Here is a 105,456-nt window from a genome sequence, read left to right as displayed (position 1 = left end):
GATCCGGCACAGGAAACTGACACAGGAAGCAAGGCAATGACGTTTTATCTTCTGGGGTTCCTCGCTTTCGAAGCTATCTGGTTCCTTCCGCTCAGGAAGGTTTTCCGCGCCGCGCACTTCAGCACGACGTATGCCTACCTGGCGCTGATTCCACTGGTCGGGCCCCTGCTGTGCATCTGGATCCTGGCGGCACGGCCGTGGCCGCTCAAGAACAAGCTGGTGCGAACGTTCTCGGCGTCCTGAAGCGCCGCAGCACCGGGCGCCCGCCGATCCCGGCACCATGCATGGGATCGTAGCAAGGGTATCGCCCGATTCCGCCGGAAGTCGAACGTCCATGACCATGTAGCGGGGCCAATAGCGCCCATACATGCCTTAGACAGGAGACATTTACGTGGATCGACGACAATTCCTCGCCGCCGCCGCGGCCATGGCCGCGGCTGGTGCCGCACCCGCCGTGGCGGCCAACTGGCCCAGCCGCCCGCTGCGTCTTGTGGTTGCCTATCCCGCCGGTGGCGGCACCGACGTGGTGGCCCGGCTGTTCGCGGACTTCCTGGGCAAGGCGCTCGGCCAGTCGGTGGTCGTGGAGAACAAGCCCGGTGGCGCCACGATCCCCGCCACCCAGGATGTCATCCGCGCCAAACCCGATGGCCATACCCTGCTGATGACGCTGGGATCGTCCGCCACCTCGGGCGCCCATATCAACAAGGTGCCCTACGACCCGATCACTGACCTGACCGCGCTGGCCGAGGCGGCACGCGCGCCGGTACTGCTGGTGGCGAACAAGAACGCGCCCTTCTCCACGCTGGCCGAGATGATCGCCTATTCCAAGGCCGCCAAGGCACCGGTGCACTCGGCCTCGTACGGGCCGGGCACATCCTCGCATTTCGGTCCGCTGCTGCTCAACAAGCTGTCCGGCAGCCGGCTCGAGCCGGTGCTGTACAAGGGCTCGGCACCCGCCACGCAGGACCTCGTCGGTGGCGTGGTGCCGGTGATGATCGACGGGCTGACCACGGCCGTGCCGCTGTACCAGTCCGGCAAGACCAAGCCGCTGGCCATCACCACGCCGGAGCGCTCCGACATGGCGCCGGGCGTGCCCACGTTCCGCGAACAGGGCTTCGCTGGCATGGAGCAGCTCAGCGGCTACTTCGCGCTGTTCGGCCCCAAGGCCATGCCGGCGGATGTGGTGGCGCCGGTGTCGGCGGCGATCCAGAAGGTGCTCACCGACCCGGCCTATCACAAGCGTCTGTTCGCGGTGGGCGTGCTGCCACCGCAGGCCATCACGCCACCGGTGTTCGCGGCACAGGTCAAGGCGGACTATCAGCGCTGGGGCGAGTTCATCAAGGAGATCGGCTTCAGCCTCGACGCCTGAAGCCGAACGGCGTCATGCGGGCGCGAGGGTACTGCGCGTGCGCTCGACCGCCGCCGAAAGCCAGGCCGCGGCCTGGTCAGGAATGGTGACCGGCAGCATATGCCCGCCGGGCACCAGTTCCAGCTCCAGCGCCGGCAGCTTGTCCTTCATCGCCTGGCCGTGGATGCGCCAGTCGAGCACGGCGTCGGCCGTGCCGTACAGGATGCTGATCGGCAGGGCCAGCGATGCGTAGCGCCCAGCCATGGAGGGCAGATCCTCTTCCAGGCTGTTCATGTCGGTCGACGCGGCATAGAAAGCGCCCGGCCGCAGGCCAAGCAGGCCGCCGCCGGCCGTGCCGAAATCCGCCGGCGGCCGCTCCGGGCTGAACACGAATTCGACCATCGCGCGCCCGCGCAGGATCGACCGCGGGATTGCCAGCGTCCAGGCGACCACGCGCCGCAGCGCGGCCGGGGAAACCGCAAGCGCGCGGAACGAGGCCGGCACGCCTTGCACCGGATGGGTCAGCGGCGCGATCAGCGCCAGGCCGGCCGCCGTGCCGGGATGATCGAGCGCCACGCCCAGCGCCACGGCGCCACCCAGCGAATGCCCTACCAGCAGGGGATCCTCCAGCTCCAGCGCCCGGATGAACCTGGCGATGACTTCGCTTTGCTTGCTCAGGCGCGCCGACATTCCCGCCGGCCGGGTCGAGTATCCCGAGCCGGGCCGGTCGACCAGGATCACGCGGAAGCGCGAGGTCAGTCGTTCGAGCAAGGCATACGAGAAATTCCCGGTCTGTCCGCCCAGCCCGTGCACCATCACGATGGCCGGACCCTGGCCCTGGTCGATGTAGTGCAGGCGGGCGCCATCGATTTCGATGAACTTGCCGCGCGGCGGCAGCGCCTTTTCCACCTTGCGCGCGATGAGGGCGCTAAACGCCACCAGGCCAAGGATGACGATGGCGGCAATGGCAATAACAATGGCAATGCAGGCAATCAGGATGGTCATGGTGTCGCTCCTCAGCCCTGCACCGATTCCGCCGCCCGGGCAGGCGCCGCCTGCGCGCGCGGCGCGGCAGTGCCGGCCCGCCCGAACACCATCGCATCGTCCTCCACCTTGCCGAACTTGAGCGCCATCAGGTCGAACAGGTAGTTCTGGTGGACCTTCCACGGGCGCTTGCTGCCCTGCCTGGGCAGGATGCCGTTGGCGCGCTGCACGTAGCCGGAGGTCAGCGACAGCGACGGCTCGTCGTCGCCGGACGCATCGCCGCGCCGCGGCACGCACCAGGCATGGCCGGCGGCGTCCATGTGGTTGAGCAGGCGGCAGACATACATCGACGACAGCTCCGCCTTGAGCGTCCACGACGCATTCACGTAGCCCATCGCCACCGCCAGGTTGGGCATGTCGCTATACATCATGCCCTTGTACATGAAGGCCTGCGCGGGCGTGGCCGGCACGCCGTCCACGCCGAGCTGGATGCCGCCCGCCACCTTGAGTTGCAGGCCCGTGGCCGTGACGATCACGTCGGCATCGAGCTTCTCGCCCGAGCGCAGCCGCAGCCCGGTTTCGGTGAAGGATTCGATATGGTCGGTGACGACCGAAGCCTTGCCCGCGCGGATCGACTGGAACAGGTCCGAGTCCGGCACCAGGCACAGGCGCTGGTCCCACGGCTTGTAGGCGGGCGTGAAATGCTTGCCGATGTCGTAGTCCGGGCCGAGTTGCGCGCGCGTTGCCTCGATAATCTTGCGCTGTGCGCCATGCCAGCCGGCAGCTTGCGCTGCAGCCACGCGGAGACGCGATCGCTGGACGGCCGCGCCACCACGTATGTGGGAGAGCGCTGGAGCATGGTCACGTGCGCCGCGCGCTTGGCCATCTCCGGCAGCAGCGTCACGGCGGTAGCACCGCTGCCGATCACCACCACGCGCTTGTCGTCGTAGGCCAGGTCCTCGGGCCAGTGCTGGGGATGCACCACGCGGCCCTGGAAGCGCTCCATGCCCGGCCAGCCCGGCATATAGCCGTCGGCGTAGTCGTAGTAGCCGCTGCACAGGTAGAGGAAGTTGCAGGTAAAGCGCGCCGGCGCGCCCTGCGGGCCCACGCTGGCTTCCACCGTCCACCGGGACGTCCCGGACGACCACGAAGCGTGCGTGGCGCGATGGCCGAAGCGGATATGGCGCTCGATATCGAAGGCCTTGGCGGTGCCGCGGATGTATTCGAGGATGGCGCCGCCATCGGCGATCGACTTCTCGCTGCGCCATGGCCGGAAGCTGAAGCCGAGCGTGTACATGTCCGAATCGGAACGCACGCCGGGATAGCGGAACAGATCCCAGGTACCGCCGATGGCGTCGCGACCTTCCAGGATGGCGTAGGTCTTGCCCGGGCAACTGGCCTGCAGGTGGTAGGCCGCGCAGATGCCGGAGAGGCCCGCGCCTACGACCAGCACATCGAAGTGACGGGCGGGCTCCCGCTGCGCCGCCTGCTGCTCCGGAGTGGCGGCCTGCGCCCTGGGGTGCGCCTGGTCGTGCCCCTGGTCGTGCGCGTGCTCGTGCGCCTGATCCGCGTTGCCTGCTAGCATCGTTTGTCTCCTGTTGGCCAGATCCCGCCGGAAGCTTCTCGCATGGGCATTCCCTTGGTGCGTCCGTGCAGTGCTCCGACTAGACTAGGGTGTTCACCCTAATTAATCAACCCAGATTCCTCTAACCAGGGATTTCCCTTAAGCCCGCATACGCCCGGACGCTGTTCCGCCACCACCCGAGATGCCAGAAATGCAGCATACGAAACACCGCCGGCCACGCACCGCCACGCGCAGGGGCCTCGCAACATGAGCGCGGACCACACGCCGGCGCGGCGGCCCAAGACCCGCGAACGCATTCTCGAAACCTGCCTGAGCCTGTTCAACGAACGCGGGCCGATGCTCGTGACCACGGCGGAGATCGCCGCGGCGGTCGGCATCAAGGAAGGCAACCTCCATTACCACTTCAACCGCAAGGAACAGATCCTGGAAGCGTTGTTCGGTGCTTTTGAAAGCGCGCTGCGCGCCACCGCCGTGGCGGATCTTGCCAAGGGCGATAGCCCGGACCGCTTTGCCGGCTACCTGAGCGGCTGGTTCAACCTGATGTGGGAATGGCGTTTCTTCTATCGCGACTCGGCTTCGATCCGCGCGCTGGCGCCCGCGCTGCGCGCGCGCACCGAAGCGCTGGCCGATGACGGACAACGCCATGTGCGGCGCGTGTTCGACGGCATGGAAGCGGCGGGGCTGCTGCGCGCCACGCCGGCGCAGCTCGATCACCTGGTGGTCAACAGCTGGATCGTCTCGACCTACTGGATCGACTACCTGCGCTCGCGCCACGGTATCGATGCGCTCAAGCGCGAACATATCAGCTGGGGCGCATCGCAGGTGATGAGCCTGTTCGGGCCTTACCTCACCGAGACGGGGCTGGCGCAGCTGAATATCGACGCGGCGCGCGATCCGCGCACCGGCGCGCACTAGCCGCCATGCGCGTGCCGGCGAGCCATCGTCATTGACGTCAGGCAAGCGCGGCAAAGGCGCCTAAGGTTAAAACTTGCCCCGCTTGCACGCACCGGCAGGCGGATCCATTGATTCACAATTCCTTGAGTCACTTACCGGAGATGAACATGACAGTGACGCTCAGGTATTGGTCAGAAGACGGCGATGAGGAAACYGTCGATGTACCTTCCGCACGGGTCTTGTCCCAGATGGCGCCCCATCCCCCCTCGCAGGCGCCGAAGCGCACGCCCGACACCGAAGACAAGCCACCAAAGTGGACCATTCCAGACGACCCTCCGGGCGATTTCGCCTGAGAGGCATTCGAGTGGCAGGCAAGGCAAGGCGATGCGACCGAAACATCGTCGGCTGTTACGAATTGGAAAGCAAAAAGCCCGTGCGGCAAGGACCGGACGGGCTTCGGGAAAGTGGTTGCGGGGGCAGGACTTGAACCTGCGACCTTCGGGTTATGAGCCCGACGAGCTGCCAACTGCTCCACCCCGCGGGGCGAAATATACGCGGATCGGTGGCATCTGGATACCCCTTCTTGGAAATAAACCGGAAAGTGGTCGTTACGCGGGCGCCGGGCGGCTTGCGGGGCGCCCTGTGCCGGCAATTCAGCTATTGYCGTCGATCCATTGGCGTGCCCACGCATAGGCAGCCGCTGTCRCATCCGCGGGCGTGGCGTGGTTGTGCCCTACCGCCCTCGCATCCTGGACGATCGCCCCATCCTCCCAGATCGCGCACGAGGCGATGTGCAGCCCGTCCTTGATGGTCTTGCAGAACACGTGGATGACGAATCCTTTGTACTGCGCCTTGTATTCCGTGACGTTGCTTTGGTTTTGCATCTGGCTTTGCTGGTCTGGCCGCCTGTTCTCGCCCCGCGGCGAATCCTGCGGCGCATCCTAGCATGGGCACCCCGGGCCGGTTTTTCCATCGCCGCCGTCCCGCCGGCAATCATCATCGTCCTCCGCACCAGGGAGCCCGCGACCCGCTTGCCAAAACCAGGCAGCTCGTTATACTGTATATCCATACAGTACCCTGTAAGGCAACCACCTCATGTTCAGCTGCGATCCCGGCACCCTCTATCTCTACAGCCAAAGCCCCGCCGCGGCCAGGCTGTCGATTCGCTGCCCGCTCCTGACCGTGGACGATCCCCTGCTCACGGCTGACACCTGGAACCCCGAGGCCGAAGCGGCCGCACAGGCGGCCGGGGCAACGCTATACCTCTCGGGCATCGACACCTCGGCACTGAAGGCGCTTCCCTGGACCATCGACGCGCTGGCGTTCGAGCGCGACGGCGCGCGCATCAGCTTCTGCCTCGCTGAAGGCATGGAGTTTCTCAGCCCCATCACACTTCGCTTGCGCAGCCGCGGCGAACGCCACTATGCCACTTTGCAAGAGCCGGCGTGAAGTCGATCAGCCCGGCGCCCTGGCGCGACGGTGGACGCGGCGCCGCTGCAGGAATCCTGCTAGCCGGTCAGCCCGCGGCCTGCGCCCGGGCCTGGTGAATCCGCGGCGCTAGGCGGCGATGGCGCGCGGACTGGCGGCGGCCGTGGCCTGCTCGATACGCGCGAGCAGCCGCTTCCCGGAAGCCACCACGGCAGGATCAGCGGTCATCTGGTAACGCACGATCATGCCTTCGACGCAGAGCATGGCCTCCTCCGCGACTTCGTCGGGCGTCGCCAGCTTCAGTCTCTGCGCAAGCTCCGCGATATACGCCTTCAGTGACACCTTGTGCGCGGTGGCCTGCTCCAGATGTCCAGGGGCACCGGTCGAGCCGGCCTCCGCAACCACGTTGATGAACGCGCAGCCGCGGAACGTTTCCTGACCGAACCACACGCCCAGCGCATCTGCAATCGCCCCGAGGCTGGGCGCGGAAGCAAAGCGCGACTCCACCTCCTCGATGAACCAGGACATCCAGAACTCGTGGCGCCGGTCGAGAAATGCGGAGATCAGTTCATTCTTGGAAGCGAAATGCCTGTAGAGCGACATCTTCGCCACGCCCGACTCGGCAATGATCTTGTCGATGCCCGTCGCCCGAAAGCCGTCTTGATAGAACAAGCGGGCTGCCGTGTCGAGAATCCGCTCTCGCGCCGAAGGCTGGGTCATGGCACGTCTTTCCAAAGTGAAAGTTGATAGACCAAGTATTGCAGACAGACCTGTCTCTGTAAAGCAGAGATACGACTCTGTCTCCTCCGTCTCCTCCGTTTCCATTACGCGGGCTTCTCCGGCTTTCCTTATTGGGGCCCTGTCGAAGAGCTGAGTCTTTCGCGCTTCGCGGGCGGGCGTGAGATCGATCGCAAGCGTGGTGCATCCATGGCGAGAAGCCACCCGTAGCGCCGCCATCAGCGCAGGCGGCACTGCCGCACGCCCTATTCGCGCTGGTATGCCCTAATTCACCCGAACTGATCCTGTTCGGCCCGCGGGCCAGGCGCTAGCCTTGCTTCTCCTCCTATTCAAGCGTTCGGGACCTGCCGCGCGGCAGCACCTGTCGAGACTTCCCCATGTACTTGTATGACTCCATAGACCAGCAGGTGGTCGACCAGCGCGTCGCCCAGTTCTCCGACCAGACCACGCGTTTCCTGGACGGCCGGCTCACCGAGGACGAGTTCCGCGTGCTGCGGCTGCAGAACGGCCTCTATATCCAGCGGCACGCGCCAATGCTCCGCGTGGCCATCCCCTACGGCATGCTCGTCAGCCGGCAGTTGCGCAAGCTCGCCGGGATCGCGCGGCGCTGGGACCGCGGCTACGGCCACTTCAGCACGCGGCAGAACATGCAATTCAACTGGCCGCGCCTGGAAGACGCGCCCGCCATCCTGGCCGAACTGGCCACCGTGCAGATGCATGCGATCCAGACCAGCGGCAATTGCATTCGCAATACCACCACCGACCACTTTGCCGGCATCGCCCCGGACGAGATCGTGAACCCGCTGGTCTGGTGCGAGATCATCCGGCAATGGTCGATGCTGCACCCCGAGTTCGCCTTCCTGCCGCGCAAGTTCAAGATCGCCGTAAGCGGCGCCCGCACGGACCGGGCCGCGGTCGGCGTGCACGATATCGGCCTGCAGGCCGTCAGCAAGGATGGCGAGACCGGATTCCGCGTATGGGTGGGCGGTGGCATGGGCCGCACGCCGATCGTGGCCAAGCTGATCAACGAATATGTGCACTGGTCGGATCTGCTGACCTACCTGCAGGCCACGCTGCGCGTCTACAACCTGCACGGCCGCCGCGACAACAAATACAAGGCGCGCATCAAGATCCTGGTCAAGGACCTGACACCGGCCGTCTTCGCCCGGCAGGTCGACGAGCAATGGCAGCGCATCCGCGGCGGCCCCGACACGGTGAGCGCCGAGTTCGTGCAGGAGATCGCGGGCCGCTTCACCGCGCCTGGCTATGACCCCGCGGCGGCGAACGACGAAGATGCCTCGGCGAGCTTCGCCGAACAGAATCCCAGGTTCCGCCGCTGGCTGCGCAGCAACGTCCAGGCTCACCGCGTGGCGGGCTATTGCGCGGTGACTGTTTCGCTGAAGGCCACCGGCATGCCTCCCGGCGATATCACGGCCGACCAGATGGACGCCGTCGCCGACCTGGCAGACGCCTACGGCCTTGGCGAGCTGCGTGTCTCGCACGAGCAGAACCTGATCCTGGCCGATGTGCGCCGCACCCATCTGCACGAAATCTGGGAACGGCTGGACGGCCTGAATCTCGCCACGCCGAACATCGGCCTGCTCACCAACATCATCGCCTGCCCGGGCGGCGATTTCTGCTCGCTGGCAAACGCCGTTTCCATTCCGCTGGCCGAGGCCATCCAGCAGCGCTTCGATGACATGGATTTCCTGCACGATATCGGCGAACTGGATCTCAACATCTCCGGCTGCATCAACTCCTGCGGGCACCATCACGTGGGGCACATCGGCATTCTCGGCGTCGACAAGGCCGGCGAGGAGTGGTACCAGGTGACCGTCGGCGGCCGCCAGAACGGGGCACTGTCGGCCGGGCGGCACGACGAGATGGAAGGCGCCGGCGGCGCGGCCATCGGCAAGATCATCGGACCGTCCTTCGCGCGCGGGGAAATCCCGGATGTGGTGGAACTCCTCGTGCAGACCTACTTGTCGCTGCGCGACAGCGATGCCGAACGCTTCATCGATGTCGTCGAACGCACCGGCATCGAACCGTTCAAGACCGCCGTCTACAGCGACGCCCGGATCGTCAAGCGGAAACAGCAAGCGGAGAGCGCACGTGCCTGAAACCAAATCGCAAGACCTGGCGCCCAACGTCATCCGCAACGGTGCGCTCGAAACCGACAAATGGCGCGCCTTCATCTCAGATGACGGCCCGGCATCCGCCGCGTTGCCACCCGACGAGGATGGCTGGCTGGTTTCCCTCGGCGCATGGCAGGCAGCAAAGGCAAGCCTGCGGCAACGGACCCATCCGGTTGCGGTGTACCTGGTGCCCGACGCCGACCCCGAGGCGCTGCTCGATCCCGGCGCAGCCATCATCGATCCGACCGGCATTGCCCACCTGGCCATCGATTTCCCCGTCTACACGGACGGGCGCGGCTACTCGCTCGCGCAGTTGCTGCGCACGCAGTACGGATGGGCCGGCGAGCTGCGCGCCGTGGGAGACGTGATGATCGACACGGTGCACTACATGGCCCGCTGCGGCTTCGACAGCTTTGCCGTCAAGCCCAGCCACGATCCCCAGGCAGCCCTCGAGGCGCTGGGTACGTTCACGGTCCACTACCAGAAAGGCTACCGGCGGCCCGCCGCGCCGGGGTGAGCCGCGCCAATCCTCTCCATGCCGCGCGATTCCGCGCTATTCCTTGCTATTCCGCGCTGGCCACTTCCTTCGCCTGCGCCGCATGCGTACTCTGCCAGCCGCCGCCGAGCGCCTGGAAGAGGTTCACCTGGTCCGTGGCCACCTTCGCATCGGACGCCGCCAGCGCCGCCTCCGCGCGCGCCAGGGCGCGGTCCGCATCGAGACTGGCGAGATAGGGCTGGCGCCCTCCCGCATAGAGCTGCCGGTGCTCGCGCGCCACCACCGACGCGGCGTCGCGTGCCTTGCGCAGGCCCTGGTTGCGTTCGAGCTCGTTGGTGTAGCTGGCCAGCGCGGTCTGCGTTTCCTCCAGCGCCTTGAGCACGACCCCGTCGAAGCGCGCCAGGGCCGCATCCGCGCCGGCTTCCATGCCATGGATGCGCGGCCGCACGCCATTGGTCGGGAAGTTCCAGGTGATCAGCGGACCGAACCCCCAGTGCGCGGTGGGACCCGTTCCCAGGTCCGCCAGCAGGCCGGTCGCGCCGACCGAGGCACCAATGCGGATCGAGGGATAGAGATCGGCCGTCGCCACGCCGATCCTGGCCGTCGCCGAGGCCAGCTCCCGCTCGGCCTGCCGCACGTCGGGCCGCCGGCGCAGCAGCGCCGCGCCATCCCCGACCGGAATCGCTTGCCGCGGCCGGGGCTCCTCGCGGCATGCCGCCTGCGCCCCGGAATCCGCCCCGGGCGGCTGCCCCAGCATGACCGACAGCCGATAGGCCGCCGCCGCCTGCTCTGCCCTGAAATGCGGCAGCGCCGCCCGCAATCCTTCTGCCTCGCCCTGCGCCTGCGATGCGTCGCTGGGCTGGCTGCGCCCGGCAGCGACCAGGCGCCTGACCACCTCGGCGCCGCGCTCCTGCAATGCCAGCTGGCGCTGCGCCACCTCGAGCTCATGCGTGGCGGCGCAGCCCTCGACGTAGGCGCGCACGGTCTGCGCCACCACGCTCACCCGGGCGGCATCCAGCGCTGCCTGGCTGGCCTGCGCACTCGCCAGCGCAGACTCGTCGGCACGCGCGAGCTTGCCGAAGAAGTCCACCAGGTAGGAGACGGAAAGGCCGTAGTCGCCAAGATTGAAGACCGGCACCTTTTCCTTGATCAGCACGCTTTCGCCAGACAGCTGCGCGCGTTGCACGCTGGCCGAGATGCCGCCCTGCACCAGGTTCTCCGCCTCGACCTCGTGATAGTTCGCGATGGCGCGGCGCAGGTTGGCTGACGCCACGCGCAGGTCCGTATTCGCGGCAAGCGCCTTCTGCACCAGTCCATCGAGCTTCGGATCGTCGTAGAGCCGCCACCAGTCGTCCGGCAGCGGCGCAACCGAGATGGCCGGATCGCTGGTGCCGAAGAGCGGTCCATTGGCCTGCACGGCCTTCACCGCGGCCTGGTCGGGCACGCGGTAGTCGGGGCCCACCGCGCAGGCGTAAAGCAAGGGCACGGATGCCGTCATCAGCGCAAGCCGCGCGCAGGTCTGTCTGTTCATTGCTGCTTCTCCTTCAATGACGCACCCTGCCCGCCCGCCAGCGCCCGGGGCTGCTCGCGCACGCTGACCGTCGCGGTGCGCCCGGACACAAGCCGCACGTCGGCCGGCACATCGTCCAGCACCACGCGGACCGGCACGCGCTGGGCCAGGCGGACCCAGTTGAATGTCGGGTTCACGTTCGGCAACAGGTTGGAGCCGCTGGTGCGGTCGCGGTCCTCGATCCCTGCCGCAATGCTCTGCACATGGCCGTGCAGCACCGTGTGCTCGCCCATGATGCGGACATCGACAGGGTTGCCCGCGCGGATCCCGTGCAGCTTGGTCTCCTCGAAATAGCCCTCGACATACAGCGAGCCGCTATCGACCATCGACAGCGCCGGCTTGCCCGTCGTCACATAGTCGCCCAGGCGCGGCAGCCGGTCATTGAGATAGCCATCCACCGGGCTGACCACATGTGCGCGCGCCAGGTTCAGCTCGGCGAGTTCGACAGCGGCTTCGGCCTGCGCGAGGGCGGCCACGCCTTCGTCCACCCGCTCCTGGGTCGTCTCGACCACTTCCGTGGCGACCACGTCCGAGAGCGTGCGGTTGCGCGCCGCCTCCCTGCGCGCCTGCGCCAGGGTAGCCTTGCGCGCCGCAGCGGTCGCCTTCGCTTGCTGCAGCGCCAGCGTGAACCGGTCGGGATCGATGACGAAGAGCAACTGGCCGCGATGCACCTGGGCGTTGTCCTTCACCAGCACCTGGGTCACCAGCCCGGACACATCGGGCGCGAGCTGGACGACGTCGGCGCGGACATGGCCGTCGCGCGTCCAGGGCGCCACGGTGTAGTAGTCCCACAGGTGCTTGCCGGTCGCCGCCGCGGCGCCGGCGACCAGCAGGGTCAGGGCCACGGATGCAAGCGTAGTGATGTTGAGTTTCATGATGACAACTGGCGTGCCAGGGCAACCACGCCGCCCAGCACAATCAGGTAGATAGAGAAATTGAACAATGACCGGTGCCACACCAGCCGGTAGAAGCCGCTTCGGGCCAGCGCCGCGCGCAGCACCGCCGTGAGGCCCAGGGCAAGCAGCATCAGCACCAGGATGCTTGGCACGAAGACGCCATAGACATCGATTTCACTGGCCAGCATGGCGCACCTCCCGGATCAGCAGTGGAGCGGCATCGGCGCCCTTCCCGGCCGGGGCGAACAGGCTCAGGCGCAGGGAAACGAGGGCGGCGATGGCCTCCTGCGACATCGCATCCGCCGGCGAGGCAATCGCCGCGATCGCGTCGTCGATGCGGCGCGCCAGCGCGGGCGGTGCCGGCAGCGCATGCCCGGCCGCGACGCGTGAGCGGTAGTGGCGCGCCACTGCCAGCAACAGGCGCGAGACCGCCCTGCGCGCCCCGGGCTGCAGGGCCCCGACGTCGCGCTGCAGGGCGAGCGCGCTGAACCCCGCCTGCAACTCGGCAAAGCCGTCGGACGACGCCTTGTCCCGGTTGGCGGCGAGCATCGGCACCAGCCGGCTGAACCGGTCCAGCATCCGGCCGCCCAGCGTCGGGTGTGCCGCGGCTTCCCGCCGGTCTGCGCCGAGGGCAATGTCCTTCCAGCTCGCGCGGATCAGGCGGCGCAGCATCACATGCGAGCCGAACGGCCGCGTCACGAGCACCCACACCGGCGCGAACAGCATGGCGGCGAAGCTGGCCAGGCTGCTGTTGAAGATGTCGGCGAAGTTGGCGTCATAGACGCTCTGGACGTTGGCGAAGGAGGCCGAGTTGACCGAAAGCAGCACCGCGAACAGGTTGAAGCCCGGCCGCGGCATCAGGGTGCCGATCCCGAGATAGGGAATGGCCAGCATGGCGGCCAGCGAACCGAAGTCATGCGCATAGGGCAGCACGAGAAACTGGTAGAACCAGGAAATCAGCAGGCAGACACCGCTCCATTTCACGAAGCGCCATGCGAGCTTGTGCGGCTCCTCGGTGGTGGCGAAGAAGCTGCTGGTGAGCGCCGCCAGGCCGACGGCACCGGCGCCGTCCACCCAGCCGGAGAGTATCCAGAACAAGCCGGCGCAGAACACCGCGAGCGCGGCCGAGCACGCGTAGAACAGCAGCATGCCGTGGTCATGGTAGTAGGCGCGCGCGCTCAAGGCGCCGCCGTACCGCATGGCCGGCATCGCGCTGGCCGCGCGTGCGTCGCCGATGCCGCGCCGCAGCGCCTGGCAGTCCTCCCACAGGTCGCCGAGCGTATCGAGATGGCTGGCGGCGGTGGCGACCAGGCCGGCGTGCCAGCCCGGCGCGCGGTCGTACTCCTGCCACGCGGTGTGCGCAGCCGCGGGCCTGTGCGGATCCGCATCCGCGCCGGCCGCGATCCACTGCGTCAGCGCAGCCATGCGCCGCGCCAGGGACGTGGGCATGCCCTCGGGGTGATGGCGCAGCGCCCGGGTCACCTCGGCCAGGGACGACAGCACCGGCAGCAGCATCGTCATGCGCTCGTGCAGGGCACGCGCGCGCTCCAGCGTCGCCGCGCTCTCGGTGTCGTAGGCAAGCTGGGCAATCAGGTGATCCAGGGCAAGGATGTCGGCGGCAAGGTGATGGCGGCTTTGGTGTTGCTCGGCCAGTTGCGCCCCCTGCGGCGAGAGCATGTCGGCGACCCATTGCGCGGCGTCCGCCAGCCACGCTTCCGCCCGGCCGCGCAGCGCCGGCGCCACCTTCTGCGGAAACACCAGCGAGCTGACCAGGCTGGCGCAGACGATGCCGAGCACGATCTCCTCGATGCGCGCCAGGGCGACATCGAATACCTGCGTTGGCTGCGTGACCGCAGGCAAGGCGACGATCGGCAAGGTGTAGGCCGCGAGCAGGAAGATATAGCTGCGCGGCGCGCGCTGCATCAGCGAGAGATACAGGAACGCGCCGGTCCACAGCGAGATCGCCCCCATCAACATCAGCGGCGCGTTGACCAGCGGCGGCACCAGCGCCACCGCGGCGGCGGCCCCCAGCAACGTACCCGCTACGCGATAGGCGCCTTTCGAGCGCGTTGCGCCGGTCAGCGGATTCGAGACGAGATAGACCGTCGCCATGGCCCAGTAGGGTCGCGGCAAGCCCAGCGCCAGCGCAATATAGAGCGCCAGCATCGAGGCAATAAAGACCTTGGCGGAAAACAGCCACTGTCCTGGACTGGGCCAGATAGACATGACAGGAACGGGAAGCTTGGTTCAGAAGGATCGAGCGGGTCGCGCGCGGGCGCGCATCAGCTCACGAGGCCGCCCACTCGCATCAGCAGGCGCATGGCGCAGGCAAACAGGAATACCGTACCGACGCCGCCGGCCCACAACAGGATGAGCCAGCCGATGCGCGTGCCCAGGCCGGTCATGATCGTGGCTGCCATCAGTGATAGGCCTCCCCGTGCCTGACCTTCCCGCGAAAGACGTAGTACGACCACGACGAGTAGGCCAGGATCACCGGGACGATGAACAGCGTGCCCACCAGTGCGAACCCCTGGCTCTGCGGCGCGGACGATGCCTGCCAGATCGACACGCCGGGCGGGATGATGTTCGGCCACACGCTGATGGCCAGGCCCGTATAGCCCAGGAAGACGACCAGCAACGCGTACAGGAACGGCGAGACGTTCGGCTTGCGCGCGAGCGCCTTGTGCATGCCGCGCACCGCCACCAGTACCAGGACCGGCACCGGGAGGAAGAAGTACAGGTTCGGCAGCGCAAACCAGCGATGCGCGATCTCCGGATGTGTCAGCGGCGTCCAGATACTGACCGCGGCGATCATCGCCAGCATCGCATTGACCAGCAGCCCGGCGAGCTTGAGCATTTTCCACTGCAGCATGCCTTCGGTCTTCATGATCAGCCACGTGCTGCCGAGGAAGGCATACGCGACGATCACGCCGACGCCGGTGAAGAGCGGGAACGGTGCCAGCCAGTCGAGGGCGCCGCCGACGTACTCGTTGCCGTTCATGGCGATGCCGTCGATATACGCGCCCAGGGTCACGCCCTGGAAGAACGCTGCCGCGACGGATCCGCCGATGAATGCCTTGTCCCAGAAATGGCGGCTCTGGTCGCTGGCCTTGAAGCGGAACTCGAAGGCGACGCCGCGGAAGATCAGCGCCACCAGCATCAGCATCAGCGGCAGATACAGCGCGCTGAGCAACACCGCATACGCGAGCGGAAATGCCGCCAGCAACGCAGCGCCGCCCAGCACGAGCCAGGTCTCGTTGCCGTCCCACACCGGTGCCACGGTGTTCATCATGACGTCGCGGTCACGCCGGTCGCCGACAAAGGGAAACAGGATCCCGATGCCGAGGTCGAAGCCGTCCATGATCACGTACATCATCACGCCGAAAAAGATAATCACTGCCCAGATGAGGGGAAGATCGATGCCCATTGCCATTTACCTGTTGATGTATTGCGCCTTGCCCGCGACCGCGGCCGTGCCCGCCAGCACGAAGGATTCGCCCGCCGTATCCAGGCCGTGGCCATGCGGGTTCGCTGCCGGCCCCTTCTTCACCAGCTTCAGCATGTAGCCCACGCCCACGCCGAACACCAGGAAATAGACGACGACGAACAGCGCCAGCGACATGGCGACCGGGCCCAACTCATGGCGCGAGACGGCGTCATGCGTGCGCAGGAGCCCGTACACGACCCACGGCTGGCGGCCGATCTCGGTGGTGAGCCAGCCCGCCAGCAACGCGATCAGGCCGGTCGGCCCCATCACGACGGCCAGACGCAGGAAGAGACGCGTGCGATAGAGCGCAGCCTTGCGCCGCAGCAGCAGGCCGAGCACGCCAAACGCGATCATCAGTACGCCCAGGCCCGCCATGACGCGGAAGGTCCAGAACAGGACCGCCGAATTGGGCCGGTCTTCTTTGGGGAAGTCCTTCAGGCCCCGGATCTGTCCGTCAAGGCTGTGGGTGAGGATCAGGCTGCCGAGCCGCGGGATCTCGACGGCGTAGCGGGTTTCCTCGCGCTCCATGTCCGGGATGCCGAAGACGATGAGCGGAAAGCCGCCCTTGTCGTCCTTGGACGCGGTGTTCCAGTGGCCCTCGACGGCGGCGATCTTGGCCGGCTGGTACTTCAGCGTGTTCAGGCCGTGGGCATCGCCCACCACCGCCTGCAGCGGCGCGACGATCAGCACCATCCACAGGGCCATGGACAACATCTTGCGCACCACCGGCGTGTCGTTGCCGCGCAGGAGCTGCCATGCGCCAGCCGCGGCCACGAACAGCGCCGTGGCAAGGAAGGCGGCAATCCCCATATGCGCCAGACGGTACGGGAAGGACGGATTGAAGATGACGGCCAGCCAGTCGGTCGGCACCACCTTGCCGTTGAGGATCTCGTAGCCGGCCGGCGTCTGCATCCAGCTGTTCGAGGCCAGGATCCACGTCGCCGAGATCAGGGTGCCGATTGCCACCATCACCGTCGAGAACAGATGCAGGCCTGGCCCGACCCGGTTCCAGCCGAACAGCATGACGCCGAGGAAGCCGGCCTCGAGGAAGAACGCGGTGAGCACTTCATAGGTCAGCAGCGGCCCGGTGACGCCACCGGCGAACTCAGAGAAGAAGCTCCAGTTGGTGCCGAACTGGTAGGCCATCACCAGGCCGGACACCACGCCCATGCCGAAGTTGAGCGCGAATATCTTGATCCAGAAGTGATAGAGGTCCCGGTACACCGGCTTGCTGGTGCGCAGCCAGGAAACCTCGAGGATGGCCAGGAAGCTGGCCAGGCCGATCGTGATGGCCGGGAAGATGATATGGAAGGAAACCGTGAATCCGAATTGGATGCGCGCGAGATCCAGCGCTGTAAGTCCGTGCATCGATATGCTCTCCGTGATTGATCCGCCGGGTCGCGCAGTCTGGGCGCGGGCCGGCATGCCGGCAGCGCGGGACTGCATTGCGCCACCACCACACACCCCGGCAATCCCCGACGGAATGCATTGCGAGACCAGGTTGCAACGCCTCTCGACGTCATGCTGTGCAGAGTACGGAATTCACCCCCCGGCCGAGAGATACAGTTGCCGGGATAGCGTTCAGGTGCAGTTGGACGGGCCGTCCTGCGCGCGCGCAATGCCTCTGGAATCCGTTCCACCACGCCGCAGCCACCGGGCGGATGCGCACGACAGCGCACCCCCGGGAGGAACCGCGAAATGACGAGCGGCATGCGCGCTGCGGGCGATCGTGCACAGGACCTGCTCACCACCGCAGACGCGCCAGTCGCGCGGCTTGCACCCGAGGTGGGAGTCCAGACGCAGGCGCCCTTCGCCAGCGTGTTCAAGCGCTTGTGCGGCGAAACGCCATCGCGCTGGCGGCAGCGCAACGCCCGCCGCCAGGCTGCCCGAGACCAAACTGTTCTGTTGAGTTAGCTGCTGCTTTGTACGTGATCGCGCCGGGCCCTGTCTCCTACCATCTGGGTAACAGATCAGCGAGAACGGCATCAACGCCGCGGCAGACATCTCCGATCGCAAGCGCTGTTGACACGTTGGACCAACCGATTCGAGACCATCATGAAAGCCACCACACTCAATAAGCTCCTCGTCACCGCCCTCCTGAGCGCAAGCGCCATCGCCGCCCTGCCGGCCCACGCACAGGGCCCGAAGGACAGCGCCGGCGCCGGTGACAAGTACGGCTATGTCATGCGCCAGGGCAAGGCGGATCCGTTCACCGAAGGCCGCAACGTCAACACTGCGCGCAGCAGCTTCACCGACGGCGCCCGCGCCCAGGGCACGCGCGACCCGTACACCGACGGCGCCCACGGCGCCGCGGCCCTGGAACTCGCCGGCATGGACCGTACCGGCGTCTCCGCGCCGCCGAGCCATGGCGCATCGGCCGGCACCGATGCGGCCGCCTGAGCCGGCATGGCGACGGCTCCGGTCACGGGGCCGTCTTGCACGCACCGAATCCGACACGGCATCCAACGAGGAACCCATCATGAAGTCCGCACTTGTACTACTCGGCGCCGCTAGCGCGCTATGCATGTCCCTTCTCGCCCATGCCGGTCCCGACTGGCAGGTCATCGAGAAAGCGCGGGCCGACCAGCGCGCCCGCCAGAACGCCGCGCACTCCTGCGCGACAAGCGCGCCGCAAGCCACGGCGCCGGCGGCAGGCGGAGCCAGGGCCAGCTGAGCCTAGCCCGATGGAACACGCCACTCACGCGACCACGATGCCTGAAGCGCAGGATCGCGAGGCGCAGCCGCCGTGCACCGATCGCCTGGGCCGCCCGCTGCGCGACCTGCGGCTGTCCGTCATCGACCAGTGCAATTTCCGCTGTACCTATTGCATGCCGAAGGCGGTCTATGGCCCGGACTTCCCCTTCCTCACCGCGGCGCAGCGCCTGTCGGACGCGCAATTGCTCGCCATGGCGCGCGCCTTCGTCGGCCTTGGCGTCGAGAAGATACGGCTTACCGGCGGCGAGCCCCTGCTGCGCAAAGGCATCGAATCGCTGGTGGAGCAGATCGCCACGATGCGAACGCCAGGAGGCAAGCCAGTCGAGGTAGCCATGACGACAAACGGCAGCCTGCTTGCCACCAAGGCGCGCTCGCTCAAGGACGCGGGCCTGCGGCGCGTGACGGTCAGCCTGGACAGCCTTGACGATGCGACCTTCCGCCGGATGAACGACGTGGACTTCCCGGTCGCGCGGGTGCTGCGAGGCATCGAGCAGGCAAGCGCGGTCGGACTGACGCCGCTCAAGGTCAACTGCGTGGTCGAGAAGGGCACCAACGATGGCGAGATACTGCCCCTGGTCAGCCACTTCCGCCACAGCGGCGTCACGCTGCGCTTCATCGAGTTCATGGATGTGGGCGGCGCCCAGTCATGGGACAGGTCCAGGGTCGTGACGTCCGACGAGATACGCAAGACCGTCGAAGCGGCCTATCCCCTGGTGCCCGTGGCAAGGCTGGCGTCGGAAACCGCCACCAACTACCGGCTCGCCGATGGCAGCCTGGCGGTCGGCTTCATCTCCAGCGTGTCGCACCCGTTCTGCAGCGACTGCACGCGTGCCCGGGTGTCGGTGGACGGCAGGCTGCACCACTGCCTCTTCGCGACGGAGTCCGTCGATCTCAAGCCCTTCCTTGCCGGCACGCTGCCGGCCCGGGCTCTCGAACAAGGCATCCGGGCAGCGTGGGAAAACCGCGCCGACCGCTACTCGGAGTTGCGCGCGCACCGGCTCAGCACCGGGAAGAAGCGCTACCCCACCGTGCGCATGTCGCTCGTGGGCGGTTGAGCCTGGCCCGCCCGCCGCCTCGGCCGCCGGGGTTCAGCGGGCAAACAGTTGCGCGCAGACTTGCACCCCGGCCGGGGTGAGCCTGGCCGTCCCGCGTCCATCCTCCCCGATCTCCGTGTCGGCAAGCTCGACCGACCGGAGTTGCGTCAGCACGCGCCGCAACACGCTCATCTGCAACGCTGCCTGCTTGCTGATCTTGGCCAGCGACCACGGCCGCCCCGCCGGATCGCGGGCGGCCGCGTACAGGATCTGGAGAACGGACACGAGCGCCGGGTCCAGGTCTTCGGGGGCTGCGGCAGCGCCGCCTTCATCGATGGTTGAGTCCGACATCACTTATTTCTGCCGTTCGCACAGGGTTTCGACCAGCTTGCCGAGCGTCACTACGGCCGCCTCGGTCTCCGTGGTCCACGGCGCGCTGTAGTTCAGGCGGATAAAGTTCTTGAAGACCGGGCCCGGGGAAAAGATATGACCCGGCGCAATCGTGATCTTCCGCTCCAGCGCCAGGTGATATAGCTCCATCGCATCCACGCATGCCGGCAGCTCGACCCACAGCACGTATCCGCCGGCCGGCCGGGATGTCTTGGTGCCCGGCGGGAAGAAGCGGCGCACCGCCGCTGCCATGATGCTGGCCTGCTGCGCGTAGGCCTTGCGCACGCGGYGCAGATGGAAGTCGTAGCCGTCGTTCTTGAGGAACTCCGCGATGGCCAGCTGCGGGATCGCCGGCGTGGTCAGCGTGTTCAGGAATTTCAGGCGCTCCACCTGGTCGCGATACCGGCCTGGCAGCGCCCATCCGATCCGGTAGGCATTGGTCAGCGTCTTGGAAAAGGAACAACAGTGCAGCACGATGCCTGCGGTGTCGTAGGCCTTCAGCCCGCTGGGGTGGGCGTCGCCGTGATAGAGCTCCCCGTAGACATCGTTTTCTATCACCGGCACATTCTTTTCCGTCAGCATTGCCACCAGCTGGCGCTTTCTTTCGTCCGGCATCTCGAACCCCAGGGGGTTCTGGAAGTTCGGCATCACCATGCACGCCGCAATCCCCTTTTCGTCGATCAGCCGGGCCAGCTCCGCGATATCGATGCCCTCGACCGGATCGGTCGCGACTTCGATGGCGCGCATGCCGAGACGTTCGATGGCGTGCAGCATCGCGTAGTAGGTCGGCGATTCCACGGCGATCGTGTCGCCGGATTTGGCGACTGCCTGCAGGCAAAGATTGATGGCCTCGGTCGCGCCGATCGTGATGATCAGTTCGTTCGGATCCACGGCATAGCCATTCTCCAGGTAACGGCGCGCGATCTGCCGGATGAGCGCGGGACATCCTGGCGGCAGGTCGTCGAGCAGGTTCCACCTGGCATACCGGCGCGCGATATTGTTGGCATACTGGTTGATCCGCTGCCAGGGAAACAGCGACGGATCGGGATACGGCGAGCCCAGGGGCACGGCTTCGTCGGAGCGGATCGAACGCAGGGTCGACAACACCAGGGCGCTGACGTCCACGGCCGATGGCCGTGTGCTCGGCCTGGAAGCCCGCAGCTCCACGGCCGGCTCCTCGGGCCGCGCCCTGACGAAGTAGCCGGACTGGGGGCGGCTTTCGATGATGCCGCGGCTCTCGAGCAGGACGTAGGCGCGTATCACCGTCGTGATGCTCAGCCGGTGGTGTTGGCTGGTCTGGCGTACCGACGGGATGCGGTCGCCCGGCAGCAAGCCGCCCTGCCTGACCAGCCCTTCGACATCCGCGGCGAGTTTCTCGTACAGTTTCACACCGCTAGCCTTTCACAAATCAACATGGATCGGGATCGCCGGCCGCGCCGCAGCGCTAGCAGAGCCAGCGATTCAGATCATAGAACGGAACCAGGTCGTGCGGGCGAACCTCGGTTTGCGGCGACACCCGGACAAAGCCGGAGGCGCCGCCCAGCGCCGACACCGACGCCGCGCCCTGCTGCTCGCTGAGCCGCGCGCGATCCATCCCGCACAGCCCGGCGACGCGGGCGGCCCTGAGGAATTCGTCGCGGCCAGCGGTCTTCTCGGCGGCAAACTGCGCATGCACGAAGCCGACCGGGGGGCACAGTTCGGCCCGCCCCTGCAGCTTCCTGAGCATCGGCGTCACCAGCAGCGCAAAGGTCGTATACGCCGCCGCCGGGTTACCCGGCAGGCTCACCACCGGCTTGCCCCTGAGGCGGCCGAGGGAGATCGGCTTGCCGGGTTTCATATTGACCTTCTGGAACAGGAGTTCCCCCCCGGCCGACACCAGCGCGGCGTTTACCAGGTCCTTGGCGCCCGTGGAGGCGCCGCCGGTGACCAGCAGGATATCCGCCTCCCTGGCAAGTTCGAGCAAGGCCTCGTGGACTGCCGCCTCGTCATCCGGCACATGGTTGCGCGAGCGGACCACCGCGCCAATGGACTGGACCAGGGCCTCCAGCATCGGGCCGTTTACGTCCCAGACCTGGTGCGCGCCGTGCGGCTCGTCGTTCGCCGCCACCTCGTCGCCGGTCGTCAGGATCGCCACCTCCGCCAGCCGGAAGACCGGCACGCTGCCGACACCCTGCGAAGCGAGCGCGGCGATATGGCCCGGCTGCAGCAAGGTGCCCGCGGACAACAGCGGCTGGCCGGCCCGTACATCCTCTGCCTGCCTGCGTATGTGCTGGCCCGGCGCCGGCGCCCTGGTGAACGTCACCGAGCCATCCGCCGGCGCGGCATCCTCCTGCGGGACCACGGTATCGGCGCCGGCCGGGATCAGGGACCCGGTGTACAGCCGGATGGCATGCCCCGCCTCCAACGGCTGCGGCACCATGCCCGCGTAGCAGACCTGCTGGATGGGCAAGGGCCTGCGCCGGCCATAGTCGGCGTGGCGGATCGCATAGCCGTCCATGGCGCTCTTGTCGGCCGGCGGGGCATCGCACTGGGCTTGCATATCGCGAGCCAGGATCCTGCCATTTGCCAGGCTGAGCCAGGCCATTTCAACCTCGGCGACAGACTCGACGCTCTGGGCGAACAGCGCCTGCGCCTTATCGAACCCTAGCATGACCCACCTCCGTTATCGCAAGCGGCGGCAACGCCACGCAGGGCGGGCTCGCCTGGCATCGCCGTGTACTGGACGTAGCCGTCCTTGCGGCAAAAGCTCAGCAACTGCAGCCCCGCCTGCCCGGCGATCTGGATCGCCAGGGAGGTCGGCGCCGAGATGGTCGCCAGCAACTGGATGTTCATCCGGGCTGTCTTGCGCACCAGCTCGTAGCTGGCCCGGCTGGAAAGGAAGACAAAGCCTTCATCCGTTGCCACGTCATGCATCGCCAGGTAGCCGATCAGCTTGTCTAGCCCGTTGTGGCGGCCGACATCCTCGAATACATGGAGGACCTCGCCGGCCGGGTTGCACCAGGCCGCCGCATGCACGCCGCCGGTACGCTTCATCAGGACCTGCCACGACGGCAACTGCGAGGCGGCCCGCTCGATGATTTCCCGCGTCGGCGATATCCTCGTGCGCGGCGTCTTCATGAACTCGGGCACCAGGTCCAGCAAGGCAATGCTCTCGATGCCGCATACGCCGCAGCCGGTCCGTCCGGCGAGCGTGCGGCGATGTTCCTTCATGGCGGCAAACGCGCGCTGGCTGATGCGCAGATGCACCTCCACGCTGGCCGGGCCGACGAGCGGCTCGACATCGTAGATCTCGGCGTAGTCCTGCACCAGGCCTTCGGTCAGCGTGAAGCCGACCGCGAACTCTTCCAGGTCCAGCGGCGTGGCCATCATCACCGCATGCGAGATGCCGTTGTAGACCAGGGCGACGGGAACCTCCTGCGCCACGCTGTCGGTGGCCGGCATCGCCGTGCCTGCCCGGTGCCTGACGATCGTCCGCTCTTCGTATCCCGGGTGGATCGCCTCTTCACTACTGTGCATATCAACCTCGCCATCACAAGGGACCGTGCGGCCAGTCGCCGGACACGCACGGTGCATGGAGAAATACCGGGAGCAGTCCCGCCGGCGCGGCCGGCACGGTTTCCCGGCCGATCCGCAATGCGCGTCCTGATCCGCCTGCCGGGTCCTAGTCCGGGCTTCCCGCCTCGCCGTCGTCCGTGCTCGGGAAGCGCGCCTGGCCGTAGCGCAGGATCAGGACGCCGCACGCCAGCATGGCGATGCCGCCGCACAGCGCCAGCAGGTGCAATTCCGTCGCCTCGTTGTAGCGCAGGATCACGTCGCGAGCGAGCGAGACCATGGCGATGTAAAGCGGGAATCGCACCGGCAGCTGGCCCAGCTTGAGGTAGCGGGCCACCATGGCAAGCACCTCGAGATACAGGAACATGACGAGAAGATCGGTGATCGACACGGCGCCCGTGCCGGCAATCTTCCAGCCCTCCTGGACCATGGCGAACGACGTCGCCAGCCCGATGACGACGAGTCCGACCAGCTCGACCACGCCGAGCAGCGACTCCAGGTGCGTGCGCACGGCCGCCTGCAGCGACGATCCGCCGTGGCGCTGGCGCAGTGCATGATCCTCTGAACGTGTCATAAGCTTCATGCCGCGGCAAGCCGCTGCACGGCCGGTGTGAGCAGCACGGGGATCGACTTCGATGTCGGCGTGCCGGAACCGTCGCCGCAACTCTCCAGCGGCACCAGCGGATTGGTTTCCGGATAGTAGGCACCCAGGCAGCCCTGCGGGATGTCGTACTCGACCAGCCGGAAATCCTCCGCCCGGCGCTCGACGCCGTCGTCCCAGACGCTGGTGATATCGACGTGCTGCCCCGCGGCCAGACCCAGCCGCGCCAGGTCCGCGGCGTTGATGAATACCACCCGCCGCAACCCGAAGACGCCGCGATAGCGGTCGTCCAGGCCATAGATGGTGGTGTTGTACTGGTCATGCGAGCGCGTGGTCATCATCACCATCAGCGCATCGCCGTAGCGCGCGCGCGCGCGGCTGATCGGCGTGTCCTTCTCGATGCTGTTCACCACGAACTCGGCCTTGCCCGACGCGGTCTTCCAGACGCGGTTGCGCGATGCCGGCGTCAGGTGGAAGCCGCCCGGGATCGCCACGCGCGCGTTGTAGTCCTCGAAGCCGTCCAGCACCTTTTCGATGGCGTCGCGGATGCGTGCATAGTCCCCGGCGTACCACATCCAGTCGATCTTGCCGGAGCCGAGCGTGGCCTGCGCCATGCGCGCAACGATCGCCGTCTCGGACAGCAGGTCCGGCGATGCCGGCTCGTTCATGCCGTAGGAGATATGCACCATGCAGACCGAATCCTCGACGGTCACGCCCTGGGCCACGCCGTCCTGCAGGTCGATCTCGGTCCGTCCCAGCGTGGGCAGCAACAGCGCTGCCTTGCCATGCACCAGGTGGCTGCGGTTGAGCTTGGTGGCGATATTGACGATCAGCTCGCACTTGCGCAGCGCATCCCAAGTGCGCGGCGTGTCCGGCGTGGCGATCGAGAAGTTGCCGCCCAGCCCGACGAACACCTTGACCCGGCCATCGAGCATTGCCGAGATGGTATTGACCACGTCGTAGCCGTGCTTGCGCGGCGGCTCGAAGCCGAAGGTGGCACCGAGGCGGTCGAGGAACGCGTCGTCAGGCTGCTCCTCGATGCCGACCGTGCGGTCGCCCTGCACGTTGGAGTGGCCGCGCACCGGCATCAGGCCGGCGCCCTCGCGCCCGATGTTCCCGCGCAGCATCATCAGGTTGGAGAGTAACTGGATGGTCCCGACCGAGTTCTTGTGTTGCGTGAGGCCCATGCCCCAGCAGGCAATGACCCGCTTGCCGTTGACGTAGACGTCCGCCAGCGCGTCGATGTCCTGGCGGCTCACGCCCGACTCCTCGACGAGTTCCGCCCAGCTCTGCGCCCGCAGATCGTCGGCGAACTGTTCGAAACCGTTGGTGTGTTCGTGGATGAAGCCGACATCGATCACCCGCTGCGCGCCGAGCACGACCGCGTCGTCGTCGAGCTCGATCACGCGCTTGGCGAGGCCCTTGATCAGGGCAAAGTCGCCGCCCAGCCTGGGCCGCACGAACATCGACGCGATCCTGGTGCTGGAGCCGGTCAGCATTTCCACCGGATGCTGGGGGCTGGAGAACCGCTCCAGCCCGCGCTCGCGCAGCGGGTTGATGGAGACGATGGTGGCACCCCGCCTGGCGCATTCGCGCAGCTCGCCGAGCATGCGCGGATGATTGGTCGCCGGGTTCTGGCCGAAGATCAGGATCGTGTCGGCGTGCTCGAAATCGTCCAGCACCACGGTGGCCTTGCCCACGCCCACCGTGACCGGCAGCCCGCGGCTGGTGGCCTCGTGGCACATGTTCGAACAGTCCGGGAAGTTGTTGGTGCCGTATGCCCTGACAAACAATTGGTAAAGGAACGCGGCTTCGTTGCTGGCGCGGCCCGAGGTATAGAAGGCAGCCTGGTCCGGGTCATCGAGGGCGTTCAGGTGGCGCCCGATGATGGCGAAGGCGTCGTCCCACGAAACGGCCGCGTATTTATCGGTCTGCGGGTCGTACGCCAACGGATGGGTGAGGCGGCCGTGCTGCTCGAGCTCGAAGTCGGTCTGCTGCATCAGCTCCGCCACCGTATGGCTTGCGAAGAATTCGGGCGTGACGCGCTTGCTGGTCGCCTCCGCCGCAACCGCCTTGACGCCGTTCTCGCAGAACTCGAAGGTCGAGGCGTGTTGCTTGTCCGGCCAGGCACAGCCCGGGCAATCGAAGCCGTCGGCCTGGTTCTGCTTGAACAGCGTCTTGTACTTGCCTCCGGCAACCCTCTCCTTGATCAGGTTGATGGCCACGTACTTCAGTGCCCCCCACCCGGCGGCAGGGTGAGTGTAGGGAGCGATGTGGCCCTTTTCGGGTGCAGGTGAGCTCATGGCGGTAATGTCCTCAAGAATGGCATCGGCGGCCGCGGTCGGATCCGGGGCGACGGCACGCTCTGCATGCAGTACAGCCAGAGTAAGTGCGGGAGGCGTCGCGGGGTACGCACAGACCGACACCCGTGCGAGCAGTACAGTCGGCCCGCACCGGAACTGTGCTTCGTCTTGTCCGGGGGGATTGTGTGGGCCGCGTCACCCGCGACCGATCCGAAGTCGATCCTGTCGCGGCGCGCCGGGCCACAAACTGTTCTGCGCCGGTGGGCGTGGCACTGTACCCATTGCCCCGGGGCTGCCCCTTCTACCATCAGGCCGACGCTCCCCACGCGCACGCCGCCGGACAACACCGCCACGGGCGCGACCTGATTCGAGAGACCCATGAAACTACATCTGAAGTACTTCGCAAGCATCCGCGAGGCCGCCGGACTAGGCGAGGAAACGCTCGACGCGCCGGCAAGCGTGGCCACCGTCCTGGATCTGCGTGTTCATCTTGCCAGCCGCGGTGGCGCCATCGGCGACGCGCTGCGTGACGACCGCCCGGTCCGCGTGGCCCTGAACCAGGCCGTCTGCACGATGCAGAGCCGGCTCAGGAGCGGCGACGAGGTGGCACTGTTTCCTCCGGTTACCGGCGGGTAGGGCCAGGTCACCGGCCGCCGCGCAGGCGTTTGGCTCAGCCAGGCAACGCCTCCAGGGCAAAGTCGATGAACGCCCGCGCGGCGGCGCTTCGGTACGCGCCCTTGCGCTGGAGCAAGGCGGCTTCCCGCGATGGCAGGGGCGGCTCCAGCTTTATCTTGCACAAGCCGCCACTTTCCTGCGCGATGGCGGCGGGCAGCACCGTCATCAGCCGGCCGCGCTGGACCGCCTCGATCACCGCGTTGACCGAGTTTGCCTCGAGCGCGATCCGCGGCACCACGCCGATCCGGCCCAGGTAGTTGTCGACGTAATGGCGTGTCGCGAATTCGGTGGTCAGCAAGGCAAAGGGCTCGCCCTCCAGTTCGTTCAGCGTCAAAGCCGTACGCCTGCCGGCGTAGCGGTGCCTCGTGCCCACCACCAGCGCCAGCGCCTCCACCAACAGGGTCTGGACTTCGATATCCACCAGGCGCACATCCCTGAATGCGATCCCCACGTCGAGGCGATCCTCCGCCAGCAGCTGTTCGATCTGCTCCTGCGGCATTTCCAGCACACTCAGCGCGACGCCGGGATAACGCTCGTTGAAATCCATCACCAGGGGTCCGACCAGATAGGGGGTGAAGGTCGGCGTCATCGCCAGCCGCAGGCTGCCGCGCGTCAGTTCCTGCACATCGTGCACCGCCCTTTTCCCCGCTTCGAGATCCTGCAGCGCACGGCGCGCATAGAGCAGGTACGCCTGTCCCGCGTCAGTGGTCCGGATGCCGCGCCCGGACCGGTCGAACAGCTGCACGCCCAGGGTTTCTTCGAGCTGCCGGATCTGCTGCGAAAGGGTCGGCTGGGAGACATGCAGCACCTCGGCCGCCCGGGTGAAGTTGCCGCTCTCGGCGACGGCGAGGAAGTAACGGATATGACGGAGGAGCATCGGATTCCATTATTGGACTTGCCTATGAAAAGCATGATAAGCCGGTGTCGGATCCAATGGCAAAACATGCCCATCCCGCACCCGCCGGGACCCCGCGCGCAACGAAGTCCCTGCCGGCCTGGCTGTTCCGACCCATACCGGCTACAGGCTGCACACGCGCCCCGCCACGCGCGGCGGCTCCCGGCAAGTTCCGCGGCGCTCCCGGCTTTCGCATAGAACGCCGGCTGCGTGTATGCTTTGAAGACCACACCTTGTTCGCGCCATCGGTCATGAACGCCCCCGCCCCTGCCGCCCCTTCGCAAGCCCCCCGCCCGCACGGTGCTTCGATCTCGCCCGATGTCAGCTTTCGCGAGGTCGTGGAGAGCATCGTGGACTATGCAATCTTTACCCTCGACACGGCCGGGCGGGTCACGAGCTGGAATGCCGGCGCGCGGAAGATGAAGGGCTACGCCGACAATGAAATACTCGGCGAGCATTTCTCCAGGTTCTACACCGAAGAGGCAATCGCGCGCGGCTGGCCGGAGCACGAACTGCGCGTGGCCCGGCTGGAAGGCCGGTTCGAAGACGAAGGTTGGCGGGTCCGCGCCGATGGCACCCGTTTCTGGGCCAACGTCATCATCACGGCCATCCGCGATGCCGACGGCCAGGAAAGCGGCTTCATCAAGGTCACCCGCGACCTGACCGAACACCGGCGGACCGAGGAGGCCCTGCGGCAAAGCGAGGAAATCCTGCGCTTGCTGGTCGAAGGGGTCAAGGACTATGCGATCTTCCTGCTCGACCCGCACGGCTGCGTGATCAGCTGGAATTCGGGCGCCACGCTGATCAAGGGCTACACCCGCCAGGAAATCCTGGGCCGGCATTTCTCGCTCTTCTATCTGCCCGAGGACATCGCCGACGGCAAGCCCGAGCGCGAGCTCGCCACGGCGCGCCGCGTGGGGAGTGTCGAAGACGAAGGCTGGCGCGTGCGCAAGGACGGCTCGACCTTCTGGGCCAATGTCATCATCACCCCGGTCTATGACTCAACCGCCGTCCTGCGGGGCTTTGCCAAGGTCACGCGTGACATGACCGAGCGGCGCCGCACGGAAGAACTGGAGCGTTCCAGCCGGCGCATGACAGAGTTCCTCGCCACCCTTTCGCACGAGTTGCGCAATCCGCTGGCACCCGTTCGCAACGCGCTCAACGCGATGAAGCTGCTGCCTGATGGCCGCCACGTCGTCGAACGCTGCCACGCGTTGATAGACCGCCAGATCACGCTCCTGACCCGGCTCGTGGACGACCTCCTCGACGTGGGGCGCATCAGCTCCGGAAAAATCGAACTGCGGCTGGCCCCGGTGGAGTTTCGCGAACTGGTGTCCCATGCCATCGAGGCCACGGCACCGGTGCTCGAGGCGCGCGCCCAGACCGTGCGCGTCGATCTGCCGCCTGTGCCCGTCGTCCTGACCGCCGACCGCACGCGGCTGGTGCAGGTACTGCAGAACCTGCTGGTCAACGCATCGAAATTCTCGCCCGAGCACTCCATCATCGACGTGGCAGGCACGTTGGGTGAGCGTCATCTCATGTTCAGGATTTCCGACCAGGGGGCCGGCATATCCGCCGACGCGCTCGATAGCATCTTCGACCTGTTCGTGCAGGTCAACCGATGGACAAGCAACCATAGCGGGGGGCTGGGCATCGGCCTGTCCCTTTCCCGCTCATTGGTGGAGCTGCATGGCGGCACCATTTCCGCCGCCAGCGCCGGGCTGGGCAAAGGCAGCACCTTCACCGTCCGCCTGCCCTATCATTCCCCGCCGGCCAGCGCGGAGCGGGCAAGCGCATCACGCGCGGCGGCGGCACGCGAGGCGTGCCTGCGCGTACTTGTCATCGACGACAACCAGGACTCGGCCGACAGCCTGTCCATGCTGCTGACGCTGCGCGGCCATGAGGTGGTGACCGCCTACGATGCCGAGCAAGGCATCCTCGCGTCCGCCAGATGCCACCCCGATCTTGCCCTCATCGATATCGCCATGCCCGGCATGGACGGCCTGGCGGCGGTGCGCGCGCTGCGTGAGTTGCCAGCATGCGCACGCACGCGATTCGTCGCCATGACCGGCTTTGGCCAGCCCGAAGACCGGGAGCGCACCCGTGCCGCAGGCTTCCACTTGCACCTGGTCAAACCGATCGATCTGCCCACGCTAGTCGAACTGCTGGCACAGACGGGGCAGCCGCCGGCCTGAGTGGCGAGCGCCACCGCGCAGCCGCCTGGCGTTGTCCGCGGTGACGCGAGACCGTCGACATGCCTGACGATGTGGCCAGCCGCGCCATTGCACGGGGCGCAGCCCTCGCGACGCTCGCCAGACAGGTCCGTCCTTTGGTCCTGACCCAAGGCACCGGACATGCCCCCCCTTGCCAGCGAAGCGCAGCCTGATCTGGCGTCAGCATGCCAAGCCAGCAGCCAGTGGCGACTCTCCTTATCTGATAAGGCCGACTTAGAACCGCACGGGACATCGCTGTCATGAAATTGAAATATTCAATTCCATGAATTTTATTCTGAAAATTATCTTCAATAGCGATATCAGCTCATCCGTATATGCTTATAAATTCCAAAGAGGAAGTAATGTCTCCTGCAAGGCTTCCATCCTGGATAGGCATACCGCGGTCGGCACATCCAGGCGCTTCGAATAGCGTACCAAACGAATGGCGTGCCAAAGCCATGCAGGGCACGGTCCGAGTCATTCCCATACCAGGAAAATCGCACGCAACTCAAAAAATGCGCTTCAGGTTTGCGGGCAAGAATCTATGCTTGATAGCTAGTCAATACGAGGAGAGAGGAGCGTAGCCAGCGGGGCTCAATGAATAGTTCGACTTATCCAGGAAATGAACATGAATTGGGGAAAAAATGAGTGGTAGCCGGATCTGCTGGAGCGTGTGGCATCGTGTGAGCGTCGCCTGTGCCATCGCGGTATTTTTCATGTCCGCACGAGCCGGCGAGATAACCGGTGCCGGCTCGACCTTCGTCTATCCCATGCTCTCCAAATGGGCGGCCACGTATTACGTCAAGACGGGACAGCAGGTGAACTATCAAGCCACCGGGTCTGGCAACGGCATCAAGCAGATCAAGGCCGGCAGCGTCGACTTTGGCGCCTCCGACATGCCGCTCAAGCCAGATGAGTTGCGCGCGGCAGGTCTCGTCCAGTTTCCGCTTGTCATCGGCGGCGTGGTGCCGGTGATCAATCTGGACGGGATCGCACCAGGCCAGATCCGCCTGACCGGCCCGCTGCTCGCGGATATCTTCCTGGGCAAGGTAGTCAACTGGAGCGACCCTGCCATCGCCGCGATCAATCCAGGCATGCGCTTTCCCCCGCAGAAGATCGTCGTGGTCCATCGCAGTGACAGTTCGGGCACCACATTCAACTGGGCTGACTACCTGTCCAAGGTGAACGGTGAGTGGAAAGCCAGCGTCGGCGCCGGGACCACCGTCAAGTGGCCCGTGGGGATCGGCGCCAACGGCAATGACGGTGTCGCCATCTATCTGAAGAACGTCAAGGGCGCGATTGGCTATGTCGAGCTAGCCTATGCCTTGCAGCGAAAACTCCCCTACGCATCCGTGCAGAATCGCGGAGGCAACTACGTTGCGCCCACGCGCGAAACGTTCAGCGCCGCGGTGGCATCTGCCGCATGGCAGAAGAGCGCGGACTTCTACCAGGTGGCAACCGATGCGCCAGGCCTCAATGCGTGGCCCATTGCCGGCGTCGTGTTTGTGATCATGCCCAGGACGTCAAGGAGCCCGGCGACGGCGAAGGACGCCCTCGCCYTTTTCAGGTGGGCGCTGAACGAAGGGCAGGCAGACACCGGCGCCGAACACTATGTTTCACTCCCGCCCGACCTGGTCAGGCAAGTCGAGTCCTACTGGGATGAGAACATCAGGTAGGCGGTGGGGTTCCGGTCTCGACCAGAACGCCCGCAAACCCGAGACGGTCGTAGTGCGCTAGCGCGGCTCGCCGGTCGGCGAGCGTCATGACGTCCAGGCCGTCCGCCGTCGCCGGCATACTTGGCCTATCGTTGCTTTGCCGAAGCCTCGAACCTGGCCAATACCCGAGCCTGGACAGCATCCATGATGGTGAGGACCTGGTCATCGACGGACGCACTTGCTGTCACACCAGTCGCATCCTTCGGCTTTGAGCCGACCGGATAGAAAACGAATACCGTGTCGAACCTGCCTGCCGACACTTTCTTCAAGCGCCGGTTGAGTGCCTTCAGGTACTGTTTCTTGATTGCCTTTGACATAGGGTTCCGGACGCTCCGTGCTGTTGCAAATGGCGAGGCTCAAGCGCCCGTGACGCGTTGCCCTCGTCGTCGAAGTGCTTCTTTGACTCTCTTCTCCGCCAACAGTAGAACATAGTCCGGGAACTTCGCATCGGTCGAAAGTGCGTCCCACGCGCTCCAGAATTCCCATTGAATAACTTCCCTCGGCACATTGTGGCACCGGGCGATCCGGTCAATTGCCTCCACCACGGACGAAGGGCGCGCCGGGCGGCCGTCGCCAGGACCAGGAGCGCTTACCGAGGGATCTGTCGGCGCAGCCTCGACTGAGTGATGCATGATTACCTTCCGCAGCGGAACGTCAGCTTGAGTCTAGACGCCGCAGGGCCCGTACGCATGCAGGATTTCAGCCGCCCCGGTATTGCCAGGCCCGTCAGGGCCCATGCACGAACTCCACCTGAATCACCATGTGCACGACGTCGTCCACGGCGGGGAACCATGTTGCAAAGCCGAACTCCCGGCGGCTGACGTCTCCGGCCGCGGAAAAGGCAAGCGTGCCTTCGCGATGCGGATCGCCGGCGGGGGCGTCCGGTGTCACGAGCAGGCTGATCGGACGCGTGATGCCGCGGATCGTAAGGTCGCCGAGCAGCCGCCCGCCGCCATCGCCGGTGCTGGCAAAGCTGGTGCTGACAAAGCTGATCTCCGGATAGCTGGCGACATCGAGCATGCCGCCGCCCCGGATAATCGCGGACAGGAAGCGCGGGCGCGCCTCGACGCTTGCGGCATCGATCGTCACCGTCACGCGGCCCGACTCAAGACCTGATCCTGTGCCTTCGAGTTGCGCGCTCATGCGGTGAAAGCGCATGCGGATCCTTGAGTGCGTGAAGGCGACGACATCGAGTGTGACGCTCGATCGCTGCGGCGCAAGCACGTACCGATCGGGGTGCCTGTCGGTCTCGGCCTGCTGTGCCTCGCCGACGGCAATCGCCAGCACCGCGAATGTCGCGAGCATGAGCCTGGCGACCGCATGCACGCGGGTGGCGCGGATCCGGCGTGGCGAATCGTGCACGATGCCTCCCCTGAAGAAGGAATGTGGCCCGCCTGGGTAAACGCGTGGCGGCCGGCATTTATTCCAGGCCCGCCGCCCGGTCGGGAAGCCGGGCGCTGCGCGATCGAGCAACGCACAAGGGCCTGTCAAGCCTGCGCGAAATCCCGGGCCGCAGGCGCCCGCGACGAGATCAGGAAGCTCCGTGTCGGGAAGCCCGGCAATCCCCAATGAGGCGAGCGGGGTTCCATATTCTCCGGACATCCGCGTGGCAGCGACGTTCTCCGCATATGTGCGTTTCCGCACAGTATGGTGCCCAGTGCTGCGGCCGTCTTCCGCTATGGTAGACATTGCACGGTGCGCCCGGTATGTCGCGCCGCTTGCCGGAAGCTGCCAGGTATTAAAGGCGAATCCGCCAGCCGATGAAACCCGCCGCCTGGCGTCCTGCAAAGAGCGTAGCGCAACGCAGGTCGCGATCATGGTGGCTCTTAGCTCGTCCCTTCCGTGCAGTCGCCCGCAAGACCAAGGCCTCGTTCTTCCGGACCAATTGGCGGACGATGGTCACGCGCTTCGTCCTTGGTTTCCGATGGGCCTGTCGCATAGGGTTGCTATACGCGGGATAGCCTCGGATCTCCGGCATGATGCAGGCCAACTGCCATGAAGCTGGCAGCGGAGCCCAAATGAAAAAGGGCTTCCATTTCTGGAAGCCCTTTTAATAGGTGGTGCGGCTGGCAGGATTCGAACCCACGACCCCTTGGTTCGTAGCCAAGTACTCTATCCAACTGAGCTACAGCCGCACGCGAGGTCGCCATTGTAGCGCAGCGGCGCATGAATGCAAGCGTTTTTTACATCCGTATGGCACACCTCTCCCCAGGCCGTCAAACAGCCTGCCCTGCCTGCCTGCTGCCTGCGAGAGACCTGCCTACCAGCGATAGCGCGCGCCCAAGGTGCCGCCCGGACTGCGGCCGGCCTTCAGCTTGAGCCATAACTTGACGCCACCGTTGGTGCTGCCGTGCGCGCCCACATTGAGCGACAGCAGGCCACGCAGCATGTCGGGATCGATGCGCGTGCCATTGATATTGATGACCTGCTTGCGGTCCTGCCATAGATCCGCTTCGACAAAGGGATAGATGCCGTTGGCGCCGGTGAGCCGCGTGGGCTGGGTGCGGTACAGCCGCACCATCACCTCGGCGGCGCTGGCATCGCCTGGCTGGACACCGAGGAAGCCAGAGCCACCCCTGTCGGCGCCGGACTGGTAGGCGATCTGCACGCGTGGCTGGATCGTGAGGCCGCCGGCCTGCGGCAGCACGGTATCCAGCGCCAGCGCCAGGCTCTGCACGCGGTTGCCGACATAGCCAGTAGCGCTCGTGACATCGTCCAGGTGCAGCGATACCGCGGGCCGCGCGGGTCTTGGAGCGGGCTCCGTGTAGACGATGCCGGCGGCCGCGGCCAGCGGGCCGGGCGCATCGTTGTAGGCAGTGGAAGGCGGCCCGGATGAGAGCGCCACGGCGGGCCGGCCCCAGCCGCCGAGCGAGGCCGCCAGGCTGGGCTGGGCGGCAGTGGCGCCTGCCGGCAATTCCGTGGGGACTGCGGCTGACGCGCCCGACTGCTCGTCCGACGCGGCAGGCTTCATGACAACCACCACCACGACAGCTTCGTTGCTGGCTACCTGGGTGGGTGATTCGGATTCGAACGGATCCCAGGCGAGGCCGGCGCCGCCGCCGGCCGGGCGTTCTTCGGCCTGCGCCAGCGTGGCGACAAGGAAGGCAAGTACGGAGCAACAGCGCAGGCAGCAGGCATGAGGATGGAGATGGGACACGCTCGTGCAATGCCCGGAAGCAGCGCTGCCCGCACCGCCTCCTGTGCTGCTCGGAGATGACACGCCCCTGGCCATGACTGCACCCCTGGCTCGAAAAAAGCTACGACTTTCGCTTGAGCATAGGTCAAAGCCGGCGCAAGCGTTAGGATCTGCACGCTTACCTTCGTGCGGCGCCGCACGACCTGGGTTTCGGCGGCCGGGCCTGCGCGCCCGGGGCCGGCAGTTGCACCGGTCGCGGGATGGCATCGCCACGGCTTTCGCCACCCCGATGCCGCGCCACAAAGGACGCGCCATAAAAAAAAGGCCGCTGCGTAAGCAACGGCCTTTTTTATCGAGTCTTGGTGCCCAGAAGAGGACTCGAACCTCCACAGTGTTGCCACCGCTAGGACCTGAACCTAGTGCGTCTACCAATTTCGCCATCTGGGCTTCGTTTTGCTGCCTGAATTGCTGCAGCGCTGCGAAGAATTGAATTATGCCGAGTGCGGAATATCCTGTCAACTGCCCCTCGGTACTTTCTTTCAAGAACGCGTCTTGCCCCGGGTGGCGCGCGCGGTCATGGCTGGAAGCACACCTGCCCTGGCCGGCCGGCCAGATGCAACGTGGCGGTAGCCGGGCGCGTGCTGGCCACCACCTTGCCGCCGCGCAGCACCAGCAACCGCGTGGCGCGCAGCCGGATCGCCTCCACCGGATCGCGCGCCTGCAGCAACACAAGGTCGGCACGGCAACCGGGCGCGATACCGTAGCCTTCCAGGCCCAGGATGCCGGCAGGTGTCTTCGTGACCGCATCGAAACAGGCGCGCATGGCATCCTGCCCGGTCATCTGCGCCACGTGCAGGCCCATGTGCGCCACCTCCAGCATGTCGCCGGAGCCCAGCCCGTACCACGGGTCCATCACGCAATCGTGGCCGAAGGCAACCGGCACGCCCGCGGCCATCAGTTCCGGCACCCGGGTCATGCCACGGCGCTTCGGGTAGGTATCGTGCCGGCCCTGCAGCGTGATATTGATCAGCGGGTTGGCGATGGCGGCCACGCCGGCTTCGCGCATCAGCGGGATCAGCTTGGACACGTAGTAGTTGTCCATCGAGTGCATCGAGGTCAGGTGCGAGCCGGTGACCCGGCCCTGCATCCCCAGGCGCACCGACTGCGCCGCCAGCGTTTCGACATGGCGCGACAAGGGATCGTCGCTCTCGTCGCAATGCATGTCCACGCGCAGGCCGCGCTCGCAGGCCAGTTCACACAGGATGCGCACGGATTCCGCGCCATCGGCCATGGTGCGCTCGAAATGCGGAATACCGCCGACCACATCCACGCCCATGTCGAGCGCCCGCCTGAGGTTGTCGAGCGCGCCAGGCGCGCGCAGCACGCCGTCCTGCGGAAACGCCACCAGTTGCAGGTCCAGGTAGGGCTTGACCCTCTCGCGCACGTGCAGCAGCGCCTCGGTGGCGAGCAGGCGCGGGTCGCAAACATCCACGTGCGAGCGGATCGCCAGCAGCCCCTTGGCMACGGCCCAGTCGCAATAGGCGAGCGCGCGCTCGACGATGGCCTCCTGCGTCAGCAGCGGCTTGAGTTCGCCCCATAGCGCAATGCCCTCCAGCAAGGTGCCGGACTGGTTGATGCGCGGCTTGCCGTAGGACAGCGTGGAATCCATGTGGAAATGCGCATCGACGAAGGGGGGCGTCACCAGTTGGCCGGCAGCGTCGACCTCGGTGGCCGCGTGCGCCGTGAGGGCCGGCTCCGCGGCCTTGATACGATCGCCGGCGATGCCGATATCGATGCCGGTGCGCCCATCCGGGAGCGAGCAGTTGCGCAGGATCAGGTCGAGCATGATGGGCTCTTTTTCTTGGTGTTTCCGTGTGGATCAGCGTTCGCCCTTGCGATAGGGCTTCATCAGCGCCTGCGGATAGGTGGCGCGCCGCGCCACCAGCACCAGCGCGAGAATCGACAGTACATAGGGCAGCATCAGGTAGAGCTGGTAGGGCAGCGGCGGCAGCCCGGGCAGGCTGGCACCGCTTTGCTGCAGGCGCAGCTGCAACGCATCGAATGCCGCGAACAGCAAGGCGCCCGCCAGCGCCCGGCCGGGACGCCACGAGGCGAACACCACCAGCGCCACGCAGATCCAGCCGCGGCCGTTGATCATATTGAAGAAGAACGCATTGAAGGCCGACAGCGTGAGGAAAGCACCGCCCACCGCCATCAGCGCCGAGCCGGCCATCACCGCGCCGATGCGCATGGCGCCCACGCGGATGCCCTGCCCTTCGGCCGCGGCGGGATTCTCGCCCACCATGCGCACCGCCAGCCCGAGCGGCGTGCGATAGAGCAGCCAGGCCACCAGCGGCACCAGCGCCAGCGCCAGCAAGGTCAGCGCCGTTTCCTCGCCGAGCACCGGGCCGAGCAACCCGYCCAGCAACGGCACCTCCGCCATCCAGCGCATCGGCCCGAAGGGCGTGATGGTCGGCGGCGTGGACACCGAGGCAAAGCCGAGCCGGTAGGCGTAGTAGGACAGGCTGGTGGCCAGCATCGTCACGCCGAGCCCGGCCACGTGCTGCGACAGCGCCAGGCTCACCGTGAGCCAGCCGTGCAGCAGGCCGAACACCAGCCCCACGCCCGCCGCGGCAGCCACCCCGCCCCACAGCGGCATGCCGTGGTAGACGGCCAGCCAGCCGCCGAAGGCGCCCGCCACCATGATCCCCTCGATGCCGAGGTTGAGCACGCCGGCGCGCTCGCACAGCAGCACGCCGAGCGTGCCGAAGATGAGCGGCGTGGCCACGCGCAGCACCGCGATCCAGAATGGCGCGGCAGCCAGGATATCGAGCAGTTCCATCAGGCCACCTTGCGCACGGCGTCGAAGCGGATGCGGTAACGGGTGAGCATGGTCGCCACCAGCATGGCCAGCAGGGCCACCGCCACGATCACGTCGGCAATCGCGTTGGGCACGCCCACGGCGCGGCTCATGCCGTCGGCTCCGACCAGCACGCCGGCCACGAAGACCGAGGCCGCCACCACGCCGAGCGGATGCAGCGCGGCCAGCATGGCGATCACCACGCCCGCGTAGCCGTAGCCAGGCGAGATATCGAGCGTGAGATAGCTGGTGCGGCCCGCCACCTCGATCACGCCCGCCAGCCCTGCCAGCGCGCCCGACAGCAGCGCCGTCCACATCGTCACGCGCCGCACCGGCACCCCGACGAAGGCCGCGGCGCGCGCGTTGGCGCCCACCGCGCGCATCTGCATGCCAAACACCGTGAAGCGGTTGACCGCCCACAGGATCACCGCCAGCGCGCACGCCAGCAGCAAGCCGCTGTGCACGCGCGTGCGCTCCATCAGCTTCGACAGTTCCAGCTCCGGCACCAGCGGCACGGATTGGGGCCAGCCCATCGCCATGGCGTCCTTCATCGGCCCGTCCAGCATCATCGACACAAGCAGCAGCACGATGAAGTTGCCCAGCAAGGTGGTCACCACCTCGTCCACGCCGAGCCGCGTCTTGAGCCACGCGGCGCCGAGCAGGAGCAAGGCGCCCGCCAGCATGCCCGCCCCCACCATCAGCGCGAAGTGCACGCCGGCCGGAAGCTGCTGGGCCCACGGCGCGGCCGCGCCGTCGACCTGCCCGCCCACCGCCACCGCCGCCAGCGCGCCGAGATAGAGCTGCCCTTCCGCGCCGATGTTGAACAGGCGGGCGCGAAACGCCACCGCTACCGACAGCCCCGTGAGGATCAGGGGCGTGGCGCGCGTCAGCGTTTCCGACCACGCGAAGCGCGAGCCGAAGCCACCCTCGAGCAACAGCGCATAGGCGCGCCCCACCGGTGCGCCGGCCCAGCGCACCAGCACGGCGCAGATCAGCAAGGTGGCGGCGATGGCGATCACGGGCGCGGCCAGCATGGCGACACGCGAGACGCCGGTCCGGGGTTCAAGCCGCATGCAGCGTCTCCCCATGCGCGCCCGCGCCAGCGGCATCGCCCGCGCCGGCCATCGCCAGGCCGAGCTCGCCCAGCGTCCAGGCAGCCGTCGGGCGGGCCGGCGTGAGGCGCCCGGCATGCATCACCGCGATGCGGTCCGCGAGCGCGTGGAGTTCGTCGAGGTCCTCCGAGATCAGCAGCACGGCCGCGCCTTCGCGCGCCGCGTCGAGCAGGCGGGCGCGCACATAGGCCACCGCGCCGATGTCGAGCCCCCAGGTGGGCTGGCTGGCCACCACCAGCAGCGGCGCCTTGCCCTCCCCGCGCACCGAGAGCGCACGGCCCAGGATCAGCTTCTGCATATTGCCGCCGGACATGGTGCGCGCCGGCACGTCGATGCCGGCCGTGCGCACGTCGAAACGGGCCACCAGCTCGCGCGCGAAGCGTTGCGCCGCCGCGCGGCGGATCACGCCGGCCCGTGAAAAATGCGGCTGGCCAAGCTGTTCGCTGGCTGCGTTCTCCCATACCGCCAGATCGCCGACGACGCCAACCGCATGCCGGTCCTCCGGCACGCGCGCCACCCCCGCGCCGATCCACGCAGCGGGCCGCGCCGGCATGGGCTTGCCGGCCAGGGTGACGCCACCTTCCGATGCGGCGAGGGTACCGCTGAGCAGCTCGGCCAGTGCGGCCTGCCCGTTGCCGGACACGCCCGCGATGCCGACGATCTCCCCTGCGCGCACCTGGAGGCTGAGCTGGCTGAGCAGTGCGCGCCCGTCCGCCGCGCGCGCGCCGGCCTGCCGCAACGCCAGCACCACGTCGGCTTCGTCCGCGCCGCCTTCCAGTGGCACCCGCTCCGGCATGGACACCACGCGGCCCACCATCAGCTCGGCCAGTTCGGCCTTGCTGGTTTGCGCGGCGGCGCGCTGCGCCACCAGCCGCCCGCCGCGCAGTACGGCGATGCGGTCCGAGACGCGCAGCACTTCGTCGAGCTTGTGGCTGATGAAGATCACCGACAAGCCCTCCGCGATCAATTGCGCCAGCGTGGCGAACAGCGTCTCGGCCTCGTGCGGCGTCAGTACCGCGGTGGGCTCGTCCAGGATCAGCACGCGCGCGCCGCGGTACAGCGCCTTGACGATCTCCACGCGCTGACGCTCGCCCACCGACAGCTCGCCCACGCGCGCGCCCGGCCGCACGCCCAGGCCGAAACGCTGCGCCAGCGTCAGCACCTTCTCGCGCGCGGCGCGCCGCTCCAGCCGCCAGTGCCACAGCGGCTGCGTGCCGAGCAGGATGTTGTCCAGCACCGAAAGGTTGTCGGCCAGCGTGAAATGCTGGTGCACCATGCCGATGCCCGCCGCCAGCGCGGCGCGCGGCTGGCCGGGCGGCAGGCGCTGGCCATCGACCTCGACCGTGCCCGCATCGGCCACGTAGTGCCCGAACAGGATGCTGACCAGCGTGCTCTTGCCAGCGCCGTTCTCCCCCAGCAGGGCCAGCACCTCGCCACGCTGCAGATCGAGCGAGATATCGTCGTTGGCCAGCAGCGTGCCGAAGCGCTTGGTGATGCCGCTCAGGCGCAGGATGGGGGTGGTCATGGGCGATGGATGAATATCAGGTCGGGCATTGAAAGCAGGGACGGCCCGCTCCCCTCTCCCACCCGGCCGGAGAGGGAAGCAGGCAAGGGCAGCCCATTGAAAGCGCCCTCACTGCGACGACTTCGGCTCCGTCTCGACCACCTTGACCGCGAACTTGCCGTCGAGAATCGCCTTCTCCCTGGCCTTGACCTTGCCCATCACGTCGCCCGGCACCTTGCCCTCGAAGGTGCCCAGCGGCGCCAGCTCSGCGCCCTTGAACTTCATCAGGGAGTAAGGGCCGTAGTCCTCGTTCTTGAACTGGCCGGMCTTGACCTTKGCSAGCGCCGCRCCSACSGTSGGCTCCATGTTCCACAGCGCCGAAGCCACCACGGTGGCAGGATACTGCGGCTGGGTGTTGATGACGTTGCCGATGGCCAGCTTGCCTTTTTCCTTGGCGGCGTCCGAGACGCCGAAGCGTTCGGCGTAGAGCACGTCCGCGCCCTTGTCGATCATGGCGAAGGCGGCTTCCTTGGCCTTGGGCGGGTCGAACCACGAACCGATGAAGCTGACCGTGAACTTCACCTTGGGATTGACCTCGCGCGCGCCTTCCATGAAGGCATGCATCAGCCGGTTCACTTCGGGGATGGCGTAGCCGCCGACCATGCCGATATGGTTGGTCTTGGTCATGCCGCCCGCGATCATGCCGGTGAGGTAGGAAGGCTCCTGGATATAGTTGTCGAACACCGAGAAATTGGGCGCCTGCGGCTTGCCGGAGGAACCCATCAGGAAGGCGATCTTCGGGTAGTCCTTGGCCACCTTGCGCGCCGCCGCTTCCACGGCGAACGACTCGCCCAGGATCAGCGCCGAGCCCTGCTCGGCATACTGGCGCAGCACGCGTTCATAGTCGGCGTTGGAGACGCTCTCCGAGAACACGTAGTCGATCTCGCCGCGCGCCTTGGCCTCGTTGAGCGCCTTGTGGATGCGCGACACCCACTGCTGCTCCACAGGCACGGTGTAGACCGCCGCGACTTTCACCTTGGCCTGCGCCATGGCTGGCTGCATGCCGGCGAGCGTGCCTGCGCCGGCCATGGCCGCCGCGAACTTCAACCAGGTCCTGCGCTTGCCCTCAAACCTCATGGCTTTCTCCCCTTGTTGACAACTTCATGGCCAGGCCGGCCGGTTCCAGCCCGCAACCGCGCAGCAGCAGCCGCACCAGGTGGTCGGTGGCCTGTTCGAAATCGCGCTGGCCCAGGTGGCTCACCCCGAGCACGGCGCATACCTGCGACTCAAAATCGGCATAGGTCTGGGTCGCGGCCCAGATCGTGAAGAACAGGTGCCAAGGGTCCACGCTGGCCATTTCGCCGCGCGCGATCCATTCCTTGATCACGCTCGCCTTGCGCGTCACCAGCGCGCGCAGCGCGCCGCTGAGCACGTCACGGATCTCCGGCGCGCCATGCAGCAGCTCATTGGCAAACACGCGCGAGGCATCGGGGTGGCTGGCGGACAGCCGCATCTTGGCGCGGATGTACTGCTCCAGCGCCACCTGCGGGCGCTGCCCGGCGGCGATGATGTCGGTTTCCGAAAGCCACAGCGCCAGCGTATGCGCCAGCACCGCGCGGTACAGGGCCTGCTTGGTGCGGAAGTAGTAGTGGAGGTTGGACTTCGGCACGCCGGCCTGCGTGGCAATCTCGGCCATGGTGGCGCCGGCAAAGCCGGCACGCGCAAACACGTATTCGGCGGCGCGCAGGATCAGCGCCTCGTTCTCCTGGCGAATGCGCCCGCCCGCCGCTTCCTGCTGTGGCGGGAAGCATGGCGGCGGCGCCGTGGCCGGCGCGCCCATCAGCGCGTGCCGTAGAGCCTGTCGCCGGCGTCGCCCAGGCCGGGAACGATGTAGCCGTGCTCGTTGAGCTCCTCGTCGATCGCCGCCGTGACGATGGCCACGTCGGGATGCGCCGCCTGCAACGCGCGCAAACCCGGGCGCGAGGCGATCAGGCACACGTACTTGAGCGTGCTCACGCCCGCCTCCTTGAGACGGTTGAGCGCGGCGATGGCGGAGTTGCCGGTGGCCAGCATCGGGTCGACCACGATCACCAGCCGCTCGCGGATATCCTCCGGCATCTTGAAGTAGTACTCGATCGGCTCCAGCGTCTCCGGATCGCGGTACAGGCCGATATGGCCCACGCGCGCGGCCGGCAGCAGGTCCAGCATGCCGTCAAGGAAACCGTTGCCGGCCCGCAGGATGGACACCAGGCACAGCTTCTTGCCCGACAGCACCGGCGACTCCATCGGCGCGATCGGGGTCTTGATGGCGATGGTCTCCATCGCCAGGTCGCGCGTGGCTTCGTAGGTCAGCAACTGGCTGATCTCGCGGACCAGCCGGCGGAAATTGTCCGTGGTGGTGTCTTCGCTGCGGACCAGCGTGACCTTGTGCTGCACAAGCGGATGGTCCACCACCATCACCGATGGCGTGACAGGCGGTACAGCGGAAAGATCGGTCATGTTGCGCTCCTCGGGAGGCGAATCGCAAAGGGGTACCGCCGCGCGCCCCCTGGAGGGCGCGCGGCGCGCAGGCTAGAACACCGTGCCGTCGCTGTCGATGGCGAAAGGCGGCGGGCCGCCGGGCCTGCGCTTGGCGGCAATGCGGCGCCCCGCCGCCCAGGTGCCGCCTTCGAGCACGCGCGCCAGCGGAAAATCGGCGGCTGACAGCCCGAGCGCCTCGCGCACCGAGGCGGCCACCAGGTCCAGGCCGGTGACCGTGAGCGCGCGCCATTCCACGATGACCGGCTCGTCCACCGTGTGCGTCACCGAGGCGAAGGCCGGGTCGCGCGGCACCATCAGCTCGAAATCGAACAGCAGGCCGCCGTTGCGGTATTCGGGCAGGCCGGTGAGCGCTTCCAGCCCGGTGACGGTCAGCCCGGCGTCCTCCAGCGGTTCGAGCAACGAGTACGTCAGCCACTGCGTGAGCTTGTGGAACGGCACCAGGCCGTCGGCGCAGGCCGGGTGATGCCAGCAGTCGCCCAGCGAGACGCCCTCCAGCATGACGCGCCCCGGCCATACCGGACCCAGCGCCACCAGCAGCGTGCTCAGCACGAAGCCGGCCTCGATGTGACCGTCGACGGCACTCGCCTTGAGGTAGTCGTACAGGTTGCCAAGTCGCGCCGGCGTGCCGAACACGGCCGGCGTGGCCTGCGCCACCTCGCCGAGCCGGCGCAGCAGCCCGGCCCGGCCTTCCAGGCCGACCAGCGGATTGTGCTGCGCCACCTGGAACGCGGTGGCGATGGAAGAGGCGTCGATACGCATCAGGCGTTCGGCATCGGCGCGCAACGGCTGGCCGGGTTGGGCGGAGAATCCGCCGCGCGCGAACAGGTCGAAGCTCGCCACGCCCAGGCCTTCCGAGCGGGTCAGCGAGAGATCGCTGGCCGGGTCGCGATAGCGCCAGTCCGGGCCCGCGCCCGCATCCAGCAGCACGCTCGGGATCACCAGGTCGATGCCGATGCGGGCGCGCTCCTCGCGATCGGCCTCGCCGGACAGCCCGCCGCGCTCGCACAGGATCTGCCAGCGGTCCAGTTTCTCGCCCGCGCCGCTCTCGAAATGGCGCCAGCGGCTGTGATAAGGCACGTTCAGGTCCGGATAGCGCTGGCGGATAGTGGCCGCCACGTAGTCCGCCACCGCGGCGATGCGGTCCGGGTGCCAGGTAAACAGTTCGGAGGCGCCCGCCGCCACGTGCTCGGTGACGGTGGCGCAGTGCGCGCGCACCGCCTGCCCGGTCAGCAGCGCCGCGGCCGGATGCCCGGCGGGCACCGGGCTGGCCCAGCCGCCGCCGTCGCTGGCGGGTTGGGTGAAGGCATCGGACGGGCCGCCCGGCACGCCCGCTTCAGGTGTCTGGTTCATTCGTTCAGTCCTCTACCCTTTGCCAGTGCAAGTTCTTCCGCATCCGGCGGGGTATAGCTCGTGAAGTAGCCAGCCGCTACCTTGGCGTCGATTTCCACGCGGGCGTCGGCCGGAATCAGCGCATCGGGGATCGCCACCTGCTCGACCACCTCGATACCCTGGGCGGTCAGCRCCCCGTGCTTCATATTGCTCATCGAGGCCCAGCGGTCGATGCGCTTGATGCCGAGCCAGTGGAAAACGTCGGGCATGAGTTCCTGGAAACGCATGTCCTGCACGCCGGCCACGCATTCCGTGCGCGCGAAATAGGTCTCGGCGCGGTCGCCGCCGACCTGGCGCTTGCGAGCGTTGTAGACCAGGAACTTGGTGACTTCGCCCAGCGCGCGGCCTTCCTTGCGGTTGTAGACCACCAGGCCCACTCCGCCCTGTTGCGCCATCTCGATGCACACCTCGATGCCATGCGCCAGATAGGGCCGGCAAGTGCAGATATCGGAGCCGAACACGTCGGAGCCGTTGCATTCGTCGTGCACACGGCAGGCCACCTTGGTCTCGGGCTTGCCGAGCTGGCTGACATCGCCGAAGAAGTACAACGTCATGCCGCCGATGGGCGGCAGGAACACCTTGAGGTCCGCCCGCGTCACCAGTTCGGGGAACATGCCGCTGGTCTGCTCGAACAAGGCACGGCGCAGCGCGCTTTCCTTGATATCGAAGCGCCGCGCCAGGCCCGGCAGGTACCAGACCGGGTCGATCGCGGCCTTGGTCACGCGCACGTCGCCGTTGGCGTGGAGGATCCGGCCGTCCGGCACCAGGCGCCCTGCCGCGATGGCGCCCGCCAGTTCGGGCATATTGATATGGGCGCGGGTAACGGCAATCGAGGGCCGGATATCGATGCCCGCCGCGATCCGGTCTGCAAAGGCGGTGGAGACCAGGTGGCCCCAGGGATCCATGGAAACGATCTTGTCCGGGTCGGCCCACTGTGGATGCGGGCCGATGGGTTCGGCCGGCGCGGTATCGGTCAGGTCAGCCCGGTGATCGCGCTGCAGCCGGCCCGAGGCGACCGCCAGTGCGCGATACACCGCATAGGCGCCCGAGTGGGTGCCGATCACGTTGCGCTGGTCGGGATTGGTCAGGCTGGCGATCACGGGACCGCGCTCCGCGGCGCTGGCGGCCCCCCAGTGAATGGGCTCCGCCGGCTTGTCGCGGCGTGCGTGCGAGGTCAGGACGATATGATCGGACATGGCAGCCTCGGAACAGGAATCCTGACCAAACGGTCAGGTTTACAGTTTCATAGTAGGCAACCTTCATGCCATATCCCAATGCTCGTTTTTACCCTGTGTTGCGCGGCCAACAATGCCGCACCTTGACCAGGCGCACCGCAGCCGTGCGGTGGCATGCCCGCACGCTGCCGGATCGCGGTGCACAGGCACCAAGTGAAAGCGGCGCCAGGCTGTTCAGGCCTGGCGCCGCAGTTGGCATGCGTCTGCTTGCGATGCGCCGGAAAACCGGCGGGCCGCTCAGGTCGACTGCTGCCGCCCGGCAGGCTGGCGCCGCGGCGCTTCGGCGCGGGCCGGCCACACCGCCTGGCGCAGGGCCCGCAGCGGCGTCCCGCTCTCCACATAACGGTAGAACAGCGCGCCGGCCGCGTTGCTCAGCACCCACGCGGCAACCATGCCAAGTGCATTGAGCACGGGCTGGTGCGGCGCAAGATGGGATACCACGGCGTTGACTACCAGGCACACCGGGAAGTGCACCAGGAAAACCGAGTAGGAAATGCGGCCGAAGAACGCCAGCACATTGGCGCGCGGCCAGTGCTCCAGCCAGCCGCCACGACGCGCCATGCCCAGCAGCAAGGCCACCGCAAGGGCCACTGCGATACGCAGGCGGAAGTCCACGATCAGCGCGGCCAGCACCGCCGCGCCCAGCACCATCAGCGCCACCGGCGAACGCTCCGGCTCGGACGCCCAGAACGCCAGCGTACCCATGCCATAGGCGCCGAAGAAATAGATCGCCCACACATCCCACGCGGCATCACGGTTGAACCAGAACAGCGACGCCAGCGCCAGCCCCGCCACCAGTGGCATGCCGAACACGGCGCCCTCCACGTCGAACCACCTTGCGCACCGGCGCGCCAGCCACAGCGCCGCGATCAGCAAGGCAAACAGCTGCAGGTCGATGGCGACGTACCAGACGCCGGCCGATAGCGCATCGAAATCCAGCACGTTATGCAGCAGCAGCACATGCGCCAGGAACTGGTGCAGGCCCGGCGCGCCGGGAATCGAATCGTGATGCATCCAGGTGCGCGCGATGGCTGCACCGGCAATGGCGATGAGGATGGCCGCGGTATAAGGCACCACCAGTTTCTGGTAGCGCCGCCAGATCGCAAGCAAGGGATGCGGCACCATCAGATGACCGCCGGGCGCCAGGCTGCGCGCCGCGAGGAATCCGCTGATGACAAGGAAGGCCTGTACGGCAATGCGCGCGTATTGGGAGAACCAGTCGAGCAGATCGGGCGCCAGCACGTGGGCCACGTCGGACATCGGGCCGTAGAAGGCAAGATGGTGCAGCACGATCAGTTGCGAGCTGATCGCCTTGAGTGCGTCAACGCACGCCATGCGCGAAGGACGGGGGCTCATTGTTATAAGAATGCTACAAAGTACACAAGAGCGTGATTCTACTCCTATGCGGCCAAGGCGATCCGCGGCGGCGCCAGATAGTTATCAATACGGCACTTATTCGGCTATTTACGCATGTAATATGTCGTTAAGAACACATTTTCTCTCAGGCGCGCCGGCCCGAGACCCAGAAAAGCAAGGCCGCCGCCAGTAGCGACACCCAGTAATCCGTCGGCGCGCCGGCCAGCCAGTGGATATGCCAGGGCACGAATTCTGGCGCGAAGCGCGCCACGCCATACGCCGGATTGAGCACGAACCAGAGAAAATCCTCGGTGATCCAGAACACCATGATGCAGGCGATCACACGGGCTTCCGCCCGCCAGTTCCAGCGACCGGCAAACAGCAGCGGGAAATGGAAGAACAGGGCCACGCAGGGAAATACCCAGGCGTGATAGCCGGTCATCGGGCGACCGCCCCAGAAGATATCCAGCAGCCAGTGATGCTCGATGCGCCAGGTGGGCAGGTTGGCGGCCCAGCCGGCAGCGCCTTCGATCTGGATCTCGACATTGGCAAAGAAGTACGCCAGCAGCAAGGTCCAGCCGATGATCAGCAGCAGCACCAGCGGGTGCCGCGACGGAAATGCCTGCGCATGCCGCTGCGGGCCAGACAGGTTCAGGGAGCGCATCAGCCTGCCTCCGCCGGCAGCGGCGCGCGGTCTTGCCGGCCAGGCAATTGCGCCAGCACGGTCTGCAGCACGCGCCGGGCCGCCGCAGGCTGGCCCAGCGAGCGAGCCCGCTCCCGCATCGCGTCCAGCCGGGCCGGTTCGGCCAGCAGCAGGCGCACACGGTATTCGAGCGAGACCAGGTCCACGGCCTTGAGCGCAGCGCCCTGCTCCAGCAGATAGTCCGCGTTGCGCTCCTCCTGTCCCGGGATCGGCGCATTGACGACCATCGGCACGCCCATGGCCAGGCATTCGGAGGTGGTCAGCCCGCCGGGCTTGGTGATGACGAGGTCAGAGCAGGCCATCAGCCGTTCCACCTCATTGGTGAATCCGAATGGAAACAGCCGGCCGGGATGCGCGCCCGCCAGCGTCCTGAGGCGATTCAATGCGGCCTCGTTGCGCCCGGCCAGCACGATCAACTGGAAATCGTCGCCCAGCCGCATCAGCGCGTCGGCGGCTTCGTCCAGGCCGCCGAGGCCGGCGCCGCCCCCCATCAGCATGATGGTGCGCCGCGCCGGGTCCAGGCCAAAATGCGCGGCGCAAGCGTGCCGGTCCTGCGGCTGGGTGAAGGCCGGCACCACCGGGATACCGGTGGTATGGATGCGCCCCGCCTCGATGCGGCTGGCCCGCATGCGAAAGGCGATTTCCTCGCTGGCGGCGAAGTAGCCCGTCATATGGGGAATCACCCACATGCCATGCAGGTCGAAATCGGTCACCTGCACCCACACCGGCACGGCCAGTCGCTGGCGGCGCACTTCATGCATCAGGATCTCGGCCGGCAGGAAGTGCGTGCAGACGATGGCGTCCGGCGCGAATTCGTCGATCGCCCGGCGCAGCGCGCGCGTGCTGAGGCGCTCCGCGGCCCGCCGCAGTTTCTGCATGGGCGCGGCGGGATCGGCCTCCGAGGTATGCTGGTACAGCATGCCCCACAAGGCCGGATAGCTGTTGACCAGCTTGATGTAGAGGTCCGTGTAGAGCTTGCGGAAGGTGGCGGGCACGTACGCCATCACATCGAGATGCAGGGTCCGCACCTCGGGGAATTCGGCCTGCGCCGTCAGCCTCAGGGCCTCGGCGGCACGCATGTGCCCGGCGCCGGCGGAAACGCTGAGGAACAGGATTTTCTTCTGCGGCCTGGTCGCGTCGGTCAGATCGGTCAGCTCGGTCAGATCGGTCACATGGCTCCTCGGGTCACTTCATGACAAATGACTTGATCAGGGTCAGCTCGCCGGGCTTGCGCATCGGCACGCGGAATACCTGCTGCTTTTCGCTGGGCGTGTTCTCGTCGGTGATCACCGCCACCTGGGCCACGGTGATGGCTTCGGGCCCCGCACCGCTGCCGTAGTAGTTCACGTAGACGAGATAGGTGCCGGGCGGCGGCGCGGCGATCGAATAGATCTCGGGACCATAGCCGGTGGTCACGTCGACGTCGAGCGCCCCGCCGTTGCCGGCGACGCGATTTGCGTAGAAGGTGTGCTGGCCGTCCGGCGCAACCACATGGAGGTCCAGGTCGGTGGCATCGCTATCCCAGGACAGCACCACGCGCAAGCGCGGCCGGGTCCGGCCCTGGTAGCCGTCGTAGAACTGCACGCGCTTGCTGGCGCCCTGCGCGCTGCGCATCTCCACGCTGTTGCTGCCTGCGGAAAACGCATATGGCCGCGAGAAGCGGCCGTCCTCCTCCACCCGCTGCGGCATGGCGACACCGTTGATCACCAGCGTGGCGACCGAGCCGTCGCCGCGCCGGCCACGTCCGCGCGCAGCGGGCGCGGCGCCCTCGGCACCGCCGCCAGGCTGCGCTTTCGGCGCCGAACGGATACGCCCCGCGATCATGGCGCTGGCGGCCTGGCCCGCCGGCGTGGACACCGACACGGCGGGATAGTGGACCTCCTGCGTGTAATTGGCAGTGTCACCCGCCGAATTGCGCCATCCGTTGCGTGGCGTGGTGAACTCGATGGCATCGTCGGCATGCGCGGCGCCCGCCAGCAGCAAGGCCGGCAGGATCAGTCTGGCTAAAGCGAAATTCGGCTTGCGATGCATATCCACATTCCCTGCCCCTGGCGGGCATTATCTGCTTCCTGGCTTTCGCCCTTGGAGGACGCCGGTCAGAAGCGCACCGATTTCATCAGCGTCAGTTCGCCCAGCTTGCGCAGCGGCACCACCAGGGTCTCGCGCTTCTCGTTGAGCGTGTTCTCGTTGTAGATCAGCGTGAGCCTGGCGGTGATCAGGTCGCGCGCGTTTGCGCCAGCCTGGAAGTTGTAGCCGGCGGCGTCGAAATTGCCCCAATAGTTCACGTAGAAAAGCCACACGCCCGGGCGCGGCGCGGCGCTGGAGAAGATCTCGGGGCCGGCTCCGTCCACGCTGTCCACGTCGAGGCCCCCGCCCGCGGGCAGCAGCGGGCTGGCCCAGAAGGCATGACCGCCGTCCGGCGAGATCACATGCAGGTCGACCTCGGCCTTGGGATCGTCCCAGGTCAGCACGGCGCGCAGCCTGGCCTGGACCTTGGTGGCGTCGGCCTCGTAGAACTGCAGGCGCTGGCGCGAGGCGCCGTCGGCGGAAATGATCTCGACGCTGTTGGAGCCGCGCCCGAACGCCCATGGCCGGGCAAAGCGACCCTGCTCGTCGGCATAGAGCGGCATTGCGTTGCCGTTGACCACCAGCGTGGGCGGCTTGCGGCCTTCCTTGCCGGCCCGGTGCAGGCGGCCTTCGATCAGCGTGCGGTATTTCTGCGCGCCGCGGTCCACCGGCGGCTTGGGATAGGCCGCGGTGTAGCGTTCCAGCTCGCTGGACAGGCCGCTGTGGCGCCAGCCGCCGGCCGGGCCTTCGAGCTCGGCGACCGGCCCGGCCGTGCCCGCCAACGGTGCCACGGCCCAGGCGAGCGCCAGCGCGGCAGGTGACCAGCGGTGCGGGGAGAAAAAGGTGCGGTTCATGACGGATTTTCCGTGCGCACCAGCTTGCGCGCGAGGCCTTCGACGAATTGCTCGTCCTGCCCGCGCGGATGGCGCGCGAACGCGAGGTGCAGGTATTCGTGTGCCAGCGCGATGCGGTCGTCCTCGCTGGCAAGCCGGTGGATATAGAGCCGGTTGCGGCGCGCATCGGCATAGGGCCGGCCTTCGCGGACCTCGCAGACCGCCGGCAGCGGCGGCGCTTCATAGCCCGGCTCGGCACCCAGCCGGCGCTGCCATTGCGGCGCGCGCTGGGCCAGCCATTGCCGCGCATTGGCGATCGCCAGGCAATCGCCGGCGACCGGGCTCTGGAACGAGGTCAGCGTGGCCTGCGGCCACCAGCGCGCCAGAATGGTATCGAAGGCTTGGCCCTGGCCCGCCGCGCGCCTGGCCTCGGTCCACGCCATGCGGCCCGGGCCGCCGGCATCGTGGTGATAGCGTACGGCCACGCCGGACAGCACCAGCCCGTCGGTCTGGTCGGCCGCGCGCCGCGCCGCGGCGGTGGGTGTGCGCGGCAGCACGCGCTGCGTGCGGCTGCTGTCGGCGATACGGAAGCAGCCTTGCTCGCGCGCGGCCTGCTGAACCAGGTAGCTGCGCACGGCCACGGCCAGCGCGCGGGCGGCCTCCGGCTCGGCCGTATCGCCCTCGCGCTCCACCACGCGCGCCACGTAGTCATTGAGTCCAAAGCGCCCGACCACGCGGGGCGCTGCACCCGCGGCGCGCACCAGGCTGAGCTCGCCGCGGCTGTCCACGCGCAGGCTGTTGCCGTTGGCGAACTCGGCGCGGAAGGTGCCATTGAGCGGGCCATCGGGCACAGCCTTGCGTTCCGGCCCCGCGCCGAGCAGCTCGCGCAGCGCATGGCGCTCGAACATGTCGACCAGCACGCAGGCGCCGTCGTCCGGCACCGGCACGGTGGCCAGCAGCGGCTGCAACAGCGGCGCGGCACGCCGCAGCACATTGGCGCTGGCACCCTGCCCGCCGAGCCACGCCGGGCTGCCGTCGGCCAGCCAGCCCGCGGCACCGCCAATGGAGGCGCCGGGCCGCACCGGGTCCGGCATGGTCCAGGTCTTGGCGCGCAGCAGGCTGCCGTAGCTGGCCAGCGTGCCCTCGCCGCGCCCCACCGTCAGCACGGAGACGAGCGTGGCCGAAGCGGCCTGCCGCGCGGCGGGCGGCACCGCGTGCAGCGCAGCCAGCAGCTCGGCCACCGGCACCACGCGCCCAGGCTGCATCGCCCGCATGTCCTGCAGCCAGGCCGGCGCGCCGGCATCCTTCCAGAAGCGGCGCCAGTCGGCACCCGACAAACCCAGGCGCAGCGGCTCGAAATAGCGCCCGCACGACTGCACCAGCGCATGCTCGCGGTCGATGCTCTGGCCTGCCGTGCAGCAATAGACTTCTTCCGGGTCGCCGCCGCGGCAGGTGTAGTCGTCGCCCGCCTTGTCGCGGCCGACCAGGTAGCTGTAGACGAAGAGCTTCCACACGCTGCCCAGCGGCGTCTGCAGGCCGGGGGGCAGTGGCGCCGGCATGGCACCCGATGTGGCGCCGCCGAGCCGGTACAGCTGGGCCTCGGTGCCGGCAAGCCGCGCGAAATGCAGCGGCTGCGCACCGTCCGCCGCCGCAAGCGCCAGCGCGGACGCCGCCCAGCACAGGGCGGCGAGCACGGTTGCGCAACGCCCCAGGCAGCGCGCTGCCATGCCCGGAGTCAGGCCGGTGCGCATGCCCGCCTCACTCCACCGTCAAGGGGAAGGCCGCGCTCTTGCCGTCGCCCTGCAGGGCCTTGGCATCCGGCTGGTACATGCGGAAGTAGCGCACCGGTGGCAGGCTGAACCTGCCGGGCAGCGAGAAGCGCACCAGCTGGCGCAGCACCACGGGACGCTCCAGCGCAACCACCGGCTGGTGGTAAGACAGCATGCCCGTTTCGTAGGTGACGGCACGCTGGAACGGCTGCAGGCCGGTGGTCTTGTTGTCCGGGTCCGGCAGGCCCTCGATACGCAGCCCCCAGGTGGTGCCCTCGACTTCGCCGCCAGGCGGCAGCGGCGCCTCGACCAGGCCGTAGCGGTAGACGCCCTGGCGTGGGCTCAGCACGATCTCGTCGACATAGAGCGTATTGCTGTCAAGCTTGTCCCCCGGCTTGACCGCCCTGGCCGTGAAGGTCAGGCCCGCCGTGCCGGCGGCGGCCGGATCGGGCGCCTTGTCGGCCTTGGCGGCGGAGTCGCTGGTGGGGACCAGGCGATAGAGCTTGCGCTCGATGCCAATCGGCAGGYGCGCCGCTTCCTGCGCGCGGCTGCGGTACGACACCACGGCATTGGTGTTGTAGGACTGCGCCGCGGCCTCCATGTTCGGCGGCGCGCTAAAGGTCAGCGATTCCGGCAACTGGGCGCCGGTCCAGCGCCATTCCGGCAGGCCGAGCTGGCCGCGCGCCGCCTTCCAGCTGCCCTGCGGCGTGCGTTGCCCCGCATCGGCCTCCCCGGGCAGGCCGCGGCCGAGCCCGCCGCCAAGCGCCTTGTTGAGCCAGACCAGCGTCACCGCGCGGTCGATGGTCGGGCTGGCGGCGCCGGCGCGCGACAGCAGCGCCTGCACATCCGAAGCGGCGGCACCCTTGCCGGACATCAGCAGCAGACTCTGCACCAGTGGCGAAGGATCGGCGGCAAGCGCCTGGCGCGCGGCGTCGGCCGCGCCCGCCAGCCCCTCCGGCATGGGCTGCCCGATCTGCTTGTAGAGCTGCGCGGCGAGCACGGTGGCTACGCGGCGGCCCTGCGCCGAATCCGGCGCGGCGAATACCAGGCTGTCGCCAGCGGCCACGGCGGCGCCCGCATCGCTGCCGGGCCGGCCCAGCTCGGCGGCCACGCCACTGAGCTGCGTCGCCACCGGCAAGCCCATCTCGTTGATGAACCACAGCGCCAGCGTACGGTGCAGCAGCGGCTCCTTCATGGCCTGCTTGTAGGCCTCCAGCGTGCGCTTCCAGTGATCTGGCGGCAGGCTGATGCCGACCGCGCGCGTGGCCAGCCAGTCGGCGTAGTACGCGTAGGCGGTCAGCAGCGCGCTGTTGCCCAGGGTATCGCCCCACCAGCCGAACTGGCCGTTGACGCCGGCCAGCAGCGCCAGGCGCTGGCGCTGGGTGCGCAACAGCGCATCCAGGCCCTGGGTGTCGCCGCCGGTGCTGGCGCCGCTGGCGGCGAGACTGCGTTGCGCCAGCGCCAGCGGAATCAGGCGGCTGGCGGTCTGCTCGGTGCAGCCGTAGGGATAGGCCAGCAGGTCGTCGGCCACGCGCGCGAAGTGGCTGGCGGCGCTGTCGACGAAACGCAGGCGCACGTCCTGCGCGTCGGCCGGCAGCTTGAGCACGGCACTGGCGCCCGCCAGCGGCAGCGTCAGCTCGCGCTGCGACAGCCAGCCGGTGGGCTCCACGGCCAGCGCGGCCTGCAGACGGTCCACGGTCTTGCCCTGGAGCTTGATCTCGGCGTTGACCACGCCGCTCTGCAGCGCGCCCTGGGCCACGGGCAGGCGCACGTAGTTGGCACCGCGCTTGAGCGTGACGCTCTGGTTGACATTGAGTCCGGCGCCCATCACCACCAGGTCGGCGGCGACGTCCTGCTCGCCCTGGTTGAAAGCGACCATGTCGATGCGCGGCGCGTCCTCGGCGCGATAGCGCTGCGGCCCCGTCCACTTGAGGTAGAGGCTCTTGTCCGAGCGGATGCTGGCGGTGCGCTGGCCGACCATGCCGTCGCTGGCCATGGCGCGCACGGTGATGCGCCAGCGGGTCAGGGAGTCAGGCATGGTGAAGCTCATGCGCGCGCGCCCGTCCGCGCCGGTACGCAGGTTTGCCTCCCAGGCGGCCGTGTCCTTGTCGTCGCGGCGCGGGCGCTCCAGCACCTTCACCCCGCGCTCGTTATAGCGGCCCCGCTCCGGGCCGCCGGCGCCCGGCTGGCCCGAGGTGGCCAGGTCGTAGCCGATGAAGTTCAGGCTCGAGGTGGTACGCACGCTGTTGCGCCGCGGATGGTAGAAGAAGTCCACGATGCTCGGGGCGATCTCGGGCTGCAGCACGTAGACCATCTCGTCGACCACGCTGACCGTCAGGTTGGCCGGCACCGGCTTGCCGTTGAAGGCGCTGCCCAGGTCCAGCGTGACGGTGTCGCCGGGCGCGTAGACCGCCTTGTCGCTCTTCACCGCCAGCTCGATGGCCGGCTGCAGCACGGCGATGCCGGCGTTCTGGAACACGTAGTCGCCGTCCTTCACGTACAGCACGGAGAACGTCATGTTCGGGCTGAAATCGTTGCCGACCTTGATGCGGGCGCGCCACTGCTTGTCCGTGATCTTCTCCAGCGAGAGCCAGTCGCCGCCCTTCGACAGCAGCCCGCGGCGCTCGACGCGGTCGCGCTCCAGCGTGAGCAGCGCGTCTTCCACCGCCAGCGGGAACGTCACCAGCGCTTCGGCGGTATCGCCGATGCGGTAGCGGTCGCGGTCGAACACGATCTCGATATTGCCGGGCACGGTCTGCAGGCCATCGCCCGCCACCCAGTGGCTGGCCGCGGCCAGCAGGTTGCCGGCGCCGTCCTTGACGGACAGCGTGTACGAGCCCGGCTGGTCGAACCTGACCGGAAAGGACACGGCACCAATGGCGCCCGCATCCAGCCTGCCTTCGGTGCGCGYGCGCGATTCCAGCCGCACCAGCTCCCACCTGGCGGGCGCGCGGGCCGGGGCCTGCGCGGTGGCGTCCAGCGCCTGCAGCCAGAAGGTCACGCTCTGGCCGGCGTTGGTGAAATTGGCCGGCGCGGTCAGCTTGTAGGGCGTGGCGCCGCGCGCGATCAACAGTTCGCGCGTGACCTTGACGCGGTAGGCCGCGCCGTCGTTGGCGAATACCGTGACCACGTAGCGGCTCGGGTCCTTGGCCGCCGGCAGCGCGAGTGCGGCGTTGCCGCTGCCGTCGGTGGTCAGTTCCTGCTGCTCCAGCTTGAGCGGGAACAGCCCGGCGTATTGCAGCTCGCCTTCCACCATGGTGACCTGCTGCGCGCGCAGGCTGACGGACAACCTGGCGTCCTTGACGGGCTTGCCATCCGGGTAGCGCAGCTCGATCTTGCCCTTGACGGCCTCGCCGGTGGCGTAGTCCGCCTTGTCCAGCGCGAGGTTCACGTCGAAGTGCGGCTTGATGTATTCGGCCACGCGGAAGGCGCCGCCGTAGGTATTGCCGCCATAGTCGAAGCGCAGCGTGTAGCCGCCCGCCAGCGCGTTGGCCGGCAGCGTGAAGCGCGCGTCGGCGCCGTTGTCCGCATTCAGCGCGGTGCCGAGCGCGGCCAGCGGTGCGCCATTGGGATCCAGCACGTCGAGCCTGATGTCGCCGGCGGCGGCGGGCGCCGACTCGGTGGCGCTGCGGAAATTGCGGCCGATGAACTTGACGCGCACCTCATCGCCCGGGCGGTACAGCGGCCGGTCGGTGAAGGCGTACAGCTTGGTGTTGTAGATCTCGCTGTCGTAGTAGAAATTTTCCGAGATAAAGGCGCCGCCGGCCGGGTCCACGCCCAGCAGGTAGCTGCGCTCGGGGCTGGTGTGGGCCAGTTCTGCCGCGCCATCGGCGCCGGTGCTGGCGCTCTGCAGCACGCCCAGGCCGTCGGTCCAGGCCAGGCTGGCGCCCGCTACCGGCCGCCCGCTCTTGCGGTTCGCGGCCCACGCCAGCATGCCGTTGGCAGTGCTCTTGGTGATGGCCACGGTATCGGAGACGAACAGCAGCGTGTGCGCGCGGTAGGTGCCGATGATGCCCTCGACGATATACAGCCCCGGCCTGAGCTTGCCCAGCGGCACCATCACATTGCCGGCGTCGCGCGGCAGGAATTCGCTGCTGCTGCCTTCGAGCTTCACGTCCCTGGGCGGTGCGATCTCCCTGGCGTCCCAGATCGGATAGCGGAAGCGCTCCACCAGGTCGTAGCCCTTGAGTGGCTCGTACTGCGGGTTGTTCTCGAAACGGGTGGGCTGGGCAATCTGGTCCCCCATGCTGAATTGCGGCGCATCCTCCACCGCCTTGCTGCGTGCGGCGAGCGACAACACGCGCTGCCAGGCGCGGCGCGCCTGCTTGTACCAGCTATCCCACAGGTAGGACAGCGTATTGGCCAGCCCTTCGCCACGGTAGCTGGCCTTGACGTCGATGCGATGCAGGTTCTTCTGTCCCTTGAGGAAGGCGACCGGATCGGCCACCCGGTAGACCAGGATGTCCGCGCCGCCGTATCGCTGCAGCTCGCTCTTGTACTCGCGCCCCGGCGCTTCGAGGCGCACCTGCGCGGTCTGGTCGCTGCCGAAGCTGGCGTCCGACAACAGGAAGAAGGGCTGGCCCTGGAACGCGGCGTAGCCGCTGGACGGCACCGTGTCGAGCGTGGCGCCTGGCCGCTGGTCGGCGCCGGCAGCGTGGGTCCAGGCCAGCAGTGCAAGCGCCAGCAGCATGCGGGTGGTCACGGAACGCAGAAGCGCGCGGGCGCGCATCATGACGACAGGCATCGTCTTTACCTCGACAAAAAGGCGAAACGGAATACGCCGATGAAATTGGGGTTGCCGTCGTGCGGCTGCCAGCGCGAATCGTTCCATTGCATCAGGCGGGAAAGGGAGACGGCGCGCAGGCCGTTATCGCTACGGGTCACGGTGCCGGTGTGATAGGCCAGGTACTGACCCATCCAGATCATCAGGTGCTGTTCGTCGCCCTGGTCGTAGAAGAGCAGGTCGCCGGGCTGCGCCAGGTTGACGTTGCGCGCGACAAAGCGGCTATTGCCCTGCACCAGCGCCAGGGCCGACGCATAGGCGCCGGTGCTGCCGTCGGCGCGGGTCCAGCGCTGGCCGAGCGTGCGCTGGGCCGGGCTCAGGCTGAGCTCTGGCGGCAACTGGCGGGCCGCCGCGCCGCCCTGCATGCCGTTGGCGCGCAGCCAGCGTGCGTCGTGCACGCGCAGCGCCTCGCCCACGGCAAAGCGGACCAGGCCGACGCAGTCGCGCTGGTACCAGCGCGGAGTCGGGCCCTGCCGCAATTGCTCGCCGACGATGCGCACGAACCAGGCCCGGAACGCCGTGGTCTGGGCCGGGTCGAGCTGGCCGCCCTCGGGCGCGGCGGCTTCAAGCCCCGACAATGCCAGCGCACGGCCCGGGCCGGCCAGCGGCAGGCATGCCGCGGCCAGCGCCGCCAGCATCCCGCGACGGCCTCGGCGCAGGACCGTCACTGCGTGGCCTCTTGGCTGCCTTGCGTCTGCAGGAGCGCCGCGCTGGCCGGTGCGGCCGCCAGCACGCCGTGCGGTGCGCCGGACTGCTGCCATGTCACGGACACCCAGCCCCGGCCCGAAGGCAGGTTGCCCGGCAGCACCAGCGACATCGCCGGATAAGCGCCGAGGGCTTTGAGCTTGGGGAACAGATGCGCGCGCGCTGCGTTCAGGAACAGGGCTTCCTGGTCGGCGGGCAGCGCCCTGGTGGCTTCGCGCCGCACCAGCAGCGCCAGCGTGGACGGCGTGAAGCTCAGCACCGTGCGGGCCTGCCGGTCGCGCGGCATGGTGTCGGCCACCGCCGGGAAGCGCTTGCCCTGCACCGCCAGCGCGTCGTCGACGAGCGTGGCGTCGGGCGAGAACAGCACGGTATTGCCGGCCAGCGCCAGCGTCACGGGAAAATAAGCGCCGGCGGACAGCTGGGCCGCGAACGGCGCGCCCTTGGCCTCGCGCGTGCCATACGGCGAGCTGACTGGCCGCGACCACAGCTCGGCGTCGCCTGCGCCCTTGCGCCCCTGCACCGGCAGGCGCGCGTAGGTGCCCTTGTCGCCGCCGGCCGCGGGCTCGTAGGCACCGATTACCTGCTCGAACAGACCGGCCAGCAACGGGCGCAGCGCGGACGCAGCCTCGGCCGACTTCAGGCGCGCCATGAACAGGGGCGCGACCAGAGCCGACTTGCCATACCAGCAAACTGCGGCCGGGCCTTCGAACGCCTGGCCGACCTGGGCGGCAAGCTCGTCCTTGCCGCCGCTGACCTTCTGCAGCATCTTGCCGGCTGCCTGCCAGTCGACCGGCAGGGTGGCACAGGCAGCCGGATCCGCGGGCAAGGCCTGCCAGAGCGCGGCGGCATTCCACTTGCCGGGCAGGCGCGCGCCATCGACCAGCACGGCGCCTTGCCATTCCGTGCTGCCCGCGGCGGCCTTGGGATCGGCACCGGCGAAGTCGAAGCGCAACGCCTCGATGCCGGGGAAGAAGGCCTGGTAGCCGAAGGACAGATAGTTCGCGCCGACCACCACGCGGTGGCCCCTGGGCGCGCCCTTGACGGGTTCGAGCGCGAACGCCTGCAGCGGGGCCTCGCGGGCGGCGGCATCGTCGGACAGCCATGCCGCCACCGCTTTGGCGCGCGCGCCGATCGGCTTGCCTTCGGCATCGAGCAGCATGCCCGCCTCGGACAGCACCACCAGGCGCTCGCCCTTGCCCGCGATCAGCAAGCTGCGCGCGGGGCCGATGCGCAAGGCGTAGAGCGGCGTGCCGTCGATCTCGCCGGCGCGGGTGAGCTGGGTATCCGCCGGCGCAATGGTGCCGAGCGTCTGCAGCACCTTGGCCAGCCCGTTGCGCTCCATGGCCAGCGCCCAGTAGCGCAGCGTGCCGTCGGCGCCGCGCCAGGCCATCAGCCTGCCGGGCTCGTCGAAAACCCGCCTGAGCAGGGCGTCGGACCAGTCGAGGTCATGCTCGAAGGCAATGCGGCGCAAGGCGCCGGCGGCCGAGAGACGGCCTTCATTGTCTTCGTAGTAGTTCACGAAGTCCTCGGTGAGGACGTCGCGCAGCAGTGGCACGCGCAGCATGTCTTTCGGCAGGCTGGACAGACTTTCGCTGTCGACCAGCGCGTCCGGGCGGCCGAAATCCAGCTCGATCTGCCGCGGCTGCCCTTTCCAGGCCTTGCCGAACGGGTGCCAGACAAGCTGCACGGCCACGCCCGCGGCAAGCGCCATCGCGGCCACGCCGAGCCCGATTTTCCTGCGCGACATTCTCATGTTTCCCCACCGTCGTGATCACCGCACGTCACTGATGCAGCGAACCCGGTAGCGTACCGCGCACATCGATCCGCCCGCAAGCCGGCCGCTGTGAAATTTTGTGATACCAGCACTGCGCCTTTGCCGGGGCCCGTCGCTCGCCGTCCGGATATCTGGCAGGGTATTTACTTATGACGAAGATGTACTTTGTGCGCCACGGCACCCGGCGTACGCTTGCCGCTTTTGAAAGTCTCGCATCATGCTGTCGTTTGCCTCATTCAAAAGCGTTGGCGCGGCACGCGCCTCGCGCCTGCTCGTTGGCTTCGTTCTTGCCGCCGCCGGTGCGCTGGCGGCCGTCGCCCCCCATGCCGCCCTGGCCCAGAGCCCGGTGCTCGACAAGATCCGCAGCACGGGCACCATCGTCCTGGGCTACCGCGAATCGGCACTGCCCTTCTCGTTCGCCGATGACAAGGGCGAGCCGGCAGGCTACGCCGTGGACCTGTGCCTGCGCGCCGCCGAAGCCGCCCGCGTCAAGCTGGGCCTGAAGGCCATCAAGATCCGCTGGATGCCGCTCACGCCGCAAAACCGCATCCCTGCCGTGGTCAACGGCCTGGTCGACCTGGATTGCGCGCCCAACACGAACTCGCTGGAACGCCAGAAGCAAGTGGCCTTCAGCGTCTCGCACTACATTTCCACCGTGCGCATGCTGGTGCGCGCGGATTCGGGCATCCAGTCCTTCGAGGATCTGCGCGGCAAGAACGTGGTGACGAGCGCCGGCTCCACCGGCGACCGCCATGTGCGCCGCCTGAAGGCCCAGTATGGCTTTCACGACATCTATGCCAAGGACCACGGCGAGTCCTTCCTGCTGCTCGAATCCGGGCGCGCCCAGGCTTTCGTGATGGACGACGTGCTGCTTGCCGGCCTGCGCGCCCGCGCCAAGGATCCGTCGCAGTTCGTGATCGTGGGCCCGGCGCTGTCGACCGAACAGAACGCCCTGATGATGTCGCGCGCCGATTCGCAGTGGAAGGAACTGGTGGACCAGACCCTGGCCTCGGTCTTCGCCGGGCCGCAGGTCCTCGCGCTGCAGAAGCAATGGTTCCAGCAGCCGATCGGGACACGCAACATCAACCTGGCGCTGGCGCCCAGCGCGCAGGTACGTGACGCCTGGAAGCATCCTTCGGACGTGGCGACCGAGTAAGCCCGCACGCGTTGCGCTGTAACAAGAAACCCCGTCGACCGAGAGGTCCGCGGGGTTTTTGCGCCTTATTATTCACTTATCTGATTCACACAATGTCGGATGTAGCGCATCATCAACATGCGTGACAACTGTCAAGCAAGTCCCGCGGATCGCCGCAATAGCGGCTTTCCATAGGCCGGCATAAACCGTGTTCCCGGCAATACACCCCAAGTTGACAAGCGCAGGAAATGTTGGCGACACTGGGACTGAGCGGATAAACGGTTGGGGGGCTGCCAGGCTTGCGCAAGGTGATTCTCCCCAAGGCAGTTTTTCGCGTATTCGAACCGCCGCAAGGCGGCATTTTTCAGGAGAAACCATGAACAAGTTCGTCGCGACAGCCATCGCGCTTTGTATCGGCGCCGTTTCCGTGGCTGCCCAGGCCCAGACCGGCGGGAAGAAGTTCGACCCGTATAGCCAGGGCGCCAAGTCGGGCGAGAAATTCGACCCGTACACCCAGGGCGCCAAGTCGGGCGACAAGTTCGACCCGTACACCCAGGGCGCGAACAAGAGCACTCGCGCGGACCTGACCGGCGACGCATCGGCACCGGCTGCCAAGAAGTCGCACAAGAAGAGCAGCAAGAAGAGCAAGAAGCCCGCTTCGGCCGCCGCCGCCGGCTGATCGACAGGATCGGCACGGTACGGCAAAGAGCCCGCCATCCGGCGGGCTCTTTTCATTCCGGCACGGCACGGACACGAACGCTCAGGGCGCGCCCAGCTCCAGCGCCGTCACCTCGATGCGCTCGACCTTTTCCGGCCGGTTGTCTGCCTTGTCCTGCTTGTTGCGCTGGCGGACCTCGGTACGCAGGACAAAGGCCTCCGCCGGGCAATACCAGTCCGTGACGTACAGGACGGCGGGCTCCACCTGCACCACCTCCTCGCCCACCATCAGCGGGCCGAGCGACGTCCGTTTCTCGTAGGTGATGGGCATGCATTCCTTGCGGCCCATCACGGTATCGATCATCTGGCGCTTGCCGACATGGCGGGTACCGACGTTGATCGACGCGTACAGCGCGCGCATGCTGCCGATGACGTCATCCCCGCCGAGCGGATAGATCTGCAGCGACACGCTGGATTCGAACATCTCGCCATCGATCGTGCCGCCCTCGCGGACATCCGTCCCCGCGTAGTTGAACACGCCCTGCCCCCGGAATGCCGCCTCGCCATACATGCGGGCATAGCGTCCCTGCGCGTTGATCACGGCATGCTCGCTCTCGATGCTGGCACTGGCGGTACTGGTGCGGCGCTCTATATTGACCATATGGACCTGGTCCATGATGACCGGCGGCCCCATCAGGGCGGACAGCGCCGACTTGGAGCGCACTTCGAGCTGGGCCCGGCAGCCGGCGTCGTTCCTGGTGGTGTGGCGCAGCGTCATGGTGATCGACGTGGGCATGTCGCCGTCGCCTTCCATCTGCACCCGCGCGCCTGAGCGGAACCAGGGCGCATCGCACAGGACCGCCGCCGAGCGCGCCACGGCTTCCATTGGAACCTGTGCCGCGACCTGGCTGGCCGCAGCCGCAGCCGTGGCCGTGGCTGTAGCCGTAGCCGTAGCCGTAGCCGTAGCCTGGGCGAGCGCGGGCCCGCCGTGCGCCAGCAGCATCGCCGCCAACGCGGAAGCCCCGGCCAATTGCGCCTTTATGCTCACATGAATCCTGTCTAGAATGAGTTCACGCCCCCGCTGGTTCCGGCAAGGCACCTGCGCGCCGGGGCAGGCAGGCGTCGCCGCCCGCTCTGGTTAGAAATTAGCGCTTTTTCGCTGGCTTGTCTTGTCGGTCTTCGTCCGTGCAGGCCAGTGCTCGCCCGGGCCAGCTTGCAGCTTGTCAGGGAGGTATCCATGCTTCACTACTACGCCAAGCTCTGGTGGGTCGTCGGCCTGCGTGGCATTTTCGCTGTGCTGTTCGGCATTTGCGCGTTCTTCGCGCCCATAGCCACCCTGGCCGCGCTGGTGCTGGTGTTTGGCGCCTTCGCGGCCGCCGATGGCGTGACCGCCCTGGCGATGGCCATCTCCGGCAGCCAGCGCGAGGCCAGCGACCGCGGCATCCTTGCACTGCAAGGCTTGCTTGGCCTCGGCGTGGGCCTGCTGACCTGGTTCAGCCCGGTGGTCACGGCATTCTCGCTCCTGCTCTATATCGCAGCCTGGACGCTGGCCACCGGCGTGCTGCAGATCGTGGCCGCCATCCGCTTGCGCAAGGACATTCCCAATGAATGGTGGCTGGTGCTGGCCGGCCTGGTGAGCATCGTGTTCGCTTTCCTGTTGCTATGGCAGCCGCTGGCCGGCGCGCTGGCGCTGTTGTGGATGATCGGGGCCTGGGCGCTGGTTTGCGGCATCCTCCTGATCGGTGCCGCCCTGCGCCTGCGCAGCGCCCGCAATATGCCGACTGCGCCGCTTCCGGGCTGACATGCCGCTTGTCCGGGTGACGCTTCGGCTTGCCTGCCCGCCCGAGCGGCGGCGGGTGCGGGCTGTCGTGCTAACATTGCGCGCCGCGCCACATTGAGGGCGCGGTTTGCCGTTTGCCAATCCAGCCCAGGCGGCCGGCGCTGGCAAGCGCTTTGGCCTTGTTGTCCACCAAAGCGACGGCTGCTGCGTTGTGATGTGTTCCCTGCATGCGAGCCGCCCCCGAAACAGATAAATCGGGCTGGCCATTGGCACGCGATGCACGGGCGCACCCACGGCCGAAACCGGCGTTCCGGCGGCACGGCAAGGCACCAGGCCTTGCCGGGTCCGGCCAGGAATCGCCCGTCATCAGTGCATGACGCCCATCCGACCGTTTCCAGGAGACGTATGCGTAGTTCCGTGACCTCGCGAGAAACCTCGCGAAGCACCGCACAAGGTGTTTCGCAATCTGCCGGCCTGCCCACCACGGCGATTATCCTGGTCAGCCTGTTTATTCTCCTGGTTTGGTTCGGCACGCTCGAGGCGCGCCATCTGCTGCGCTCCGACGAGGGCCGCTATGGCGAGATCGCCCGCGAAATGTTCGCCACCGGCGACTGGGTCACGATCCGTTACAACGCGCTGAAGTATTTCGAGAAGCCGCCCTTCCACATGTGGGTGACGGCGCTGTCGTACACGCTGTTCGGCGTGGGCGACTGGCAGGCACGGCTGTGCGTGGCGCTGTCCGGCATGGTCGGCCTGGTGGTGTCGATGCTGGCGGCATCCCGCTGGTATGGCGCCCGCGCGGCGCTCCTGACCGGCCTGGTGCTGGCTGCCGCACCGATGTGGAGCGTTGCTTCGCACTTCAATTCGCTCGACATGACGCTGTCCGGCGCCATGGCCTGCGTACTGGCCTTCATGCTGCTGGCCCAGCACCCCGACGCCACCCCGGCCGGCCGCCGCTACTGGATGTGGGCCTGCTGGGTGGCCATGGGCGTGGCGATCCTGACCAAGGGCCTGGTGGGCATTGCGCTGCCCGGCCTGGTGCTGGTGATCTACACGGTGATCTCGCGCGATTTCGGCCTGTGGAAGCGCCTGCACCTGGTCAGCGGCATCGTCCTGATGCTGATCGTCACGGTGCCGTGGTTCTGGCTGGTGTCGGAGCGCAACCCCGAGTTCCTCAATTTCTTCTTTATCCATGAGCACTGGCAGCGCTACACCTCGACGGTGCACTCGCGCAAGGGCGCGCTCTGGTACTTCGTGCCCCTGCTGGTGGCCGGCTTCCTGCCTTGGCTGGGCCTGATGCCGCGCATGTGGCAGGTGGTGCGGGGCGAACGCGTGGACGCCCGCGCTGCCGCGGCGCGCGGCACGGCCGCCAGGCCGTTCCAGCCGGCGCTGCTGCTGGCCGTGTGGGCCATTGCCATCTTCGTCTTCTTCAGCCTGTCGGGCTCCAAGTTGCCCGGATACATCGTGCCGATCTTTCCCGCGCTGGGAATGCTTGCGGCGGTGGCGCTGCAGTACATCGACGAGCGCAACTGGCGCCGGCAGCTCAACGGCATGCTGGTGATCGCCGCCATCGGCCTGCTCGCCAGCCCGTACGTGGCCACGCTGAATTCCGACAATACGCCCAACGAGCTGTACCGGCTGTTCGCGGTCTGGGTCGGCGCGGCCTTCGTGCTGATGCTGGGCGGAATCTTCCTGGCGCGGTGGCTGCTGGCGGCCAAGGGCCTGATGGTAAGCATCACGGTCTACGCCCTGGCCATGCTCAGCAGCTTCACGGTCGCGCTGCTCGGTCACGAAGTGATGGGACGGCCGACCTCCGGCGTGGACATGGTGCCGGCCATCGAGGCCGTGCTGACCGACGACATGCCCATCTATGGCGTGCGCATGCTGGACCACACCCTGCCTTACTACCTGCGCCGCACCACCATCATGGTGGAATGGCCGGACGAGCTTGAATTCGGCACCAAGCAGGAACCGCAGAAATGGCTGCCCAGCCTGGATGCCTTTATTGCAAAATGGCAGGACGGCCAGCATGCCGTAGGTATCATGTCGGCCGCGACCTACCGCCTGCTGGAAGAGCGCAAGGTGCCGATGTACAAGATCGGGCAGGACAAGCGCCGCGTGGCGGTCACCAATTTCCCGCCGCCCGGCCAGGCGCCGGCGGCAACCCAGCCAGAACCGAACCGCGCGCCATGACGCTATCGACTTTCGCTTTCATCTTTACCGGCGTGCTGCTCAACGCGTGCGCGCAGCTGCTGCTCAAGGCTGGCACCAACGCCGTGGGCGCCATCACCCTGGAGCGCGCCACGCTGTTCACCACGGCGCTGCGCGTGCTGACGCAGTGGCCCGTGCTGGCCGGCCTCACGCTCTACGTGGTGAGCGTGGGCGTGTGGATCGTGGGCCTGTCGCGCGTGGACGTCTCCATTGCCTACCCGATGCTGTCGCTCGGCTACGTGGTGAATGCGCTGGCGGCCTGGTGGCTGTTCGGCGAAATGATCGGCCCGATGCGCGTGGCAGGCATCCTGCTGATTCTCGCCGGCGTGTTCCTGATTGCCCGCTCCTGATCACCGTACCATTGCACCAACAAGCCTGACCGCCATGACCGCACCCGCAGCCCAAGATTTCCTGCCCTTCGTGAAGCCGGTGATCGACGCCGACGCCATTGCCGAAGTCGGCAAGGTACTGGCCTCGGGCTGGATCACTTCCGGCCCCAAGATGCACGCGTTCGAGGATGCGCTGTCCGCGCTCTTCGGCGGCCGTCCGGTGCGCACCTTCGCCAATGGTTCGGCAACCATGGAGATCGCCTTGCGCGTGGCCGACATTGGCCCCGGCGACGAGGTCATCACCACGCCGATCACCTGGGTGGCGACCGCCAACGTGGTGGTCGCGGTGGGTGCAAAGCCGGTTTTCGTCGATATCGACCCGCGCACGCGCAACCTCGATCTCGACGCCGTGGAAGCCGCCATCACGCCGCGCACGCGCGCCATCATGCCGGTCTACCTGTCGGGCCTGCCGGTCGACATGGACCGCCTCTACGCCATCGCGCGCAAGCATGGCCTGCGCGTGATCGAGGACGCCGCCCAGGCCATCGATTCGCGCTGGCGCGGCCAGCGCATCGGCGCCTTCGGCGACCTGGTCAGCTTCAGCTTCCAGGCCAACAAGAACATCACCAGCGTCGAAGGCGGCTGCCTGGTGATGAACTCGCCCGAAGAAGCCCTGCGTGCCGAGCGCCTGCGCCTGCAAGGCGTGATTCGCACCGGCATGGACGGCATGGATGTCGAAGAACCGGGCGGCAAGTTCAACCTGACCGACGTCAATGCCGCCATCGGCCTGTCGCAGCTGGCACACCTCGACCGTGTCACCGCGCGCCGCGCCGAACTGGCCGAAGCCTATTTCCGCTGCGCCGCCGACGCCGGCCTGGCCGAGCTCGGCATCGAGCTGCCGCTGCCGCGCGACGGCGAACTGGCCACCACCAACTGGCATATGTTCCAGGTGGTGCTGCCGGCCGCGCGCATCGAGGGCGGCCGCACCGCCGTCATGGAAGGCATGCGCGAGCGCGGCGTCGGCACCGGCGTGCACTATCCCGCCCTCCACCTGTTTTCTTACTACCGCTCCCTTGGCTGGCGCGAAGGCATGCTGCCACATGCCGAGCGCATCGGACGGGGCATCGTCACTCTGCCGATGTTCCCTGCCATGCAGTCCGCCGACGTGGAACGGGTCTGCGCAACTCTCAGCGAAACATGCAAACGCCTCCTCAAATAAGCCCCGTCGAGGTTTCCGTCGTCATTCCCGTCTACAACGAGGAAGACGGCCTGCAAGCCCTGTTCGACCGTCTCTACCCGGCGATGGACAGTCTCGCCTGCAGCTACGAGATCATCTTCATCAACGACGGCAGCCGCGACCGCTCGGCGCAGATCCTGGCCAGCCAGTACCGCCTGCGCCCCGACGTCACGCGCGTGGTGCTGTTCAACGGCAACTTTGGCCAGCACATGGCCATCCTGGCCGGCTTCGAGCASACCCGCGGCAAGATCGTGATCACGCTGGATGCCGACCTGCAGAACCCGCCGGAGGAAATCCCGCGCCTGGTGGCGACCATGCGCGAAGGCCACGACTACGTCGGCACCATCCGCCGCGAGCGTAACGACACGGCGTTCCGCCGCATTGCCTCGCGCGCCATGAATCGTTTGCGCGAGCGCATCACGCGCATCAAGATGACGGACCAGGGCTGCATGCTGCGCGCCTATGACCGCGACGTGGTCGACACCATCAATGCCTGCCGCGAAGTCAATACCTTCATCCCCGCGCTGGCGTACACGTTCTCCTCCAATCCGGTGGAAATCATGGTGGAGCACGAGCAGCGCCACGCCGGCGAATCCAAGTACTCGCTGTTCCAGCTGATCCGGCTGAACTTCGACCTGGTGACCGGCTTCTCGATCGTGCCGCTGCAATGGTTCTCGGCCATCGGCACCTTGCTCTCGCTGGCTTCGGCCGGGCTGGTGGTGGTGCTGCTGGTACGCCGCTTCCTGCTTGGCGCGGAAGTCCAGGGTGTGTTCACCCTGCTGGCCTTCAACTTTTTCCTGGTGGGCATCATGCTGTTCGGCATCGGCCTGCTGGGCGAGTACATCGGCCGCATCTACCAGGAAGTACGCAACCGCCCGCGCTACCGCATCCAGGCCGTGCTGGAAGGCAACCCCGAACAGCAGAAAATCGCGGAGCCCTCATCGTGCGCGCAGTAGTCTTCGCCTATCACAACGTCGGCGACCGCTGCCTGCGCGTGCTGCATGCGCGCGGCGTGGAAGTGGCGCTGGTCATCACGCACCGCGACCGCGCGGACGAGAACATCTGGTTCCGCCGCGTCGCCGATACCGCCGCCGAGCTCGGCATACCTTTCACCTATGGCGAAGATCCGCGCGACCCCGCGATCGCGCAGGCAGTGGCTGCCGCGCGCCCGGACGCGATCYTCTCCTTCTACTACCGCTCGATGATTCCCGCGGCGGTGCTGGCGCTGGCACCGCGGGGCGCGTTCAACATGCATGGCTCGCTGCTGCCGAAGTACCGCGGCCGCGTGCCGGTGAACTGGGCAGTGCTGCACGGTGAAAGCGAAACCGGCGCGACGCTGCACGCCATGGAAGCCAAGCCGGATGCCGGCTATATCGTCGACCAGACTTCCGTGCCGATCCTGCCGGACGACACCGCGGGCGAAGTCTTCGAGAAGGTGACCGTGGCGGCCGAGCAGACGCTATGGCGTGCCCTGCCCGCCATGATGGCCGGCAATATCGTCCAGTTGCCCAACCGCCTCGCCGAAGGCAGCTATTTTTCCGGCCGCAAGCCGGAGGACGGCCGCATCGACTGGCAGCAAGGCGCCGCCCAGGTCTACAACCTGGTGCGCGCCGTCGCGCCGCCCTATCCCGGCGCCTTCACCGACGTGGGCGGGCGGCGTTTCGTGGTGGCACAGGCGCGCCGCCCGCATGGCAATCCGGCCGCTAGCGCCGGGCTGCCCGCCGGCGCCCGTCCCGGCCTGCACGTGGCAGGCGGACAGATCATCGGCTTGTGCGGCGACGGCGGCACGATCCTGATCCAGGCATTACTCGACGCGGGTGCACCGGCACAAGCCGTTTCGCCCGACGTACTCTCTACATTTCTTACTGCACAATCCAAAGAGGAAAACCGATGAAAAAGGTCCTGATTCTTGGCGTCAACGGCTTCATCGGCCATCACCTGACGCGCCGCATTCTCGAAACCACGCCGTGGGAAGTCTACGGCATGGACATGTCCAGCGATCGCCTGGGCGACCTGATCGATCACCCGCGCATGCACTTCTTCGAAGGTGACATCACCATCAACAAGGAGTGGATCGAGTACAACATCCGCAAGTGCGACGTGGTCCTGCCCCTGGTGGCCATCGCCACCCCGGCCACCTACGTGCGCCAGCCCCTGCGCGTGTTCGAGCTCGACTTCGAAGCCAACCTGCCGATCGTGCGTGCCGCCGTGAAGTACGGCAAGCACCTGGTGTTCCCGTCCACCTCCGAGGTGTACGGCATGTGCCACGACGACGAGTTCGATCCCGAGACCTCCGAGCTGATCTGCGGCCCGATCAACAAGCCGCGCTGGATCTATGCCTGCTCCAAGCAGCTGATGGACCGCGTGATCCACGCCTACGGCATGGAGCAAGGCCTGAACTACACCCTGTTCCGCCCGTTCAACTGGATCGGCGCCGGCCTGGACTCGATCTTCGAATCGAAGGAAGGTTCCTCGCGCGTGGTGACCCAGTTCCTCGGCCATATCGTGCGCGGCGAGCCGATCAAGCTGGTCGACGGCGGCGCGCAGAAACGTGCCTTCGCGGACATCACCGACGGCATCAGCGCCCTGATGCGCATCATCGAGAACCCGGAAGGCGTGGCCACCGGCAAGATCTACAACATCGGCAATCCGGCCAATATCCACTCGGTGCGCGAACTGGCCGAGATGATGCTGAAGATGGCCGCCGACTACCCGGAATACGCCGAATTGGCCAAGCAAACCCAGATCGTGGAAACGTCTTCGGGCGACTTCTACGGCAAGGGCTACCAGGACGTGCAGAACCGCGTGCCGAAGATCGACAACACCATCGAAGAGCTGGGCTGGAAGCCCTCGGTCGGCATGGAAGACGCGCTGCGCGCGATCTTCGAAGCCTACCGCGGCAAGGTGGTGGAAGCGCGTACCCTGGTCGACTCGGCCAACTAAGGCGCGCCCGATGGCCCGTATCGCCCTCAAGGTCGACGTCGACACGCTGCGCGGTACCCGCGAAGGCGTGCCGGCGCTGCTCGCCATGCTGGCCCGCGTGCGGGCCGAGGCGACCTTTCTCTTCAGTCTCGGGCCGGATCACACCGGCTGGGCACTGCGGCGGGTGTTTCGCCCCGGCTTCCTGCAGAAGGTGTCGCGCACCTCGGTGGTCTCCAACTACGGCCTGCGCACGCTGATGTACGGCGTGCTGCTGCCCGGCCCCGACATTGGCCGCAAGGGCGCCGCCGAGATGCGCGCGGCGCGCGCGGCCGGCCATGAGTGCGGCATCCATACCTGGGACCACGTCTACTGGCAGGACAATGTGCGCGGGCGCGATGCCGCCTGGACCCGGCGCCAGATGCAGAGCGCCTTCGACCGCTACGTGGATATCTTCGGCGAGGCGCCGCCCACCCACGGCGCGGCGGGCTGGCAGATGAACGACGAGGCCTTCCGCCAGATCGACGACTGGGGCATGGTCTATGCGTCCGATGGACGCGGGACCGCGCCCTACATTCCGACCGTCGACGGCGTGGCGTGCCGCCACGTGCAGATGCCGACCACGCTGCCCACGCTCGACGAGCTGATCGGCACGGATGGCCTGACCGAGGACAATGTCCACACCGCTGTCCTGCGCCTGAGCGAAGGCGAGCGCGATCATGTCTTCACGCTGCATACCGAGCTGGAAGGCGGCAAGCTGGCGCCGGTGTTCAACCGGCTGCTGGACGGCTGGCGCGCGCAGGGCCACGAGCTGGTATCGATGGCCACCTTTTACCGCCACCTGGACCGCTCGGCCCTGCCGCAGGCCCCGGTGACCTGGGGCGCCATCGAAGGCCGCAGCGGCGAGCTGATCATCCAGCCCTGAGCCGCACCGGAATGACTGCCGCGCCCCCTTTCCCGGGGGCGCGGTCGTTTTATCCCCGCCCCGCCTTGGCCAGGCGCAGGCCGTTGAACACCACCAGCAGGCTCGCGCCCATGTCGGCGAACACCGCCATCCACATGGTGCCCAGGCCGAGCGCGGTCAGCACGAGGAAAACCGCCTTGATGCCGAGCGCCAGCACGATGTTCTGCTTCAGGATCGCCGAGGTACGCCGCGACAGGCGGATGAAGGCGGGGATCTTGCGCAGATCGTCGTCCATCAGCGCCACGTCCGCGGTTTCGATGGCGGTGTCGGTGCCGGCCGCGCCCATGGCGAAGCCGATATCCGCGCGCGCCAGCGCGGGCGCGTCGTTGACGCCGTCGCCCACCATGCCCACCACCACGCGCTTGCCGCTGCCGGCCGCGCGCGCCTGCCCTTCGCCACCTTTCACGCTCAGCGCGGCGATGGCATCCGCCTTGTCCTGCGGCAACTGGTTGCCGCGCGCCTCGTCGATCTGCACCTGCCCGGCGATGGCCTGCGCCGTGTGCGGGTTGTCGCCCGACAGCATCAGCGTGCGCACGCCCAGCGCATGCAGCTCGGCCACTGCCTGGCGGCTGCTCTCCTTGACCGTGTCGGCCACGCCGAACAGGGCCTCGACACCGTGATCGGCACCGAGCAGCACCACCGTCTTGCCCTGCCGCTCCAGCGCTTCCAGCGTGGCCTCGAGTTCGGGCGAGCACAGCCCGCGCTCATGGATCAGGCGGTGGTTGCCGAGATAGTAGGCGCGGCCGTTGACGGTGCCGCTCACGCCGTAGCCGGGCAGCGCCGCGAAGTCCCGCACATCGAGCAGCGCGATGCCTGCGGCGCGCGCGGCGCTGGCCACCGCCATCGACACTGGGTGGTCCGAGCGGCCCGCGAGGCTGGCCGCGACCACGCGGGCCGCGTCGCTCGCCGCGGCGCCACCCGCGACGACTTCGCCCAGCGGCAGGTAGTCGGTCTGCACCGGCTTGCCGTGCGTGATGGTGCCCGTCTTGTCCAGCGCCAGCCACGCTAGATCCTTGCCCTGTTCGAGATAGACCCCGCCCTTGACCAGGATGCCGCGCCGCGCCGCCGCAGCCAGTCCACTGACAATGGTCACCGGCGTCGAGATCACCAGCGCGCACGGGCAGGCGATCACCAGCAGCACCAGGGCCTTGTAGATCCACGCGCTCCAGTCGCCGCCCTGCGCCAGCGGCGGGACCACCGCCACCAGCACCGCGCCGAGGAAGACCAGCGGCGTGTACACGCGGGCAAAGCGGTCGACAAAGCGCTGCGTGGGAGCGCGGCTGCCCTGCGCGGCCTCGACCGCGTGGATGATGCGCGCGAGCGTGGAGCCGCTGGCGGCCGCGGTCACTTCGTATTCCAACTCGCCGGCCTGGTTGATGGTGCCGGCGAACAGCGCATCGCCCACGCCCTTGTCCACCGGCACGCTCTCGCCTGTGATCGGCGCCTGGTCCAGCGTGGACTGGCCGCGCAGCACCCGGCCATCCAGCGCCACGCGCTCGCCCGGGCGCAGCCGCACCAGCGCGCCGATGGACACCGCGCGCGCATCGACCGCCTGCCAGCTGCCGTCCGCCTGCTTTACCGTGGCCTGCTCGGGCGCCATCGCCATCAGGCCGCGCACCGCATTGCGCGCCCGGTCCAGCGACGCCGCCTCGATGCGTTCTGCCAGCGCGAACAGCACCATCACCATGGCCGCTTCCGGCCACTGCCGGATCAGCATCGCGCCCGTCACGGCGATGCTCATCAGCGCATTGATATTCAGGTTGCCGTTGGACAGCGCGATCCAGCCCTTCTTGTACACGCCGAGGCCGGCGATGGCGACGGCCAGCAGCGCCAGCACCGGTGCCAGCCAGTCCTGCCCCGGCACGTGCAGCCATTCCACCGCTTCCGCGCCCAGCGCCGCTGCGCCGGCAAGCGCCAGCGGCCACCACGGCCTGGCGGCCTGCGGCGCCAGTTCGGCCGCCTGCTCCGACAGCGGCTCGGCCTTCATGCCGAGGCTTTCGATGGCGCGCACCACCGGGTCCAGCGAATCCAGCGTGTGGTGCACCGTCAGCACGCGCTGCATCAGGTTGAACTGCAGCGCGGCTACCCCGGCCATGCCGCCGAGCTTGTTGCGCAGCAGGGTTTCCTCGGTCGGGCAGTCCATCGCATCGATACGATAAGTGGCCATTGCCGCGCCCGCCGGCACCGCCACGGCGGCTGTCGGCGCTACCCCGGACGACGCGCAGGCGCTGCCGCAGCAGGCCGCCTCGCCGGCGTGGTGGTGCTTGTGGTCGTGTTCGTGGTTGTGGTCGTGCCGATGGCCTTGATGGTCATGCGCATGTGGCGCATGCCGGTGCGCATGCTGTTCACCATCCGGTCCATGCCCGTGCTGGTGGTCGTCGCCATCAACGTGTCCATGAACGTGCCCATGAACGTGCCCGTGGTCATGATCATGGTCGTGCGCGTGGTCGTGGCTGCTGCCCTTCCGGTCACGGACGGCGGTTTGGTCTGGCGTTGCGCTAGGCATGGCGGTGTTCCCTGCTTATTGTGGCTTATCGCCATTTAAGACCCTGGAGCGACTACAGGGTCAAGCCCCGTCTACCGGGCCGGGAATGTGCATGCCATGCCGCTTCGGCCACGGGAACCCCCGGCCGTTTCCGGGCTCGAATCACCGGTCCGCGCCTGCAGGCCACCACTGTCGCCATCTCCCGGGAAATGCCTGCTTATCCCCTGCGTACGTCATGGTCAAACCCGCTGCCTATATAATCCGCCACATGCGCCGGTTCCTGATCCTGCTTTTCGCCCTCCTTCTGCCGCTCCAGTTCGCCTGGGCCGGTGCGGCGGCGTATTGCGGCCATGACGGTCAGCACGGCGGCGCCAATGCCGCGGGCGCAAGCTGGCATTTCGGCCACCACAGTCATGCCCACCAGGGCGCGGCTACCGATCAGCACAGCCCCGACGGCCGGGACGCCAAGGACGGCAGCAGCAAGACCAAGCTGCCGGACCTGGATTGCGCGGTCTGCCATTTCGCCGGCGCGCAACTGGTGCTGCCGGACTTTGCCAGCACGGGCTCGCATCCTGGCATGACCATCTCCTACCACGCGCTTGCCGCGTCATTCCTCTCCGCGCCGGGCGCCACGCCCGACCGTCCGCAGTGGTCGCTCGCCGCCTGACCGGCGAGACGACTCCACCCATCTCCAGACTTTCGTCTCGCCGAGCTTCCCTGGTTTCCTTCCGGTGAAATTCGATGAGAACATTTGTGATGCCGCTCGGGCTGGCGGCAGCTTTGCTCGGCCCGGCCGCGTTCGCGCAGGACGCGGCGCCTTCTTCGGACTTTTTGGCGCCTTCTTTGGCGCATTCTCCTGCGCCTTCGTCTGCCTCCTCTTCCACGCAGGCTGCCGCATCTTCCGCTGAGCCAGCCGGCGCGCTGACATTGGAAGATGCCCTGGCCCTGGCGGCCGAGCGCAACTTCACGCTCTCCGCCGCTGGCCATGAACTGGCTGCCACGGAAGGTGGCATCGCCCAGGCGCGGGTGATCCCCAACCCCGAAGTGGCGGTCCTGTTCGAGGACAACCGCCGCGACACGCGCACCACCACCGCGCAGATCAACCTGCCCATCGAACTGGGCGGCAAGCGGGCCGCGCGCATCGGCGCCGCGCAGAAGGCACGCGAACTGGCCCAGTCCCAGCTTGGCGTGACGCGCACCGACCTGCGCGCCAGCGTGATCGGGAGCTTCTTCGGCGTGGTCATCGCGCAGGAACGGCTCAGGCTGGCGCTCGGTTCGGCCGAAATTGCCGCCAAAGGGGCGCAGGCCGCGGCACGCCGCGTGGCCGCCGGCAAGATCGCGCCGCTGGAAGAAAGCAAGGCGCGCGTCGAGCAAGCCAATGCCGGACTCGAGGTGGCCGACGCCGAAGCGGCTCTGGCCACGGCTCGCCTGTCGCTGGCCAGCCTGTGGGGCAGCGGCGAAGCCCGTTTCAGCGAAGCCGCCGGCAACCTCGATGCCCTGCCCGCGCGCCCTGACGGCGCCATCCTGATGCAGGCGCTCGACGCCGCGCCCGAACTGGCAAGCAGCCGGCTTGAACTGGAGCGGCGCCAGGCCGTGATCGGCGTGGAGCGCAGCCGCCAGTATCCGGACCTGACCGTCAGCCTTGGCAGCAAGCGCGACAACGCCTCGGATCGCGGCACCATGCCGGTGCTCGGCGTGGCGCTGCCGTTGCCGCTGTTCGACCGCAACCAGGGCAACCTGTACGCCGCCATGCGTCAGGCCGACAAGGCCGCGGACGAGTACCGCGCCACGCAGGTGCGGCTGTCCAGGGAACTGCAGCAGGCCGCGCAGCAACTGACCGTGTCGCGCACCTCGGCCGAAACGCTCAGGAGCACGGTGCTGCCTGCCGCCCGGCAAGCATTCGATGCAGCCACGCGCGGCTTCGAAGCCGGCAAGTTCAACTTCCTCGACGTGCTCGATGCGCAGCGTACGTGGTTCCAGGCACGCATCCGCTATCTCGGCGTGGTCGCCAGCGCCTACCAGGCCGCCACCACCATCGACCGCATTCTCGGCCGCTAGCGCCGTCAGGGCTCAAAAGGAATTCCATCATGGCAATGAACACCAAGCAGAAAACGGCCGTCGCCATCATCCTGGCCGGCGGCGCGCTGGCCGGCGCGGCGCTGATTTTCGTCGGGCGTGGCAACGGCGGCGCGGACGGACACGGGCACGGCAGCGGCACCCATGCCGAGGCTGCCGCCCACAATGACAACGAGCATCAYGGCGCCAGGCCCGGCGCCGCGCACGACGACGCGGACGCGCACGGCGACGCCGAACACCACGCCAGCACCACCGGCCCCAACGGCGGCCAGCTGTTCCGCCAGGGCGACGCCACGGTCGAAGTGCTGGTGGCCGAAGGCGCCGCCGGCCAGGACGCGCCGCGCATGCATGTCTGGGCCGCGCAGGCAGGCAAGCCGGTCGCACCCGGCAGCGTCAAGATCTCCGGACGCTTGCTGCGGCTCACCGGCGAGGCCGAAACCCTCGCCTTCAGGCCAGCGCAGTCCTATCTGCAGAGCGAAGGCGCCATCGACGAGCCCCATGCTTTCGAAGCCCGCCTGGACGTGACGTTGCCAGGTGCGAGTGCACCGCTTGCCATCAAGCTGGCCAGGGAGGAAGGTCGCATCGAGATGACGCCAGAGCAGATCCAGGGCGCGGGGCTGGCATTGCAGAGCGCCGGCCCGGCGCGTATCGAAGGCACCGTTGCCTTCCCCGGCGAGATCCGCTTCAACGAGGACCGCACCGCCCACGTGGTGCCACGCGTGGCCGGCGTGGTGGAAAATGTCTCCGCCAACCTCGGCCAGCAGGTGAAGAAGGGCGACCTGCTGGCGGTGCTGGCCAGCACCGTGTTGTCGGACCAGCGCAGCGAACTGTTGGCCGCGCAGAAGCGCCTGGAACTCGCCGAATCCACCTTCCGCCGCGAGAAAAAGCTGTGGGAGGACAGGATCTCGGCCGAACAGGACTATCTTGCGGCGCGCACCGCGCTGCAGGAAGCCCGCATCGCCACCCAGAACGCCACGCAGAAGCTCACCGCCATCGGTGCCAGTGGCAACGCGGGCAATGCGCGCGCACTGAACCGCTTCGAGCTGCGGGCGCCATTCGACGGCACCGTGGTGGAGAAGCACCTCGCGCTCGGCGAAGCCGTGGCGGCGGACGCCAATGTCTTCACCATCTCGGATCTCAGCAGCGTATGGGCCGAGTTCGTGATCGCGCCCAAGGATCTGGACCGCGTGCGCGTCGGCGAGAAGGTGCGGATTGCCTCCACGGCCTTCGACGGCAAGGCCGGCGGCAAGGTGTCCTACGTCGGCTCCCTGCTCGGCCAGCAGACCCGTACCGCCACGGCACGCGTCACGCTGCCCAACCCGAAGATGGCCTGGCGCCCGGGGCTGTTCGTCACCGTGGCCGTCACCGATTCCAGCGCCGACGTGCCGGTCGCCATCGACGCGCAGGCGCTGCAGAGCAACGGCGACCAGCAGGTGGTGTTCGTCGTCGTGCCGGGCGGCTTCCTGGCCCAGCCGGTCAAGACCGGCCGCAGCGACGGCAAGCTGGTCGAGATCACGCATGGCCTCAGGACCGGCTGGAAATACGTGGCAGGCAACAGCTTCGTGATCAAGGCAGAGCTCGGCAAGGCCGGCGCCGAGCACAGCCACTAAGGCGGAGACCCTCATGTTCGAACGACTTATCCGCTTCGCCATCGCGCAGCGCTGGATGGTGCTGCTCGCCGTATTCGCCATGGCCGCGCTCGGCGTCTACAACTACAGCCGGCTGCCCATCGACGCCGTGCCCGACATCACCAACGTGCAGGTGCAAGTCAACACCGCCGCAACTGGCTATTCGCCGCTCGAGACCGAGCAGCGCGTCACCTACCCGATCGAGACCGCGATGTCCGGCCTGCCGGGGCTGGAACAGACGCGCTCGCTGTCGCGCTACGGGCTGTCGCAGGTGACGGTGATCTTCAAGGACGGCACTGACATCTACTTCGCGCGCCAGCTCGTCAACCAGCGCATCCAGGAGGCCGCGCGCAACCTCCCGCCCGGCGTGGCCCCGCAGATGGGCCCGATCTCGACCGGCCTGGGCGAGATCTACCTGTGGACCGTGGAAGCCGAAGACGGCGCCAGGAAGCCCGACGGCAGCGCCTACACGCCCACCGACCTGCGCGAGATCCAGGACTGGGTCATCAAGCCACAGCTGCGCACCGTGCCCGGCGTGACCGAGATCAACTCCATCGGCGGCTTCGCCAAGGAATACCTGGTGGCGCCCAGCCCTGAGCGGCTGGCTTCCTATGGCCTGAGCCTGCAGGACGTGGTGGCCGCGCTGGAGAAGAACAACGCTAACGTGGGCGCCGGCTACATCGAGCGGCGCGGCGAGCAGTACCTGGTGCGCGCACCAGGCCAGGTCAGGTCGGTCGACGATATCCGCGAGATCATCGTCGGCAGCGCGCAAGGCCAGCCGATCCGCATCCGCGACCTCGCCGACGTAGGCATCGGGCGCGAACTGCGCACGGGTGCCGCCACCGACAACGGGCGCGAAGTCGTGCTCGGCACCGTCTTCATGTTGATCGGCGAGAACAGCCGGGCCGTATCGCAGGCGGTGGACAAGCGTATGGAGGCCATCAACCGCTCGCTGCCGGAAGGCGTCAGGGCCGTCACGGTTTATGACCGCACCCTGCTGGTGGATCGCGCCATCGCCACCGTCAAGAAGAACCTGGTCGAAGGCGCGGTGCTGGTCATCGTCATCCTCTTCCTGTTCCTCGGCAACCTGCGCGCAGCCGTGATCACGGCCCTGGTGATCCCCCTGTCCATGCTGTTTACCTTCACCGGCATGGTGACCTACAAGATCAGCGCGAACCTGATGAGCCTCGGCGCGCTGGACTTCGGCATCATCGTCGACGGCGCCGTTGTCATCGTGGAGAACTGCGTGCGCCGCCTGGCCCATGCCCAGCAGCACCACGGCAGGCCGCTCACGCGCAGCGAGCGCTTTCACGAAGTCTTCGCCGCATCGAAGGAGGCCCGCCGCGCGCTGGTCTTTGGCCAGCTCATCATCATGATCGTGTACATCCCTATCTTCGCGCTCACCGGCGTGGAAGGAAAGATGTTCCATCCCATGGCCATGACCGTGGTGCTGGCGCTGGTCGGCGCGATGATCCTGTCCGTCACCTTCGTGCCGGCCGCGGTGGCGCTGTTCATCGGCGACAAGGTCGCCGAGAAGGAAAACCGCCTCATGCTGTGGGCCAAGCGCGCCTATGCCCCCCTGCTCGGCAAGAGCATCGCCAACACGCCCGTGGTGCTGACGTTCGCCGCCGTCGCGGTGCTGCTCAGCGGCCTGCTCGCCACGCGCCTGGGCAGCGAGTTCATTCCCAACCTGAACGAAGGCGATTTCGCCGTGCAGGCGYTGCGCATACCCGGCACCAGCCTGACSCAGTCGGTSGCCATGCAGCAGCAGATCGAGACCCGGCTGAAGGCGAAATTCCCCGAGATCGAACGCGTCTTCGCCCGCACCGGCACTGCCGAGATCGCCTCCGACCCCATGCCGCCCAACGCCTCCGACGGCTACATCATGCTCAAGCCGCGCGCGCAGTGGCCCGATCCGCGCAAGCCGCGCGAGCAACTGCTGGCGCAGATGGAAGCCGAACTGGAAACCATCCCTGGCAACAAGTACGAGTTCTCGCAGCCGATCCAGCTACGCTTCAACGAACTGATCTCCGGCGTGCGCAGCGATGTCGCCATCAAGATCTTCGGCGACGACAACCAGGTACTGGAAGACACCGCGCAGAAAGTCGCCGGCGTACTGCAGGCGATCTCCGGCGCCGCCGAGGTCAAGGTCGAGCAGACCAGCGGCCTGCCGGTGCTCACGGTGGATGTCGATCGCGCCCGCGCGGCACGCTACGGCCTGAACATGACCGATGTGCAGGACACCGTCGCCATCGCCGTGGGCGGACGCGACGCCGGCATCTTCTTCCAGGGCGACCGCCGCTTCAATATCGGCGTGCGCCTGCCCGAAGGCATCCGCGCCGACGTCGAAGCCCTGCGCCGCCTGCCCATCCCGCTGCCCAGGGGCGGCGCCGCGCGCAACGCAGAGGCCGCCCCCACCAGCTACATCCCGCTCGGCGAGATCGCCACGCTCACGCTCGCGCCCGGCCCCAACCAGGTCTCGCGCGAGAACGGCAAGCGCCGCATCGTCGTCAGCGCCAACGTGCGCGGCCGCGACGTCGGCAGCTTCGTCCCCGAAGCCATGGCTGCGCTGGACCGCCAGATCAAGATCCCGGCTGGCTACTGGGTTACCTGGGGCGGCACCTTCGAGCAACTCCAGTCCGCCACCACCCGCCTGCAGATCGTGGTGCCGGTGGCACTGCTGATGGTGTTCGTGCTGCTGTTCGCCATGTTCGGCAACATGCGCGACGGCCTGCTCGTCTTCACCGGCATCCCCTTCGCGCTCACCGGCGGCATCCTCGCGCTATGGCTGCGCGGCATTCCGCTGTCCATCTCCGCCGCGGTCGGCTTCATCGCGCTGTCGGGGGTCGCGGTGCTCAATGGCCTGGTGATGCTCTCCTTCATCCGCAGCCTGCGCGAAGAAGGCAAGGGCCTGGACGAGGCCATCCACACCGGCGCCCTCACCCGCCTGCGCCCTGTGCTGATGACCGCGCTGGTGGCCTCGCTCGGCTTTATCCCGATGGCGATCGCCACCGGCACCGGGGCCGAGGTACAGCGGCCGCTGGCCACGGTGGTGATCGGGGGAATCTTGTCTTCCACCGCGCTGACGCTGCTGGTGCTGCCGGTGCTTTACCGGCTGGCGCACCGGCGCGATGAGTGGGAGAAGGAGGAGAACGAGGAGAAGGAGGAGCGGGAGGAAGCCGGAGCCGGCACGCCAATGGCGCCGGCACTCCCGGAAGGCTGATCGTGCCGTAGCCGAAGTCGTGGCGCAGGGCCATGAGGATGGTCCTGCCGCATGGCGCGCAGAGCGCGCAGCCGGTCCGCAGGCCGCGCGCCGCCGCAAGGCGGCCTACCCGCTGGCGCGTTCCGCCGAGGGGTTCGCTACCGGAAACGACAACTCCAGCACCGTCTCCCCGGGACGGCTGCGCGCGCTGACGCGGCCGCCATGCAGGCGCATGATGGTGTCGACGATCGCCAGCCCCAGCCCGGTGGAAGTGGAAGAGTTGCTGCGCGCGGGATCGCCGCGGTAGAAGCGGCCGAACACATGCGGCAGCGCGTCCGGCGCGATGCCCGCGCCGCCGTTGCCGACCCGGATGGTGGTGGCGGCACTGTCGGCCGTCACGCGGATGTCGACGGCGCTGCCGGCGGGGGCGTGTCGCAAGGCGTTTTCCACGAGGTTGGTCACGGCGCGCCGCAGCAGGGTCTGGTCGGCACGCACGATGCCGTGCCCGGCCAGCCGCACCTTGATGTCGCGGTCCGCGGCCACGGCCTCGAAATACTCCGCTACCTTGTCGAGTTCGGCGCGCGCATCCAGCGCGCGCACCTTCATGGCGACCTGTGCGTGATCGGCGCGGGCGAGAAACAGCATGTTCTCGATCATGCGGGCGAGGCGCTCGTATTCTTCCAGGTTGGACTCGAGCAGGTTTTCGTATTCCTGCACCGGGCGGCTGTGGCCGAGCGTGACCTGGGTCTGGCCGATCAGGTTGCTAATCGGGGTGCGGAAATCGTGCGCCAGATCGGCCGAGAACTCTGAGAGCCGGTGGAAGCTGTCTTCCAGACGGGCAAGCATGTCGTTGAGCGCGTCGACGAGCGCGCGCAGCTCGGTGGGTGCCTGCCCGGCGTCGAGACGCGTGGCGAGCCTGCTCATGGTCACGGCGGAGGCGTCTTCGGCCATGCGCCGCAGCGGCCGCAGGCCGCGCCGCGCCAGCAGGTAGCCAAGGCCGGCCGCCACCGCGGCCCCGCACAGCGTCGCCCACAGCATCTGCGACTGGTAGGCTTTCATCAAGGCGACACGGTAGCCGGCATCGCGCAGCACCACGATCTCGACGGTGCGTTCGCTATCGCCGAGCTGGCCCAGCGCGGCGATGCCGCGCGAGGCCACGCCGTTGCGGGGGTACCAGGTCCGCAGCAGCGTCTTGTCCGGCGCCGCGGTGGCCGGCAGCACCGGGAGTACCGGCACCGGCTCATGGCGCGGATTGAGCGTCACCAGGGGCTCGCCCTGACTGCCACGTACCAGCAGGATCAGGCCTTCGTGGCCGAGCGCGAGATCGGCGAAGCGATGCGTGTCGGCGCGGACCTCGGCTTCGGTGCTGACTTCGCGCAGCAGATGGCGCACCAGCAGCACTTCGCCGACCAGTTCGCCTTCGTCGCGCTCCTGCAACTGGGTAGCGAGCGCGCTGGCCAGGTAGGTGCCCACCGCCACCAGAATGGCCACGGTCGCCGCGCCATAGGCCAGCGCCATGCGGGCAGTGAGCGAAGCGGGCAGGCGCAGCACGGAACGCATCATGACGCCCGGATCATTGCGTATCCTCGTCCTCGAGCACGTAGCCCATGCCGCGACGGGTATGGATCAGCTTGCGGGGAAAAGGATCGTCGACCTTGGCGCGCAAGCGCCGGATGGAGACATCGACGACATTGGTGTTGCTGTCGAAGTTCATGTCCCACACATGGGAGGCGATCAGCGAGCGCGACAGCACTTCGCCACGGCGGCGCGCCAGCAATTGCAGCAGCGTGAACTCCTTGGAGGTCAGTTCGAGCTTCTGCCCGTCGCGCGTGACGCGGCGCTTGACAGTGTCGATCTGCAGGTCCGCCACCTCGATCAGTTCGCTCTCGCGCAGCGGTCCGCGCCGCAGGATGGTGCGGATGCGCATGACCAGTTCGGCAAAGGCGAAGGGCTTGACCATATAGTCGTCCGCGCCGAGCTCCAGGCCCTTGAGGCGGTCTGACAGTTCGTCGCGCGCGGTGAGGAACAGCACCGGCGTATCGCGCTCGCGGCGCAGCTCCTGCAACACCTTCCAGCCGTCCATGCCAGGCAGCATGACATCGAGCACGATGAGGTCGTACTCCTGCCCGCGCGCGTGGGCAAGCCCGTCCACGCCGTCGCGCGCGAGGTCCACCACGAAGCCGGATTCACCCAGGCCCTTGCGCAGGTAATCCCCCGCCTTGGGCTCGTCTTCCACAATCAGTATGCGCATTTCCATTCACTCCTGGCCAGCCAGCGGCTGTCCACCATCCCTCGCGCCGCTCGCAACACACCGACACGCTATACGAGGATTCGCAACGATGGCCGAAGATGTCAGCATTGTCATGTTGGCGTCATGGTCGCGCGGCTTTCAATGCAGGTACAATACCGCATCCATTTTCGCCCGGCCTCGATGAAACGCCTCCTGAGCTGCTTCCTGCTGTGTCTTGCCATGATCGCGCTGCCCGCACAGGGTATCGCGGCGGCAGTCATGATGGTGTGCAGCACGGCGCAGTCGATCCAGGCATCGCCCGGGGCGCTCATGCCGGCCGATTCGCCGGCCATCGACTCCATGATGCTGCGCCACGCCGCCATGAAGTCACAGGCGGAAGCGGCCCTGGCCGGCCATGCCGGCGCGCACTGCGAGGAAACGACGGCCGCGCCGCACGACGTGGACGATATGGCGGATGCCGCCGCCCACCCGGCCCATCCCGATCACCATGCCAAGAGCCACCACGCCGGGCACGGCGCCAACGGCACTTGCAGCGCATGCTCGGCATGCGCGCTCGGCGCGGTAATGCCCACCGTGCTGCCCGAACTCGCGCTGGCCAGCCACGGCCACGCTGCCCCCCAGGCCGCGCTCGCGGCCTTCTCGGGTTTTCTCCCCGCTCCCTCCGACCGTCCCCCCGCCGCACGCTGCTGACACCCGAGGTGCGTCCATCGCACGCTCGCTGAGGTTCGTCTTGCCCCGCGCCGACCATGGCGCAATCCACGAACACTGAGGTTGTCATGCATTTCGTCCGCTTTATGGCGGCAGCGTGCCTGCTGCTCGGGCCGGCCCTGTCATCGGCCCAGCCCGGCAGCGGCGCCAGCGCCAACGCCGCCTCCAGCCCGGCCGCGCCCGCCGATCCACTCGATCCCGGCGCACCCGTGCCGTCCTTGCCATCGCTGGACGTCCTGGCTGGCTACCTGCCATTCCAGGCCCAGGCCGTGGCGCCCTGGCGCCAGACCAATGCGCAGGTAGCACCAGGCGCGCTCCCCGCAAAGGCATCCGATGCCCCCGCAGCCACGCCAGGGCCGGCAGCGCCAGGCAACGGCGGCGGCAGCGCGTCCGCTCCCGGCGGCCACGCCCGCCATCACTGAGGAAGCCGCATGTTTCTCTCCATTCCAGGGTGCTTGCGGGCGGCCGTGGCTACTTGCGCCCTGCTGCTGGCCGGCTGCGCCAGCTTCAGCGACGACGGCGGCTTCGGCACTGCTGCCACTGCTGCGCGCGAACGGCTGGGCACGGACGCGCTGTGGATCCGCTCCGACCAGGAGCGCGCCGACGCCTACCAGCGCACCCGGTCGCTGCTGGCGCAGCCGCTCGATGCAGACAGCGCGGTGCAGGTCGCGCTGCTCAACAACGCTGGCCTGCAGGCCGCATTCGCCGAACTCGGCATCTCGGAGGCCGAATACGTGCAGGCCACGCGCCTGCCCAATCCCGGCTTCTCCTTCAGCCGCACGCGCCAGGGCGACGACCTGAAGATCGAACGCGCCATCGCGGTGGGCCTGGTCAACCTGCTGACGCTGCCGCTGGCGGCGCGCATCGAGCAGGACCGCTTTGCGCAGACCCGGCTGGCGGTGGCCGACAGCCTCCTGCGGCATGCATTCGAAACACGCAAGGCCTTCGTCAACGCGGTCGCCGCGGAACAGGCGGTGCGCTATGCCGAACAGGTCAGGCACGCGGCCGAGACCGGCGCGCTGTTCGCCCGCGATCTTGCGCGCGCGGGCAACGTCAGCTCCCTGGACCATGCACGCGAACAGGCCTTCTATGCCGACGCCACCACCCAGCTCGCCCGTGCGCGCCAGCAGGCGCTGGCGGCACGCGAGCAATTGACGCGCCGCCTCGGCCTGTGGGGCAGCGGCGCGCAGTACCGCCTGCCGGAGCGCCTGCCAGACCTGCCGAAGGCGCGCCCCGCACTCGCCGACCTCGAAGGCTATGCAGTAGGCAATCGCCTGGACCTGCAGGCCGGCCGCGTGCAGCTGGAGAGCCTGGCGCGTTCGCTCGGCCTCACGCGCGCCACGCGTTTCATCAGCGTGATCGACGTGGCTTACCTGCGCAACTCCGAAACGGCCAAGCCCACCGAAAGCGGCTATGCCATCAATCTCGAGATCCCGCTGTTCGACTGGGGCGGCGCGCGCGTGGCGCGCGCCGAGGCGGTCTATATGCAGGCGGCCAGCCGGCTGGCGGAAAACGCGATCAACGCCCGCTCGGAAGTCCGCGAGAGCTACGCCGGCTATCAGGCCCGCTACGATATCGCGCGGCACTACCGCGACGAGGTGGTACCGCTGCGCAAGCGCATCTCCGACGAAGCCCTGCTGCGCTACAACGGCATGCTGCTCAGCGTGTTCGAGCTGCTGTCGGACGCGCGCGAGCAGGTCAACGCCGTCAATGGCTACCTCGACGCGCTGCGCGAATACTGGCTGGCCGAAACCGAGCTGCAGGCCGCGCTTGGCGGCCGCCTGCCCGACGGCGCAGGCGCGCCAGCCAGGCCACCGGCCGCAGCGGCTCCGGCGCGCCCGCCTTCCCTGCCCTCCGCACCGTCTTCCGTGGCCGCCGCCCGCCCGGAAAGCGCAGCCCTGCCCAAAGGAAACTGAACATGGTCACCCGACGACAATTCCTGCATGGCTCCGGCGCCGCCATGCTCGGCGCGGCGCTGGTGTCGCGCGCCGGCGCGGCGATGCTGCCCGAGGCACCGCTGCAATCGAGCACGGCCACGCAGCCGCCGCTGCAGCCCGCCTCCGGCAGGCCCTACAACCCGGTGGTCACGCTCAATGGCTGGACCCTGCCGTGGCGCATGCGGCAAGGCTGGAAGGAGTTCCACCTGGTGGCCGAGCCGGTCGAGCGTGAGTTCGCCCCGGGGATGAAGGCGCACCTGTGGGGCTACAACGGCCAGAGCCCGGGGCCAACCATCGAATGCGTGGAAGGCGACAAGGTGCGCATCTTCGTCACCAACAAGCTGCCGGAGCACACCACGGTGCACTGGCACGGCATCATCCTGCCGGCCGGCATGGACGGCGTGGGCGGCCTGTCGCAGCCGCATATCCCGCCGGGCAAGACGTTCGTCTACGAATTCGAGATGAAGCACGCCGGCACCTTCATGTACCACCCGCACTCCGACGAGATGGTGCAAATGGCCATGGGCATGATGGGCTTCCTGGTGGTGCATCCGAAAGACCCGGCACAGATGCGGGTGGACCGCGACTTCGTGTTCCTGATCTCGGCCTACGACATCGATCCGGGCTCCTACACCCCGCGCGTGGCGGAGATGACCGATTTCAACATGTGGACGTGGAACAGCCGCGTGTTCCCGGGCATCGACAGCCTGCCCGTGCGCCTGGGCGACCGGGTGCGCATCCGCTTCGGCAACCTGACCATGACCAATCACCCGATCCACCTGCACGGCCACCGCTTCGAAGTCAGCGGCACCGACGGCGGCTGGGTGCCGCCGTCCGCGCGCTGGCCCGAGGTCACCACGGACGTGGCCGTGGGCCAGATGCGCGCGATCGAGTTCGTGGCCGACAATCCGGGCGACTGGGCCTTCCACTGCCACAAGTCGCATCACACCATGAACGCCATGGGACACCAGGTGCCGACCATGATCGGCGTCAAGCAGAAGGACCTGGCCAAGCGCATGAACGCCCTGGTGCCGGACTACATGGCGATGGGCGAAGCCGGCATGGCGGACATGGGCGGCATGGAGATGCCGCTGCCGGACAACACCCTGCCGATGATGACCGGGCAGGGTCCGTTCGGGCCCATCGAAATGGGCGGCATGTTCAGCGTGCTCAAGGTGCGCGCAGGGCTCGGCCGCGACGACTATCGCGATCCGGGCTGGTACCGCCACCCCAAGGGCACGGTCGCATTCGAATACACCGAGGCAAAAGGCGCAGGCAAATGACCAGACCGATGAGCAAACTGAAATCCCGCGCGGCAGCCGCGCTGCTGGCCGCAGCGAGCGTCTTCGCATGGTCCCCGGCGTTTGCCGCGGGCGACCATGCCGGACACCATGCCAGCGAGGGCGGCGACGCAATCGGCCAGCCTGGCGATGCGTCCAGGGTCAGCCGCACCATTGTCATCGACATGAGCGACGACATGCGCTTCACGCCGTCGGAGATCGCCGTCCGCGCCGGCGAAACCATTCGTTTCCTGGTGCGCAATGCCGGCCGGCTGCGCCATGAGATGGTGATCGGCAGCGACGCCGACCTCAAGGCCCACTACGCCGCCATGCTGAAGATGCCCGAGATGGAACACGCCGACCCCAATGCCGTCACGCTCGATGCCGGCAAGAGCGGCGAACTGGTCTGGCACTTCACGCGCGGCGGCCGCGTGCCATTCGCCTGCCTGCAACCGGGCCACTTCGACGCCGGCATGCGCGGCCAGATCCGCGTGCGCTGATTACCCCGAACGCCAACGAACAAGGAACAAGGAACAAGGAACCGACATGAAACCCAGCACATCCCTGATCGCCCTGCTCGCGCTGCTGAGCGCCCCGGCCGCGCTGCCCGCGATGGCGGCCGACGCAACCGGCGCGGCCACCGCCAGCGCCACTGCCGCGGCACCGGCCCCGATGACCGAAGGCGAAATCCGCAAAGTGGACGCCGCTGCCGGCAAACTCACCATCAAGCATGGCCCTATCGCCAACCTGGACATGCAGGCGATGACGATGATCTTCCGCGTGCAGGATCCCGCCATGGTCGGGCGGGTGAAGGAAGGCGACCGGGTGCGGTTCAGCGTGGCGCGCGTGAATGGCGCGCTGACGATCACGGCGCTGGAAGTGGAAGCGGCGGCGCAGTAGGCGCGCGCGCCGTTATCCGCTGCCAGTCCCCCGGGCTATTCGACCCGGAAGAATTCCATCGACTGCCCGGCGTTCACCGCGCGCTGCAGCCATTCCGGCCGCTCCCCGGTGCCGTCCCAGCTCTGGCCGAGGGCGTTGCGGTAAAGGGGCGTGGCGGGCCTGGCGACCGCCAGCGATTGTGGCGCCTCCACGACCTCTGCCGCTTCGGCGTCCGGTTCGTCCTGCTCCTGCAGCGATGCGGGAAAGCAACCAGCTTCGACCAAATCTTCGAGCGTGAGGCCGTGGCGATCCATCTGCTCACGGACCCACGCCGCCGCGGCTACTCTGGCTTCATCAGACTCTGACATGACTTTCGTAATTGACTTTGCCGGCGAGGATGGGCCGGCAAAGGGAAGGAAGGGGGCAATCCGGGCGGGTCGAGCCGCGCCTGTAGGCGAGGATTTTACAGGGTCTTGCGCCAATGCTGGAGCAGACATTTCCTACGGCATATTTCACGGCCCTGCGCGCGCCGCCATGGCAGCATCCTTCACGCACCCGGGTGCACGTACCGCCCCATGCCGAGGCAGGCGGCGCGAACCCGGTTCGGCGTGTCCGGGTATACGCCAGGAAGGATGGCCCCGTAGGTCCACCTCCACCGCACCAGCCCGAACCGCCACTGCGCTGGCGAAGCCGCACAGCGGCGGCGCCGGCATGCGGCGTGGCCTGCGCCCGCCCGCGCATGCTTGCGCGTGCACTGGCTCAGGGCACCCACCAGTAACGCGTGACATGGAAGAAAATCGGCGCAGCGAACACCACCGAGTCGAGCCGGTCGAGCATGCCGCCATGGCCCTGGATCATATGGCCCCAGTCCTTGATGCCGCGGTCACGCTTGATGGCCGACATCACCAGCCCGCCGAGGAAACCCATCAAGGCAATCACCAGCGCGATCAGGCCGGCCTTCCAGGGCGATCCATAGGGCGTGATCCACCACAGCGAAGCACCCAGGGCGGTAGCGCTGGCCACGCCGCCGACAAAGCCTTCTACGGTCTTCGACGGTGACAGCAAGGGCGCGATCCTGGTCTTGCCGAACAGCTTGCCCCAGACATATTGCAGGACGTCGCTGCCCTGCACCACGATCACCAGGAAGGCGATCAGCAGCAGGTTGCGGTCCTCGAAGCCCGGGATCGGCAAGGTCAGCAGCGCAGGCACGTGGGATATGCAGAACACGCAGATCATCACCGCCCATTGCACGCCCGCGCAACGCTCGAGGAAGCGCGTGGTCTCGGCCGAGAGCGCTGACAGGATGGGCAGGATCAGGAAGGCATAGACCGGGATCAGGATGGAGAACAGCCCGTACCAGCTGATATAGACCAGTACATATTGGAGCGGCAGGAAGACAAAGAATGCGGCCACGATGGCGCGATGATCGCCGCGCCGGGTGGTGGTGATGGTGACGAACTCGCGCAGCGCGAAGAACGACAGCAGGTAGAACAGCACGATGATGGCGGTGCGCCCCAGCATGAACGCCACGCCGAGCACGCCGATCATCCACCACCACGCGGATACACGTGCGCCCAGGTTGTCGATCACCGCGTGCGGGCGGCCTCCGGCAATGCGCCAGCGCAGCACCGCCGTCACGGCGGAGGCCAGTACCAGCACGCCGAACACCGCGGCGAACAGCACCCACGTCTCGCGCAGTACGTTCGAATAAGATTGGATCATGGTCCCTACTCCAGCGCCGGCGCCAGCGACAGCAGGCCGGCACGGCAACGTGCCAGGAAATCGTCCTTGCTCTCTTGCTCGCCGAGGGTGAGCGGCTTGCCGAAGGTAACCGTGCACAGCAGCGGCACCGGCACGATCTCACCCTTGGGCATCACGCGGTTGAGGTTGTCGATCCACACCGGCACGAACTCGACGCTGCCGCACACGCGCGCCAGGTGATAGATGCCGCTCTTGAACGGCAGCAGCCGTTCATCGGTGGTATTGCGCGTGCCTTCGGGAAACAGGATCAGCGAATCTCCCCGCAGTACCGCTGTCTTCATCAGCGCGACCGGATCGGCAGCCGGGTCGCCACCCTGGCTGCCCTTGGTGCGGTCGATCAGCAGGGCATTGAAGACATCCCGCCCGATGAAGCGGCGCACGGCGGACTTGTCCCAGTAATCCGCGCCAGCCACCGGCCGCGTCAACGAGCGCAGGTCCGGCGGCAGGCAACCCCAGATCAGCACGAAATCGCCGTGGCTGCTGTGGTTGGCGAAGTAGATGCGCTGCACGGCTGCCGGCAGGCAACCGTTCCAGCGCGCCTGCATGCCCGTCAGCAGGCGAGCGAACAGGATGATGGCGCGTGCCACCAGCTTGGAAATCCACATTGCACGTTATCTCAGCAGGAGTAGCAACAGCGCCGCCAGCAATTGCAGGGCGGCCAGCACCGCGGCCCAGTGAAGCAAGCGCAGCGCGCCGCGGGCGCGCTCCACCAGATTCCGGCTGGCGGCGCCGGGGACGCCGGGCTTCAGCCAGCCCAACTGCCGCAGCGCGCGATCCAGTGCCGCCAGCGGCGCGCTACTGCCCGCCAGGCCACCGGCGTCGCTATCCGCCATCACATCGGCCAGCACCTTGAACAGCCGGCAATCGATGGTGACGCGCACGAGCAGCCACAACTGTACGGCGCCGGACAGGGCGGCCACGATCCCCAGCGCGAGATAGACCATGCCCGCCGGCGACAGCGTGCCGGCCAGCAGTACGTTGATCAGCGCCAGCACCAGCCCGGCCCATGTCAGCCTGGTCGCGGCTTCCAGCCCGCCCGCGGTGGCCTGCGCCACCCAGTGCGCGGCGGCGGCATCGCGCCTGCCGCCGTCGTTCAGGCCGTCGTCATCCATTGCGCTCGCCATGGCCCGTTCCTTCCGAAGACTGCGCCGCCTGCCTGCGGCCGATGAAATCCGCCAGCGCCGCGACGCTGTCCGCGCGCAGCACCACTTGCGGTCGCCCCTTGCGCAGCAGGGCCAGCGGCTCATCGACGGCGCGCGCACCGGTGCGTGCGGCCAGCCAGGCCGCGGCCACCAGTGCGCTGCGCGAATAGCCCAGCGCGCAGCAGACCAGCACCGTGCGGCGCTCGCCATGCCAGGCTTCCAGTATGGCCACCGCTTCGTCCAGTTGCGCGGGCGGCGGCACGGTGAGGTCCAGCACCGGCACGCAGCGATAGGGGATGCCGGCGGGCGCGAGCCGCGGCAATTCCGCGGTCAGGTCCAGCACCGCCTGCGCGCCAAGCCGGCGCAGCCCGCCTGCGTCGGGGAAGCGGCCCACCCAGATACCGGGCACGATCTCGCTGGCCTGCGGCCGGCCGCGCGTCCACCAGCGCGAATTGGCAAAGGCGCCAAGCTGGTACGGCGCCAGCACCCACCGCGCCGCCATCGGCATGCTGCCGTCGGGCCCTTTCTGGAACAACGCAGGCAACCCCCGCCGGTAGATCGCTGCCACGCAGGCCAGCGCCAGCGCCAGCCAGCCAAGCAGCAACGCCGCCAGGGCCGAGGCTGGCAGCACCGCCAGCGCCAGCGCGCCGGCCCCCAGGGCGCCGGCGGCGTAGCGCACGGAAAGCTGGCGCGTGCGCACCCCGCGCCCGGCCACGCCCCGCCGCTCGCCCTGCCCCAGCGGGAAGAGGAAGACGCAGAACCAGCCCACCAGCCAGCCGGTCGGCAAATCGATGGCATGGTGCTGGTAGGTGGTCAGCACCGAGATGCCGATCAGCGCGAACCACACATGCAGCAGCCAGCGCCAGGCACCGCGCGCATGCATGGCATAGGCCACCCACAGGATCACCAGCAAGCTGATATGCAGCGACGGCGCCTGGTTGAACGGCTTGTCGAAGCCGCCCAACAGCGCAAACAGACGGCCCGGCAAGCCGTCCGCCGGCGGGCGCTCGAAGGCAAAGCGCAACGGAAACGCGATGAAGCAGGCCACCGAGATCAGTTGCGCCGCCAGCAGCCGCCTGGCATGCGTGATGAGCGCCGCGCGCGTGCGCCACAGGAAGAAGGACAGGCCGTAGAGCAGATCGATCGACCAGTACGGCACGATGCTCCACGGTACGAAGGGAATATGCCGTTCCCACCCGAAGTAGAAATACGGCACGTCCGCGCGCAAGCTGGCCAGCCAGTTGGCGAAGCCGTAGGAAGAGAAAAACAGCACGCCCATGGCGCAGAGCAAGGCCAGCGCCAAACCCCACGGACGGGTTTCGGCAACGTCCATGCGCGGCGCCGTGCCTGCGCTGCCGCCTTCGGCCTGCTGCTGGAACATCACGCGACCCTGCGCGCCAGGCTGACCGTGAAGATGCCCCACGGATCGATGCGCTGCGCGATCTTCTCGAAGCCCGCCTGGCGGACCAGTTCGTCCATCTCGGCCTGCGAGCGGCGCCGCATGACCCAGGCCGAACCTGCGCGGTGACTGGTCAGCGCGCGCGCGATGAACTCCAGCTGCGGATGCCAGGGCTGCCCCGTATAGACCAGGTAGCCGCCCGGCGCCACCGCCCGGGCGAGGCCGCCCAGCGAGCGCGCCACCATGGCGTTGTCGCCGAACAGCTCGTACAGGCCGGAGACGATGGCCAGCGTGGGTGCCGGGTCGAGCGCGGCAAGCCCGTCACCGTCGAATGCATCGCCCTTCTCGAAGCGTGCGATATCCGCCAGGCCCTTGCTGCGGATGAGTGCGCGGCCTTGCTTGACGTTGATGTCGCTGTAGTCGCGCAGCAGGATGCTCTGCACGTGCTGCGCGGCGGAGCCGTTGAACACCTTGGCGGCAAGGGCCTCGAGCACGTAGCGGCCGTGGCCCGCCGCGATATCGACGATCCGCACCGGCACGCCGGCGGCACGCAGGGTGCCGATGGCCTGGCCAAGCAACTCCTCGACATGCACCTTGCGCTGGCGGATGCCGCGCCAGCCGATAGCGTCCAGGTAGCCGCGGTCGATCAGCGGTCCGATCCCGAACCTGCCCTGCGCCTTGTTGCAGTAGACGTAGTCCAGCGTGGAGCCCGAGTCGAAACCGGTCTGCTGCCCGAGGCGTACGCCGTCCGACAGCAGGCCGCCGAACTTCAGGCCGGCCCGTGTCAGGGCCCAGTACATGCCGGCCGGGCCGGCTGCGGGCCGGCCCAGGCGGTCGGACTCGTCCTTGAAGACGCCCCTGCGGTCCGCATCGAGCAGCGAGACTGGCGCCGACGGCATCTCGAACTCGCGCACGATAAAGCGCCGCGCGGCCGTCACGGCTTGCGCCCGGTCGCGCTCGCCAAGGGTGTCGTGATAGAAGCCGTCCAGCACGATACGCTCTTTCACGCCCGAGCCAAGCCGTTCGAAAAAGGCGTCCTGTGGCGCGCGGTGCACCACCCAGTCGGCGCCCGAGATCAGCAGCTGCGTGGGCACCGTGATGGCGGCCGCGTCGGCCACGATACGCTCGGCGGTCTCGTAGAGATCGAGCAGGATATTGACGGCGATCGGGCGCGTGATGAGCGGATCCTGCTGGTAGCTGGCAACGCGCTCCGGATCGTGCGTCAGGAACCTGGCCTTGACGTAGCTGTTGACGAAGAACTTGCCGCGCAGCTTGTGCATCAGCTTCAGTCCAGGCCGTGCCAGCGGTATGTAGAGCTTGACCTTGAATGCCGGCGAGGCCAGCACCAGGCAGCGGATCCGTGGCGCGTAGTCATGCACCCAGGTGGACACCAGTACCGCGCCGACGCTTTGCGCCACCACGGCGATGCGGCTGACCGGAATGCCATGCACGGCGGCGATGTGGTCGACGAAGGTCTGGATATCGCGCACCGACGTCGCCAGGCTGGGACTGTATCCGCGCTCGCCCGGCGAACGCCCGTGACCGCGCGCATCCCATGCGAAGAAGGCGTGTCCCGGCAGGTCAAGCTCATCGACCAGGTGGGCGATGCGCCCGGAGTGCTCGTGGCCCCGGTGGAACAGCACCACGGCACCCTGCGGCGCGTCATCCCTGGCTGGCCAGTGGCGGTAGAACAGCGACTGCCCGTCATGGGTCTCGAACTGTGCCTCGACGGCGGAACGCCCGGTTTGACTGTCCACGTAGGTTCACTCCACGGGTTGGGAAGACGGTTCGGTGCGTGGCGGCTGCGTGCGTGCGCTGCGGGCCTGCGTGCCCTCGGCCACCCCGCGGCGTACCCGGTTGGCAATGGTCAGCAGCGACAGCACGGCCAGCAGCACAAATAGCCAGTGCGCCAGCGGGGCCAGTCCACGGCCGAGACCGACCCACAGCCCCAGCGCGCCCAGCACCAGGGCGCGATCGCTCTTGCCAAGCGGGCCGTCATAGCGGCGGCTGGCCCCGGCCAGCGGGCCGATCAGGCCCGCGCATTCGACAATCACCGCCAGCACGGCAAACACCATGACCTCGCCGGCACCGAACGGGGCCACCATGGCAAACGGCAGGATCAGCGCAAGATCGGAGACGATATCGCCCAGTTCATTGAGATAAGCCCCCAGCACGCTTTGCTGGCCGTGTTCGCGCGCGAGCATGCCATCGATGGCATTGAGCGCCATGCGCAGGAACAGCCAGAGCGGCATCAGCAGGAATACGCCCGGAAGCCAGGCCAGCGCTGCCGTCAGCGCGCCGATCACCAGGGAGCCCGCGGCGGCGGCGAGCGTGACCTGGTTGGCCGTGACGCCACGCGCGGCAAGATGCTTCACCAAGGGCCGCAGCAGAGCCTGGAACTTCGGTTTGATCTGGTAAAGCGTCATGTTTGCGGCCGTTTCAGGCCTTATGTTTTCTGCTTCATCAATGATGGTGCGGCCGTGAGCCGCGTGCGCCCCTGTCTCCGAAGCGTCCAGAAGCGTCCAGAATCGTCCCGAGACACCTTCCCGTGTGCAGCACGCCCCACAATCGCGCAAGGATAGCGTGATTGCGCATTTCCGCCAATCATTAAGAATTTATGAGATTTTTGGCACATTTTCGACACGATTGGGCGCGGTACCGCCACGACGCGCACTTACATGATTGGAGAAGCGGCGCCGGATCGCAATAGAAGGAATGCCTGAGGAGCGTATTGCGCCAACCGCCCGGGAAGGACTCGGCCCGCGCGGCGGCGTCGCCGGGTGCAGCCACGCGGGCTGAAAGCCGGGATGATGCATGACAGCATTGTCATGCGGGGGTCATGTTGCCGTGGCCGCCGTCTTTCTAGACTTGCCTCCAAGGTCGATCGATGGCGATCGGCAAATCCTCGGAGAAGAACGATGCGTACTTTCAAGCAAGCCATGCTGCTCGCCGCCACGGCCGCCACGCTGGCCGGCGCGGCCGGTTTCGCCAGCGCCGCCCCGCGCAGCGTGGATCCCTACCTCGACGGCGCGGCCGCGGGGCAGCCGCGGGATGCAGGCGCGCAAGGCGTCAGCAACCACGGGACGCGCGACCCGTTCACCGATGGCGGCGGCAACATCAGCCCGCGCAACCCCTTCAGCGACGGCGCCCGCACCGGYCCGCGCGACAGCTTCACCGACGGCGTGTGAGCGCGCTCATTGCCGCCCGGCCCTCGCCGGCCGACGGCACGTGCTCAGCGGATCTGGCCGTAGATGCGGCGGGCCTGCTCGGCCGACGCTAGCGGGCGGCCCAGGGTCCGCGCGCCATCCGCAGCCTGCCCGACGAGCGCCGCGTTGCCTGGCGCGGTGCTGCCGTCGCGCAGCTTCAGGTTGTTCTCGAATCCCACCCGCACGTGGCCGCCGAAGGCAGCCGCGGTGGTCACGCAGGCATTCTCCTCGCGGCCGAAGGCGCAGATCGCCCACGGCAACGTACCGTCGAACACCTGCAGGAACGGCAGCAGGTCGCGCGGCGACGAAACCTGTCCGGCCGAGTACCGGCCCAGCACAAACAGCACCGACCACGCGCCCGGCGGCACCAGCCCCCGGGCGCGCAGCGCTTGCCAGCGCTCCACGTCGGCCGCGTCGTACAGGATGATCTGCGTCATCACGCGCTCCTGCGCCAGCCAGGCCAGGAACGCGGCCAGCTCGGTTTCGGCGATATCCGGCACCGCGATTTCGCGCAGTCCGATCGACACCGCCTCCGGACGCAGTTCGCGCACCATGGCGATCTGCTCGGCGGCGCGGTAGATGCCGGCCGCCTCGCTGGTCACCTGCACCAGCAACTCATCGCCCACCGCCTGCTTCACGGCGGCCAGCGCCTCGCGGTAGAGCTGGGCATCGAGGGAATGGCGGCCGTCGGGCTGGCGCACATGCATGTGCATCATGGCCGCGCCCGCGTCCAGGCAGGCGCGAGCCTCGGCCGCCAGCGCGGCCGCGGTGGTCGGCACCGCCTGGTGGTCGGCGGCGGTCTTGTACGCGCCGTTCGGTGCTACGGTAATGATCAGCGGCGAATCCGCCAGCAGGGCTTGTTCGGTCATGGTGCGCTCGGTATGGATGGCGTGTGCGGGATAAGGTCTAGGTTCGGATCAGGGCTCGATCGCGGGCAACTCGGGCGCGATCAGGTCGAGCCCCGCGCGCAGCAGCCGGTCATAGCGCTCCCGCTCGGCCGCGATGGCCTGCGGCGTCCACTGGTAGAAGCCTTCGCCGGTCTTCATGCCGTGGCGGCCGTCCGCCGCCCGCTCGGTCAGGCAGCGCGCCGGCTCGGCGGCATTGCAGAAGGTAGGGTACATGGTCGCGCCCGCCGCGGCATGCACGTCGATGCCGGCGTGGTCGCGCTGCATGACGGGCCCGGCCGCCAGGAAGCGGAAGCCAAAGCCAAAACGCACCGCCGCGTCCACATCCTCGGGCGAGGCGATGCCACGGTCGATCAGATCGAACGCCTCGCGTGACAAGGCGTGCTGCAGGCGGTTGGCCAGGAAGCCCGGCAGGTCCTTCTTCACCTTCACGGGCACCATGCCGCAGCGCCGCATGAACGCGATCAGCGCGTCTGCGCCAGTTTCRGCACTCCCCGCCCCCATCACCACTTCCACCAGCGGCACCAGGTGCGCCGGCATGAAGAAATGCAGGCCGAGCATGCGCTCGCGCGTGGCCAGGCCCTCGCCGATGGCGCTGATGGGGAAGCTGGAACTGTTGCTGGCGAGAATGGCGTCGGAGCGCGCCCGCTGAACCAGGTCGGCAAAGAGGGCACGCTTGATGTCCAGCCGCTCGGGTATGCATTCGATCACCAGGTCGACCGTGTTCCAGTCGATCGCATCAAGCGACGCAGCCACCGCCAGCCCGGACATGCCGGCCTCGGCGTCCGGTCCGATGGCGGCGAGATTGGCGCCGACGCGTGTCGATACGGCGGCGGCACGCCCGGCGTCCGGTTCCACCACGGTGGTGCGGCAATGTGCCCGCGCCAGCACGACGGCCACGTCGGCACCCATGGTGCCGCCGCCGACCACCACGGCGTGAGCCTTGCCGGGAGCGGCAAGCGGGAACGTTACGGGGGCGTGTGGCATGGCAGATCCTTTTCTATGACGGCTATGACGGCTTTAGGCGGGCGTTTTACAGTGCGAGCGCCAGTGTAGACAATCCCCTTTGATTGATGAATCAGATTTTTTAGATAAAATGATCTAAAAACGAGATCAATCCAATGAAGATCAACCTGTCGATGCGCGATGTCGAGACCACGCTGGTGCTCGGCCGGACCCTGAACTTCCGCCAGGCTGCCGGCCAGTTGCATCTTTCGCAGTCGGCCTTGTCCACCCAGATCCTGCGCATCGAGGAGTCGCTCGGGGTGCGCCTGTTCGACCGCACCACCCGCACCGTGCGGCTGACCGCGGCTGGCGAAGTCTTCATGCGGCAGGCGGCTGTGCTGCAGGCAGCCTTCCGCGACACCATCGACGCGGTCAGCGGCATTGCCAGCGCGCAGCGGGGCCAGGTCGCCGTGGCCGCCCTGCCCTCGCTCGCCGCACGCCTGCTGCCGCGTGTGCTGATGGCCTTCCGGCGCGACCATCCCAAGGTCGCGCTCAAGGTCTACGACACGCTCTCCGGCCCCGCCTTCGACCTGGTGCGGGCCGGCGAGGTGGACTTTGCGCTGACCGCGGCGGACCCGCAGCAGGCCGATCTGCATTACGAGCCGATGATGTCCGACCGCTTCGTGCTGCTGATCCCGGCCACGCACCCGCTCGCGCAAGGCAAGGGGCCGCTGCGCTGGGCCGATACGGTGGACGCCGAGCATGTGTCGATGACCCATCCCAGCAGCGTGCGCCAGTACGCCGAGTGGGCCTTCCTGCAGAACCGCATCCGCTTCCAGCCGGGCTTCGAGGCCGAGCACCTGGCCACCATCGCGGCCATGGTCGAATGCGGTTTTGGCGTGGCCGCGCTGCCGGAGATCGCGGCCGGCACGGTGCGCCAGCCCGGCATCGTCGAGCGCCTGCTGACCGCGCCGGTGACGGAGCGCTCGATCGGCCTGGTGACACCGCGCAACCGCAGCCTGTCGCCGGCCGCGACTGCGCTGGCGAGCGTGCTGCGGGCCCATCTGGCGCAGGCCGGTGGTGGCGTGGCGCAGGCCGGCTGAAGCCGCCCGGGCCAATCCGCAAGCAAACCGTACAGCGCTTGAAAGCGCCCGGCGATTCGGGGTATGGTCGGAGCCAGCCGCCGTCCAAGGATCCCGCAGTGACATCATCTCCAGCACCACCAGCATCAGCGCCAGAATCTGCGCCAGCACCAGCGCCGTACCGGGCCGCGCCAGCGTTGCGGAGTCGCGCTTGAATATCGTCGTCGACGTCCTGATCCTGGCCGGCGCCCTGCTGGCCATCGTGGCCGTGGTGCAGGTGGCCGCGGCCAGGCTGTCGCTGCCGGAATCCACCCTGCTGTCGGCCATCGGCATTGCCATCGGCGCGGGCTACGTGGCCATCGATGCCTCCGCCCCGCAGTTCGCCTGGCACTTCCTCCATCCGCTGATCGATCCGGCCCTGCCGCCCGAGGCCTATCTGTGGATCTTCCTGCCGCCGCTGCTGTTCCACGCCGCGCTGACCGCCGACGTGCGCAACATGCTGCCGGACGCGGCGCCCGTCCTGCTGCTGGCCATCGTGGCGGTGATCGTGGCCACCGGCGTGATCGGCCTGGTCACCGCGCTGGCCAGCGGCGCCAGCCTGGTGGTGTGCCTGCTGCTCGGCGCCGTGGTCGCCACCACCGACCCGGCCGCGGTGATTGCCATCTTCCGCGACGTGGGCGCGCCGGCCCGGCTGATCCGGCTGGTCGAAGGCGAGAGCCTGCTCAACGATGCCGCCGCCATTGCCATCGCGGGCGTGCTGGTCGCCATGCTGACCGGCCACGGCACCGAGGCCACGCTGGCCGCCGGCCTGCGCGAGCTGGCCTGGTCCTTCGCCGGTGGCGTGCTGTGCGGCATCGTCGCCGGGCGGCTGGTGGCGGACCTGCTGCCGCGCCTGGCCGGACTGGCCATGGCCGAAGGCGCGCTCACGCTGGCGTTGCCCTATCCGCTGTACCTGCTGGCCGAGCAGATGCTCGGCGTGTCGGGCGTGGTGGCCGTGGTATGCGCCGGCCTGATGGTCAGCGCGCTGGGCCCGACGCGGCTGAGGCCGCGCAACTGGCGCCACCTGCGCATGATCTGGGAGCAGTTCGCCGGCATCGCGGGAGCTGTCGTCTTCCTCCTGGCGTCCGTGCGCGTGCCGTCGATGCTGGCCGGGGTGACGCTGCACCACGGCGTGCTGCTGGCGGTACTGGTGCTGGCCGCGCTGGCCGCGCGCCTGCTGGCGCTGTTCGGCCTGCTGCCGCTGCTGTCCTGGCTCAAGCTGAGCGCGCCGATCAACGGCGCCTACAAGCTGGCGATCGCCTGGGGCGGCCTGCGTGGCGCGGTCACGCTGGTACTGGCGCTGGGCATCGCCGAGAACGACGCGCTGCCGATCGAATCACGCCATTTCATCGCCATCCTGGCGACCGGCTTCGTGCTGGTCAGCCTGCTGCTCAACGGCACCACGCTGCGCTGGCTGATCCGCCAGCTCGGCCTGGACCGGCTGTCGCCGCAGGACCAGGCGCTCCAGCGCCAGGCCATCCAGCTCTCCACCGAAGAGGTGGAGGCCACGCTCAACCGCATCGCCGAAACCTTCGGCCTGCCGCCAGCAGCCGCGCGCGAGGTCGCGCTGCAATACCGGCGCGAGATCGAGCTGGGGTCGGTGAAGTTCGATTTCGATAGCGCGCTGTCCGAGCGCGACCGCCTCAGCATCGGGCTGGTCACGCTGGCCACGCGCGAGCGCGAGCTGATCCCGGAATATGGCGACGGCGTGATCTCGGTCGCCAACCTCGATGCCATGGTGCACAACACCACGCGCATGATCGATGCCGCGCGCGAACAGGGGCGCCTGGGCTACAACCGCGCCGCGCGCCACATCCTGGATTACCAGCGCGGCTACCGCGTGGCGCTGTTCCTGCACCAGCGCCTGTCGATCGACCGGCCGCTGGCGCGCGCGCTGGCCGACCGCTTCGAGCTGCTGGTGTGCCGCCAGACGGTGCTGGAACGCCTGCGGCAATACAACCGCTCACTGCTCACGCCGGTGTTCGGCGCCCGCCTGGCCACGGTGCTCGACGGCGTGCTGGGAGACCGGACCAAATCGGTGCAGGGCGGGCTGGACGAGATGCGCGCCCAGTTCGGCAGCTACACGCTGGCGCTGGAGAAGCGCCTGCTGATGCTGTTCGCGCTGCGCAAAGGACAGCGCTCGCTGGAGGCGATGCGCGAGGAGAATGTGATTTCCAAGGAGGCCCACAACCAGATCGCCCAGGTGATCCTGCGGGCCTGGCAGGCCAACCTGCCGCGGCCACCGCTGCGCAGCGCGTGGGATGACGCCGCAGCGCGTCCGGCACCGCCGGCAGGCCCCGGCCACGCGGCGGCGCCGCCGCCCCGGCGCCAGCCCGAGCCTGAAACACGCGAACCCTATTAGTTCACAGGAAGACGATGTCTTCCTCCAGCGGATAGGCGGCAATGCCGCAACGTCGCACCGTCCGGATCAGCCTGATTGATTTGATTGGAAATACAGATCAGTCGATAGAAAAATTCTGATTCTTCTATCAAGAGGCGCCCCCTACACTCTGCCCTGACGAGCCGGGCGTCCCCGCGCTGCGACCGCAGCGGCCAGCATTCCAACTCATACCATCCCGGCGCAGGAGATCCCCCATGACTGGCTTCCGACGCTCTGTTCGCCGCAGCGTTTCCGCGCCCCGGCGCCATCTGTTGCTCAGCGCGCTGGCCAGCGCCGGCGCCCTGCTGGCGGGCGCCGCCTGCCCCGGCCTGGCTGCCGCCGCCGACTATCCCGCCAAGCCGATCCGCCTCGTGGTGCCCTACCCGCCGGGCGGCGCCACCGACGTGATCGGCCGCACCCTGGCCCAGCATCTTTCCACCGCGCTCGGCCAGCAGGTGGTGGTCGACAACCGCGCGGGCGCGGCCGGCAATATCGGCGCCGAGCTGGTGGCCAAGGCTCCCGCCGACGGCTACACCCTGCTGATGGGCGCGCTGACCAGCCACGCCATCAACGCGGCGCTGTACAAGAGCCGCGTGTCCTACGACATCGAAAAGAGCTTCGCGCCGATTTCGATCGTCGGCAACGTGCCGCTGGTGTTCGTGGTCAACCCCACCGTGAAAGCGGGCAGCCTGCCCCAGCTGATCGCGCTGGCCAAGGCCAGCCCCGGCGCCGTCACATTCGCTTCGGCCGGCAACGGCTCGCCCCAGCACCTGGCCGGCGAGATGTTCAAGCGCATGGCCGGGGTCGACATGCTGCACGTGCCCTACAAGGGCAGCGGCCCGGCCATGACCGACCTGATCGGCGGCCAGGTGCTGAGCATGATCGAAACCGTGCCGGCGGCCCAGTCCTATGTCAAGGGCGGGAAGATCCGCGCGCTCGCCGTCACCACCAGTGAGCGCGTCACCGCGCTGCCTGACGTGCCCACGGCACGCGAGGCAGGCCTCAAGGACTTCGAGGTGAACTCCATGTTCGGCATTGTCGCGCCGGCCGGCACCCCGGCCCCCGTGATCGACCGGATCAACAGTGAACTGAAGAAGATCCTGGCCGAGCCCGAGGTCAAGGCATCGCTGCTCAATCAGGGAGCGATCGCCACCTGGACCACGCCGGCGCAGACCCAGGCGCGCATCAAGGCGGAACTGGCGAAATGGACCGCAGTGATCAAGGAAGCCGGCGTCAAGCCGGACTAAACGCGGAACGAAAGCCGGCCGCAGCGCCCTAAATGGCGGCCGCACCGCCCCGGTGCCGGCCAGCCCACACGGACCGTGGGCATGTTGCAGCTCTTGACTCCGCGTCGAATACGCCTATGCTGACTAGCAGCGATGCTGCGGCGCAGCAGGCTCTGGTGCCGCCTGCGGAATCCCCGCAGGCGCCCGGCATCGCCCTCGGAGATTTTCAATGGCGCAACCCCCTCGCTCCACTTCTGTCGAAGCACACCTGGCGTTCCCGGACCCGTTTTTCGGCCTTGCCGACACATGGACACAAGCAGCGGAGAAGATCGGCGCACTGAACGCGCAAACAGCACAGGCTTTGTTCGCGGAAGGCGCTGAGTATGCGGCCGAAGCCGCGGCACAGCCGTTTACCTTCGGCACGTTCCGCCCGGAAATGGCCGATGTGATGGGCCAGCGCATGGCGGCCTATCTCAACAGCCTGAACGAAATCATCAACGCCGCCCAACTGCAATGGACGCAGGGGCTGCACCAGCAATTCGCCGCCATAAGCGGCAGCGACCCGTTCCAGTGGTGCCTGATGGGCCGCGACTTCCTGCCCGACCAGGGCAACGTGTTGCCGGCCATGGGCGACGCGATGACCAAGTGGGTCACGGCGTACCTGCCTGGCGCGGCGCCATTGCTGCCGGCCCCAGGCAGCAATGGCAGCGGCGCCACGCAGGCATCTGCTTAAGCGCTTGCCGCAGCCGCTCCGCGCTTGCCCTCCCGGCGGTCCTCCTCACTGGCAGGCCGTGCCCGGAACGGGCTTGCCGGAGTTGGTCGCACCCTGGCAGGCATCGCCCACGGCGGTGTCGGAGGACATGTTGCCGTAGGGCCTGAGCTTGCCGGCCACCGTGCAGCAAAAGCGTGGCTCGCTCGGGGCCGGCGCGCTCTTGGTCATGCGCGCCGAGGCCGGCGCCGAGCTTGCGGGAGGAACCTGGGCGGAGCGGGACGCCGCACTCCCGCCGTCGGTGCCATCGTCATCGGGTGGGGCGACGCACTGGCCCTGCTGACAAATCCGTTCCCCTTTGCATTGCATGTCATATTGGCAACCTGCCGCACCCGCGCGCAGCGGCAGCGCTATCGCCAGCGATGTGGCAAACAGCAAGCCCAGCGTTCTCATACACCCTCCTGCACAACCGCCAGCGCGCAATGCCCGCGCCAGGCATCGGCATGCCGTCGTCATGTGATTGCCGGCGCCGGTTGCCGTACTACGTCTTAAGCATAGCCACGCGCACAAGGTGCGGGAAACCTCGCCGCGCGGTACTGTGAGTGCCGTACCACCAAGCCACCCGGCGACGCTTGCCGCGCCTTGCACGACTGCCGGAGATGGCCTGCCGCGATGACCCGCGGCGCGCGCCAACACCGTTTCGGCACTGACCGTGGCCGTGCCGTTCATGCGTCGCGCCCGGCATTTCGAAGTCCTCAACTTCGCTTTCGTGGTCGCCTTCTGCGCCGGCGCACGCATGGTGCTCGACGGCATCGATGAAGCCGCCCGTCCGATCTGGGCGATGCTGGTTGCTGGCCAACGCCCTGATCAAAGCCGACGAAGCCCTCTATGATTCCAAGAGGACCGGCAAGGACAAGTACACCTTCCACCGGGACGCTGACGCGCGCCCGGCCACCACAGGCCCGGCGACCGAACCGGCGGACAGCCGGCAAACGGCAGGCTAGCCCGCCCTTGTCCTGCTTCCCCAACCGAGGATAGCCATGGCCTGCACTACTCTGCTACGCGTCTGCGCGCTGGCCACCTGCTGCCTTTGCGGCAGCGCGACGGCGCAACAGGGCACGGTGATCGTCAACCAGAGCACGACGGTGTCCACGCCCGGCTCGGGCAGCAGCAGCAGCAGCGTGGTCATCGTCAACGGCCAGGTGGTTTCTTCGCAAGAGGCGCTCCGCCCAAGCGGCCCGGAGAAGACCGAGCTGCGCCATCCGGGCGCATTCTCGGGGGTGCAGCTCAACGCGCCGGTCACCGCGGTCTTCTCGGTCAGCCCTGCGGCCAATCCCGGCTTCTCGGTGGCCATCACCGGCCCGGCCGACGTGCTGCCGCTGGTGCTGACCACCGTTGCCGACGGCCGCCTGTCGATCGACCTGAAGGCGCCGGTCGTGCTGGCGGCGCCGCTGAAGGTCGCCATCGGCGCGCCGTCGCTGCAGGCGGTCAGCATTCCCGGGGCCGCCTCCCTGCGGGCAAGCGGCTTGCGCGAGGCCACCATCGACCTCGAGCTCTCCGGGTCCGGCTCCATCGTGGCCGAAGGCCAGGCCGGCGAAGTGCGGGCCGCCCTCTCGGGCTCGGGCAACGTGGACGCCGGCGCGCTGCGGGCAAGCCGGCTGGACGCCTGGCTCAGCGGCTCGGGCCGCATTCTCGGCATTGCCTCGGACGAGGCCAGCATCGCGCTCGCCGGTTCCGGTCAGATCGTCGTCCGCGGCCGGCCGATGCAGCGCCATGTCAGCCGCACCGGCTCCGGCCAGGTGTCGTTCGAATAGCCGCGCGCCCGGGCCAGGAATGCGCCGCAGGCGCGGTTGACGTTGCAGTGCAAGAATGGCAGCATTCGCTGCTTCGTCGGGCTTACCGCCCGGTTTTCTCATTCTGCGGGCGCCCCGCAACGGCTGCCCCGCGCCAAGGGCAGGCAACGCACGACGTTGGCCTGCCGGTCAGGGAGCTTTCCAGTCATGCGTGTTGCATTTATCGGCCTCGGCGTCATGGGCTATCACATGGCGGGCCATCTCGCCGCCAAGGGCCACCAGGTCACGGTCTACAACCGCACGGCAAGCAAGGCCACGCAGTGGGTGGCCGAGTTCGGCGGCAAATCCGCGGCCACCCCGGCGCTCGCCGCGCAGGATGCCGAAGCAGTCTGCTCCTGCGTGGGCAATGACGACGACCTGCGTGCGGTGATGACCGGCGCCGACGGCGCCTTCACCCAGGCACCGGCCGGCTGTGTCTTCGTTGACCACACCACCGCCAGCGCCAATGTGGCGCGCGAGCTGTATGCCGCCGCCGCCGAGCGCGGCCTGCACTTCGTCGACGCGCCCGTCTCGGGCGGCGAGGTGGGCGCGCAGAAGGGCATCCTCACCATCATGTGCGGCGCCGACCAGCCCGCGTACGACCGCGTCGCGCCCGTGCTGGGCGCCTACGCGCGCGCCGTCACCCGCATCGGCGGCGCCGGCGCGGGCCAGCTGGCCAAGATGGTCAACCAGATCTGCATTGCCGGGCTGCTGCAAGGCTTGTCCGAAGCCATCGCCTTCGGCGAGCGCGCGGGGCTGGACATGCCGGTGGTGCTGGACGTCATCAGCAAGGGCGCCGCGGGCTCGTGGCAACTGGAGAACCGCGGCCCGACCATGGTCGAGAACAAGTTCGATTTCGGCTTCGCGGTGGACTGGATGCGCAAGGACCTGGGCCTGTGCCTGGACGAAGCACGCCGCAACGGCGCCAGCCTGCCGGTGACCGCCGTGGTCGACCAGTTCTATGCCGACCTGCAGCAGGACGGCTGCGGCCGCGCCGATACCTCCTCGCTCATCAAGCGCCTGCGCTGATCGCTTGCCGGCCGCCCCGCCGGGGCTGGTTCGCGCAGCTCGATTTCCCCTCCCGCCGCTTCCAGGCTAGCGGCGCCGCACACGCGGCGTCGTCCAATTCCTACATCCATATCAGCGCATGACCTGCTGGGCGCGCCGTCGCGCCCAGCTATCTTGGATGCATGGCAGACGCGTACCGCGCGCCTGCACCGCCATCGCAAATCATGCATGCAGGAGACCGCCATGTTGAGACTTGCCAGCGCGCTCATCGCGGGTGCCGCACTTCTGATGGGCCTGAATGGCTGCACCGCCACCGGCGCCGTGGCTGGCGGCGTGGCGGGGCATGAACTCTCGCACGGCAACACTGCCGCCACGGTCGGCGGCGCCGTCGCCGGCGGTGTGATCGGCCACGAGCTGGGCAAGTAAGCCCGGGCATGCAAGCGAGGCACTACCGCTGGAAACAACGGAAATCCAACAACGGAAATCCAACCGAAAAGGAGCCCATCATGGCCATCGGCACGATCCTGCTTATCCTTCTGATCATTCTGCTCCTCGGCGCGCTGCCGGCCTGGCCGTACAGCACAGGCTGGGGCTATTACCCCAGCGGCGGCCTTGGCCTCGTCGTACTGGTCGTGGTGGTTCTGCTAGTGATGGGCCGATTGTAGGACGAGGGATGGAAGAAACAGCTTGCAGGGAAAAGCACAACGCGCCGCTGTCGCCAGC

96 protein-coding genes, 3 tRNA genes and 1 pseudogene are annotated in these 105,456 nt (G+C 67.7%); 43 read left to right on the top strand and 57 right to left on the bottom strand.

Annotated features, from left to right (window positions below; translation table 11 throughout):
• Together AC1DK4_RS17435 and AC1DK4_RS17430 are read left to right on the top strand one after the other, a co-directional pair.
• Positions 1-243: hypothetical protein (locus tag AC1DK4_RS17435; protein WP_477131661.1), on the top strand; the 243-nt coding region annotated here is incomplete at its 5' end.
• A gap of 148 nt (positions 244-391) precedes the next feature.
• On the top strand, positions 392-1,369 hold the full coding sequence (locus AC1DK4_RS17430; protein ID WP_441616842.1) for a tripartite tricarboxylate transporter substrate binding protein: 978 nt from the start codon (positions 392-394) through the stop codon (positions 1,367-1,369).
• A 12-nt stretch (positions 1,370-1,381) separates the two neighbouring features.
• On the opposite strand, the gene AC1DK4_RS17425 is transcribed toward AC1DK4_RS17430, so the two are convergent.
• Together AC1DK4_RS17425 and AC1DK4_RS17420 are read right to left on the bottom strand one after the other, a co-directional pair.
• The gene (locus AC1DK4_RS17425) at positions 1,382-2,353 is read right to left on the bottom strand and encodes an alpha/beta fold hydrolase (protein ID WP_441616844.1); all 972 of its coding nucleotides are present in this window, start codon (positions 2,351-2,353) and stop codon (positions 1,382-1,384) included.
• 11 nt (positions 2,354-2,364) lie between these two features.
• Positions 2,365-3,917, bottom strand: a pseudogene (locus tag AC1DK4_RS17420) (flavin-containing monooxygenase).
• Positions 3,918-4,163: 246 nt separating this feature from the next.
• Between AC1DK4_RS17420 and AC1DK4_RS17415 the strand changes: the two are divergent.
• Complete coding sequence (locus AC1DK4_RS17415) at positions 4,164-4,832, top strand: TetR/AcrR family transcriptional regulator (protein WP_441616848.1); 669 nt, start codon at positions 4,164-4,166, stop codon at positions 4,830-4,832.
• 444 nt (positions 4,833-5,276) lie between these two features.
• Here AC1DK4_RS17415 and AC1DK4_RS17410 read toward each other — a convergent pair.
• Together AC1DK4_RS17410 and AC1DK4_RS17405 are read right to left on the bottom strand one after the other, a co-directional pair.
• Positions 5,277-5,352, bottom strand: a tRNA-Met gene (locus AC1DK4_RS17410).
• A gap of 112 nt (positions 5,353-5,464) precedes the next feature.
• Positions 5,465-5,695 carry a hypothetical protein gene (locus tag AC1DK4_RS17405; RefSeq protein ID WP_477131660.1) on the bottom strand — a complete coding sequence of 77 codons (231 nt, stop codon included), beginning with the start codon at positions 5,693-5,695 and terminating at the stop codon, positions 5,465-5,467.
• 211 nt (positions 5,696-5,906) lie between these two features.
• Between AC1DK4_RS17405 and AC1DK4_RS17400 the strand changes: the two genes are divergently transcribed.
• Positions 5,907-6,260, top strand: coding sequence for a hypothetical protein (locus AC1DK4_RS17400; RefSeq protein ID WP_441616854.1), 354 nt, complete (start codon positions 5,907-5,909; stop codon positions 6,258-6,260).
• Between the two features lie 108 nt (positions 6,261-6,368).
• On the opposite strand, the gene AC1DK4_RS17395 is transcribed toward AC1DK4_RS17400, so the two are convergent.
• Positions 6,369-6,959, bottom strand: coding sequence for a TetR/AcrR family transcriptional regulator (locus tag AC1DK4_RS17395; protein ID WP_441616856.1), 591 nt, complete (start codon positions 6,957-6,959; stop codon positions 6,369-6,371).
• Positions 6,960-7,354: 395 nt separating this feature from the next.
• Between AC1DK4_RS17395 and AC1DK4_RS17390 the strand changes: the two genes are divergently transcribed.
• Positions 7,355-9,097 (top strand): nitrite/sulfite reductase, encoded by a 1,743-nt coding sequence (locus AC1DK4_RS17390; RefSeq protein WP_441616858.1) that lies wholly within the window; start codon positions 7,355-7,357, stop codon positions 9,095-9,097.
• Positions 9,090-9,629 carry a DUF934 domain-containing protein gene (locus tag AC1DK4_RS17385; RefSeq protein ID WP_441616860.1) on the top strand — a complete coding sequence of 180 codons (540 nt, stop codon included), beginning with the start codon at positions 9,090-9,092 and terminating at the stop codon, positions 9,627-9,629. The genes AC1DK4_RS17390 and AC1DK4_RS17385 overlap by 8 nt, the downstream gene beginning before the upstream one ends.
• A gap of 46 nt (positions 9,630-9,675) precedes the next feature.
• Here AC1DK4_RS17385 and AC1DK4_RS17380 read toward each other — a convergent pair whose 3' ends face one another.
• From AC1DK4_RS17380 to AC1DK4_RS17350, 7 genes are read right to left on the bottom strand one after another with little or no spacing between them, the layout of a single operon-like run.
• On the bottom strand, positions 9,676-11,139 hold the full coding sequence (locus AC1DK4_RS17380; RefSeq protein ID WP_441616862.1) for an efflux transporter outer membrane subunit: 1,464 nt from the start codon (positions 11,137-11,139) through the stop codon (positions 9,676-9,678).
• Positions 11,136-12,053 carry an efflux RND transporter periplasmic adaptor subunit gene (locus AC1DK4_RS17375; protein ID WP_477116288.1) on the bottom strand — a complete coding sequence of 306 codons (918 nt, stop codon included), beginning with the start codon at positions 12,051-12,053 and terminating at the stop codon, positions 11,136-11,138. Before AC1DK4_RS17375 ends, AC1DK4_RS17380 begins: the two co-directional genes overlap by 4 nt.
• The gene (locus AC1DK4_RS17370; RefSeq protein WP_441616866.1) at positions 12,050-12,262 is read right to left on the bottom strand and encodes a DUF1656 domain-containing protein; all 213 of its coding nucleotides are present in this window, start codon (positions 12,260-12,262) and stop codon (positions 12,050-12,052) included. The genes AC1DK4_RS17375 and AC1DK4_RS17370 overlap by 4 nt, the downstream gene beginning before the upstream one ends.
• Positions 12,249-14,300: an FUSC family protein gene (locus tag AC1DK4_RS17365; RefSeq protein WP_441616868.1), complete on the bottom strand. Its 2,052-nt coding sequence runs from the start codon at positions 14,298-14,300 to the stop codon at positions 12,249-12,251. The genes AC1DK4_RS17370 and AC1DK4_RS17365 overlap by 14 nt, the downstream gene beginning before the upstream one ends.
• Before the next feature lie 56 nt (positions 14,301-14,356).
• Positions 14,357-14,494: a DUF2474 family protein gene (locus tag AC1DK4_RS17360; protein WP_441616870.1), complete on the bottom strand. Its 138-nt coding sequence runs from the start codon at positions 14,492-14,494 to the stop codon at positions 14,357-14,359.
• Entirely contained in the window at positions 14,494-15,501 is a 1,008-nt protein-coding gene (gene cydB, locus AC1DK4_RS17355; protein ID WP_441616872.1) for a cytochrome d ubiquinol oxidase subunit II, read from the bottom strand. The genes AC1DK4_RS17360 and cydB overlap by 1 nt, the downstream gene beginning before the upstream one ends.
• 6 nt (positions 15,502-15,507) lie before the next feature.
• Entirely contained in the window at positions 15,508-16,929 is a 1,422-nt protein-coding gene (locus tag AC1DK4_RS17350; protein WP_441616874.1) for a cytochrome ubiquinol oxidase subunit I, read from the bottom strand.
• 330 nt (positions 16,930-17,259) lie between these two features.
• Here AC1DK4_RS17350 and AC1DK4_RS17345 point away from each other — a divergent pair, with 330 nt between their 5' ends.
• The 4 genes from AC1DK4_RS17345 to moaA all read left to right on the top strand — a co-directional run bounded on the left by AC1DK4_RS17345 (position 17,260) and on the right by moaA (position 19,331).
• A complete protein-coding gene (locus tag AC1DK4_RS17345) occupies positions 17,260-17,475 on the top strand; it encodes a helix-turn-helix domain-containing protein (protein ID WP_441616876.1) in 216 nt (71 codons plus the stop codon).
• A 141-nt stretch (positions 17,476-17,616) separates the two neighbouring features.
• Positions 17,617-17,961 carry a hypothetical protein gene (locus tag AC1DK4_RS17340; protein ID WP_441616878.1) on the top strand — a complete coding sequence of 115 codons (345 nt, stop codon included), beginning with the start codon at positions 17,617-17,619 and terminating at the stop codon, positions 17,959-17,961.
• A gap of 79 nt (positions 17,962-18,040) precedes the next feature.
• Positions 18,041-18,235 (top strand): hypothetical protein, encoded by a 195-nt coding sequence (locus AC1DK4_RS17335; protein WP_441616880.1) that lies wholly within the window; start codon positions 18,041-18,043, stop codon positions 18,233-18,235.
• Positions 18,236-18,272: 37 nt separating this feature from the next.
• Positions 18,273-19,331 (top strand): GTP 3',8-cyclase MoaA, encoded by a 1,059-nt coding sequence (moaA, locus tag AC1DK4_RS17330; protein WP_441617100.1) that lies wholly within the window; start codon positions 18,273-18,275, stop codon positions 19,329-19,331.
• A 33-nt stretch (positions 19,332-19,364) separates the two neighbouring features.
• Here the strand turns inward: moaA and AC1DK4_RS17325 are convergent, their stop codons facing one another.
• The 6 genes from AC1DK4_RS17325 to AC1DK4_RS17300 all read right to left on the bottom strand — a co-directional run bounded on the left by AC1DK4_RS17325 (position 19,365) and on the right by AC1DK4_RS17300 (position 26,156).
• Entirely contained in the window at positions 19,365-19,661 is a 297-nt protein-coding gene (locus tag AC1DK4_RS17325; protein WP_441616882.1) for a transcriptional regulator, read from the bottom strand.
• Between the two features lie 3 nt (positions 19,662-19,664).
• A complete protein-coding gene (locus AC1DK4_RS17320) occupies positions 19,665-21,089 on the bottom strand; it encodes an aminotransferase-like domain-containing protein (RefSeq protein ID WP_477131659.1) in 1,425 nt (474 codons plus the stop codon).
• A 55-nt stretch (positions 21,090-21,144) separates the two neighbouring features.
• On the bottom strand, positions 21,145-22,350 hold the full coding sequence (locus AC1DK4_RS17315) for a molybdopterin molybdotransferase MoeA (protein WP_441616886.1): 1,206 nt from the start codon (positions 22,348-22,350) through the stop codon (positions 21,145-21,147).
• A complete protein-coding gene (gene fdhD / locus AC1DK4_RS17310) occupies positions 22,344-23,216 on the bottom strand; it encodes a formate dehydrogenase accessory sulfurtransferase FdhD (protein ID WP_441616888.1) in 873 nt (290 codons plus the stop codon). The genes AC1DK4_RS17315 and fdhD overlap by 7 nt, the downstream gene beginning before the upstream one ends.
• 145 nt (positions 23,217-23,361) lie before the next feature.
• Positions 23,362-23,826: a phosphate-starvation-inducible protein PsiE gene (locus tag AC1DK4_RS17305; protein WP_441616889.1), complete on the bottom strand. Its 465-nt coding sequence runs from the start codon at positions 23,824-23,826 to the stop codon at positions 23,362-23,364.
• 5 nt (positions 23,827-23,831) lie between these two features.
• On the bottom strand, positions 23,832-26,156 hold the full coding sequence (locus AC1DK4_RS17300) for an FdhF/YdeP family oxidoreductase (protein ID WP_441616891.1): 2,325 nt from the start codon (positions 26,154-26,156) through the stop codon (positions 23,832-23,834).
• A 378-nt stretch (positions 26,157-26,534) separates the two neighbouring features.
• On the opposite strand from AC1DK4_RS17300, the gene moaD reads away from it, so the two are divergent.
• The gene (moaD, locus tag AC1DK4_RS17295) at positions 26,535-26,792 is read left to right on the top strand and encodes a molybdopterin converting factor subunit 1 (protein ID WP_441616893.1); all 258 of its coding nucleotides are present in this window, start codon (positions 26,535-26,537) and stop codon (positions 26,790-26,792) included.
• A 34-nt stretch (positions 26,793-26,826) separates the two neighbouring features.
• On the opposite strand, the gene cynR is transcribed toward moaD, so the two are convergent.
• Positions 26,827-27,708, bottom strand: a complete 882-nt coding sequence (gene cynR / locus AC1DK4_RS17290) for a transcriptional regulator CynR (RefSeq protein WP_441616894.1) — start codon at positions 27,706-27,708, stop codon at positions 26,827-26,829.
• Between the two features lie 269 nt (positions 27,709-27,977).
• Between cynR and AC1DK4_RS17285 the strand changes: the two genes are divergently transcribed.
• On the top strand, positions 27,978-29,921 hold the full coding sequence (locus tag AC1DK4_RS17285; protein WP_441616896.1) for a PAS domain-containing hybrid sensor histidine kinase/response regulator: 1,944 nt from the start codon (positions 27,978-27,980) through the stop codon (positions 29,919-29,921).
• Positions 29,922-30,622: 701 nt separating this feature from the next.
• Positions 30,623-31,615 carry a phosphate ABC transporter substrate-binding protein PstS gene (gene pstS, locus AC1DK4_RS17280; RefSeq protein ID WP_477131658.1) on the top strand — a complete coding sequence of 331 codons (993 nt, stop codon included), beginning with the start codon at positions 30,623-30,625 and terminating at the stop codon, positions 31,613-31,615.
• Between the two features lie 125 nt (positions 31,616-31,740).
• Here the strand turns inward: pstS and AC1DK4_RS17275 are convergent, their stop codons facing one another.
• The 24 genes from AC1DK4_RS17275 to AC1DK4_RS17160 form a co-directional block, all read right to left on the bottom strand.
• Entirely contained in the window at positions 31,741-31,971 is a 231-nt protein-coding gene (locus AC1DK4_RS17275) for a hypothetical protein (RefSeq protein WP_441616900.1), read from the bottom strand.
• A 39-nt stretch (positions 31,972-32,010) separates the two neighbouring features.
• On the bottom strand, positions 32,011-32,286 hold the full coding sequence (locus tag AC1DK4_RS17270) for a DUF3562 domain-containing protein (protein ID WP_441616902.1): 276 nt from the start codon (positions 32,284-32,286) through the stop codon (positions 32,011-32,013).
• Positions 32,287-32,380: 94 nt separating this feature from the next.
• Positions 32,381-33,016, bottom strand: coding sequence for a YceI family protein (locus tag AC1DK4_RS17265; protein WP_441643246.1), 636 nt, complete (start codon positions 33,014-33,016; stop codon positions 32,381-32,383).
• A gap of 696 nt (positions 33,017-33,712) precedes the next feature.
• Positions 33,713-33,789: transfer RNA gene (locus AC1DK4_RS17260), tRNA-Arg, on the bottom strand.
• A 125-nt stretch (positions 33,790-33,914) separates the two neighbouring features.
• Positions 33,915-34,811 (bottom strand): hypothetical protein, encoded by an 897-nt coding sequence (locus AC1DK4_RS17255; RefSeq protein ID WP_441616906.1) that lies wholly within the window; start codon positions 34,809-34,811, stop codon positions 33,915-33,917.
• A 339-nt stretch (positions 34,812-35,150) separates the two neighbouring features.
• Positions 35,151-35,237: transfer RNA gene (locus AC1DK4_RS17250), tRNA-Leu, on the bottom strand.
• A 127-nt stretch (positions 35,238-35,364) separates the two neighbouring features.
• Positions 35,365-36,636 (bottom strand): amidohydrolase family protein, encoded by a 1,272-nt coding sequence (locus AC1DK4_RS17245; RefSeq protein ID WP_441643247.1) that lies wholly within the window; start codon positions 36,634-36,636, stop codon positions 35,365-35,367.
• Positions 36,637-36,669: 33 nt separating this feature from the next.
• Entirely contained in the window at positions 36,670-37,632 is a 963-nt protein-coding gene (locus tag AC1DK4_RS17240) for an ABC transporter permease (RefSeq protein WP_477131657.1), read from the bottom strand.
• The gene (locus AC1DK4_RS17235; RefSeq protein WP_441616912.1) at positions 37,632-38,723 is read right to left on the bottom strand and encodes an ABC transporter permease; all 1,092 of its coding nucleotides are present in this window, start codon (positions 38,721-38,723) and stop codon (positions 37,632-37,634) included. The genes AC1DK4_RS17240 and AC1DK4_RS17235 overlap by 1 nt, the downstream gene beginning before the upstream one ends.
• A complete protein-coding gene (locus AC1DK4_RS17230; RefSeq protein ID WP_441616914.1) occupies positions 38,713-40,287 on the bottom strand; it encodes an ABC transporter ATP-binding protein in 1,575 nt (524 codons plus the stop codon). The genes AC1DK4_RS17235 and AC1DK4_RS17230 overlap by 11 nt, the downstream gene beginning before the upstream one ends.
• A 108-nt stretch (positions 40,288-40,395) precedes the next feature.
• Positions 40,396-41,403 (bottom strand): BMP family protein, encoded by a 1,008-nt coding sequence (locus AC1DK4_RS17225; protein ID WP_477131656.1) that lies wholly within the window; start codon positions 41,401-41,403, stop codon positions 40,396-40,398.
• The gene (locus AC1DK4_RS17220) at positions 41,393-42,106 is read right to left on the bottom strand and encodes a TetR/AcrR family transcriptional regulator (RefSeq protein ID WP_441616917.1); all 714 of its coding nucleotides are present in this window, start codon (positions 42,104-42,106) and stop codon (positions 41,393-41,395) included. The genes AC1DK4_RS17225 and AC1DK4_RS17220 overlap by 11 nt, the downstream gene beginning before the upstream one ends.
• The gene (gene upp / locus AC1DK4_RS17215; protein ID WP_441616919.1) at positions 42,106-42,765 is read right to left on the bottom strand and encodes a uracil phosphoribosyltransferase; all 660 of its coding nucleotides are present in this window, start codon (positions 42,763-42,765) and stop codon (positions 42,106-42,108) included. Before upp ends, AC1DK4_RS17220 begins: the two co-directional genes overlap by 1 nt.
• Before the next feature lie 72 nt (positions 42,766-42,837).
• Positions 42,838-44,157, bottom strand: a complete 1,320-nt coding sequence (locus tag AC1DK4_RS17210; RefSeq protein WP_441616921.1) for a URC4/urg3 family protein — start codon at positions 44,155-44,157, stop codon at positions 42,838-42,840.
• Positions 44,154-45,392, bottom strand: a complete 1,239-nt coding sequence (locus AC1DK4_RS17205) for a GTP cyclohydrolase II (RefSeq protein ID WP_477131655.1) — start codon at positions 45,390-45,392, stop codon at positions 44,154-44,156. The genes AC1DK4_RS17210 and AC1DK4_RS17205 overlap by 4 nt, the downstream gene beginning before the upstream one ends.
• A 276-nt stretch (positions 45,393-45,668) precedes the next feature.
• Entirely contained in the window at positions 45,669-46,787 is a 1,119-nt protein-coding gene (locus tag AC1DK4_RS17200) for an acyltransferase family protein (protein WP_441616925.1), read from the bottom strand.
• Between the two features lie 145 nt (positions 46,788-46,932).
• The gene (locus AC1DK4_RS17195; RefSeq protein WP_441616927.1) at positions 46,933-47,451 is read right to left on the bottom strand and encodes a hypothetical protein; all 519 of its coding nucleotides are present in this window, start codon (positions 47,449-47,451) and stop codon (positions 46,933-46,935) included.
• A complete protein-coding gene (locus tag AC1DK4_RS17190) occupies positions 47,451-48,569 on the bottom strand; it encodes an MGDG synthase family glycosyltransferase (RefSeq protein ID WP_441617102.1) in 1,119 nt (372 codons plus the stop codon). The genes AC1DK4_RS17195 and AC1DK4_RS17190 overlap by 1 nt, the downstream gene beginning before the upstream one ends.
• A 106-nt stretch (positions 48,570-48,675) precedes the next feature.
• Complete coding sequence (locus AC1DK4_RS17185; RefSeq protein ID WP_441616928.1) at positions 48,676-49,521, bottom strand: YfaP family protein; 846 nt, start codon at positions 49,519-49,521, stop codon at positions 48,676-48,678.
• Positions 49,522-49,586: 65 nt separating this feature from the next.
• Positions 49,587-50,411, bottom strand: coding sequence for a YfaP family protein (locus AC1DK4_RS17180; RefSeq protein WP_441616929.1), 825 nt, complete (start codon positions 50,409-50,411; stop codon positions 49,587-49,589).
• Complete coding sequence (locus AC1DK4_RS17175; RefSeq protein ID WP_441617104.1) at positions 50,408-52,117, bottom strand: DUF2300 domain-containing protein; 1,710 nt, start codon at positions 52,115-52,117, stop codon at positions 50,408-50,410. The genes AC1DK4_RS17180 and AC1DK4_RS17175 overlap by 4 nt, the downstream gene beginning before the upstream one ends.
• Before the next feature lie 31 nt (positions 52,118-52,148).
• On the bottom strand, positions 52,149-56,888 hold the full coding sequence (locus AC1DK4_RS17170) for an alpha-2-macroglobulin family protein (protein WP_477131662.1): 4,740 nt from the start codon (positions 56,886-56,888) through the stop codon (positions 52,149-52,151).
• Positions 56,889-56,908: 20 nt separating this feature from the next.
• Positions 56,909-57,580, bottom strand: a complete 672-nt coding sequence (locus AC1DK4_RS17165) for a DUF1175 domain-containing protein (protein WP_441617108.1) — start codon at positions 57,578-57,580, stop codon at positions 56,909-56,911.
• Positions 57,581-57,606: 26 nt separating this feature from the next.
• Positions 57,607-59,400 carry a DUF2138 domain-containing protein gene (locus AC1DK4_RS17160; protein WP_441616931.1) on the bottom strand — a complete coding sequence of 598 codons (1,794 nt, stop codon included), beginning with the start codon at positions 59,398-59,400 and terminating at the stop codon, positions 57,607-57,609.
• A gap of 238 nt (positions 59,401-59,638) precedes the next feature.
• Here AC1DK4_RS17160 and AC1DK4_RS17155 point away from each other — a divergent pair, with 238 nt between their 5' ends.
• Together AC1DK4_RS17155 and AC1DK4_RS17150 are read left to right on the top strand one after the other, a co-directional pair.
• Complete coding sequence (locus tag AC1DK4_RS17155; protein WP_441616933.1) at positions 59,639-60,577, top strand: amino acid ABC transporter substrate-binding protein; 939 nt, start codon at positions 59,639-59,641, stop codon at positions 60,575-60,577.
• A 355-nt stretch (positions 60,578-60,932) separates the two neighbouring features.
• Complete coding sequence (locus AC1DK4_RS17150) at positions 60,933-61,235, top strand: amino acid ABC transporter permease (RefSeq protein ID WP_441616935.1); 303 nt, start codon at positions 60,933-60,935, stop codon at positions 61,233-61,235.
• Between the two features lie 81 nt (positions 61,236-61,316).
• Here AC1DK4_RS17150 and AC1DK4_RS17145 read toward each other — a convergent pair whose 3' ends face one another.
• On the bottom strand, positions 61,317-62,216 hold the full coding sequence (locus AC1DK4_RS17145) for a hypothetical protein (protein ID WP_441617110.1): 900 nt from the start codon (positions 62,214-62,216) through the stop codon (positions 61,317-61,319).
• 234 nt (positions 62,217-62,450) lie between these two features.
• On the opposite strand from AC1DK4_RS17145, the gene AC1DK4_RS17140 reads away from it, so the two are divergent.
• The 8 genes from AC1DK4_RS17140 to AC1DK4_RS17105 all read left to right on the top strand — a co-directional run bounded on the left by AC1DK4_RS17140 (position 62,451) and on the right by AC1DK4_RS17105 (position 70,614).
• A complete protein-coding gene (locus AC1DK4_RS17140) occupies positions 62,451-63,014 on the top strand; it encodes an HdeD family acid-resistance protein (protein WP_441616937.1) in 564 nt (187 codons plus the stop codon).
• A 384-nt stretch (positions 63,015-63,398) separates the two neighbouring features.
• A complete protein-coding gene (locus tag AC1DK4_RS17135) occupies positions 63,399-65,186 on the top strand; it encodes a glycosyltransferase family 39 protein (RefSeq protein ID WP_441616939.1) in 1,788 nt (595 codons plus the stop codon).
• Positions 65,183-65,554, top strand: a complete 372-nt coding sequence (locus AC1DK4_RS17130; RefSeq protein ID WP_441616941.1) for a DMT family transporter — start codon at positions 65,183-65,185, stop codon at positions 65,552-65,554. Before AC1DK4_RS17135 ends, AC1DK4_RS17130 begins: the two co-directional genes overlap by 4 nt.
• A gap of 34 nt (positions 65,555-65,588) precedes the next feature.
• Positions 65,589-66,752, top strand: a complete 1,164-nt coding sequence (locus tag AC1DK4_RS17125) for a DegT/DnrJ/EryC1/StrS family aminotransferase (RefSeq protein ID WP_441616943.1) — start codon at positions 65,589-65,591, stop codon at positions 66,750-66,752.
• Complete coding sequence (locus tag AC1DK4_RS17120) at positions 66,731-67,726, top strand: glycosyltransferase (protein ID WP_477131654.1); 996 nt, start codon at positions 66,731-66,733, stop codon at positions 67,724-67,726. Before AC1DK4_RS17125 ends, AC1DK4_RS17120 begins: the two co-directional genes overlap by 22 nt.
• A complete protein-coding gene (locus AC1DK4_RS17115) occupies positions 67,714-68,664 on the top strand; it encodes a formyltransferase (RefSeq protein ID WP_477131653.1) in 951 nt (316 codons plus the stop codon). The genes AC1DK4_RS17120 and AC1DK4_RS17115 overlap by 13 nt, the downstream gene beginning before the upstream one ends.
• On the top strand, positions 68,661-69,713 hold the full coding sequence (locus AC1DK4_RS17110; RefSeq protein WP_441616949.1) for a bifunctional UDP-4-keto-pentose/UDP-xylose synthase: 1,053 nt from the start codon (positions 68,661-68,663) through the stop codon (positions 69,711-69,713). Before AC1DK4_RS17115 ends, AC1DK4_RS17110 begins: the two co-directional genes overlap by 4 nt.
• A gap of 10 nt (positions 69,714-69,723) precedes the next feature.
• Complete coding sequence (locus AC1DK4_RS17105) at positions 69,724-70,614, top strand: polysaccharide deacetylase family protein (protein ID WP_441616951.1); 891 nt, start codon at positions 69,724-69,726, stop codon at positions 70,612-70,614.
• Positions 70,615-70,663: 49 nt separating this feature from the next.
• On the opposite strand, the gene AC1DK4_RS17100 is transcribed toward AC1DK4_RS17105, so the two are convergent.
• Positions 70,664-73,159: a heavy metal translocating P-type ATPase gene (locus AC1DK4_RS17100; protein WP_441616953.1), complete on the bottom strand. Its 2,496-nt coding sequence runs from the start codon at positions 73,157-73,159 to the stop codon at positions 70,664-70,666.
• A gap of 214 nt (positions 73,160-73,373) precedes the next feature.
• On the opposite strand from AC1DK4_RS17100, the gene czcI reads away from it, so the two are divergent.
• The 4 genes from czcI to AC1DK4_RS17080 all read left to right on the top strand — a co-directional run bounded on the left by czcI (position 73,374) and on the right by AC1DK4_RS17080 (position 80,065).
• Positions 73,374-73,805, top strand: a complete 432-nt coding sequence (gene czcI, locus AC1DK4_RS17095; RefSeq protein ID WP_441616955.1) for a cation efflux protein, CzcI family — start codon at positions 73,374-73,376, stop codon at positions 73,803-73,805.
• A 74-nt stretch (positions 73,806-73,879) separates the two neighbouring features.
• A complete protein-coding gene (locus AC1DK4_RS17090; protein WP_441649720.1) occupies positions 73,880-75,196 on the top strand; it encodes a TolC family protein in 1,317 nt (438 codons plus the stop codon).
• 29 nt (positions 75,197-75,225) lie between these two features.
• A complete protein-coding gene (locus AC1DK4_RS17085; protein WP_441616959.1) occupies positions 75,226-76,824 on the top strand; it encodes an efflux RND transporter periplasmic adaptor subunit in 1,599 nt (532 codons plus the stop codon).
• A 13-nt stretch (positions 76,825-76,837) separates the two neighbouring features.
• On the top strand, positions 76,838-80,065 hold the full coding sequence (locus AC1DK4_RS17080; RefSeq protein WP_441643250.1) for a CusA/CzcA family heavy metal efflux RND transporter: 3,228 nt from the start codon (positions 76,838-76,840) through the stop codon (positions 80,063-80,065).
• Between the two features lie 105 nt (positions 80,066-80,170).
• Here the strand turns inward: AC1DK4_RS17080 and AC1DK4_RS17075 are convergent, their stop codons facing one another.
• Positions 80,171-81,607 (bottom strand): heavy metal sensor histidine kinase, encoded by a 1,437-nt coding sequence (locus AC1DK4_RS17075; RefSeq protein ID WP_441616963.1) that lies wholly within the window; start codon positions 81,605-81,607, stop codon positions 80,171-80,173.
• A 10-nt stretch (positions 81,608-81,617) separates the two neighbouring features.
• Complete coding sequence (locus AC1DK4_RS17070) at positions 81,618-82,295, bottom strand: heavy metal response regulator transcription factor (protein WP_441616965.1); 678 nt, start codon at positions 82,293-82,295, stop codon at positions 81,618-81,620.
• 180 nt (positions 82,296-82,475) lie between these two features.
• On the opposite strand from AC1DK4_RS17070, the gene AC1DK4_RS17065 reads away from it, so the two are divergent.
• From AC1DK4_RS17065 to AC1DK4_RS17040, 6 genes are all read left to right on the top strand, one after another.
• A complete protein-coding gene (locus tag AC1DK4_RS17065) occupies positions 82,476-82,985 on the top strand; it encodes a hypothetical protein (protein ID WP_441616967.1) in 510 nt (169 codons plus the stop codon).
• Between the two features lie 86 nt (positions 82,986-83,071).
• On the top strand, positions 83,072-83,425 hold the full coding sequence (locus tag AC1DK4_RS17060) for a hypothetical protein (protein WP_441616968.1): 354 nt from the start codon (positions 83,072-83,074) through the stop codon (positions 83,423-83,425).
• Between the two features lie 9 nt (positions 83,426-83,434).
• A complete protein-coding gene (locus AC1DK4_RS17055; RefSeq protein WP_441643251.1) occupies positions 83,435-84,919 on the top strand; it encodes a TolC family protein in 1,485 nt (494 codons plus the stop codon).
• Between the two features lie 2 nt (positions 84,920-84,921).
• Positions 84,922-86,223 carry a multicopper oxidase domain-containing protein gene (locus AC1DK4_RS17050; protein ID WP_441616972.1) on the top strand — a complete coding sequence of 434 codons (1,302 nt, stop codon included), beginning with the start codon at positions 84,922-84,924 and terminating at the stop codon, positions 86,221-86,223.
• Positions 86,224-86,231: 8 nt separating this feature from the next.
• Positions 86,232-86,720, top strand: a complete 489-nt coding sequence (locus AC1DK4_RS17045) for a cupredoxin domain-containing protein (protein WP_441616974.1) — start codon at positions 86,232-86,234, stop codon at positions 86,718-86,720.
• A 46-nt stretch (positions 86,721-86,766) separates the two neighbouring features.
• Positions 86,767-87,120, top strand: a complete 354-nt coding sequence (locus AC1DK4_RS17040; RefSeq protein ID WP_441616976.1) for a copper-binding protein — start codon at positions 86,767-86,769, stop codon at positions 87,118-87,120.
• Positions 87,121-87,155: 35 nt separating this feature from the next.
• Here the strand turns inward: AC1DK4_RS17040 and AC1DK4_RS17035 are convergent, their stop codons facing one another.
• From AC1DK4_RS17035 to AC1DK4_RS17005, 7 genes are all read right to left on the bottom strand, one after another.
• Entirely contained in the window at positions 87,156-87,467 is a 312-nt protein-coding gene (locus AC1DK4_RS17035; RefSeq protein WP_441616978.1) for an H-NS family nucleoid-associated regulatory protein, read from the bottom strand.
• Between the two features lie 391 nt (positions 87,468-87,858).
• Positions 87,859-88,821 (bottom strand): phosphatidate cytidylyltransferase, encoded by a 963-nt coding sequence (locus AC1DK4_RS17030; protein WP_441616980.1) that lies wholly within the window; start codon positions 88,819-88,821, stop codon positions 87,859-87,861.
• Positions 88,822-88,826: 5 nt separating this feature from the next.
• The gene (locus AC1DK4_RS17025; RefSeq protein WP_441616981.1) at positions 88,827-89,465 is read right to left on the bottom strand and encodes a lysophospholipid acyltransferase family protein; all 639 of its coding nucleotides are present in this window, start codon (positions 89,463-89,465) and stop codon (positions 88,827-88,829) included.
• 6 nt (positions 89,466-89,471) lie between these two features.
• The gene (locus AC1DK4_RS17020; RefSeq protein ID WP_441616983.1) at positions 89,472-89,984 is read right to left on the bottom strand and encodes a hypothetical protein; all 513 of its coding nucleotides are present in this window, start codon (positions 89,982-89,984) and stop codon (positions 89,472-89,474) included.
• Complete coding sequence (locus tag AC1DK4_RS17015) at positions 89,965-91,383, bottom strand: phosphatase PAP2/dual specificity phosphatase family protein (RefSeq protein ID WP_441617112.1); 1,419 nt, start codon at positions 91,381-91,383, stop codon at positions 89,965-89,967. Before AC1DK4_RS17015 ends, AC1DK4_RS17020 begins: the two co-directional genes overlap by 20 nt.
• Complete coding sequence (locus AC1DK4_RS17010; protein ID WP_441616985.1) at positions 91,383-93,158, bottom strand: bifunctional alpha/beta hydrolase/class I SAM-dependent methyltransferase; 1,776 nt, start codon at positions 93,156-93,158, stop codon at positions 91,383-91,385. Before AC1DK4_RS17010 ends, AC1DK4_RS17015 begins: the two co-directional genes overlap by 1 nt.
• Positions 93,159-93,164: 6 nt before the next feature.
• Positions 93,165-93,827 (bottom strand): CDP-alcohol phosphatidyltransferase family protein, encoded by a 663-nt coding sequence (locus AC1DK4_RS17005; protein ID WP_441616987.1) that lies wholly within the window; start codon positions 93,825-93,827, stop codon positions 93,165-93,167.
• A gap of 492 nt (positions 93,828-94,319) precedes the next feature.
• On the opposite strand from AC1DK4_RS17005, the gene AC1DK4_RS17000 reads away from it, so the two are divergent.
• Positions 94,320-94,589 carry a copper resistance protein CopQ gene (locus AC1DK4_RS17000; RefSeq protein WP_441616989.1) on the top strand — a complete coding sequence of 90 codons (270 nt, stop codon included), beginning with the start codon at positions 94,320-94,322 and terminating at the stop codon, positions 94,587-94,589.
• Between the two features lie 44 nt (positions 94,590-94,633).
• Here AC1DK4_RS17000 and AC1DK4_RS16995 read toward each other — a convergent pair whose 3' ends face one another.
• Positions 94,634-95,476 carry a beta-keto acid cleavage family enzyme gene (locus AC1DK4_RS16995; RefSeq protein WP_441616991.1) on the bottom strand — a complete coding sequence of 281 codons (843 nt, stop codon included), beginning with the start codon at positions 95,474-95,476 and terminating at the stop codon, positions 94,634-94,636.
• A 48-nt stretch (positions 95,477-95,524) separates the two neighbouring features.
• Positions 95,525-96,499, bottom strand: coding sequence for a 3-hydroxyacyl-CoA dehydrogenase family protein (locus AC1DK4_RS16990; protein WP_441616993.1), 975 nt, complete (start codon positions 96,497-96,499; stop codon positions 95,525-95,527).
• A gap of 134 nt (positions 96,500-96,633) precedes the next feature.
• Here AC1DK4_RS16990 and AC1DK4_RS16985 point away from each other — a divergent pair, with 134 nt between their 5' ends.
• The 4 genes from AC1DK4_RS16985 to AC1DK4_RS16970 all read left to right on the top strand — a co-directional run bounded on the left by AC1DK4_RS16985 (position 96,634) and on the right by AC1DK4_RS16970 (position 101,917).
• Positions 96,634-97,560: a LysR family transcriptional regulator gene (locus AC1DK4_RS16985; RefSeq protein WP_441616995.1), complete on the top strand. Its 927-nt coding sequence runs from the start codon at positions 96,634-96,636 to the stop codon at positions 97,558-97,560.
• A gap of 190 nt (positions 97,561-97,750) precedes the next feature.
• Positions 97,751-99,940 carry a cation:proton antiporter gene (locus tag AC1DK4_RS16980; protein WP_441616997.1) on the top strand — a complete coding sequence of 730 codons (2,190 nt, stop codon included), beginning with the start codon at positions 97,751-97,753 and terminating at the stop codon, positions 99,938-99,940.
• A 233-nt stretch (positions 99,941-100,173) separates the two neighbouring features.
• On the top strand, positions 100,174-101,205 hold the full coding sequence (locus tag AC1DK4_RS16975; RefSeq protein WP_441616999.1) for a tripartite tricarboxylate transporter substrate binding protein: 1,032 nt from the start codon (positions 100,174-100,176) through the stop codon (positions 101,203-101,205).
• A gap of 208 nt (positions 101,206-101,413) precedes the next feature.
• Positions 101,414-101,917, top strand: a complete 504-nt coding sequence (locus tag AC1DK4_RS16970; protein WP_441617001.1) for a phasin family protein — start codon at positions 101,414-101,416, stop codon at positions 101,915-101,917.
• 45 nt (positions 101,918-101,962) lie between these two features.
• Here the strand turns inward: AC1DK4_RS16970 and AC1DK4_RS16965 are convergent, their stop codons facing one another.
• Positions 101,963-102,346 carry a hypothetical protein gene (locus tag AC1DK4_RS16965; protein WP_441617003.1) on the bottom strand — a complete coding sequence of 128 codons (384 nt, stop codon included), beginning with the start codon at positions 102,344-102,346 and terminating at the stop codon, positions 101,963-101,965.
• A 259-nt stretch (positions 102,347-102,605) separates the two neighbouring features.
• Here AC1DK4_RS16965 and AC1DK4_RS16960 point away from each other — a divergent pair, with 259 nt between their 5' ends.
• The 5 genes from AC1DK4_RS16960 to AC1DK4_RS16940 all read left to right on the top strand — a co-directional run bounded on the left by AC1DK4_RS16960 (position 102,606) and on the right by AC1DK4_RS16940 (position 105,398).
• The gene (locus AC1DK4_RS16960) at positions 102,606-102,785 is read left to right on the top strand and encodes a hypothetical protein (RefSeq protein WP_441617005.1); all 180 of its coding nucleotides are present in this window, start codon (positions 102,606-102,608) and stop codon (positions 102,783-102,785) included.
• A gap of 148 nt (positions 102,786-102,933) precedes the next feature.
• Positions 102,934-103,707, top strand: coding sequence for a GIN domain-containing protein (locus tag AC1DK4_RS16955; RefSeq protein ID WP_441617007.1), 774 nt, complete (start codon positions 102,934-102,936; stop codon positions 103,705-103,707).
• A 186-nt stretch (positions 103,708-103,893) separates the two neighbouring features.
• Positions 103,894-104,754: an NAD(P)-dependent oxidoreductase gene (locus AC1DK4_RS16950; RefSeq protein WP_441617009.1), complete on the top strand. Its 861-nt coding sequence runs from the start codon at positions 103,894-103,896 to the stop codon at positions 104,752-104,754.
• 222 nt (positions 104,755-104,976) lie between these two features.
• Positions 104,977-105,159 carry a glycine zipper 2TM domain-containing protein gene (locus AC1DK4_RS16945; protein ID WP_441617011.1) on the top strand — a complete coding sequence of 61 codons (183 nt, stop codon included), beginning with the start codon at positions 104,977-104,979 and terminating at the stop codon, positions 105,157-105,159.
• An 80-nt stretch (positions 105,160-105,239) separates the two neighbouring features.
• Positions 105,240-105,398 (top strand): DUF3309 family protein, encoded by a 159-nt coding sequence (locus AC1DK4_RS16940; RefSeq protein WP_441617013.1) that lies wholly within the window; start codon positions 105,240-105,242, stop codon positions 105,396-105,398.
• Positions 105,399-105,456: the final 58 nt, after the last annotated feature.

This window comes from Cupriavidus sp. 05N38 (assembly GCF_056397345.1).
This window is presented reverse-complemented; position numbering and strand designations above follow the sequence as displayed.

Bases quoted from the DNA above. Each gene is read 5' to 3' on its own strand.
- AC1DK4_RS17425 (WP_441616844.1), bottom strand. From the start codon at position 2,353: ATGACCATCCTGATTGCCTGCATTGCCATTGTTATTGCCATTGCCGCC.
- AC1DK4_RS17415 (WP_441616848.1), top strand. From the start codon at position 4,164: ATGAGCGCGGACCACACGCCGGCGCGGCGGCCCAAGACCCGCGAACGC.
- AC1DK4_RS17400 (WP_441616854.1), top strand. From the start codon at position 5,907: ATGTTCAGCTGCGATCCCGGCACCCTCTATCTCTACAGCCAAAGCCCC.
- AC1DK4_RS17395 (WP_441616856.1), bottom strand. From the start codon at position 6,959: ATGACCCAGCCTTCGGCGCGAGAGCGGATTCTCGACACGGCAGCCCGC.
- AC1DK4_RS17390 (WP_441616858.1), top strand. From the start codon at position 7,355: ATGTACTTGTATGACTCCATAGACCAGCAGGTGGTCGACCAGCGCGTC.
- AC1DK4_RS17380 (WP_441616862.1), bottom strand. From the start codon at position 11,139: ATGAACAGACAGACCTGCGCGCGGCTTGCGCTGATGACGGCATCCGTG.
- AC1DK4_RS17375 (WP_477116288.1), bottom strand. From the start codon at position 12,053: ATGAAACTCAACATCACTACGCTTGCATCCGTGGCCCTGACCCTGCTG.
- AC1DK4_RS17370 (WP_441616866.1), bottom strand. From the start codon at position 12,262: ATGCTGGCCAGTGAAATCGATGTCTATGGCGTCTTCGTGCCAAGCATC.
- AC1DK4_RS17365 (WP_441616868.1), bottom strand. From the start codon at position 14,300: ATGTCTATCTGGCCCAGTCCAGGACAGTGGCTGTTTTCCGCCAAGGTC.
- AC1DK4_RS17360 (WP_441616870.1), bottom strand. From the start codon at position 14,494: ATGGCAGCCACGATCATGACCGGCCTGGGCACGCGCATCGGCTGGCTC.
- cydB (WP_441616872.1), bottom strand. From the start codon at position 15,501: ATGGGCATCGATCTTCCCCTCATCTGGGCAGTGATTATCTTTTTCGGC.
- AC1DK4_RS17350 (WP_441616874.1), bottom strand. From the start codon at position 16,929: ATGCACGGACTTACAGCGCTGGATCTCGCGCGCATCCAATTCGGATTC.
- AC1DK4_RS17345 (WP_441616876.1), top strand. From the start codon at position 17,260: ATGACGAGCGGCATGCGCGCTGCGGGCGATCGTGCACAGGACCTGCTC.
- AC1DK4_RS17340 (WP_441616878.1), top strand. From the start codon at position 17,617: ATGAAAGCCACCACACTCAATAAGCTCCTCGTCACCGCCCTCCTGAGC.
- AC1DK4_RS17335 (WP_441616880.1), top strand. From the start codon at position 18,041: ATGAAGTCCGCACTTGTACTACTCGGCGCCGCTAGCGCGCTATGCATG.
- moaA (WP_441617100.1), top strand. From the start codon at position 18,273: ATGCCTGAAGCGCAGGATCGCGAGGCGCAGCCGCCGTGCACCGATCGC.
- AC1DK4_RS17325 (WP_441616882.1), bottom strand. From the start codon at position 19,661: ATGTCGGACTCAACCATCGATGAAGGCGGCGCTGCCGCAGCCCCCGAA.
- AC1DK4_RS17315 (WP_441616886.1), bottom strand. From the start codon at position 22,350: ATGCTAGGGTTCGATAAGGCGCAGGCGCTGTTCGCCCAGAGCGTCGAG.
- fdhD (WP_441616888.1), bottom strand. From the start codon at position 23,216: ATGCACAGTAGTGAAGAGGCGATCCACCCGGGATACGAAGAGCGGACG.
- AC1DK4_RS17305 (WP_441616889.1), bottom strand. From the start codon at position 23,826: ATGACACGTTCAGAGGATCATGCACTGCGCCAGCGCCACGGCGGATCG.
- AC1DK4_RS17300 (WP_441616891.1), bottom strand. From the start codon at position 26,156: ATGAGCTCACCTGCACCCGAAAAGGGCCACATCGCTCCCTACACTCAC.
- moaD (WP_441616893.1), top strand. From the start codon at position 26,535: ATGAAACTACATCTGAAGTACTTCGCAAGCATCCGCGAGGCCGCCGGA.
- cynR (WP_441616894.1), bottom strand. From the start codon at position 27,708: ATGCTCCTCCGTCATATCCGTTACTTCCTCGCCGTCGCCGAGAGCGGC.
- AC1DK4_RS17285 (WP_441616896.1), top strand. From the start codon at position 27,978: ATGAACGCCCCCGCCCCTGCCGCCCCTTCGCAAGCCCCCCGCCCGCAC.
- AC1DK4_RS17275 (WP_441616900.1), bottom strand. From the start codon at position 31,971: ATGTCAAAGGCAATCAAGAAACAGTACCTGAAGGCACTCAACCGGCGC.
- AC1DK4_RS17270 (WP_441616902.1), bottom strand. From the start codon at position 32,286: ATGCATCACTCAGTCGAGGCTGCGCCGACAGATCCCTCGGTAAGCGCT.
- AC1DK4_RS17235 (WP_441616912.1), bottom strand. From the start codon at position 38,723: ATGCGGCTTGAACCCCGGACCGGCGTCTCGCGTGTCGCCATGCTGGCC.
- AC1DK4_RS17230 (WP_441616914.1), bottom strand. From the start codon at position 40,287: ATGACCACCCCCATCCTGCGCCTGAGCGGCATCACCAAGCGCTTCGGC.
- AC1DK4_RS17220 (WP_441616917.1), bottom strand. From the start codon at position 42,106: ATGGGCGCGCCGGCCACGGCGCCGCCGCCATGCTTCCCGCCACAGCAG.
- upp (WP_441616919.1), bottom strand. From the start codon at position 42,765: ATGACCGATCTTTCCGCTGTACCGCCTGTCACGCCATCGGTGATGGTG.
- AC1DK4_RS17210 (WP_441616921.1), bottom strand. From the start codon at position 44,157: ATGAACCAGACACCTGAAGCGGGCGTGCCGGGCGGCCCGTCCGATGCC.
- AC1DK4_RS17200 (WP_441616925.1), bottom strand. From the start codon at position 46,787: ATGAGCCCCCGTCCTTCGCGCATGGCGTGCGTTGACGCACTCAAGGCG.
- AC1DK4_RS17195 (WP_441616927.1), bottom strand. From the start codon at position 47,451: ATGCGCTCCCTGAACCTGTCTGGCCCGCAGCGGCATGCGCAGGCATTT.
- AC1DK4_RS17190 (WP_441617102.1), bottom strand. From the start codon at position 48,569: ATGCGTGCCGCCGAGGCCCTGAGGCTGACGGCGCAGGCCGAATTCCCC.
- AC1DK4_RS17185 (WP_441616928.1), bottom strand. From the start codon at position 49,521: ATGCATCGCAAGCCGAATTTCGCTTTAGCCAGACTGATCCTGCCGGCC.
- AC1DK4_RS17180 (WP_441616929.1), bottom strand. From the start codon at position 50,411: ATGAACCGCACCTTTTTCTCCCCGCACCGCTGGTCACCTGCCGCGCTG.
- AC1DK4_RS17175 (WP_441617104.1), bottom strand. From the start codon at position 52,117: ATGGCAGCGCGCTGCCTGGGGCGTTGCGCAACCGTGCTCGCCGCCCTG.
- AC1DK4_RS17165 (WP_441617108.1), bottom strand. From the start codon at position 57,580: ATGCTGGCGGCGCTGGCCGCGGCATGCCTGCCGCTGGCCGGCCCGGGC.
- AC1DK4_RS17160 (WP_441616931.1), bottom strand. From the start codon at position 59,400: ATGAGAATGTCGCGCAGGAAAATCGGGCTCGGCGTGGCCGCGATGGCG.
- AC1DK4_RS17155 (WP_441616933.1), top strand. From the start codon at position 59,639: ATGCTGTCGTTTGCCTCATTCAAAAGCGTTGGCGCGGCACGCGCCTCG.
- AC1DK4_RS17150 (WP_441616935.1), top strand. From the start codon at position 60,933: ATGAACAAGTTCGTCGCGACAGCCATCGCGCTTTGTATCGGCGCCGTT.
- AC1DK4_RS17145 (WP_441617110.1), bottom strand. From the start codon at position 62,216: ATGCTGCTGGCGCACGGCGGGCCCGCGCTCGCCCAGGCTACGGCTACG.
- AC1DK4_RS17140 (WP_441616937.1), top strand. From the start codon at position 62,451: ATGCTTCACTACTACGCCAAGCTCTGGTGGGTCGTCGGCCTGCGTGGC.
- AC1DK4_RS17135 (WP_441616939.1), top strand. From the start codon at position 63,399: ATGCGTAGTTCCGTGACCTCGCGAGAAACCTCGCGAAGCACCGCACAA.
- AC1DK4_RS17130 (WP_441616941.1), top strand. From the start codon at position 65,183: ATGACGCTATCGACTTTCGCTTTCATCTTTACCGGCGTGCTGCTCAAC.
- AC1DK4_RS17125 (WP_441616943.1), top strand. From the start codon at position 65,589: ATGACCGCACCCGCAGCCCAAGATTTCCTGCCCTTCGTGAAGCCGGTG.
- AC1DK4_RS17110 (WP_441616949.1), top strand. From the start codon at position 68,661: ATGAAAAAGGTCCTGATTCTTGGCGTCAACGGCTTCATCGGCCATCAC.
- AC1DK4_RS17105 (WP_441616951.1), top strand. From the start codon at position 69,724: ATGGCCCGTATCGCCCTCAAGGTCGACGTCGACACGCTGCGCGGTACC.
- AC1DK4_RS17100 (WP_441616953.1), bottom strand. From the start codon at position 73,159: ATGCCTAGCGCAACGCCAGACCAAACCGCCGTCCGTGACCGGAAGGGC.
- czcI (WP_441616955.1), top strand. From the start codon at position 73,374: ATGGTCAAACCCGCTGCCTATATAATCCGCCACATGCGCCGGTTCCTG.
- AC1DK4_RS17090 (WP_441649720.1), top strand. From the start codon at position 73,880: ATGAGAACATTTGTGATGCCGCTCGGGCTGGCGGCAGCTTTGCTCGGC.
- AC1DK4_RS17075 (WP_441616963.1), bottom strand. From the start codon at position 81,607: ATGATGCGTTCCGTGCTGCGCCTGCCCGCTTCGCTCACTGCCCGCATG.
- AC1DK4_RS17070 (WP_441616965.1), bottom strand. From the start codon at position 82,295: ATGCGCATACTGATTGTGGAAGACGAGCCCAAGGCGGGGGATTACCTG.
- AC1DK4_RS17065 (WP_441616967.1), top strand. From the start codon at position 82,476: ATGAAACGCCTCCTGAGCTGCTTCCTGCTGTGTCTTGCCATGATCGCG.
- AC1DK4_RS17060 (WP_441616968.1), top strand. From the start codon at position 83,072: ATGCATTTCGTCCGCTTTATGGCGGCAGCGTGCCTGCTGCTCGGGCCG.
- AC1DK4_RS17055 (WP_441643251.1), top strand. From the start codon at position 83,435: ATGTTTCTCTCCATTCCAGGGTGCTTGCGGGCGGCCGTGGCTACTTGC.
- AC1DK4_RS17050 (WP_441616972.1), top strand. From the start codon at position 84,922: ATGGTCACCCGACGACAATTCCTGCATGGCTCCGGCGCCGCCATGCTC.
- AC1DK4_RS17045 (WP_441616974.1), top strand. From the start codon at position 86,232: ATGAGCAAACTGAAATCCCGCGCGGCAGCCGCGCTGCTGGCCGCAGCG.
- AC1DK4_RS17040 (WP_441616976.1), top strand. From the start codon at position 86,767: ATGAAACCCAGCACATCCCTGATCGCCCTGCTCGCGCTGCTGAGCGCC.
- AC1DK4_RS17035 (WP_441616978.1), bottom strand. From the start codon at position 87,467: ATGTCAGAGTCTGATGAAGCCAGAGTAGCCGCGGCGGCGTGGGTCCGT.
- AC1DK4_RS17030 (WP_441616980.1), bottom strand. From the start codon at position 88,821: ATGATCCAATCTTATTCGAACGTACTGCGCGAGACGTGGGTGCTGTTC.
- AC1DK4_RS17025 (WP_441616981.1), bottom strand. From the start codon at position 89,465: ATGTGGATTTCCAAGCTGGTGGCACGCGCCATCATCCTGTTCGCTCGC.
- AC1DK4_RS17020 (WP_441616983.1), bottom strand. From the start codon at position 89,984: ATGGCGAGCGCAATGGATGACGACGGCCTGAACGACGGCGGCAGGCGC.
- AC1DK4_RS17015 (WP_441617112.1), bottom strand. From the start codon at position 91,383: ATGTTCCAGCAGCAGGCCGAAGGCGGCAGCGCAGGCACGGCGCCGCGC.
- AC1DK4_RS17005 (WP_441616987.1), bottom strand. From the start codon at position 93,827: ATGACGCTTTACCAGATCAAACCGAAGTTCCAGGCTCTGCTGCGGCCC.
- AC1DK4_RS16995 (WP_441616991.1), bottom strand. From the start codon at position 95,476: ATGACCGAACAAGCCCTGCTGGCGGATTCGCCGCTGATCATTACCGTA.
- AC1DK4_RS16985 (WP_441616995.1), top strand. From the start codon at position 96,634: ATGAAGATCAACCTGTCGATGCGCGATGTCGAGACCACGCTGGTGCTC.
- AC1DK4_RS16975 (WP_441616999.1), top strand. From the start codon at position 100,174: ATGACTGGCTTCCGACGCTCTGTTCGCCGCAGCGTTTCCGCGCCCCGG.
- AC1DK4_RS16970 (WP_441617001.1), top strand. From the start codon at position 101,414: ATGGCGCAACCCCCTCGCTCCACTTCTGTCGAAGCACACCTGGCGTTC.
- AC1DK4_RS16965 (WP_441617003.1), bottom strand. From the start codon at position 102,346: ATGAGAACGCTGGGCTTGCTGTTTGCCACATCGCTGGCGATAGCGCTG.
- AC1DK4_RS16955 (WP_441617007.1), top strand. From the start codon at position 102,934: ATGGCCTGCACTACTCTGCTACGCGTCTGCGCGCTGGCCACCTGCTGC.
- AC1DK4_RS16950 (WP_441617009.1), top strand. From the start codon at position 103,894: ATGCGTGTTGCATTTATCGGCCTCGGCGTCATGGGCTATCACATGGCG.
- AC1DK4_RS16945 (WP_441617011.1), top strand. From the start codon at position 104,977: ATGTTGAGACTTGCCAGCGCGCTCATCGCGGGTGCCGCACTTCTGATG.
- AC1DK4_RS16940 (WP_441617013.1), top strand. From the start codon at position 105,240: ATGGCCATCGGCACGATCCTGCTTATCCTTCTGATCATTCTGCTCCTC.